Origin of the sequence: Flavobacterium sp. ACN2, from assembly GCF_002303885.1 — a bacterium.
In the GTDB taxonomy this organism is placed as follows: domain Bacteria; phylum Bacteroidota; class Bacteroidia; order Flavobacteriales; family Flavobacteriaceae; genus Flavobacterium.
The window spans coordinates 115343-202092 of the sequence record NZ_MRCM01000011.1 but is presented as its reverse complement, the minus strand read 5'-3'; the positions used below and the strand labels follow the sequence as shown (position 1 = coordinate 202092).

Below are 86750 nucleotides of genomic sequence, written 5' to 3'. Positions count from 1 at the left end.
ATACAATATTTTAACTATTTATTAATTCAATTTATTGTAATAAAAACAAATAAAATGACAAGAAAAACCAATATACTATGCATACATATAAATTTTAATCAAAAAACTGAAAATTTCATAAAAATACATATGTCTAAAAAAATTGACAATAAAAAAAAGCGAGACCTAAATCTCGCTTTTTTAACATATTAATACTTAATAGAATTTTTACTCTACTGTAACCGACTTCGCTAGGTTACGAGGCTGGTCAACATTACAACCTCTCATTACTGCAATGTAATAAGAAAGTAGTTGCAACGGAATTGTTGTAACCAATGGCGATAATGCATCTGAAGTTTCTGGAATTTCGATTACATAATCTGCCAATTCGCATACTTGAGTATCTCCTTTTGTAACTACAGCAATAATTTTACCACTTCTTGATTTAATTTCCTGAATATTACTTACAATTTTATCATAATGCCCTTGTTTTGGAGCAATTACAATAACCGGCATAAATTCATCAATTAAAGCAATAGGGCCGTGCTTCATCTCTGCAGCCGGATATCCTTCTGCGTGGATGTATGAAATCTCTTTTAATTTCAATGCACCTTCTAAAGCTACAGGGAAATTGTATCCTCTACCTAAATAAAGACAGTTTGGCGCATCTTTAAAAGCAGCAGCAATTTCTTTAGCTCTACCATCAGTTTCTAATGCCTCAGACACTTTCTCAGGAATAATTTCTAATTCTTGAAGATAAGTATGGAAATCTGTATTTGATAACGTTCCTTTTGCTTTTCCTAAACGTAAAGCAATCATCGTTAAAACTGTAATCTGAGTAGTAAATGCTTTTGTTGAAGCTACTCCAATCTCTGGACCTGCGTGCGTGTAAGCACCTGCATGGCTTTCTCTAGAAATAGAAGAACCCACTACGTTACAAACTCCAAAGACAAATGCTCCGTTTTCTTTAGCCAATTTAATAGCCGCCATAGTATCTGCAGTTTCACCAGATTGTGAGATTGCAATAACTACGTCATCTTTATTAATAATCGGATTTCTGTATCTAAACTCAGAAGCATATTCTACCTCTACAGGAATACGGGTAAATTCCTCAAAGATATATTCTGCTACTAAACCTGCGTGCCAAGAAGTTCCACAAGCAACAATCAGGATTCGTTTTGCATTTAAGAATTTCTCCAGATTATCCTCAACACCTGCCATCTGAACAATTCCTTCATTAGCATGAAGTCTTCCTCTATAAGTGTCTTTAATTACACTTGGTTGCTCATAGATTTCTTTAAGCATGAAATGATCATACCCTCCTTTTTCAATCTGCTCCAAATTCATTTGAAGTTCTTGAATATAAGGATCCACTAAAGAGTCATCTTGGATTTTTCTAATTTTAATTGGCTTATGCAATCTAATATTTGCCATTTCGCCATCTTCTAAATAAACTGCATTAGAAGTATATTCAATAAATGGTGAAGCATCAGAAGCAATAAAATATTCTCCTTCTCCAACACCAATTGCTAACGGACTTCCTAATCTAGCCGCAACAAGTTCATTCGGATTTTTTTTATCAAAAACAGCAATTGCATAGGCACCAACAACTTGGTTCAATGCAACTTGTACAGCTTTACCTAATTTAAGATTTTCTTTCTTTTGAACTTCTTCTATTAAATTAACTAAAACTTCAGTATCTGTATCCGACTTAAAATTATAACCTCTTTTGATAAGCTCCTCTTTTAAAGGCGCATAATTCTCGATAATTCCGTTATGAATAATTGCTAAATCTCCAGAATTAGAAAGATGAGGGTGCGAATTCACATCATTTGGAACCCCGTGAGTTGCCCAACGTGTGTGTCCAATTCCAATATTACCGTTTATTGAAAAACCTTCATCGGCTTTAGCTTCAAGATCTGAAACTTTACCTTTTGTTTTGCAAACTTTAATGCCCGACTCGTTGTCATACAACATAACGCCGGCACTATCATATCCTCTGTACTCCAGACGCTTTAATCCCTTTATTACAATAGGATAAGCATCTCGATGACCGATATATCCAACAATTCCACACATATATATTTATTAATTTGGTTTCGTATAGTACACCTCAAGTTTCAATCTTTTATCTTCTGGAGTAGAAGTAGAGACTTTTCCTCCATATATAATTGTCCCAAGCGGATTTAATAATGATGTTCTAGGCACTACTGGAGTAATAGCATTTTTATCCTTAAGCGCATTAAACGCAACTGTAGTTGGGCTTAGAGAAACAACCAAGCCTAAATCAACATTTTTAACTGTCGCATCTTTTACTAAATTACGAATATGGCTCGTGATTCTAATTTTATAACTTTTTCCTCTTTTATCAGAACCTCTACTAATTACTCCACCATAGGCAGATACAGCATCTGTAGAGTAATCTGCTAAAATGGCATTATCTGTTAAATTATACAAATACACTCTATTCGGTTCTTGTGTACCAGTCATTTTATCAGCATCGATATAGAAAACTAAATTAGCTTCGTTTACTTTCCAATTCTTAATAGCGACATTACTTCTAATTTCATCCAATTGGTCAGGAACTCCATTTGCTCCATTTACTACCGCACCATTAGAATCATAACTTAAAACATCTGTTGGATTAAAAAGTTTTATAACCGCCAAAGAGCCTACTCCACCTTTTAAATAAAGCCTTTCATCTCCATCTGTTTTATTTACGTTTGTTGTTATAGCACTTTCATAGTCTGCATTTCTAGTATCTTGTAGAAAATTAGCCGTAGTTGTAAAAGTACCTTTCAAGTTCAAAAGAATCTCCTTGTCTTCGGTAGCTTCTGGATCATCTGTAGTTGAACTAGTTTTTGCTTTGTATTTAATTGTAATAACCCCTTTAGAAAAATCCATCAGCGCCAAATTACTCGGATTAGATCCAGATTTCTCAACATTAAAATACAAACCTCTAAAATATTCTTGAAAAACATCTTCTGCAGCAAGCTTTGAAGCATCTGCATTTAATATCCTATCTTGAAAAAACTGCTTGTTAAGCTGCAGCGTCATTTGAGGCGCTTTTCGTGTAGTTGTTTCTACTTTAGTAGTAGGATCTGTTGTTTTTATTACAATTTCTTTTGCATCAAAAAAGAATTCATCATTTTGCAAAACATCTCCATCATTCAATCTTGAGCCCACTTTTTTACTGTCAAATTCACTGTTTTGATCTGTATAATAAAACTGCGGCAACTGGGTACCTCCACTTAAATAACTGCTTCTCATCTGGATTCCAGACTCATAAACACTTAATTTTATTTTTCCATTTTTGTCTCCATAAATAGAATCCAATACATAAGTGGTATTCCCTTCATTATCTGTAGTTGTTGCATGGTTGAAATATGGAATTTCAAGCACAACACTTTGAATTACTGGAGAATCCCCAACTTTTATAGGATAGCTAGAAAGTCCTACCTGAGTTACAAAATTTGCCGTAGTGCTTGCAAAAAGCGGATTGTCTAAAATACCAAGAGCATTTGGTGTCATGGTATTTGATTGAATAGGGGTAACTTCTTGATTAAATGCTACAACATCGTATTTTTCAGCTTCAAGTCCAAAATGATCATCTCCAATCAAACCATCACCAATCGCATTAAAATCTTTGTCACAAGAATATAGAAAAACAGCCATTACAGCCAAAAGAGCTTTCTTAATAAAAGAAGTTTTATACATGTCAAAAAATAAAATTAAAATTTAAAGTCCAAATGTTCTATAGAAATTTGTATAAGCGTCAGCAAATGCATCTTTCGTGGCGAAAGGTAAAAAAGGTTTTCCTGAAGATTCTATAAATTTTGTTAAACTTGGAGAAACATTCTCTGATGCAATTATCACACCATCAGAATGTAAAATACTAGCTTTTAAAACATTCTCATAATTTGGCACTTCCAAATCTGACACTGCTTCATGAGGAACACCGTCAAATTTAACTTTATTTATCATTTCTAAATCTAGGTTCTCATCAAATGACTGGCCATAAACAGAGGTAATAATTTTCGTTTCAGAAAATAGTGCTTCGTGTTTATAATAATGCTTCATATAAATGGGTAGCATTGCCGCAAGCCAACCGTGAACGTGTATAATATCTGGAACCCAGTTTAATTTTTTCACAGTCTCCACAACGCCTTTTGCAAAGAAAATTGCTCTTTCGTCATTATCTGGATATAAAGCGCCCTCTTCATCTGTAAAAGTGGCTTTACGTTTGAAATATTCATCGTTATCAATAAAATAAACCTGGATTCTTTCTTTCGGAATGGAAGCTACTTTAATAATCAACGGCATATCTAAGTCATTCACTACCAAATTCATCCCTGAAAGTCTAATCACTTCATGCAATTGGTGTCTTCTCTCATTGATATTTCCATATCTTGGCATGAAAATTCTTATCTGACCGCCTTGGTCATTAATCATTTTCGGAACGTCATAAGACATTAAAGAAACCTCATTTTCAGCCAAGTAAGGCACGACTTCAGATGATACATATAATATCCTCTTATCTTTCATAATAGTATTTTACTTAATTTTGGTAATAAAAACGTCGCAAAATTACAAAAATTTATGCAGTTTATAACTAATATATTATGTTTGCATAAATTTTAATAATACCTCAATGCATATTTTCTACAGTAAAGCAGCGTTGATAGCTTATCTTAAAACTATCAAAACCGCAAATTCTACTATCGGATTTGTACCCACAATGGGCGCTTTACACCAAGGACATTTGGCTTTAATGCAACGTTCGTTAAAAGAAAACAACGATACAGTAGTAAGTATTTTTGTCAACCCAACTCAATTTAACAACGCCGAAGATTTAGCAAAATATCCTAGGACACTAGAAGAAGATGTTAAGAAAATGCGTACATTAAGCGATAAAATTATTTTATACGCACCTTCAGTCGAAGATATTTATGAAGGAAATACCGTTTCGCAGACTTTTGATTTTGACGGATTGGAAAACCAAATGGAAGGAAAATTCAGACCTGGTCATTTTAATGGTGTTGGAACAATTGTAAAACGTCTTTTTGAAATCGTAACTCCAACAAATGCCTATTTTGGAGAAAAAGATTTTCAGCAGCTTCAAATTGTAAAAAAATTAGTTGAAAAAACTGATTTACCAGTAAACATTGTTGGTTGTCCTATTTTTAGAGAAGAAAATGAGCTTGCAATGAGTTCAAGAAACGAACGTCTAACTCCGCAAGAAAGAAAAGACGCTTCTATTATCTACAAAGTTTTGACCGAGGCAAAAGAGATTTTCCAAAATCACTCTCCGCAAGAAACAATCGAATTTGTAGAAAATTCCTTCAAAGACAACAAAGAGTTCGAACTGGAGTATTTTGTTATTGCTGACGAATCTACACTTTTGTCTATCGATAAGAAAGAGAATGATAAAAAATATCGCGCATTTATAGCGGTATTTGTTAATTCTATAAGACTGATTGACACCATTTCATTAAATTAATCTAACTTTGCAGCATGCAAATTCAAGTTATAAAATCAAAAATTCATCGAGTTAAAGTAACTGGAGCCGATTTAAATTACATTGGAAGTATTACTATTGATGAAACTCTACTAGAGGCTTCAAATATTATTGAAGGCGAAAAAGTATCTATTGTTAACATTAATAATGGCGAGCGTTTTGAGACTTACGCTATTAAAGGTGAAAAAAATTCAGGAGAAATTACTTTAAATGGTCCTGCAGCTAGAAAAGTGCAAAAAGATGATATCATCATTATCATTTCTTATGCTACTTTGGATTTTGAAGAAGCAAAAACCTTCAAACCATGGATTATTTTCCCGAATGAAAACGACAATTCTTTAACCTAAGATTTTCTTTTTCTTACCGAATTCCCCTACTTTGTCAAAAGTCAATTTTGCACAAAAAAACTTTCTTTTGTCTTAATCTAAAATGATTTTGACGCTAAAATACTGTGCTTCAAATTTTAACCTCTTTAACAAAGAAGCAAATAAAATAGTATATTGCTACACTATTTTCAATACTTTTTAATTTACTGAAATGCCACAAATCATGAAAAAAGTTTACCTACTGTTTTTATTAATTTCGTTTTCGTCGTTTGCCCAAAAAACGTTCGATAACATTAAATCGGAAAAACTCGGAGAAGAGCGTAGAATTACAATTGGACTTCCTGCTTCTTACGAAGCCAACAAAGACAAAAAATATCCTGTTCTTTATTTATTGGATGGCGATTATTTATTTGATCCTTTTTCTGGAGCTATAAGTTATGGAACTTATTGGGATGATATTCCAGAAATGATCATTATCGGAATTCATCAAAACAAAGATGAAGAACGTTATGACGACACAACAATTGATCAAAACGAAGGACTTCCTTTTGAAAAAGGAGCAAAATTTTTTGAATTTATTGGAGCAGAATTAATTCCTTATATCGAAAAAAAATATCGCACTTCGCCTTTCAGACTTATTGCAGGTCATGATGTAACAGCAAGTTTTGCCAATTTTTATTTGTACAAAGAAATCCCGCTTTTTAATGCCTACATCTGTTTAAGTCCAGAGCTTGCCCCAAAAATGGAAGTGCGCATTGCAGAGAAATTTGCTAAAATAAAAAGCCCTGTATTCTATTATCTTTCTGCAGGAGAAGGCGATATTAAAAAAATTAAAGAGCCGATAGAAAAATTAAACAGCAATATTAAAATCGCCAATAATCCGTTAGTGAATTATAAATATGATGTATTTAAAGGCGCAACACATTATACAGAAGTATTACATTCTATACCAAGTGCATTATATCAGATTTTTGAAGTATACCGTCCTATAAATTCTGCCGAATACAACGACAAAATTGCGGTTCTTCAAACAGGTTATGCAGAATATTTAGAAAAAAAATACGCTACAATGTCTGAAGTTTTAGGAGTTCAAATTCCAGTTCGAATGAGCGATTTTAAAGTAATGGAAAACCTTATTCTAAAAAGAAACGCCTATGATGAGTTAGGAAAAATGGCTGAAATTGGAAATGTAAATTATCCTAAAGCCATGTTGGGAGAATATGAATTAGGTTTGATGTACGAAAAAATGGGCGACCCTAAACATGCTTCGAAAAAATACCAAAACGCTTCACAAATGGAGCCAATTGGTGATTTGAACAAAGACTTGATGTATGAGAAAATTGACGAAATGAATACACTTGCTAAAAAAAGTAAATAATGTCAAAAGTTAAAACTTCCTTTTTCTGCCAAAACTGCGGAACCCAATATGCTAAATGGCAAGGGCAATGCAACGCGTGCAAAGAATGGAATACGATTGCCGAAGAAATCATTCAAAAACAAGATAAGGTCGCTTGGAAAAGCGAACCTACTCCGACAAGCAAAGCACCAAAACCTTTAAAAATTAACGAAATTGATTCTACACAGGAAGTCCGAATGGACACTACTGATAGCGAATTGAATCGTGTTTTAGGTGGTGGACTTGTCCCTGGATCTTTGACTCTTTTGGGCGGTGAGCCCGGCATCGGAAAAAGTACACTTTTACTTCAAGTATCATTAAAGTTACCTTATAAAACATTATATGTTTCTGGAGAAGAAAGTCAGAAACAAATTAAAATGCGCGCAGAAAGAATAACTCCAAACAGCGACAACTGTTATATTCTTACTGAAACCAAAACGCAGAATATATTTAAACAAATTGAAACCATTCAGCCTGAAGTGGTCATAATCGACTCGATTCAGACTTTACACACCGATTATATCGAATCGACTGCGGGAAGTATTTCTCAGATTCGTGAAACCACAGCAGAATTGATAAAATTTGCTAAAGAAAGTAATATCCCCGTAATCCTGATTGGGCACATTACAAAAGACGGAAATATCGCTGGACCAAAAATTCTAGAACATATGGTCGATACTGTGCTCCAATTTGAAGGCGACAGAAATCATATTTATCGAATTTTGCGTTCGCTTAAAAACCGTTTTGGATCTACATCAGAACTAGGAATTTATGAAATGTTGGGGAGCGGATTACGAGAAGTTAGCAATCCTTCTGAAATCCTGATTTCTCATAAAGACGAAGAATTATCGGGAACTGCAATTGCAACAACTTTAGAAGGTATGCGTCCGTTGATGATCGAAATACAATCTTTAGTGAGTACCGCTGTTTATGGAACACCGCAAAGAAGTACAACAGGTTACAACGCAAAAAGGCTAAACATGATTTTGGCTGTTTTAGAAAAAAGAGCTGGATTTCGCTTAGGCGCAAAAGACGTTTTCTTGAATGTAACTGGCGGAATTTCTGTCGATGATCCTGCAATTGATTTGGCTGTTGTGGCTGCAATTTTATCATCAAACGAAGATATTCCGGTTGGAAAAGGATTCTGTTTTGCTGGCGAGGTCGGACTTTCTGGCGAAATTCGTCCTGTAAACCGTGTAGATCAACGCATTCAGGAAGCTGAAAAACTAGGTTTCGATACTATTTTTGTTTCTAAATACAACAAAATTGCTTTAAAAAATACTGGAATTAAGATTGAGCTTGTAGCAAAAATTGAAGATGTTGCAAGCATACTTTTTGGCTGATTTCAAATACCACTCCTCCTATGAATTTTCCAAAACAAAAAATATACAAGGCACTAAAAATACTAGGAATAGTAATAGTAGTGCTTTGCATCGGACTTTACTATTTTCGTGATTCCCTTTTAAAACAAGCCATTGCAAAAGTTACCCATAAAATGGCCGTTCAATACCAAAGTAACTTTTCTGTACAATCGGCTTCATTTGATGGTTTATCGACTATAAAATTGACAGATGTAGTTTTAGCTCCAATAAATGCTGATACCCTTGTCAAAATAAAAAATGTCGAAACCAGCATCAGTTTAAGTAATTTATTAATTGGAGATGTTCAAGTTGGAACTTTAAAAGTAGACAATGGATATATTCAATTAGTAAAAAAAGGCAAAAAACGAAATTTTGATGCTTTTCTAAAAAGAGATCGAGAAGAAACCGATTCAAATGAAAAACGTAAATACGCTGCTTTTGCTTACAGAATCATTTCGAAAGTATTGAATTTGGTTCCGACCGATATGGATTTGAAAAACTTCAAATTCAAAATTGACGATAACGGAAAACAAACCAATATTGCTGTAGATAAACTCGTTTTAAGCAACAAACAGCTCGAAACCAATCTTCATGTTCAAGCAAAAGATTTTGATCAGCGCTGGAACATTAAAGGATTTGCTGATCCGAGAAATAAAAAGGCCGATATTCGTTTTTTCAATTTAGATACTGGTGCTATTCGCGTTCCGTATTTAGATCAGCGTTATAACTTAAAAGCAAGTTTTGATTCTATTCGCCTAAATGTTCAAAACATAGATAAAAGCGGCAGTGAACTCCATATAGACGGTTACACTTCTATCGCAAATCTTAAAATCAATCACCCAAAAATCGCGAGCAAAGATGTGGTGATAAAAAATGCCCGTTTTGATTACCGATTTTTATTGGGCGATAGCTTTATTTCTATTGACAGTACATCAACCATGCAGTTAAATAAAATCAAGGTTCGTCCTTACATTTCTTATGATACTGAAAAAGACACGATTTATACTTTGAAAATGGACATTCCAAAAATGAAAGCGCAAGATTTTATCGTTTCGCTTCCCGACGGTTTATTCACGCATTTTCAAGGAATGCAGGCAACTGGAAATTTCGATTACAAATTGGATTTCAAATTCAATAAAAACAAACCCAATACGCTTGTTTTTGACAGTAAGCTTAACAAAGAAGATTTACGAATCACTAAATATGGTGAAGCCGATTTAAATAAACTAAACGGCGAGTTTGTGTATCGTGCCATTATTCAGAATGTGTTGCAACGACCTGTTTTGGTCGGAAATGCAAATCCGAATTATACGCCTTTGGACCAAATTTCTCCTTATTTAAGAAAATGTGTTTTAACAACCGAAGATCCTTCTTTCTTCTCGCATCGCGGATTCATAAACGAAGCCTTCAAACAATCGATTCTTAAAAACATTCGAACTAAGAAATTCTCTCGCGGTGCCAGCACAATCAGCATGCAGTTAATTAAGAATGTCTTTTTAACTCGTGAAAAGACGCTTTCGCGAAAGCTTGAAGAAATTCTTCTGGTTTACATTTTAGAAAACAACCGAATTGTAAGTAAGGAAAGAATGCTGGAAGTGTATTTTAATATTATTGAATGGGGACCAAATGTATACGGAATTGGAGAAGCAAGTCATTTCTATTTTCAAAAAAGTCCTTCGGCTTTAAATGTTGACGAATGTTTGTATTTGGCAACTATTATTCCGAAACCAAGAAAATTCATGTATCAGTTTAACGATCAAGGTAACTTGAAAGATTACGCTATTAAAAACCAAAAATTCCTAAAGAATTTAATGTTTAGAAGAGGCCTTTTAGTTCCAGAAGACACAATCGGATTATTGCCTGTTTACATTTCAGGAAATGCGCGTTCTCTAATCAAAATTAAAGTTCCAGATTCTACAGCAATCAAAAAAGATTCTTTGGCTGTTGATGATGAATTTGATTTGTAATTAAGAGAAGTTTAACCGCAAGGTTCGCTAAGATTTACGCAAAGCACGCAAAGATTTTTTAACTTTTAAAAGGAAAATCTTTGCGTGCTTTTCTATTATTTTATTGATTAAAACATTGCGAACTTTGCGTAAATCTTTGCGCTCTTCGCGGTTAAATATACTTTAAGGCGCAGGATCTGGAATTATAGCCTGAACCGCATCAATTTCTGCTAAGATTTGTTTAGAAAGAACCACATCAATTGTGTCGATGTTTTCTTTTAATTGTTCCATAGTTGTCGCTCCGATAATAGAACTTGTTAAAAAAGGCTGTTGCAAAACAAATCCCATTGCCAATTGCGTTAACGTTAAACCATGTTTTTTAGCGATTTCCAGATACAATTTAGTCGCTTCAGTACATTGGTCACTATTGTAACGTTTGTACTGCGGAAAAAGATTAATTCTTGCTTTCGGGTGACTTTCTCCAGTTAAGAATTTTCCAGTCAAAACTCCGAAGGCTAAAGGCGAATATCCTAACAAACCAACATTTTCATATTTCGAAACTTCTGCAGAATTCACTTCAAATAAACGGTTCAATAAAGAATATGGATTTTGAACTGTTTTAATTCTTGGAAGATTGTTGTATTTGCTTTCTTCCAAAAGACGCATCATTCCCCAAGCATTTTCATTAGAAACTCCAATATGTTTGATTTTCCCTTCTTTGATTAATCCGTCAAAAGTTTCAAGAATTTCTCTAAAGTTATCCTCCCAAACATCATCATGTCCGTGAAAAGCGCGCTGTCCGAAATTATTCGTTTTTCTTTCTGGCCAGTGCATTTGGTACAAATCGATATAATCAGTCTGTAGTCTTTTCAAACTGTTTTCAACTGCATACTTAATACTTGCTGGAGAAAAATCTAATTTCTCACGCATGTATCCAAAATTCGGATTCGGACCCGCAATTTTAGATGCCAAAACCACTTTGTCTCTATATCCTGATTTTTTAAACCAAGTTCCAATAATTTTTTCTGTGCTTCCGTAAGTCGCTTCACTCGCAGGAACCGAGTACATTTCGGCAGTATCAAAGAAATTAACTCCTCTTTCAAGAGCATAATCCATTTGTTCGTGCCCTTCTGCTTCTGTATTCTGCTGCCCGAAAGTCATTGTTCCAAGGCATATTTTACTAACTTTTATATCGGTGTTGGGTAAAGTAGTGTATTTCATTTTTTTTAAAGATACTGAGTTGCTAAAATTCTAAGGTTCTAAGTTTTTTCCCTTTTTTAATAATAAGTCTTCAAAGATACGAACCGATTTTTCAAATCTAAAAATGAGAAAGGTTAAAAAAAGTACAAGATTTATTTTGAGAGGCTAATGTACTGAGGAGCTAAGGTTCTAAGTTTAAATTCCAATCAATAAAAAAGGTTCAAAGTAAAACTTTGAACCTTTTTAAAATCTTAAAAACTTAGTATCTCAGAACCTTAGCATCTTTAATTAATACTATTAAGCATCTCCGCAATCTCATCTAATCTTGGAGTTAAGATAATTTCGATTCTACGGTTTTTCGCTTTTCCTTCTGGAGTTGCGTTGCTTGCCAAAGGAGAAAACTCGCTTCTTCCTGCTGCTGTTAGTTTTTGTTTATTGATTTTTGGATTTTCGGTTAAAATCGCTACGATTGCTGTTGCTCTTTTAGTCGATAAATCCCAATTGTTTGCGATTGGCCCCGAACCAGCATACGGATCATCGTCTGTATGTCCTTCAATTAAAACAGAAAGATCTGGATTATCACCTAAAACTTTTCCAAGTTCGACAACCGCTTTTCTACCTTCTGTTCCAACAGCCCAACTTCCTGAGTTGAAAAGTAATTTGTTTTCCATAGAAACATAAACTTTTCCGTTTTTATGTTCTACTGTCAAACCTTTACCTTCAAAACCAGTTAATGCTTTAGATAAAGTTTCTTTAAGCTTACGCATTGCTTCTTCTTTTGCCGCAATCATATCTTCCAATTCTTTTAGACGATTTGCCGTTTTGTCCAAACGAGCTTGTTCCTCTGCAAGAGCTTTACCTTTTGCTTCCAATTGCGCTAACAATTCGCGGTTTTTAGCCATGTTTTTCTCTAGTGCATCATTGCTGTTTTTCTCCAATGCATTATACGAATCTTGCAAAACTTTATATTTATTTTGAGCCGCCGCTAAATCTGCTTTTTGTTTTGCCAAATCATCATTAGCAGTTGCTAAATCTTTAACCAGTTTATCACGATCGGTTTCCAATTGATTCTTTGCTTTCTTCAAATTTTCATTTTCATCAGCAATAGAACGATTTTCTTTTTTCAAATCTGAATATTTTGTTTCTAGATCATTGTAAATTTTCTTAGAAACACACGACGTTGTGGACAAAGCTAATGCTAGTAATCCGATGGAGGCTTTTTTAATCATCTTCTTTAATTCGTTTTTATTCTGGGGCGTTTAATAATTTTTTAATGTCAAAATTCAATGCCAATTGCAATCTGAATTTTAAGACCCAAATTCATTCAACAAGAACAATACCAAAAATTAGTCAATCTCGACTAAAATCGGACAATGGTCTGAATGCATAGCATCTGGTAGTATAACTGCTCTTTTTAATCTCTTTTCTAGCGCATTACTTACCAGATTATAATCGATACGCCAGCCTTTGTTATTTCCTCTCGCTCCTGCACGGTAACTCCACCAAGAATAATGATGTGGCTCTTTATTGAAATGACGGAAACTATCTATAAATCCAGATTTCATAAAGGCATCTAACCATGCGCGTTCTGCCGGAAGAAATCCAGAAACTGTTTTGTTACGAACCGGATCGTGAATATCAATTGCTTCGTGACAAATATTATAATCACCACAAATAATAAGGTTCGGAACCGTAAGTTTCAATTCGTTGACATAATTCTGAAAATCATCCATAAACATAAACTTATGATCCAGCCTTTCAATGTTTGTTCCAGATGGAAGATACAAGCTCATTACAGAAACATCATCAAAGTCTGCACGAAGATTTCTACCCTCAAAATCCATATGATGAATTCCCGTACCGTAAACAATATTGTTTGGTTTAGTTTTAGAAAGAATAGCTACTCCACTGTATCCTTTTTTGGTTGCAGGATAGTAGTATTGAAACGGATAACCCGCTGCTGTTATATCATCTACCGGAATTTGATCTTGCGTAGCTTTTATTTCCTGAAGGCATATTACATCAGGATTTGCTTGTTGCAGCCACTCGATAAACCCTTTGTTTATTGCCGCTCTAATTCCGTTTACATTATAAGAAATAATTTTCATCAGTGATTTTTTTAGGATTTCAAATGTAATAAAAAAGTGCAAAGTTTGTCTTGGAAACAACGAAAAGTAGACTTTTTTGTTATCTTTGTTCGCTGTTCTAATAAATTAAAAGTAGTACATGGGGTTAGTTACCGCGAAAGAAGTTGCAAAGGCAATAAATGTTGAAAAGTACGGAGTTTTCGGTACCTTTTCTGGCTGGATTCTTATGAAGGTTCTTAAGATCTCGACCCTTAATAAAATTTACGATCGTAATAAACATTTGGAAGACCTTGACTTTTTGAATGGAATTTTGGATGAAATGGAAATTAAGTTCGAAATCCCAGAAGAAGATTTAAAACGTCTACCAAAAGATGGTGCGTATATTACCATTTCAAATCATCCGCTTGGTGGAATTGACGGAATTTTGCTTTTGAAATTAATGCTTGAAAGAGAGCCAAATTTCAAAATCATTGCCAATTTCTTGTTACACAGAATTGTTCCGATGAAGAAATACATTATGCCGGTTAATCCTTTTGAAAACCATAAGGATGCAAAATCGAGCGTAATTGGCATTAAAGAAACGTTACGCCATTTAAGCGACGGAAAACCTTTGGGTATTTTTCCTGCTGGTGAAGTTTCTACTTATAAAGATGGCAAATTAGTAGTGGACAAACCTTGGGAAGAAGGCGCGCTGAAATTAATCAGAAAAGCAAAAGTTCCTGTAGTTCCAATTTACTTTCATGCCAAAAACAGTAAATTATTCTACTGGCTTTCTAAAATTGATGATACTTTGCGTACCGCTAAATTACCTTCTGAATTGCTTACGCAAAAAGATCGTGTAATTAAAGTTCGTATCGGAAAACCTATTTCTGTATCTGAACAAAACGAAATTGAATCTTTTGAAGAATATTCAGAATTCTTGAGAAAGAAAACCTATATGTTGGCCAATCCGTTTGAAAAAGACACCAAACTGATCGATACAGCAAGTCTTAAAATACCGAAAGCACCTAAAAAAATCGTAACAGCTGCAAGCGAATCAAAATTGATTGATGAAGTTCAGGCATTACGTGATAGTGACAGCAGGTTTTTACAAAGCAAAAACTACGAGGTTTTCTTTGCAAGCGCAAAAGAGATTCCGAACATTTTGCACGAAATCGGTCGTTTACGCGAAATCACTTTCCGTGAAGTTGGAGAAGGAACAAATGAATCTATCGATTTAGACGAATACGACCAATATTATCACCATATGTTTTTATGGGATGATGAAACCAAGAAAATCGCCGGAGCATATCGTATGGGATTAGGTTCTGAAATCTATCCAAAATACGGAATTGAAGGTTTCTACTTAACGGATCTTTTCAGATTTGAACCAGAACTTCATGATATGATGCACAAATCGATTGAAATGGGTCGTGCATTTATCGTAAAAGAGTATCAGCAAAAACCAATGCCTTTGTTCTTATTGTGGAAAGGTATTATTCATACCACTTTGCGCCATCCAGAACACAAATATTTAGTTGGAGGTGTAAGTATCAGTAATCAGTTTTCAGATTTCTCTAAATCATTGATGATTGAGTTCATGAAATCGAACTATTACGATCCGTATATCGCACAATACATTCACCCGAAAAAAGCGTACAAAGTAAAACTAAAAGACGCCGATAAAGATTTCATTTTCGACGAAGCAGAATCTGACTTGAATAAGTTTGATAAAATCATTGACGAATTAGAACCAGGAAACTTACGTTTGCCCGTTTTAATTAAGAAATACATCAAACAAAACGCAAGAGTAGTTGCTTTTAATGTTGACCCATTATTCAACAATGCAATCGACGGTTTAATGTATATTAGAATTGCAGATATTCCAGAAAGCACCATGAAACCTGTAATTGAAGAGTTTCAGATTGAATTAGAGAAGAAATTATCTGAGAAAGAAGATTAGTTTTTCTTTTGATATATAAAAATTAGAAAATCCCATTTGCTTAATAAGTAAATGGGATTTCCTATTTTGTTTCTTAATTGGAACGGGCAAGGATTGCAAATCCGCGTTATCGTGTATCGTTGTCAAAGCAAAACTTCAACCCCAAAGCTTCTCTACTTTTTCTTCATTAGTAAGTTCAAATATACTTTTATCTTTGTTTTTTTGTGTACAGAATATCTTTGAATAATTATAAGTCCTTTTGAAATTTAATTTCAAAAAATCATGGTAATAATTATCAAGATAAAGACTGAACTTTCCATTGAAATTATCATCATCAAAATCATCAGACCATTGAAGCCTATTACAAATAATTTCCGAAAGCTCTTCTTTTGTAATGTTTTCCACTTCTAAAGGATTCGGTAAAGCAATTCTGAACGCAAGAACTTCGACACCTTCTTCTTCCCACCATTCCCAAAGATTAAATTGAGTCATATCCTTTCTTGTTAGTATATGAAGTTTCTCTTCTAACTTTTGATACTCAACATTCTCTTCATCATCATTTTCATCACAAAACTCCGCATATTCGATAAGAGACTTTAATATTTTTGAATATAGTTTTTCGGCAACTTCTAATTGTGGCTCTATCTCTTTTCTTAGTTTCATATACTTAAAATAATTATTTTTTATCAACCTGGCTTGATAGCACGGATTTGCAATCCGTACCCCAAAAGAGTATGACAATAAATCTATACAACAAAATTCAATTCATTTTCTAAGACTAATCAGCTGTAATTGCTTTTAACTTTGTTGACATAAATATTCATTCCTATTGGAATGGGATTTTTATATTTCATCTATCACCACACCCAATCCTTGATCTTGCATAAAATTCTGAATTAGTAGTAGTAATTCATTTCTTTGAGTTGCATTAAGGTTTACACTGACAAAGAGCCCAATAGAAATCAAATTTATATCTACTAACTCCCAATTAGATGTCTTATCAGAAATAAACAAACCATTTTCTTTCACCTTAATATCTTCAAAACTTCGGTTTTTCTTTAGATAGTCGCACAATTTTTGCAAAAGAGCAAAATCAATTTTCTTATCCGTAACAACATTATATTCAAAACTCATAATCTAAATCTTTTACTTTACAACCTCTGCTGTCGTTGCTTTGTACTTTATTGATATTATAATTTTTTCTATTTGAAAAGGGCTCGGATTTCAAATCAGTGCTATCGAGTTTTCTTTTTTTCATACTAATCCTTAAACCACTTCATTTCGCTCTAAATTGAATATTTCCTCTCCTATACTGTCAAGTTTACTTAGTACAGCTTGTGAGCCAGATTCTTTCATTACCTCCAATTCTCTTTCCGAAACTGGCACAATCCATAAAAAAGATATATTTGATTTGGCATAACTAGTTAAGTTCATTTGAGGCAAAACTTTTAATTTATTAGTAAGTACCGCATACTTAAATTTTTCGCTAATACTTGTTTGAAATTCTACCGTATGTCCTTCTGCTAAAAATGTAATATAGTCCCATGGTATCATTGTAATTCCGCTTACCAAACCCGCAACGTCATTTATTTGCTCATTTGTCATTCCTGACTTTAAAATAACTCCAAGTTCAATCCTATTCACTTCATTAGGATTTTCACAATACATTTCTACTTTTGGCTGTGGACGTAATGATACTGCTACAGTTGCAAAAACAGTCTTTTCTTTTCCTTCAAACACATACAAACCTTTTGGAGGTCCTTCTGGTCCATCAATTGCAAAATATTTTTCACTTTTACCGAATATTTCATCGTAGTAATTTAAGATTTCAGGCTGTACCAATTGAAAAGGATTAGGTTCTTTATCCCATGCTTCCAAAAAATCAATGGCGCTTTCAATACGTTTGCGCATTTCATTGTCTGCTGAAAGTTCCCATGCAAAATCGCCAGCACCGTTGCAATCACGCGAATACCCATAAAATCCTCCATCACCTCCCCAACTAGGAATTACGCATAAAATCTCTCCATTTTCCAATAATGCTGCTCCATCTCCTTCTTCCAACCAAACAATTTCCAAATTATCAGAACTAAGTGCCTCTTGACCTTTTGGGAATTTGCAAAACTCTTTGGTTAACATAGGAGGAACACCTTTTTCCATCAATTTTGTTTCTATTTTTTCTGGTGCTTCAGTTAAATTTCGAATCCAGCAGCTTTTCATACCAAAATCTTCATTATCACCAAACAAATAAAAATAAGCTGTTCTATTGTCTTGCTCTACAACAGCTGTTATTGGACAACTTGGACTTCGAAGTTCAAGAAGAACTTCGGGCTTTTCAATCTTATTGTTTCTACTAAATAATCCCATATTTTACATCAAAATTTAATTACAATGAAGTAACGTTTTTTATTTAGTAAAATAAAATTTTTATTCTCGTGTCTTAAGTTAAAATCATTTCTTCGCGAGAAAATTCAAAAAAAAATCCCATTTTCATTTAATACATGAAATGGGATTTACTTCTAATTACATTTTTTAAAACCAGAAAAGTTATTCTTTCCCAATTTCATTGATTTCCTCTAACTGATTCTTAGGATCTGCACCATACTGATTTGACCCTTTTTCACCTTCTGTACAAGCTAAAATCAAATTATAAATTGGAATAAGTACATACCACCCACTTTTTGCGACATCATGCATTCTTCTAACCGCAACAGCCAATGATGGAATTAAAACCAATAAAGAATATATCAAACCTAATATACCCGTTTTTCCAGGTCCAAAAGTTAAACCAGTAGTAGCATCTATAACGTTCAACACTACAGATATGATGGTACTTACCAAGAAAAACATCCAATATTCTTTTCTTCTTGCTCTTCCATCAAAATTTGTATAGTTCTCAAGAACTACTTTTTTGTACATTTCTAACATAATAAAAATCTTTATAATTCCCTACTCTTTATGGATTTTCAGTTACTCCATTACTCTCTTCTATCAGAGTGCAAGATTACTCACTTTGAAAATCTTCTAGAGCCATTAAAAGTTTTTAAAATATCACGAAAAGACATTTTTAGACATAAAAAAATCCCATTCAGTTCTGAATGGGATTTCTATTATTATATGCGTTTTTCTCTTAAAACCAGCCTTTTTTACCAACTTGGTACGTTTGGTAAAAATCTTCATCTGATTTTGTCAAGTAGATGATTCCTTCAATGAATCCAATTATACTACCAACTCCGCAAGTTACGATTGTAATTACAATTTGGATGATTCCTTCTTGAGTGTATCCTAAGATAAATTTATGAATACCTAAGTATCCAAAAATAATTCCCATAATTCCTGCTAATACTTTTTTATTCTCTTGTCTAGGTTGAGATGGTGTATTCCAGCTTTCTGGTTTTGTAGTTTCCATTTTTATATTATTTAGTTAATTATTAATTCCGATTTCATCAATTTCTTCAATAGTACTTTTAGGATCTGGACCGTAATAGTTTTCTCCGTGTTCTCCTTCTGTTGCTAATAAAACAAGAAACCAGATAGGACCAACCAACGGAATAAAAGAAATTAAAACATTCCAACCGCTTTTACCCAAGTCGTGCATCCTTCTAACTGTTACAGCCAAAGATGGGATTAAAGCAATAAGAGAATACAAAGCAATTAATCCTATTGCAACTGGAAAACCTAAAAATCCTCCGCCAATTACTGATACTATTATAGCTAAAGCAATAAACACAAAAAAGATTACTGCTGTTGCCAGACGAAAATACCAATATTCACTTCTTCTAGCTCTTCCGCTAAAATTTGAATAGTTCTGGAACATGGCAATTTTATACCATTCAATCATACTTAGGATAATTTGTTTTTGGGCCTACTCTTGGGATTTTCGGTTTTCTCCGAACTTAAAAAAAAGAATCTATTTAGACTCATTCTTTTAAATTCGGAAACAATATTATTAAAAATTAACAAATAAAACTAATCTTGCCAAATAAAATTTACAAGAAAAAACTCGTTATTAAAACCTAAAGGCTGTAGACTATTTTTTACTATAAACCGCTTTAATTTTATCTACAATTACCTGAGCCAAACGTTCGTGACTTTCAAAAGTCCAACCGGCAATATGAGGCGTTAGCAATACATTTTTTGCCTCCATAAGATATTGAAGTGCTTCTGGTGTATTATTTTCTTGGAATAAAGTTTCAAACGAAAGCTTTTCATATTCCAGAACATCCAATCCAGCACCGAGAATTTTTTTAGACTTCAGGGCTTCAACCAAATCTGCTGTAACAATATTTTTACCACGTGAAGTATTAATGATCCAAAAAGGCTTTTTAAACGCATTTATAAAGTCGCTATTCACCATTTTATCTGTTTCTGGTGTCCAAGGAAGGTGAAGACTTAAAACGTCTGTTTTTTCGCGTAATTCTTCCAACGAAACTTGTTTGGCATTTTCATCGCCAACGTTGTCCAAAATATCATAACATAAAACTTCTGTATCAAAACCTCTCAGTTTTTTAGCAAAAGCTTTACCCATATTTCCGTAACCGATAATCCCGACTGTTTTTAAATCCAATTCATGGCCGCGATTGCTTTCGCGATTCCAATGTCCGGCTTTTACTTCTGCATCAGCTTGGTTTAAATTATTAAATAAAGATAAAATTACGCCAAGCGAATGTTCTGCAACAGCGTTGCGGTTTCCTTCGGGAGCAGCAATAAGATGAATTCCTTTCGCAGAAGCATACTCACAGTCAATACTTTCCAGACCTGCGCCAACTCTCGCAATAAATTGCAACTTTGTTGCAGCGTCTAAAAAAGTCTTATCAATCTTGAAACGGCTGCGAATTACGATTCCATTATAGTCTTGAATTTTCGCTTCAATTTCTTCTTTTGAAGATTTAAAATCGGCGTGATTTTCGAAACCCGCTTCTTCCAATTGATTCCATAAAATTGGATTATTGCTGTCGATATGAAGAATTTTTATACTCATTTTTTTCTAAATTTTATAAAAAACAAAAATACGGTTAATTTGATCTCGTGAAGTCACAAAGCCCCAAAGTTTTTCCTATTACAATAAACTTTGAACTTCTGAATCTTTGCGCCTTTGCTTCTAAACTTTTTATTGGTCAGATTTTTTTTTAACTTTGAAAGAATAAGGATTTTGCAATCCATCATATAAATCTTCAGAAAATCTTCCCAATGAAATTAACCAAGACTTTTAAAGCCTTTTTTGAAAACGAAAAATCGGGAGGAATTATCTTGCTCGTGGTCACGATTTTATCTCTTTTTCTCGCTAACTCTTCGATTCAAATTCCGTATGTTTCTTTTTGGGAAAAAGAATTTTCAGGACATTCTGTAACCGATTGGATTAATGATGGATTGATGACCATCTTCTTCCTTTTGATCGGTTTGGAACTGGAACGCGAGATTTATCATGGTGAATTATCCAATATTAAGAATGCTTCATTGCCTATAATGGCTGCTTTTGGCGGAATGCTGGTTCCTGCCGCAATCTTTTTGGTTTTAAATTACGGAACAACTACACAAAACGGAGCTGGAATTCCGATGGCGACCGATATTGCTTTTGCTATCGGAATTTTATCGCTTCTAGGAAACAAAGTTCCTGCTTCTTTAAAAGTATTTTTAACGGCTTTGGCCGTCATTGATGATTTGGGTGCCATTATCGTGATTGCGATTTTTTATACCACTTCGATTTCATTTTTAAACCTCGGAATTGCACTTGGAATTTGGTGTCTTCTTTTTGTTTTAAACCGAATGAAAATTCACAATCTCATTCCGTATCTCATTGGCGGAGTCATAATGTGGTATTTTATGCTTAATTCTGGAGTTCATGCCACAATAACGGGTGTAATTTTAGCATTTGTTATTCCGTTTGGAGATGGTGGCGAGAAAACATCTTCATACAGGTTACAGCATTTTTTGCACCAACCTGTCGCTTTTTTTATTTTGCCTTTGTTTGCCATTGCCAATACTGCTCTAACGATTACCGAAAACTGGCATGAAGGCTTAAATCATGCCAACACTTACGGAATCATTCTCGGACTAGTAGTCGGAAAACCACTTGGAATTTTACTTTTCTCTTCTGTTGGCGTAACTGCAGGTTTGTGCACTTTGCCGAAAAATTTAAAATGGGCGCATATTTTAGGTGCAGGAATGCTCGGCGGAATCGGTTTTACAATGTCGATTTTCATTACCGTTCTTGCTTTTAAAAATCCTGAAATTATTGTTTTTTCTAAAATAGCAATTCTAATTGCTTCTTTCTTAGCGGGACTTATGGGATTTGTTTATTTGAAATACACGCTAAATAGATTGAAATAAAATTTTAATTTCCAAATTCCAATTCTCAAATTCCAATCTAAACAATAACATTCTTCTATCCTGTTTGTCTTCCTGACCGAAGTCGAAGGACTTTACAGCCTATAAGGTCTTCGACTTCGCTCAGACTAACAATCGTTATCCATTAAAAAAAATTCCAAAACCAAAATTCCAAATTCCAATTTAAACAATAACAATCTTGCATCCTGTTTGTCTTCCTGAGCGAAGTCGAAGGACTTTGCAACATACATAAAAAAAATCCCAAACCCCAACAAAAATTGGAATTTGGAATTTAAAACTATTTGGAATTTCTTTAAAATCTATCCTTTGATTTGTTTCAAAGAAGTCTTGATTCCTTTAATTAATGATGAACTGAAACCATTATGCTCCATTTCATTTAAACCTACAATTGTACAACCTTGTGGGGTCGTTACACGGTCGATTAATTGTTCTGGGTGTACTCGTTCTTCTAAAAGCATTTTTGCTGCTCCTTTTACGGTTTGCGCCGCAATTGCTAAAGCGGTATTAGAATCAAAACCAATCTCGATTCCTGCCTGCATAGACGCGCGAATATAACGCAACGCATACGCAGTCCCACATGCTCCTAAAACGGTTGCCGCATCCATCAATTTTTCATCAATTACCGGAGCAGTTCCTAAATCTTGAAATAAATCAACAATTGGCGAAGCATTTGCTGCATATTTTTCTGGGAAAGAAATACAAGTTGCCGACTCTCCAAACTGTGCTGCAATATTTGGCATAATGCGAACAACTGGATATTCGTAGTTTGTTTTGGTTTGAAGCACATCCAAAGACAATCCGCTTACTGCTGAAGCAATTGTTTTGTTTTGAATAACGGGCAAAATTTCGGCCAAAACAGTATCTACCTGATACGGTTTTATAGTTAGAATTACAACATCGGCTTCTTGGATGTTGTGTTTATTATCGTTAGAAACAGCAATTCCATATTCAGATAAATATTGAATGCTTGCTATGTTCCTTCTTGTGACAGTAACTTGGTTGTTTTTCGAGAATTTAGCAATTCCCAAGGCAATAGAAACCCCAAGGTTTCCTCCTCCAATAATGTGTACTTTCATTCTGGTTGGCTTTAATTATTTGTAGCTGATAAACAGCGTTTTTTCCGCCTGTAAATTACGTAGATTTTAGAGATCTTAAATCACTGTAATCTACTAATTTGTGGCAAAAATCTAAAATCCAAGAATTAAGTTTGCTACTCCAAAGTAGAGCATAATTCCGAATACGTCGTTGGTCGTTGTGATAAACGGACCAGTCGCAATTGCGGGATCAATTTTATTTTTATTTAAGAAAAGAGGGACCAAAGTTCCTAAAGTCGCCGCAAACAAAATCACAACAATCATTGAAATTGAAATCGCAAATCCTACTAAATACTGCTGATACATGATAGAATGATAGCATAACAAAAGAAACGAAATGATACTTCCGGAAATCATTGAAACGGTAATTTCTTTAGTAAAATAAGCACGGCTGAAATCTTTAAGCGTTCCGTTTGCCAAACCTTGCACCACGATTGCCGAAGCCTGAACTCCGATATTTCCAGCAGTTGCCGAAAGCAAAGGAACAAAAATAATTAGTGTAGAATATTTCTGAAACGTTGCTTCATTGCCTTTTAAAACAAAAGACGCTACAATTTCGATCACCATCCCGATTAAAAGCCAAGGCAGACGCGCTTTGGTTAATTCGTAAACGCTGTCATTCGATTCAACGTCTTGCGTAATACCGGCAGCTAACTGGTAATCTTTATCGGCTTCTTCCTTGATTACGTCTACGATATCGTCAATAGTAATTCTTCCCACCAAACGACCTAATTCGTCAACAACCGGAATTGCCTCTAAGTCGTATTTCTGCATAATACGAGCGACCTCTACGTCTTCTGTATCAACATTTACAAAATTTAATTTTCGGATATAGACTTCGCCAATCTGAGTTTTGGTAGAAGAAGTCAGTAAATCTTTAAGAGATAATCTTCCTTTTAAACGGTTTTCATCATCCACTACGTAAATAGAATGTACTCGAGATACATTTTCAGCCTGAATTCTCATTTCTTTAACGCAGGTCAAAACGTTCCAATTTTCATTCACTTTTACAAGCTCTTTACCCATCAAACCACCTGCAGTATTTTCGTCGTAACGCAAAAGATCAACAATATCCTTGGCGTGTTCAACGTCTAATATTTCAGAAATTACTTCCGCTTTGATTTCCTGCGAAAGTTCTGCGATAATATCGGCAGCGTCGTTGGTTTCAAGCTCGTCAAGTTCTTCTGCGATTTCCTTTGGTGAAAGTCGGCTTAAGATATTTTCACGCAGATCCTCTTCCAATTCCAGAAGAATCTCGGCTGTTTTATCACTATCTAAAACCTTAAAGATATAAGTTGCCTCGTCGAAATCTAATTCGTCTAAAATTTCGGCAATATCAGCGTGGTGCAGATCATTAAGTAAAACTTCCAGTTCACTGTCGTTTTTCTTATTGATCAGCTCCTCAAGCTGGTGTATAAATTCTTTACTAACTTTGAACTCCATCGGTTTCTATTTTTAGAGTTAGTTCAATAAATTCATCGACGCTAAGCTGCTCCGGACGTTTATCAAAGATAGTGTCTTCTCGCAAATGGTCTGATAAATTTAATGTTTTCAAACTGTTACGTAATGTTTTTCGTCTCTGCTGAAAAGCGGTTTTTACAACTGTAAAAAATAACTTTTCGCTGCAAGGAAGACTGTAATCTTCCTTTCGGGTCATTCTCATCACACCCGATTTCACCTTGGGCGGAGGAATAAAAACGTTTTCATCAACCGTAAACAGATACTCTGTAGTATAGAAAGCCTGAGCTAAAACGGATAGTATTCCGTAGGTTTTCGAGCCTTTCTTTTCGCAGATGCGCTCGGCTACTTCTTTCTGGAACATTCCTGAAAATTCAGGAATCTGATGTTTAAGATCTAATGTCCTAAAAACAATCTGAGAAGAAATATTGTACGGAAAGTTTCCAATTATGGCAAACTGTTTGTCTTGGTAAACTTCATTTATATTATATTTCAGGAAATCCTGAGAAATAATCTTGTCTTTTAATTTTGGATAATGTGCATCCAAATATGCTACAGATTCGGTATCGATTTCTATAACATGTGTAGTAATTGGCTTTTCAAGCAAATACTTAGTAAGCACACCCATCCCTGGTCCTATTTCTAAAACCTCATCGTACCCTTTCAGACTTAAAGTGTCTGCAATAGCTTTTGCTACGCTTTCGTCTTTAAGAAAGTGCTGTCCTAAATGTTTTTTGGCTTTTACTTTTTCCATTTCATTTCTTGTTTGCCACGAGGCTGCAAAAGTATTCTTTTTTTGCCACAATCCCGATAGCTATCGGGACAAAGACACAAAGATTTAATTTCTTTTGACTGAAAACTAATTACTGAAAACTGAACATTAAATATTAATGCTCAGAAACAACCTCTAATTCTGTTCTAAAAGAAAGCATTTTATCTGCAAATAAACCTAATGCTTCTCTATGAAACTCAGGTTCGTCTTCGATATAGAACTTCTCTAAAGTTTCCTTGCTGTCTGTTATGTATTGCACAGAATACGTAATTCCGCCCATTTCTTCTTCAACCAAAACTTTTACAATTCGCGCCGAAGAGAATTTATTAGTAGCCAGAATTTCTGGTATGTGCTTTTCTTGCATCCATTTTAACCATTGGTCATGAACGCTTTCGTGTATGTTTGTGGTAACGTTGTAAATAATCATTTTTTCTAAGGTTCTGAGATGCTTAGATTCTAAGGTTCTGAGTTTTTCCTCTTGCCTCTTAAATCTTTTCAAATCATCATTTTACTAATTTTTATTCTTGGAATTTGGAATTTAAAATATTGAAAATTATAAATTCTTATCCCCTCTTAACTCGCGGTATTTTTTTCTAGCATCGACAAAGTAAATACTGTCTTGATGATTAAAAATTACCTTTTCATATAAAGGCTTTGCCTTTTCTGGATCTTTTAGTTCGTCGTTGTAAATTTCGGCTGAGAAAAATAGCGCTTCATCAACATAAATTCCGTCGCTGTGATTGTCTATAATCTGCTGGTATTGACTTAAAGCCGAAGCAAAATCTTTCTGGCTTTCGTAAACTTTTCCTAAACGCAATAATGTTACGGCTTCTATTTCCTGACCTTTATAGGTTTTTAAAATATTCTGAAACTGTGCAATCGCTTCTTGTTTTTTATTCTGATAAATTAAAAAATCTCCTTTTGCAAATTGTTTCAGCGCCACTTGAGTCGAATCTGCTGCGGTATTATCATTAATTAAAAGAAAATATTCTAAAGCATCGTTGGCGATTAACTGCGTATTGGCTGCTTTTAATTCTTTAAACTGTTTATTCGCCCATTCGAAATCGCCTTTATAATAACTGGTTTTAGCAGCTTTCAAACTCGCTTCGTGCGCCATTACATCATTCTTTAAATCCAATTGAATCTGCGAATAGTAAATAAGTGCCTGATTGTACTTTTCTTCTAAAAGCAGAATATCTGCCAGCTCCATTTTGGCATCGGCTTTTTGATATTCATTTAAATTTAATTCTAAAGCTTTTTTGACAACTGCCTTTCCTTCTTCTGTCTTTTTCAAATTAAAGGCCAGAAAATGGGCTTGAATGATTTGCAAAGATAAGGTAAAAGGACTGATTTCGTAAGTTGCCAATAATTGCTGCAATTCTTGATTGATGGCTGGATAATCTTTTTCCTGCGCTTTATCAATCTTGATTTGCATTAAATAGGCATTACACTGAATCAGTAAATCACGATCTTTTGTGTTTTGAAGAATAAAATTCAGAATTTCCTCAGCCGTATCGGTGTCTCCTTCATTCATTGCAAACTGACTCAAATTGACGATACTCATCAACGATTCTGGTTCGCGTTTGTAAATGGCTTTTTCCTGAATAAAGGCTTTTCCGAATTCTTTTTGCTGCACATAAAACCAGCTCAAATAATGATTCCAAAAAACGTCCTGATCTTTCTGGGTTTTCAAAATTAAGGCTTTTCGCATTGCATCTTTAAAAGCCGTATTATCAGTTTCGCCATTCATGAATCGCGACAGTTGCGTCTGAATCAAATTGGTATTCTGCGGATTTGTAAAAGATTCTGTCAATAACAAATCTATCATCAAATCGGTTTTACCTAACTGTCCGTACAACATTCCGATCTGAAAATTGAAATTGAAGTTTGGCTGAATCTGCATTGCAGTCTGATACGCTTTTAAAGCATATTCTAATAATACTTTTTTCTCAAACGAACTCGCAACTCCATACACATCGTTTGGATTTACCTTTATTTTTTCGATTGCCTGTTCGTAGTAATTTTTAGCTTTCGAATCGTTTTTCTGCAACTGAAAATTATATCCTAATTCAACCAAGAAAACACCTTGTTTGTAACGATTGTAACGCTCTTGAATAGCTTTTTCGGCATTGGCAAACTGCTGTAATTGCTGATAGCAATCTACAGTTCGTAAAAAATACTGCGTATTGGATGGCGCACTTCTTAAAAGCTCTTCATAACTGATCTTAGCTTTATCAAAATCACCTTTATCGTAATAATATTGCGCCAGCTGCTCGTTTTGACCAAACGCCAAACCAGAACATAATAAAACGATTCCAATCAATATGTTTTTCATACTGCCTTTTTTATTTAGTTTTCAGCCTTTTTTTAGTTTTCAGTCGCAGTTTTTAGTTGCAGTCGCAATCGCAGTTTTCGATCATACTTCAACAGCAAACTGAGACTTTTTTAGTTTTTAGTAACTGTAAACTGAGACTTTTCTAGTTACTGTAAACTGAGACTTTCTTAGTTTTCCAAAAAATCAATCCTAAACCAATTAAAATAAATGGGATACTTAGAATCTGTCCCATATTAATTAGCATATTGTTTTCAAAAGCTTCTTGATTTTCCTTGAAAAATTCAATTATAAAACGAGCTGTAAATAATAAAGTTAAGAAAGTTCCAAAGATTAATCCTTGTGCACTTCTGATTTTTTCTGATTTGTACATATAAAACAGAATTCCAAAAATCAACAAATAAGCAAAAGCTTCATATAATTGTGTTGGATGTCGAGGAATTAAATCGTCTTTTTGGAAAACAACTCCCCAATTTCCGTTGGTTGGTTTTCCATAGATTTCAGAATTCATAAAATTCCCCATTCTGATAAAAGTACCCGTTACAGGAACTGCAACTGCCATTTTATCTAAAAGTCCTAAAAACTGAACTTTATATTTTCGGCAGTACAAAATCATTGCCGTTATAACCCCAATTGATCCTCCGTGACTTGCCAAACCTTGGTAACCCACAAATTGATAAACTCCTTTTATTTTCTGAATTGGTAAAAGAATTTCTATCGGATGTTTCAAGAAATACTCCGGTTCGTAAAAGAAACAATGTCCAAGTCTAGCACCTAAAACGGTTCCGACAATTACATAAATCAATAAAGTATCAAGATTATCTAGCGAAAGATTTTCTTTCTTATAAATATTTCTAACAATGTAGAAACCTAAAAGAATTCCGCAGGCAAAAAGAGCTCCGTAATATTTTAAAGGAAAACTATCTGTAATCCAGAAAATAACAGGATCTACGTTCCAGTTTAAAATTCCATTCATCATGCTCCGTTTTTTAATTTCTATAAATTAAGAAAACCTAACAGGTTTTAAAACCTGTTAGGTTTGTATCTTAAAAACTATCTTTTTTTAGTTTATAATATCAAATCCGCAGTAAGGACGTAAAACTTCTGGTATTACAATTCCTTCTGGAGTTTGGTAATTTTCTATAATTCCAGCCAAAACTCTAGGAAGCGCTAATGAACTTCCGTTAAGTGTATGCGCCAATTGATTTTTTCCGTCTTTGTCTTTAAAACGTAATTTCAAACGATTTGCCTGGAAAGTTTCAAAGTTAGAAACAGAACTGATTTCTAACCAGCGGTCTTGTGCTGTAGAAAACACTTCAAAATCGTAAGTCAAAGCAGATGTGAATCCCATATCGCCACCGCAAAGACGTAAAACTCTGTAAGGCAATTTTAATTCTTTTAAAATGTCTTTTACATGTTCTACCATTCCGTCTAAAGCTGCGTAAGAATTATCAGGATGTTCAACGCGTACGATTTCAACTTTATCAAATTGGTGCAAACGGTTTAATCCACGAACATGTGCTCCGTAAGAACCCGCTTCACGACGGAAACATGGCGTATACGCTGTATGTAAAACTGGCAATTCGCTTTCGTTTAAAATAACATCGCGGAACAAATTCGTAACTGGTACTTCAGCAGTTGGAATCAAATATAAATCATCAATTGTAGAATGATACATTTGTCCTTCTTTGTCTGGTAATTGTCCAGTTCCAAAACCTGAAGCTTCGTTTACCAAATGCGGAACCTGAACTTCGTTATATCCTGCAGCAGTATTTTTGTCTAAGAAATAGTTAATCAAAGCACGTTGAAGCTTTGCTCCTTTCCCTTTATAAACAGGAAATCCTGCCCCAGTAATTTTTACACCCAATTCAAAATCGATGATATCGTATTTCTTTACCAATTCCCAGTGTGGCTGTGCGCCTTCATGCAAAGTCGGAATATCTCCTTCTTGGAAAACATTCAAATTATCATCTGGCGTTTTTCCTTCAGGAACAATATCTGCTGGAAGGTTTGGTAATGTGTATAATTTATTCGTCAACTCAACAGCCAAAGCTTCTGCTTTTTCGCTCAGTTCTTTGCTTTTTTCTTTTAGCGAAACTGTTTTTTCTTTTAAGATTGCGGCTTTCGCTTTCTCTCCAGCTTTCATCAATTCACCAATATCTTTGGACAATTTATTAGATTCTGATAAAGTATTGTCTAATTCCACCTGTGCAGCACGACGATTTTCGTCTAATTGAACCACCTCTTCAACAACGCTTTTAGCATCGATATTTCGTTTTGCTAAAGCTTTGATTACTTTCTCTTGATTTTCTCTAATAAATGCAATTTGTAACATAGCTTGATTTTTATAACTATTGTATTTTTTATAACGGAAGCAAATTTAAGGAAATGTTTGTTAACAATAGGTCAAAGTTTTGCAGTAAAACCGAAATCTCCTATAAACAGCAAAAGCACTATAAAAGTGCCCTTGATGTTATTTCGCTTTTTTTGAATTTTACTCCAGAAAACGATGCCTGTCGTCTCTATGAAAAGCGTATTCTCTGCCGTTATACTTAATCTTTTCTAATTCTTTTTTAATTTTCAGGTCACTTTTTTCTTCAATTCCGTTTTCAGCATCACTTTCGAACGCTTCTTCATAAGAAAAATTTTTGGTTATGATCAAATCAAAATAACCGTTTGTTTTATGATCTGAAAAGCTCATGCCGGTTTCTAAAGTTTCTACTTGAAAAGTTCCGCTTCCGTTAGAATCGCCATTCGTTAATCGAATTGGATATTCGTATAAGACCTTTTTAATTTCATTGTCAGCCAAAGTAATCAGTGTAAATTTCTTCTCCGAATACAAAACAATTCTACTGCTTGCGCTTGCTTCTGTATAAAAGGCAATTGCGGGAGTATTTTCGTTTAAAAAAAACAGATCTTTCAAAATATGCGATTTTGAAAACTGAATGGCTTCATTATCGTAATAACCTAGATTTTCATCAAATTCTTCGGCAATTATGCTTCCATCTTCCCGATTTACAAACAAGTATTTACGTTGGAAATAATTTCCCATTTCTTCGTCATCTCGAGATTTCAATACTTTTTTATCGTGCGCAACAGTTGTCAGAACAAAAAAAGTGGTTTGATTATCGTAATCGATGGAACTTGATTCGGCAATTTTAATATCTGAATATTTGATTTTTAAGTTTGACGCTACTATGGAAAGCAGCTGCAAATTCATTTCTTTAGAATCTTCGATCTCATCCAGATTTTTAAAAATGAGTTTTTTTATAGGTTTTTTATTAAGAGCAAGATGTGCTTGTGTTTCCGAAAGCAGTTCCTGATACTGAACTTCGGCATCGTTTGGAACCTTTTCATTTTTCCCGCAGGAAAACAAAAACATCAAAACGCTGCTTAAAAGAATCGTTTTTTTCATAGGTTTCGATTTGTTAGAAATTTTAGGGCATTCCAAATATATAATTTTCTTACAAACCACAGCAAAAAAAACAAAAACTTAATCTCTCTTAATTTCGTGTCCTATAAACTCTTCTAGTGTAGCAAACATTTCTTCTACCGAAAGCACTTCTGTATCGGGATGCGATTTTAAGAATGCAGCATTCAATTCGGCCAAATTTTCATCCAATTCAAAATAAGCATTGTTGTTTAGCAAATCTTTGAAAGCGTTTGGAGCATCGTATTTCTCTTTTAGAAATTTCCCTAATTTGATTGTACTCTGCAAACGCAGCTTGCGGCATTGCTCTTTAAACAATTCCAAATGCTTTTCTGCGCCAATTAAAGCTAAACCTTCTTCGATTAATTCGTTCAATTCTTTATTCCATCCAGAATCATACACGAACTTCGAGAAATTTCCTTCCGCATACTTTGAAGCGTAAAAATCTAAATAGTAACTCATTAAAGCATCTTCGTGAATCAAGTCGTCGTCTATCTTTTCTTCACGCATTAAATTGATTACTGAAATATTCGAATTGACAACGTCTTGCGGATTTTCACTATTCGCTGCAGTTTCTGAAATTATGATTTTACCGAATTCCATTTGAGTTTTTGTTTAAAAGATTGTGATGCAAAGTTGGGAGAAATAATAATATAAATTACATTTTTTTGCATGTTTCCTAGCTCATCGAGCTTTAATTTTGTCATCCCTAAATAGAAAAACTGTATTTTAGCATTATCTGAAACTCTTCTGCCAATTAAAAACTTCCAGATAAATACATCTCAAAAATGTATTGTTTAAGCTAGTATATAGATTTAAAATGAAAAAGAAAATGTCCTCTCTTATTAGTTCTTTTGGAAATGATGACCCTACTAATTTTGAAAAAACATTTACTTACTTGGAAGAAGTTGGAAAAATACTGCCTCACTCCAAAATTTGTTTCGATCTTTTAAAAAAGTTAAATTCTCAAACTACAGATTCAGAATCAGACTCTTTAATAACAGCATTACATAAAATACAATTTGCTTCTAACACCACTAATAATTTTTACTTCTATTTCCCTTTAGTCAGTCATATTTTGTATTACAAACCTATGTCCGAAAAAGAAGTTTTAAAATATTTAATAGGCCCAAACTTTGCAAACGGCACATCTGAAGTCGAAGAAATGATAGACATCATTAATGGCGCTATGAAGTACAAGCTCAACGAGAATCAAAACTACCTCAGCAAAGAAAGCCAAGATTGGATTACCAACGAATTACCAAAATTGAAAAATGAAGTACAACGCGAAATAGATATTTGCTGGAAAGAACTTGAAGACTAAAATTTATGGCGATAAACTTGGATCGGAATGATGGTAAAGTCGTTGAATTTTGGCATGAAAGCGGAGAACTTTATTACACAAATAAGTCGTTTCAAACTTATATAAGAGAACAAATGCTAATAGATGAGAACGGTATGAAGTAAAATAAAACCTTTTGCATCATATTTATTTGCTATTGAGCACAATCTTTCTTCAAAATTAGCGTTATCTTTATCTAATAAAAGATGCAGATAAAACTAAACACCTTTTACGCAACTATTTGAACATAAATGCATCTGTTTATATAGAGAAGGCTTTCTACAAAAAGTCTTTGCAACCAAAACCAAAACCATGAAAAGGATTATCCTAATATTTAGCATATTGCTAGCTTTAACGAGTTGCGAGAACGATGATTTGCCAAATTCTGATGTGCAATATTCGTTGATTGCTAAAGGAGATTCTTTTCCTAATGATGAAAGTCTTGCGCCAATACATTTGATTATTAAAGACCAAAAAGCTTGGGATAAATTAATTGCAGAAATGAATGTTTCTACCAATTTGTCTAAAGATTTTAAAGAAATTAATATTGATTTTAGCAAATATCAAGTTATTGCTGTTATAGATAAAACTCAAAACACAGAAGGACATTCGATCGATATTGTTGAAATTACCGAAAATCGAAATACGATAATTGTAAAAGTAGAAAGACTAAAAAGTGGCAATAGCACTTTAAAACTATCAAGACCGTACGACATTATCAAAACAGATAAGACAGACAAAAAGGTTATTTTTGAGCAATAATCTTTAATAAACTCCCTTATTCTCTACCAGCAAATCTTTCAATTCATTGGTTTTTAAATAAGCAGCAAAACGTCCAGATAGCAATAACATTTCTTTTTCTTCTGGAGTTGTTTTTAGTTTGGTTTCAACATGCGAAGCATATTCATAAAGCATTAAAAGTTTGCCTGCATCAAAATCTTTAAATTTTTCCTTATCCAAGCTAGAAAGAATAGGTTCGCCGTATTTATCTTTCTTAAAACTATCTAAACCAAATTTTGCAATCAATTCTGCTTTAAAACTATCATGAAGTTTCAGCCAATTTCCGGCGTCATCGTCGGTTTCTTTCAATTGTGCGACTAAATCTTCGTAAGCTTGATCTTTTTTTAAGGTTAGTAAATAATCACGCAAAGTCGTAAAACCAATAACTTGATAATTTGAAGTTGGAATTTTATATTTTTCCAGCACATTTTCGACATCTTTCTCAAAAGTCATGTATCTGGTTTGAACCGTATATAAGGAAGCGGTTTCCAACAAAGAAAGCAATCCGATTTTACCATCGTTTATAAAAGGCGCTTTCTTTCCTTGTCCTAAACAATCGATAAAAAGTGCTTTTTTGTTTTTGTCTTTTACTTTAGAATCATTGTGAAGCAGTTCTATCAAAGTTTCGTACCCCATATTATCCGAAGCGCCACCATCAATCACACATAAAATTTTATCTTGATTTTTGATTCCGAATTTCGTTTTAGGAAGAACTCCAGGAAAAGCCGAACTAGCCGTAATTGCATAAGTTAGTGGAAAATCGTACCCATTATTAATATAATTTTCGTCAAGCGAAAGTGAAGCTTTATTTGGAGCCAAAGACGAATTGATTTTTAAGGCACGAATAATATGCGGCATAAACGGAAAGCGTTCTCCATTGTTATAAGCCGTTCCGTTGGCCACCATAATAGGCAACTGCGGATTAAGTTTGCTGTCTTTCGGAATAAAGAAATCCGACAAAAGCATTTGAGTCTTAAACTTATTCTGATTTTCTGGATTGGCGCTATCGTATTGCAAAACTTCCAAATCGAGACGCTGCGCCATCGAGACTTTTTCTCCTTTTTCGTTTCTGCCATTATTTAAAAGAGAAAAAATAGTAGCCGATTTATTGACATCCGATTTAAAAGCATCGGCTTTTGAAAAATAAAATTCGTTGAAGGAACAATTATCATATTGCAATCTATTTTTCAGAATTGTCAAATAATATCCTGCTGAATAACATCCGCCAGAAACAGTCGAAAAATAATCGATTTCATTTAGAAAGTTACGACTCGAATTGTCTTCTTGAATTTCTTCCAATCCCAAAAGAATACCCATGCTAAAAAACTGCGCTCTAGATCCGCCGCCAGAAATAGCAACTCCCAAAGCAATATTAGGATTTTGGATTCGGTTGTCGCGATCTTGAACCGATTTGTATTCATTTAAATTGACTGCAGGAATAGAATTATAGTTAATCTCAGAAAAAAGATTAATCTTATTTTGAGCCATCCCATCATTTATTAGAAAAAGAAAAAAGAATCCTATCGAAAGCTTTTTAAACATCATAAAAACGACAACATTATTTTGAAGGTTTAAAATTAACTGAATTAATTCAAAATGAAATCCTTGCCTAGTATTTTTTTAACTTTTCTCCTTTTTTTTTTTGATCTCGAAAGCAAATTATTAATCAAAAAGTAATGCTAAAATAACCATGAAAAACGAAACGTGTCTATGAAATACAAGAATAAACCGTAATTTTATTCCATTAAGAATCGTTTTAGATTCAAAATAGGAAAATATGAGCGGAAGAAAAGCATTAGAATATTACGTTTTAGACGTATTCTCAAACGAAAGCTACAAAGGAAATCCACTTTCGGTTGTTTTTACAGATGGAAATTTAAAATTAGAAACTTATCAAGATATTTCTAGAGAATTTCGCTATTCTGAAACCTCATTTGTCTATTATTCTACAAGAGAAAAAGCACTTGTAGTTCGTTCATTTACGCCAACCGGAATTGAAATCGATGGCGCAGGGCACAATTTATTGGGCGCAGTCTGCGGAGCTCTTCTAAAAGGAATACCCATTTTTGAGGAGCAAAATGAAAGCGAACCGTTTGTAATTATGAACCATTCGGCAATTCCAGTATCAGTAAGTTTCGATTTGGATAATTATTCACCAGTTGTTCAAATGCATCAAAAATCGGCGGTTATAAAAAGCGAAATTCCAACTTATAGAATTGCGGTGGCACTGGGCTTAAAGATTGAAGATTTGGATGTAAATTCTTTTGTTCCAACAATAGTTAAAACAGAAGTTGCGCATACAATGGTTCCTATAAAAAACAGTCAGATATTGAACAGCTTTGTTCCAGACAACCAGCTTTTAATTCAGATCTCAAAAGAATATAATTTTGAAGGCTTTTATTGTTTCGCTCCAGCAGAAGAAGGTCAGGATCATATAGTCGAAACAAGATTTTTTAATCCGATAATCGGAATAAATGAAGACCCAGCAACAGGAACAGCCGCTGGCCCTTTAATTGGTTTTTTAACGCAAAAGAAATTTACTAAACCAGATAAAGAGTATAAAATTCTTCAAGGAGTTAAATTAAAGCAGCCCTCAATGATTGAAGTCATGAATCGTGACGAAGATATTCTGGTTGGCGGTTCTTCGATTATTACTATGAAAGGGGAACTTTATATATAAAATATCATCTATTTTTATGGATAAGAAGAATCGAAAAGAAATATTAGATCGGCTCAATAAAGAAAAATTAATCGAATTCAGACAAAACCTACCTATTGATGAAGTTTTATTTCCAAAATTATTTGATTTTTTAGATACTGAATTAGAAAAAAACGGATGTAACCATAGTCCATTTATAACGAAATCATTTTTACAAAAAAATAGCATTTCAAATATTATCGAAGTAACGGAATGGCTAGCCAAAAATGGAGGTTATTGTGATTGCGAAATTCTAGCGAATGTTGAAGATTTGTTTGAGTATCTTAATCCTCCTAAAATTAAAACTATTCCAGAACAAAATACTCATAAAAGAAAAATTAGTAGCTTAAAAACAGATTTTAATTTCTGTATTGAAAAAATTCCTTCACCATGGAATTTAATTGAAATAACATCAACCGACAACAAGGAGTATCTTTTTCAAATTGGAAAAAGTAATAATTGCACGGTTAACCTACAAAGTGATTTTTCTTCATTACAACATGATGATGCGATTTGGATAAAACTCTGGGTAAATGAAACCAAATTAAATTACAATCTTGCGAACTTATGTACAGAGCGCTTCGAAATAGGTAATTATTCCGCAATTATAGTAAAAACTAAAGACTGGGTTCCTGTTAAAATTTGGTGTACAAAAAAAGATGACCCACAATGGTTTCTAAAAATGAATACTGAATTAAATAGATATAAAGGTGACCTTAAGGAATTTGAAAAACTATTAAATAGTATTGTTTAAATAAAAAAGCTGCATTCAGAAAATGCAGCTTTTTTTTATATTCAAAACCAAATAAAGATTTAGTTCGTTTTCATTGGCGGTAAATCAAACGCAACAGAATCGTGTTCGAAATTGTTTCTGTGTCCTCCATCGCAGAATGGTTTGTTTGCAGATAATCCGCAACGACAAAGACCTAATGCAGATCTTCCTTGTAAACCGTAAAGTGCTCCTTCTGGATCCATAATTTCAAAATCACCTTCGATTTTGATTGATCCGTTTTTATTGATGATTAATTTAGTCTTGCTCATAAGTTTGTTTTTTTCGAGTACAAAGATTGCGAAATATATTCTCATTTATAAGCGGGAAACGTAGTTTAAACTGGTTCTATTTTATTTGGAATTCCGCAGAGAAACACGAAGATTTCACACAGAGATTCGCAAAGATTTTAACTTATTTTGAGGAACTAATCTCGCAAAGACGCAGAGTCACAAAAGTTTTTTATTCTTTTGTCAGACTGAACGAAGTCGAAGTCCCGCAAAGATGAGCTTAACTTACTCTAAAGTTTTATAAACAAAATTCTTAAATTTCACACTTCCCTTTCCAATAGAACAAAGACCGATTCTTAATCCCAAAAATCCGCTTAAGACATTATGATTGTATCCTGAAACTTCTACTGAATTTTCGATTTTCTTCCAGTCTTTTCCGTCTAAACTGTAAAACATATCTACTGTGTTTTTGATATTCTTTAAACGAAGAAAGACTTTTCTATTATGTGTATTTTTTTCTGTTGGAAACTGCCATCCTCTCAAGTTTGCCAAAATGTTGTTTTGATCGGCTAGTATTCCGGAGTAATATTTATTATCGTAAAAAAGCGTTAATCCGCCTGTTGCGTTGCCTTCAATTTCCATTTCAACTTCAGCTGTATACGAATGTCCGCCTGGAACAACTACTAGAGGCGAACTGTTTCCTACTCCGTCGCCTTTTCCTTCAATAGTCAACGTGTTATTGGCAACTTTAAATCTTGAAGCTTCTACTCCACTATAAAATTTCCATTGCGGTTTAAGAGCCGAGCCTCCAAAATTGTCACTCAGAGAAAATTCAGGAAGCGTTTTTCCTTCTGGTTTTGCAATTGGTTTATCGGTCTCGATATTATCTGGAATTTTATACCAGCCGTCTTTTGTCCATTCAACCGGCTGCAATAAAGTCTGACGCCCTAAATTGTAATAATCCTTTTCGTAACCATGAAAAATCATCCACCATTTTCCGTTTGCATCTTCAAAAACGGTGCTATGTCCTTTTGACCACCAAGTTTCAGAACTGCTATTGGTTCTCACAATCGGATTATGAGGCGAGTTTTCCCAGGGACCTAATGGCGATTTTGATCTTGCCGAAATGACCATATGACTTGTGGCGGGTCCAGCTGTTCCACCTTCGGCAACCGTTAAATAATAATATTCTCCACGCTTGAATAATTTTGGCCCTTCCATACAAAAACATTCAATACTCCATTCACGCGGAATTTTCCATCCGTCGTAAACATGTTTTAATTCGCTTGTTACCGAAAGGCCATCTTTGGATAAAGCCACATAACCTCCGTTACTAAAATATAAATATCTATTCCCTTTATCATCTGTTACGTGTCCAGGATCAATATTTCCGATTTTTAAATCGACAGGTTCACTCCAAGGTCCGTTAATAGAATCGGCTGAAACTACGAAGTTGGTATTATTCGCAGGAAAATAGATATAATATTTATTGTTGTACTTGATTAAATCGGGTGCCCAAACTGCGCCAACATATTTGTGAAGCGCATTGGTTACCGGTTCCCAATTCATTAAATCGGTAGAATGCCAGATTAGAAGTCCAGGATAATAGTCAAAACAAGAATGCACAACATAATAATCTTTCCCGTCGCGCAATAAACTCGGATCGGGATAATCACCCGCAAAAATCGGATTAGAATATTGGTTTTGTTTTAGACTTTTTTCTGGTTGTGATTGAGAATAACCGCAATACGAAAACAGCACTAAAAAGGTTAGATATATTTTATTCATGTTTTGATATTTTTTTCAAATATAGTCAAAAAGACTATAAGATGTAATTAGCCACAGATTTAGAGGATTAAAAAGATTTTCTCTCAGCATTTTGCCAGACTGAGCGAAGTCGAAGTCCTTGCAAAGTACTTTATTTATTGGAGTGAAATAATCTCGCAAAGTCGCAGAGGCGCAAAGTTTTTCATGGTTTTCTTGTCATTTCGACGTAAGGAGAAATCTTCGCAAGTAACTCCGTTCCTAAAAGCGTCAATTTTTGTCGAGCTACTCGCGAAGATTTCTCGTTCCTCGAAATGACAAACAATACTAACAATTTTGGCTTAAAAAAACTTTGCATCTCCGCGACTTTGCGAGAACTAAATTCAAAAAATCTCTGCGATTCTCTGCGCTTTTTCTTTGCGAATCTCTGTCTAATATTAAAATCTCAAATCTATTGCTTATTTTTGCACTCAATAAAATTGAATTATGATACAAGATCCAAAGAGATATACGATCACGGCGGCATTGCCTTACACCAACGGACCTATTCATATTGGTCACTTGGCGGGAGTTTATGTGCCTGCAGATATATATTCGAGATATTTAAGATTGCAAGGAAAAGATGTAGCATTTATTTGCGGAAGCGATGAACATGGAGTTGCAATCTCTATGAAAGCCAAAAAAGAAGGAATTACACCACAGCAAGTTATTGATAAATATGACGGGATTATCCGCAAATCGTTTGAAGATTTCGGGATTTCATTCAACAACTATTCAAGAACTTCGGCAAAAATTCATCATGATACGGCTTCGGAATTCTTTAGAACATTGTATGATAAAGGCGATTTTATTGAAGAAGTTACAGAACAATTATACGATGCAAAAGCAAATCAGTTTTTAGCAGATCGTTTTGTTGTGGGAACTTGTCCAAAATGTGGTAATGATGGAGCTTACGGAGATCAGTGTGAAAATTGCGGATCTACTTTAAATGCTACGGATTTAATTAATCCAAAATCGACTATTACTGGAGAAACTCCTATTCTTAAAGAAACTAAACACTGGTTTTTACCTTTAGACAGATATTCTGATTTTCTAACAGAATGGATTTTAGTTGGACATAAAAATGACTGGAAAACGAATGTTTACGGACAAGTAAAATCTTGGATCGATGCAGGATTAGAACCTCGCGCCGTAACACGTGATTTAGATTGGGGAATTGATGTTCCTGTTGAAGGTGCCGAAGGCAAAAAATTATATGTTTGGTTTGATGCGCCAATTGGATACATTTCTTCTACAAAAGAATGGGCGGCGCGCGAAGGAAAAGACTGGGAACCGTATTGGAAAGATGAAGAAACGAAATTGGTTCACTTTATCGGAAAAGACAATATTGTTTTCCATTGTATCATTTTCCCAGCGATGTTAAAAGCTGAAGGAAGTTATATTTTACCAGACAATGTTCCTGCAAATGAGTTCTTGAATTTGGAAGGAAACAAACTTTCGACTTCTAAAAACTGGGCCGTTTGGTTGCACGAATATTTAGAAGAGTTTCCAGACAAGCAAGATGTTTTGCGTTACGCTTTAACATCAAACGCTCCTGAAACAAAAGATAACGACTTTACTTGGAAAGATTTCCAAGCTAGAAATAACAATGAATTAGTTGCCGTTTTCGGAAACTTCGTGAATCGTGTTGTAGTTTTAACCAACAAATATTACGATGGTGTTATTCCAACTCCAAACGAATTCTCAGAAGTTGATGAACAAACTTTAAACGAATTAAAAGCGTATCCAGCTGTAATTGCAAGTTCGGTGGAACGTTACAGATTCCGTGAAGCTTTAGGCGAATTGATGAATGTGGCGCGTTTAGGAAATAAATATCTAGCAGACGAAGAGCCTTGGAAAGTAATGAAAGACAATCCAGAGCGTGTAAAAACTCAAATGTATGTAGCATTGCAAATTGCTGCAGCGTTGAGCGTCTTAGCTGAACCGTTTTTACCTTTTACTGCTGCGAAACTTTCTAAAATCTTGAATTTGGCTGACCTTAAAGAGCATTTTGCAGGTTTCAGTAAATTCTTGAAAGAGAAAAATCGTGATGCAAAAGATATATTTATTGAGAAAACTTTAGGTTGGAATGACATTTCTGAAAATTCAGATTTAATTCCAGCAGGACATAAAATTGGCGAGGCAGAATTGCTTTTTGCTAAAATTGAAGACGAAGAAATACAAAAACAAGTAGATAAATTGGAAGCGACAAAAACCGCAAATATTGCTGAAAACAAACAAGCAGAACCACAAAAAGATTTAATTCAGTTTGATGATTTTGCGAAAATGGATATTCGTATCGGAACTATTTTGGAGGCTGAAAAAATGCCAAAAGCAAACAAACTTCTGGTTCTTAAAGTGGATACCGGAATCGATATTCGTACGATTGTTTCAGGAATTGCGGAGAGTTTTTCGCCAGAAGAAATCATCGGAAAACGTGTTTCTGTATTAGCAAACTTAGCGCCAAGAGCTTTACGCGGAGTTGAAAGTCAAGGAATGATCTTGATGACAACAAATGCAGAAGGAAAACTGGTTTTTGTAAATCCAGATGCTGATGCGCCGAACGGAGCTACGGTAAACTAAAAAAGTTTATTTAAGATAATAAAAAGAAAGTTATCCGCCTAAAATATTTGGCAGGTAACTTTCTTTGTTTAGCGTACTTTCTTAAATAATCTATAATCAACTAATACAATCTGAGAATAAATCTTTAATTTTGAGATTATAAAGAGATATTATGGACTTGACGGCACAAATAAAAAAGAATTTAATCTCAAGAATCAAAGATTCTAAAGATTTGAATTTTCTAAATGCACTTCAAACTATTTTTGATTCATCTGAACAAGAACTTTATGAATTGTCAAATGATCAAAAAATGGCAATTGAAAAAAGTCGCATTGAAATTGAAAATGGTAATTTTCATAAAAATGAAGAAGTAATTTCAGAAATGAGAGAATGGCTAAAAAGGAAATAGTTTGGTCTTCTTTGGCTAAACTTCAACTTGAAAATGTTCTTGAATATTATTTCATTAGAAATGAAAGTCCAACTTACAGCTTAAAACTGCTAGATGAAGTTGAAGACTTACTAGAGACACTTTCAAATTCAGAATTGATTGGAAGGCTTACTTCCAATAAAATCACTCGTGTTATTTCTATGAAAGTTTATCTAGTATTCTACGAAATAAATGGAAATCAAATTGAAATAGTTTCATTTTGGGATAATCGTCAGGACATTGAAAACAGAAAAGTAAAATAAGTTCTTTCTGCAAAGAATCGAAACATAAAAACATAAGAAATTTCTCATGTTTTTTCTTTTATGCAAGTTTATTATTTGTAAGTTTGTGCCGACAAAAAACCTTACAAATAATATTGAAACTTTATTAAAAGTTAAAATAAGCGAACTCTCGCCATGATGACCCTATGGAAACTCGGGAAAATCTATCTGTAAGGATATTTTGTCACATCTAAAGCGAGAGTTTCGTGCGTTTAATATTTTCGTATATAACAAAAGAAAATCAAAAACCGACACATCAAGATGTAATGCCATCGATGGCAAAATTCCTTTCAGACTTATGGTTTGAAGGAGATTTTAGAGAACAGCCCAATTATCTGTCTGAAATTTTCAAGCGAATTCTTGAAACAGAATTGGGAGATGACAAAGAGCTAAGATCAAAAATGATGGAATGCATCAAAACCAGTGAAATGCTTGCCGAAACACTCGAACCATTTTCGGATAAACAAATTCAGAAAGCTTGCAGTAAATTTTTAGCTGCTTAAAACAACAAAAAAGCGTGAATCCATTACTAATTTTAATCGATTCGCGCTTTTTCCTTTCAAAATAGTCGCTTTCTAAGTTATCTTTGAAAAATAATACACGATTAAAATTCATTCAATGAAACTCACCAAACCAAGATTAGCCCTAATCTGCGGTATACTCTGCATATCTATTTTCCCGATATTGGTAAAATTACGTTTAACACCAGGATTAATTTCGGCTTTTTACCGAATGTTTTTTGCTGTGGTTCTGTTACTGCCTTATGTACTTTTTAGCGGAAACTTTAAACTTCCAAAACTAAAATTTGTACTTTTAGCAATACTTTGCGGTGTTTTATTTTCGTCTGATGTTGCCGTTTGGAATATCGCTATTCAGGAATCAAGCGCGACTCAGGCTTCACTTTTAACCAATTTATCTCCAGTTTGGGTTGGGGTTGGTTCTTTCTTTTTTCTGAAAGCAAAACCTGCAACAAATTTCTGGATCGGAACATTGGTCGCTTTATTCGGAATGGTCACTTTGGTCGGTTTTGAATTTTTTATCGATTTAAACTTCGATAAAGCATTTCTATTTGCCGTTTTATCTGGCATTCTATATTCCATTTACCTTTTGGTAAGCAAAAATGTCCTTTCAGAGGTCGATGTTCTTTCGTTTATGACGATTAGTTTAATGGCTTCAAGTATTTATTTGGGAATTTTATGTTATTCATTAAACGAACCTTTCACAGGATTCACAGATATGGGCTGGTTTGTTTTGGTTTTGCAAGCCGTAATTTGTCAATTGTGTGCTTGGCTTTCGATTAGTTATGCCACACAACACATGCGCGCGACAAGAGTTTCGTTAAGTTTATTGAGTCAAGCTGTAATTACCTCAATTTTAGCTTGGTTGTTTTTGGAAGAACAAATAACTTTACAGATGGTTTTGGGCGGAATCATTCTGCTTTTCGGAATCCGAATTACGTTTTACGATAAAACGATTTCTTTGAAAGGGCTTTTTTCTAAAAATTGATAGTATAGTTTCACGCAGATTTGGCAGATTGAGCAGATTTTAAAAATCATTTTAATCTCAATAATCTGTGGCGAAAAACCTGAAACCTGAAACAAACAGAACTTGAAACAAAAAACATTATGTTACATAAAACTAAAATACCAAACTTAAAAGTAATCGCTTTTGATGCCGATGATACTTTGTTTGTAAACGAACCTTATTTCGAGGAAACCGAACATAAATTTTGCGCTTTGATGGAAGATTACCTTTCACATCAAGGCATTTCGCAGGAATTATTCAAAATAGAAATTGCCAATCTGCCTTTGTATGGGTATGGAATCAAAGGATACATTCTTTCAATGATTGAAGCTGCGATGAATATTTCTAACAATACCATTCCGATTGAAGTCATTGAAAAAATCATTCAATATGGAAAAGAATTATTGGAAAAACCAATCGAATTGTTAGACGGAATTGAAGAAACTCTTGAAGCTTTAAAAGGAAAATACAAATTGGTCGTTGCTACAAAAGGCGATCTAAAAGATCAGCACAGCAAATTGCATCGTTCTGGTTTGGGGCATTATTTTCATCATATCGAAGTAATGTCAGACAAACAAGAAATCGATTATCAGAAACTTTTAGGCCGTTTAGATATTGAGCCACACGAATTTTTGATGATTGGAAATTCATTAAAATCAGATGTTCTTCCTGTTTTAGGAATTGGCGGTTATGCTGTTCATATTCCATTTCATACTACTTGGGAACACGAAAAAATTAATCATACTATAGAACACGAGCATTTTAGTTCATTTGAAACTATTGCAGAAGTGGTTCCGAATTTATTATAATGAAAACACTTTTAGACCTAGAAAATTGGAATAGAAAAGAGCATTTTGCCCATTTCAAACAAATGGAAGAACCCTTTTTTGGAGTCACCGTAGAAATTGACTGCACCAAAGCGTATCAAATAGCAAAAAGTATAAACGCTTCTTTTTTCATTTTCTATTTGCATAAAACTTTGGCTGCAGTAAACGCCATTGATAATTTTAAATATCGAATTTCAGAAGACAAAATATACATTAACAATCAAATTGATGCATCGGCAACAATTGGTCGTGAAGATGGCACGTTCGGATTTTCTTTAATTGAATATCATCCTGATTTTAAAACATTCGAACAAATTGCATTAACCGAAATCGAGCGAATTCAAAACACAAACGGACTTTTTACCAGATCTTTTGATGATGATAATCTGATTCATTTTTCGGCAATTCCGTGGTTGAATTTTAGTTCGATAACTCATGCACGCAGTTTTACGTATCCAGACAGCTGTCCAAAAATTTCGTTTGGTAAAATGATGGTTTCCGAAACTGGAAAAAGAACTATGTCGATGGCCGTTTATGTTCATCATGGTTTAATGGACGGAATGCACGTTGGTCAGTTTGTAGATCTTTTTCAAGAGCTTATGAATCAGTAAAATAATCGGAATGATTTTTGCGCCCAAAAACATATGAAACGAATTTTTCTTTTTTTGTTTTTTATCTCTAGTTCTGTTTCGTTAAGTCAAACAGTACTAACTTCTTATGCAATAGATTTAAAAAACCAAATTGGCCAATCTGAAATTATGATTGGTGAAAATACCATTACTCATGATGTTTTTCTTTTTGCTGCCAGTGCAGATAGCCTTTCGATATTAAAGTACAATAGTGCTTTATTTCTTAGAGATAAATTTGTTACAAATCGTCAGTATACTCAAAACAGATCTTTAATGGGTTACAGTTTTAGCGAAGATGGAAATCCTACTTTATATTGGTTTTCGAAAGAAGACAAATCAATTATTTTAATTAAATATTATCTGGAAAACAAAACCTCTAGAGCATTAAAATTTCAGATTCCGCTTGAAGAGAATTCGCTAATAACAAATTATCAGAGAGACAACAACTTCTATTTGTTGATGAAAGATCGAACAAAAGAGGCTTTGATTGCTTTTATTTTTAAAAACGGAATGGCCGAACAAAAGTTTTTAGATTTTAGCGCTTTCAAATTTATAGATCAGAAAAACCAGCCTAAAACATTTCATCAAATTTTGTTTGAAAATCCAATAGAACTGATGGGATCTGGCGAATACAATCCGTTGTATAAGGTTACTGCCAAAAGTAAAATTTATACCCTTCCTAATCGCTTGATTCTAACTTTAGATCAAAACTTTAGAAAAACGCAATTGTTTGATATTAATTTAGAAAACCTAGAAATAAAAGAAAAGACATTTTTAAAACCGGTTGGAGATAAAAACCCAAAAACGTCTAATTCTTATTATCACGAGAATAAATTATATCAAATTAATCTTAATGCCGATGAGCTTTTGCTTGACATCAAAGATTATGAATCTGGTGAATCGATAAAGTCTTTTGCGGTTTCAAAAAAAGACACCATTCGTTTTAGTAATTCCCCATTACTAATGCAAATTGAAGATCGTGAGCCCAGAAAGTTAAAGAATACAACGAAATTTTTAAAAGCTTTATCTTCCCTTGACGCCGGAGTTTCGGTTTATAAAAGCGAGAAAAATCTGTTTATCACACTAGGAGGAAGCGGAAGAGATTTCAATGCGGTATCTATTAATGGTTTTAATTTTAGCGATCCTTTTGGAGATTTTCCTTCAAACAATTATTACAATGTTGAGACCAATTATTCTGTTTTTTTTGAAAGTATATGGACCAAAAAACTAGAACCAACACAAGAAACACACGAGCCTTTTGCTACCGATAAAATCTTCTACTTTTTAGATTCTCATCGAGAAGCAGTTCTTCCTAATTCTGTTAAACTAAGTAATTACACCATTTTAACTTATTATGACATTGTTGCGAAACAGCTTGTTCTTCGCAAATTTACTGACGGATTTAATTAAACCAATTCGTTGATAAAACCTATTTGCTCTTATTTTCCTTATTTTTTATCGCTTGGATTTTTGCCAATTACCCTATTTTAATACTTTTTTGTCTTTAAGAGAAAGTTTTTACTTACAATTTATTGTTGTTTTGGACAATATTTAAAATTAAGAAACAATGAAAAAAATTGTAATGACTCTTGCATTTGCCCTGGCTTTAACAGGAGTACATGCGCAAACAGAAAACAATAGCGGCTATAATAAGTGGTCTGTAGAACTAGCTGGCGGACTAACTAAGCCTCAAAGATCATTTTCAGCAGGTTACTCAACAAGTACTCCAAGTCCTTGGGTTGGCGAAGTAGGGGTTCGTTATATGTTCAACAACAAATTTGGTTTAAAGGCCGATTTTGGATACAACAGTTTTACTTCAAAAAGCAACTCTATCGATTTTGATTCAAAAAACTACAGAGTAGATTTACAAGCTGTTGCTAACTTAGGCCGTATCATGAATTTTGAAACATGGACAAACACTGTCGGTTTATTAGGTCATGCTGGTTTTGGTTATGGTCAATTAAGAAGTGATAACTTTAAAGGAGCAGATGAAGTGGGTAACTTTATTGCCGGTGTAACTGGACAAATAAAATTATCAAACAGAGTTGCTTTAACTGGTGATTTCTCTACAATTTTGAATGCATCACAAGATCATACCTTTGACGGAGCTTATGTAGGTCAAAACAGAGGTTTCTCAGGTTTGATTTTTAACGGAACAGTTGGTTTAAATGTGTACTTAGGAAAAAATACAAAACATGCAGACTGGACTGTAACTTCAAGCGAAGGTAACAATGTGGATATTTCTGCATTGGAAAACAAAGTAGCAGATCTTGAAGCACAAATCAAAAAAATACCTGCACAAAAAGAAGTAGTTGTTGAAAAACAAATAAACACTCCTCAGGCAACTGATAACGAATTAATCAGAAGAATGATTAATGACAAATATTACAGTGTTTATTTTGATTTCAATAAAACAACTCCAATCGAGAACTCAACAGCTGCGATTGACGTTGTGTTAAATTACTTAAGAAAAAACCCTTCTGCATCTCTAGACCTTGTTGGTTATGCTGACCAAGTTGGAAAAGCTGAGTATAATGAAAAATTATCTTATACTAGAGCTACTAACGTAAAAACAATTTTCGAAAAAGCTGGAATTGCTTCTTCTCGTTTAAATGTTGTTGCAAATGGTGCAGATACATCAATTCAAAAAGATTCTGACGAAGCTAGAAGATTAGCTAGACGAGTTACTTTTATTGTAAAATAATTTCTTTTTAATACTTGATTCGAAAGTCCTTAAGATTTTTTCTTAGGGGCTTTTTTTATGCTACACAACTAAAGCCTAACTTCTTACTATTATTCTAGTGAAATTAATCCAAGAGTCTAATGTTTTCAAGCTTTAGAAAAATGAAATGAATAATTTTGCTTAATTTTACAAAAAAGACACTTATTATGTTAGCAAAAAATATTGAATCAGCTTTAAACAAGCAAATCCGCATAGAAGCAGAATCTTCGCAAACTTATCTTTCTATGGCTTGTTGGGCTGAAGTACAAGGATTAGAGGGAATCGCTCAATTTATGTACACACAGTCAGATGAAGAGCGCGCACATATGCTTAAACTAGTTAAGTATGTAAACGAACGCGGAGGACACGCTCAGGTAACAGATCTTAAAGCGCCAAAAACAACTTATACTACTTTCAAAGAGATGTTTGAGGAGCTTTACAATCACGAACTTTTTGTTTCGCAATCTATCAACGAATTAGTGCACATTACTTTTGAAGAAAGAGATTATGCTACGCACAATTTCTTGCAATGGTACGTTTCTGAACAAATTGAAGAGGAAGCTACAGCTAAATCGATCTTAGATAAAATCAACTTAATTGGTGATGATAAAGGTGGACTTTATTTGTTTGATCGTGATATTCAGCAATTAACAGTTACGAGTTCAATCGCTATCAATCCTAAATAAAAAAGTTAAAGTTTATTTAGAACATTTAAAAATAACTTTTTTGATTTATATTTGTCTCTGTTTTTAAAATTCAGAGGAAAAAGTGAGCAAGAAAGAAAAAGACAAGGACAAAAAAAAGGATAAAAAGAAAAAGAAAAACAAAGATATCCTTGATAAAATTAAGAAGATTGAAAACTGTAAATCTTCTTGTTGCGAGAAATATAAAAAGAGCGAAAAGAAACGCTGCTCACGCTGTCCTATGTTTGACTTATTCAAAAAAACTGCTTAATGCAATATAGAAAAACCCATCAGATTTCTCTGGTGGGTTTTTTAGTTTTAAATTGCAGTCACTTTCGATTTTTAAATTCAATTATGGAAAACACTGTTACAATTCCCAAATCTAGTCTTGACTTTTTAGTTGAACTGAAAAAGAACAACAATAAACCTTGGTTTGAAGAGCATAAACCACAATATTTAATAGAGCTCAATCATATTGAAAATTTTGCAGGCGCTTTACTGAAGGAACTTTCCAAAACTGATGTTTTAGAAAATGCTTCGGGCAAGAAAAGCGTTTACAGAATTTATCGAGACATTCGTTTTTCTAAAGATAAAACCCCTTTTAAGCATTATTGGGGAGGAAGTTACACAAGAGCAACTGCAGCAAGACGTGGCGGTTATTATTTTCATCTGGAAAAAGGAAACAGCTTTTTTGCTGGTGGTTTCTGGGGACCAAATGCCGCAGATTTAAAACGAATAAGAAACGAATTTGCTCAAGATCCAGAAACCTTTCAAGAAATATTGAATTCAGATTCTTTCAAAAGCAATTTTGGCACTTTGCAAGGAGAACAGCTCAAAACAAAGCCAAAAGGTTTTGATGTTGATCATCCTGCCATTGATTTGCTTCGTTTCAAACAATTTTTGGTCATTAAGCGTTTTACAGATGAAGAAGTCTTGAGTCCGCAGTTTTTAGAACTGGCATTGGATGCTTTCAAAAACATGAGACCTTTTTTTGATTATATGAGCGAAGTTCTTACAACTGATGCTAATGGCGTTTCGAACTTTAATTCATTTATAAAAACAACAAACCCGACAGGTTTTGGATCCTGTCGGGTTTAACTATCTCGAAAAAAAAACGCTATTTACTCAACAGTAAAATTTCATTTATTACAACCTCGGTTATATAACGTTTCTCTCCGTTTTTATCATCATAGCTTCTGTGTGTCAGTTTTCCTTCAACAGCGATTTCTTTACCTTTTACAACATACTTTTCTATAAGTTCTGCGGTTTTCCCCCAAGCAGTTATTCGATGCCACTCTGTTTGTTCTACTTTCTCGCCTTTATCATTTCTATAAATCTCATTTGTTGCGATCGTAAGGTGTGCTAGTTTTCTACCGCTTTCTAATGTTTTAATTTCTGGATCATTCCCTACATTCCCGATTAATTGTACTTTGTTTCTAATTGCACTCATGGCGTATACTATTTTAATGTTACTATTAAATTGAATCGTTTATCAAATTCAACATGGCAAAGATGCGAAAGCTCAGACGAGACAGTCGGTTATTAACTATTTACTATCGACTGTAACTATTTGTAAGCGTTTGTAAATGGAAATTGTTTTTTGTATATTTGAGATAAATCTTACGATATGCAGGCAAAAATTAAAAAAGTAGAGTTACGAAATCTTGAAATAGAAGACTATAAACAATTAAAGAAATCGATGATCGAATCGTATCCAGAAATGGCCGATTCTTATTGGAGATCTGAGGATATAGAAAGACTTCTTTCTATTTTTCCAGAAGGACAGCTGGTAATTTTGGTTGATGGAAAAGTTGTTGGCTCTGCCCTATCTCTTATTGTTGACGAAAAATTAGTAGAAAAAAGACATAATTATCAGCAGATTAGTGGCGATTATACCTTTTCGACCCACAATCCGAATGCTGAAATTTTATACGGAATAGATGTTTTTATTCATCCAAATTATAGAGGCTTGCGTTTAGGACGTCGTTTGTACGATGCAAGAAAAGAACTTTGCGAACAATTGAACCTTAAGGCGATTGTTTTTGCAGGAAGAATTCCGAACTATAGAGAACATGCCAAAAAGATGTCTCCAAAAGCTTATATCGAAAAGGTGCGTACCAAAGAATTGTACGATCCGGTTCTTTCTTTTCAGTTAAGTAACGATTTTCACGTTTTGAGAGTCATCAAAAATTATTTGGAAGGAGATGAAGAATCGAAAGAATTTGCGGTTCTATTGGAATGGAATAATATTTACTATGATGATAGTCCGAAGCTGATTAATTTGAAGAAAAATATTATTCGCTTAGGATTAATTCAGTGGCAGATGCGTCCACTTAATAATGTTGAAGCGCTTTTTGAACAAGCCGAATTTTTTATTGACGCCGTTTCGGGTTATGGTTCTGATTTTGCTTTATTCCCAGAGTTGTTTATTGCGCCTTTAATGGCCGATTACAATCATTTGTCTGAAGCAGAAGCCATTCGTGAACTGGCTCGTCACTCTGATCCTATTAGAAAAAAGTTTCAGGAATTTGCCATTTCATACAATATCAACATTATTACTGGAAGTATGCCTTATCTAGAAGGCGGAAATCTCTATAATGTTGGTTTCTTATGCAAAAGAGATGGGACATCAGAAATGTATACCAAAATTCATATCACGCCAAACGAAGTTATCCATTGGGGAATGAAAGGCGGATCTCAGTTTAAAACCTTTGATACTGATTGTGGTAAAATCGGAATTTTAATCTGTTATGATGTTGAGTTTCCCGAACTTTCTAGGCTTTTAGCCGATGAGGGAATGAATATTTTGTTTGTACCATTTTTAACAGATACTCAAAACGGGTACACTCGCGTAAAACATTGTTCGCAGGCACGCGCTATCGAGAATGAGTGTTATGTAGCCATAGCAGGTTGCGTTGGAAATCTTCCGAAAGTAAATAATATGGATATTCAATATGCGCAGTCTTCTGTATTTACGCCATCCGATTTTGCTTTTCCAAGTAACGGAATCAAAGCAGAAGCTACTCCAAACACAGAAATGACCCTAATTGTAGATGTTGACTTAAATTTACTGAAAGAACTTCATGAACATGGAAGTGTGAAAATATTAAAAGACAGAAGATCCGATCTCTATGAAATTAAAAAATTTAATTCATAAAGAACTTTTCAAATTAATAATCAATGAGTGTCATTCGAAAAAATCCGCTATTTGAGATTTATATTAAAAATGATCATCTAGTAATTAACAATACTGATTTCAGAAAGGATAATGTCATATTTGAAATTGACAGCATTGTAAGCTTAGAATTAATAAGACATTTATCTTTCATTAATAAAATCATTGAAATAACATTTGGACTAAATGTCCCTAAAAAATCTTGCGAACTTAGAATTAATTTGGAAAATGGTTTTAAGGATATTGTTCTAACCGACTGTGATATTAAAAAAGTGGAGCTTTTAATCTACGAAATTAATCAAGTTATTATTAAAAGAGAAAGTGAAAAACCTAGTTTATCAACAAAATAAAAATGTTAAATGAAAACATGCCTCGAATGTTCCATTAAAATTGTTGGCAGAGAAGACAAGAAATTCTGTTCTGATAGTTGTCGAAATGCCTACAATAACAAAATAAATAAAGATAGTACGAATTTCATGCGAAATATAAACAACAAGTTACGCAAAAATTACCGTATTTTGGCAGAGTTAAATGTAGACGGAAAATCGAAAGCTTCGAGAGATAAATTACTAACAAAAGGTTTTGATTTTGAGTTCTTTACAAACATTTTACAGACCAAGACAGGAAATACATATTATTTCTTGTACGATCAAGGCTATCGTTCCTTGGACAATGATTATTTTATGCTTGTTAAAAAAGAAATATAGTTAGTATTTATTACCATGAGAAAAAACCCCACCTCAATTCTAGCCATAGTCTGCGTTTTAGCCTTACTTGGCATTATATACGCCACGATGATGCCGCAAGGAATCTCTAAAGATGACGAAGCTCTTGCAGAATTTTCGACCGAAAGAGCCTTAAATCAGGTAGAGATTATTGCACAGAAACCGCACTATGTAGGGTCAACCAATCACGAACTTGTTGCCAACTATTTAAAGCTAGAATTAAACCGAATTGGTTTAGAAACGAGTGTCCAGGAAGGTTTTACTCTAAACGATAAAGGTCTTTTGGTAAAGTCAAAAAATATTTTGGCTCGAATTAAAGGAACTAACAATACAAAAGCACTTTTACTTCTTTCTCATTATGATAGTGCACCACACTCGTTTTCTAAAGGCGCAAGCGACGATGCTTCTGGAGTCGCTACCATTTTAGAAGGTGTTCGCGCCTTTTTGTACTCCAAACATCCTCAAAAAAACGATATTATCATATTATTCTCTGATGCAGAAGAATTGGGATTAAACGGCGCTGCTTTATTCGTAAATAAACATCCTTGGGCAAAAGACGTTGGTTTGGTTTTAAACTTTGAAGCAAGAGGAACTTCTGGACCAAGCTACATGCTGATGGAAACCAATAAAGGAAATCAAGCTCTGATTAAGGAATTTACCAAAGCAAAACCTTCACATCCCGTTTCAAATTCGTTGATGTATAGTATTTACAAAATGCTTCCTAACGATACCGATTTAACTGTTTTTAGAGAACAAGGAAATATTCAAGGTTTTAATTTTGCATTTATAGATGGGCATTTTAACTATCATACGCAACAGGATGATGTTCAGCATCTAAACAAAAATACATTGGCACATCAAGGCACTTACATTATGCCTTTGATAAAATACTTCTCTAATATTGATTTAAACCAAACCGAGTCTACAGAAGACGATGTTTATTTCAATGCTCCTTTTACTTTCATCAGTTATCCGTTTACTTGGGTAATGCCAATGACACTTATTGCTTTTGGCTTATTGGTTATTTTCATTTTCGTTGGAAAAGTAAAACGAATCATTACTTTCACAGAAATTTTTAAAGGTTTTGTTCCACTTCTTGGATCACTTATAATTGCAGGATTGGTAACGTTTTTAGGATGGAAACTTGTTCTTGAAATCTACCCGCAGTATTCTGATCTTCTAAACGGATTTACTTATAACGGTCATGCTTACATTGGTGCTTTTGTTACGTTAAGTATTGCAATCTGTTTTGCTTTTTACCATCATTTTTCTGAGGCAAAAACTACGATGAACCATTTTGTGGCGCCCTTACTAGTTTGGATCATCATCAATGCCTTTTTAGCAAATAGCTTAACAGGTGCAGGTTTCTTAATTATTCCGGTTTATTTCGGAATCTTATTATTCGGAATCTTTGTCTTTACACAACATTACAGTTTAGGAATGAATTTAATATTTTCTATTCCTGCCCTAGCAATTGTTGCACCTTTCATTGTAATGTTCCCTGTTGGTTTAGGTCTTAAAATATTGTATGGAAGTGCTGTTCTAACCGTTCTTTTGTTCGGATTATTACTTCCGATATTTGGTGCATTTGCAAAAAAAGGAGCTTGGATCGTTGTTTTCTTCCTGTCTTCTATTGCATTTTTCATTTACGCGGGATACAATTCTGGTTACGAATATGGTAAAGCAAAATCGAATAGTTTATTATATGTTTACAATGCAGACAACAATTCGGCTGTTTGGACAACATACGATACTAATTTGGACGAATGGACTAAATCTTATTTAGGCGAAAACAATCAAAAAGCAGTTGGATTAAATACGCTTCCACTGGCAAGCAAATACAATACGACGTTTACCTATAGCGCTATTGCTCCAGTTGTTGAAGTTCCGAAACCAACAATTCAGTTTTTAAGAGATAGTGTAATTGGAAATAATAGATATCTAAAAATCAAAATTACTCCAAACAGAAAAGTAAATCGTTACGATATTTATGCTAATCCGAAAATGACGTTCTTTAACTTTAAAGCAAACGGAGTGGCAACTTCTGGCGAAAAAGGAAATCGTCTGCAAAGAGAAGACAGCAAAATTTTATGTTATTATGTTGTAGGGAATGAACCTCTTGAAATGGAATTCTACATCAATAAATCGTCTATTTTTGATATGGATTTAATCGAAAGTTCATTCGATTTAATGAGCAATCCGCTATTGAATGTTAAACCAAGAAATGATTGGATGATGCCAACACCATTTGTTTTAAATGATGCCATTTTAATACAGCAGAAAATCAAAAGATATGTGCCGCCAGTAAAACCTATTGAGCCTGTTGTGCCAGTAGATAGTTTGGCGGTAAGTAAAGATACTTTGAAACCGGCAGTTGTTAAACCAGAATAAGAAAATCACTCTAACCTTAATCATTTAAAATGAAAAAAAACTTCTCGTTATTTTTAACTTTTAGCGGCTTTCTGGCACTGAATGCGCAAACCGTTGAAGAAAAAATCGCCACAAAAGCATGCGAGTGTTTAGAAAAAAGTTCAAAAGTTACTGAAGACGTTTATAGAGATTGTCTAACTAAACCAATGAGCGAAGTGATCTTGACAGATAAAGATCCTAAAGTTAGAGAATCAATAAACACAGTTGAAGGCATTCAGGGAATGATTCTGAAAGTTCAAGGTGTCATTTCAAAAAAATGTCCGAATCTGGTTCCTGAATTAATGGAAAACAAAGACGATGTTTTTTATAGCGAATCAAAGAACAAAAACGCGCAGAACTCTTATATAATTGCAAAAGATTTTATGCGCCAGAGCAACTATAAAATGGCTATCGAAAGTTTTCAGCTGGCTTTAAAAGAAGATCCAAATTTTGTTCTTGCTCTTGATGATATGGCTGTTTCTTACAGACAGTTAAACGATTATGATAATGCCATTAAATATTACAAAAAATCGCTCGAAATTTATCCCGAAGGAAATTTTGCCTTGATGAATATTGGTGTTGCCTATACTTTTAAATCTGATTATCAAACTGCGATAAGTTATTATGAAAAACTAATTCAATATCATCCAAACAATGCTGAAGGCTATTTTGGTGCTGGAAAAAACTATTTCATGCTGAAAGATGATGAAAAAGCGCTGGATAATCTTTTTTTGGCCCATATCATTTATACCAATGAAAATTCTGAATATGCAAAAGATTCTGAACAGCTTATTGGGGCTCTTTACCAGAAAATGAAATCGGAAAACAAAGAGGATGTATTCAAAAAAATTGCAGAGAAAAACAACATTAAAATTGAATAAAACTTAAATAAAAAGGCAGACTTATAATTCTAAAGTCTGCCTTTTTCAGTTTTAGCAAGCGCATTCTATTTTCAAACCTTTCTTTTCGCCTTTTGTACCTTCGGTTGCATATCCGTCGATTTTCCACCATTCTAGTCCGCCAATTAGTTCTTTTACTTTAAAACCTAATTTAGTCATATTCAAAGCTCCTTTTGTCGAAGCATTACAGCCAATTCCGGTGCAATATGTCACATATAGAATATCTTTATCTAAATGTCTTGTAGTTTCTAAATTCATTTCGCGGTGCGGAATATTAACGGCATTCGGAATATGTTCTTCATCGTATCCAAAAGCTCTTCTGGCATCGATTACAATTATTTTCTCGCCATTGTTTAAAGCTTCAAATAAATCAGACGGATCCATTTCAAAAGCTAGTTTGTTTTCATAATGTTTAATTTGTGCTTCCATGTTGTTTGCGTTTTGATGTTTTACTTTTCCAAAAGTAGCCCAACATCAAACATCATAAAAACGAAAAGAATTCATCAAAAGCATTACTTTTTTTCATGCAAAAGCCAGTCTAAAATTTTGTTACTTTGCGTATTAATTCTTCAAAAATGGAAATACGCCACTTAAAATTGATAAAAGCAATTGTCGAAGAAGGAAGCATCACAAAAGCGATCGACAAACTTCATTTGACACAATCGGCTTTGAGTCATCAGCTTAAAGAAGCCGAATATCAATTGGGAACAGCCATTTTTTTAAGAACAAATAAAAAACTAGTACTTACAAAAGCAGGCGAAAAAATCTACGAACTGGCCAATGAAATCCTGAACAAACTTGCCGAAGCCGAAACTCAAATCAAACAAATGGTCTTTGGCGAACATGGCGAAATCCGAATCAGTACTGAATGTTTCTCAAGTTACCATTGGCTTCCTTCCGTTTTAAAGCAATTTCATCTTTTATACCCAAATGTCGAATTGAAAATAGTAGCCGAAGCGACTCATATCCCATTGCAAAAACTTCTAGAAAACACAATTGACATTGCCATTGTAAGTGATCAGATAAAAGACAGCAATATAAAATATCAAGAGCTTTTTCAGGACGAGGTGGTAATGGTAGTTTCTGAAAATCATGCTTGGGCAGATAAAAAATATGTCGTTGCAGAAGATTTTATTAACGAGCATTTTATAATTCATTCGCTTCCGTTAGAAACCGTTACTATTCATCAGTTTCTTTTGGCTCCAGCCAAAGTAAGTCCGAAGAAAATAACTCCGATGCCATTAACCGAAGCTTCTCTAGAAATGGTAAAAGCCGATATGGGAGTCATGTCGATGGCAAAATGGGCATTTACGCCATATTTAAAAACCACTTCGCTAAAAGCAGTAAAAGTTGGAAAAAATGGTTTAAAAAGAAAGCACTTCATTGCAACACGCACCAATGAAAGTTATCCTGATTATTTCTATCATTTTATCAGCTTTTTACAAAACGAAATCAACTTGCAATGGAATATTCAATAAGAAACTGCGAAATCACAGACTTGCCTAAACTATTGGTTTTAATTCAGAAACATGCCGAATTTGAAAAAGCCGAATTTTCTCCTGAAGGAAAAGAAAAAGGTTTAAAAAATGCTTTATTTGGTCCAAACCCAAAACTATATTGTTTGGTTGTCGCTACAGAAGAAACCATTGTCGGTTATGCCTCTTACACTTTTGATTTTTCAACCTGGAATGCGCAAGACTTTCTTTACATGGATTGTTTGTTTTTGGAAGAAGAAACGAGAGGTTTTGGAATTGGCGAAATCTTAATCGAGAAATTAAAAGAAATCGGAAAACAAAACAATTGTGTCAACATACAATGGCAAACTCCAGAATTCAATACAAGAGCTATTAAATTTTACAACAGAATGGGCGCAAAAGGAAAAGACAAAGTCCGATTTACTTTAACTTTGTAACCAAAGAATCTCTCTGTGACTTTTAATCTTGCAAAGTCGCCAAGACGCTAAGTTTAATTTTCTTTGCAACTTTGCAACTTTGTAACTTTGTAACTTTGCAACTTAAAAAGAAAAAATGACAAAAATTAGTATACTTGGCTGTGGCTGGTTAGGGCTTCCTTTAGCAAAAGCATTAATTGCAAAAGGAAATTCGGTAAACGGATCTACAACTTCAGAAAATAAACTTTCCATTTTAGAAAATGCTGGAATAAATCCGTTTTTAGTAACGGTTGAAAGTGAAAGTGTTTCTGAAAACACCACTGATTTTTTAGCGGAAAGCGAAATCTTAATCATAGACATTCCGCCAAAATTAAGAGCCAATCAAAGTTTCTCAACTCCGCTCGAAATGACATTTGTAAACAAAATCAAGAATTTGATTCCGTTTATAGCAAAATCAACGGTTAAGAAAGTCCTTTTTGTAAGTTCAACATCGGTTTATGGAGATGAAAATGGTTTGGTAACAGAAGAAACTATTCCAAATCCAGATACTGAGAGTGGCAAACAGTTAGTTTTAGCAGAAAAGCTTCTTCAAGAAAATCAGAAATTTGAAACTACAATTCTGCGTTTCGGCGGATTAATTGGTGAAGATCGTCATCCTGTAAAGTTTTTAGCTGGAAAAGAAAACTTAGAAAATCCTGATGCTCCAATCAATTTAATTCATCAAAACGACTGTATTGGCATTATTGACGAAATCATAAATCAATCGAAATGGAATGAAGTTTTTAATGCAGTTGCACCTTTTCACCCAACAAGAGAGGAATACTATACTCAAAAAGCGATCGAAATGAATTTGCCAGAACCAAAATTCAATTCTGAAAAATCAAATATTAAAAAAGTGGTTTCTAGCGAAAAGATTGAAAACTATTTGAACTATAAATTCTGTTTAGATAATTATTAAACTCTAAGATATCCGGCTTGGTAAAGTTAAAATCCTTATTTAAACTTAAAGTGATACAAATACATCTTATTGAGGCTATTAAAAACACATCCATAAAACATTTTTGCAAAAAATTTATAACGCGAAAATCATGTCAATGGAACACAAATCATTTTTGTTTAATACGTCAGCATTCACAAAAGAATTATCAGAAATCATTCTTACTGCTGGAGAAACAGATAACGAAAAATTGTTAATTTCTTTTATAAACCAAAATTTAAACGATTTAAAGTCACCTTATTCAGGAGAAGAACTTACATCTGAATGGATAGAAGAGTTAGAAACCGAAGATATTCAAGAACTAGCAGATTTTGCAATGACAAAATATTATAATCCTGATGAAGAATTAGGGTTATCTTATAGCTGGGAATTATTATTAGAATCATTTGATGAATTAGACCTTAAGTTTAATAATGAATATTATATACTTGGCAAATCATTAGATTCTGAAAACTTTACTTTAGACCCAGGCAGAATGGGACTTGGTTTTATTGACTCTCAGCAAATTTCTAGCATTCATAAAGAACTAATAAGTTTAAAACAAAACTTCATAAATATCTTCGAGACTGAGAGCTTAGACAAAGAAGTTATCCAAGCTTATGAAGAATTAATTGAGATTTACGAAGAAGCCAAAGAATCAAACTGTGGACTATTAATGACTTTTTAATTGATTCTTTATGCTTCTAGACTTAACAAAGTCAGGGATATATTATTTTTCACAAGCCTTAGACTCGCTCAGGGTGACAATCGTTTAAAGCGTTATACAAAAACTTAAATTACTTACATGATTTAAAAAAACTTTGCGAACTTTGCGATTGACCTTTGCTTCTATACGGTTATAACTCAAAAATCATGGAAACAGTTTTCATCAATTCGCCTCTCGGAATCACCAAAATCATTGGAGATGAAAACGGTATTTCGGTAATTTCTGTTTCCGATGTTGGAACAAATGAAGTTTCTAAGGAAATTCCAGCCGTTTTACAAGAAGCCGTTTCACAATTGAATGAATATTTTGAAGGGAAAAGAACCGATTTTGATCTTAAACTAAATCCACAAGGAACCGAATTCCAGCAGAAAGTCTGGAAATCTCTTTTAGAAATTCCTTACGGAAAAACGGTTAGTTATATGGACCAGACCAAGAAATTGGGCGATGTAAAAGCAATTCGCGCTGTAGCATCAGCAAATGGCAAAAATCCGCTTTGGATTGTGGTTCCCTGTCACCGCGTTATTGGAACAAATGGGTCTTTAACTGGATATGCTGGCGGATTGTCACGCAAAAAATGGCTTTTGGAACACGAATGTCCGTCTGCACAACAAAGTTTATTCTAACGATTTTTAAATAGTAAGAATTTTACGCATATTTGTAAAACATAAAAATACAAGTCTAATTATCTAATATCTAAGAAGTCTTAAAAATGATTGAAAAAATAAACCTCAATAACATTTTATTTCTTGATATAGAAACCGTTCCCGAAGAAGAAAGCTTCAATTCGCTTGACGCGGAAATGCAATCGCTTTGGGATTTGAAAACACAATATCAGCGAAAAGATGAATTTTCTCCAGAAGAATTTTACGAACGTGCGGGAATTTGGGCCGAGTTCGGAAAGATAATCTGCATCTCTGTTGGCTTTTTTACCATCAAAGGAGATGTTCGTAATTTTAGGGTGACTTCGTTTTTTGGTGAAGAAAAGAAAATCTTAAAAGATTTTTCGAATCTGGTTAACAATCATTTTAATCAGCCTCAGCATTTGCTTTGCGGACATAATTCAAAAGAATTTGACATTCCGTTTATTGCCCGAAGAATGATCATCAACCAAATGCCCATTCCCGACAAATTGAATTTGTTCGGTAAAAAACCTTGGGAAATTCCGCATCTCGATACTCTCGAATTATGGAAATTTGGCGATTATAAGCATTTTACTTCGCTAAAATTGCTAACCAAGATTTTGGGAGTTCCTTCGCCAAAAGGCGATATTGACGGAAGCCAGGTTGCTCACGTCTATTATGTCGAAAAAGACATTGATCGAATTATTACGTATTGCGAAAAAGACACCATTGCTGTTGCGCAGGTTTTTCTTCGCTTGCGTCGAGAGGATTTGTTAATTGATGATGAGATTATTCATGTATAGCTTCTTTTTAGATGCTAAGGTTCTGAGTTGATAAGATACTAAGGTCATTTTTTATGTGAACTTGTATAACTTTTATGGTTTAAATTAATACTGAAAAATGATTCATTCCGAAATTTCACATTATCGTATGGCTTCTCAGAAGCTTTATCAGGAAAATCAATGTTCTCCACAAGAAATTGTAAAGCATTTTGGTGCTATGCAAGCTCAAGATTATGCAATGGCAAAATGGGCAATTGGTTCTCGTTGTAGTTCAAGCGAAAAAGAAATAGAAGAAGCCATAAATTCAGGTCAAATCATTCGAACTCATATTCTGCGTCCAACTTGGCATTTTGTTTCTCCTGATGATATTTATTGGATGCTGGAGCTTTCTTCGCCACAAGTAAAGCGCCTTTTTGCTACAATGGCCAAACAGCATGGTTTTGACGAAAAGAAATTCGATCAGGTCAATGCCGCCATAGAAAAACTTCTAGCAGGAAATAATCATTTAACACGAGAGGAAATCATGCAGGAACTTAACATTCAGAAAAAAGCTGGAGATTTATCCCCTGTTATTGTAATGATGAATGCCGAATTGGATGGTTTAGTTTGCAATGGTAAAATGAAAGGCAAACAAATTACTTATGCGCTGCTAGAAGAAAGAGTTTCTAAACCAAAAAACAAATTGTCAACAGAAGAAGCATTAGCCAAACTTGCCTTACGCTATTTTGAAAGTCATGGCCCAGCAACAATATATGATTTTTCATGGTGGTCAGGATTTCCTGCTACAATATGCAAGAAAATAATTAACGCAATAGAGTTGCAATTAGAAAATATTACTATTGATAATCAACAATATTGGTTCAAAAAAGGGCTAAGAGATGAGGGAAATTTTCGCGAAGGCGTACATTTTCTTCCTGCTTTTGATGAAATTTTAATTTCGTATAAAACACGCGAAGCTTCTTTTAACACCGAACATCAATCGAAAGTTTTTACCAATAATGGCATCTTTAAACCCATAATTTTAGAAAACGGAAAAGTAATCGGAATCTGGAAACGAACCATAAAAAAAGATTACGCCAAAATTGAAACGGAATTTTTTACTGAAACCGAAAGTTCGAAAAAAGAAATTTTGTTTGAAGGCATTAAAGCTTTTGAAACCTATTTGGAAACCAAAGTGGTGATTGTATAGTCCATTTTACAATAGATAAATTAGATTTTGCCCCGCTGGGCTTTTTAATTATTGTCTAATCGATTTCTATAAATATATCGCTCTTCCAGAGCTATTTACCTGACTAAAATTCAAAAAGAGCTTTGGAAGAGCGAAATATTTATAGCAAATGAAATTTCCCTATTTCAAAAAGCCCCCAACGAGGCGACATATAAACTCAAATTACCGTTTCATTATATAAAATCTTTATGCTTATTATTGCTAAATAATTACATTTACAAAAAATTACAATTATGGTATTAAGCAGATTTTGGTTAGCGATTTTTATTTCTTCGATTGTTTTTATTGTAGTCAGTTTGTTTACTGCCAACACGTATACCATTGATTCTATTTTGAATGGAAAGAAAGACGATCCAATTTTGGTTTCTGAAAAATACGTCGAAGAACTTCCTGCTTTCTTAAAAGACAGCATTAAAAAAGCGCCAGATCAGACCATGATTATCAATCGTGATACGCTTAATGCCGACACTACTTACGTTTACAAAAACAAAACCGTAAAAATTTACAGCGGACTTCAAAAATCTGATGGTTTATTGCCAACTTGTAAAAGCACTTTGGTTGATCTAATTTTGCCTCTTATTGCTTATTTAGCTTTTTTCTGTGGTTTGATGGAACTTTTAATCGTTTCTGGAGCTTCAGGAAAATTGGCCAAAGCTTTGAGTCCGGTTTTTGTGAAAGTTTTCCCGAGTATTCCTAAAAATCACCCTTCGATATCTTACATGACTTTGAATTTTGCTGCCAATTTCTTGGGATTAGATTCTGCTGCAACGCCATTCGGATTGAAAGCCATGGAAAGTTTACAAGAAATAAATCCCGAAAAAGACAAAGCGAGTGATGCGCAAATCATGTTTATGTGCCTTCATGCTTCTGGTTTGACTTTAATTGCAACTTCAATTATTGGTTACCGTGCTGCGGCAAACGCCAGTAATCCTGCCGATGTTATGCTGCCTTGTATTATAACATCTTTCATCGGAACCATTGCGGCTTTCCTGATTGTTGGAATCAAACAAAAAATCAATTTTAAAAGTGCTTCGCTTCTTATTGGTTTGATGGTTTTAATTGCTGCAATTGTAAGTTTGCTGATGTATGTGAATCATTTGGACTTAATCGGAAAAAACTATTTTACTTCTAACCTTTCTGGATTAATCTTAATTGCCATTATTGCATTTACTCTAATATTCTCATTCATACATGAAAAAAAATTCAAAGATGCAGAAACCACTGTTTTCGACACTTTTGTAGTTGGCGCCAATAACGGAGTTAAAACTGGAGTTACGATTTTTCCTTATGTTTTAGGAATGCTGGTTGCAATCTCACTATTCAGAAACAGCGGTTTATTCGAAATTATCAGCGATGCAATCGGATTTGTCTTTTCGAATTTAGGTGTAAGCAAAGAAATTACGAATGCATTGCCAGTTGCGATGCTTCGTCCATTTAGTTCTGCAGGTTCAAGAGGTTTTCTAATTGATTCGATGAATACCTTTGGAGCCGATTCTTTAACTGCAAGACTAAGCAGTATTTTCCAATGCAGCGCCGAGAGTACTTTCTACGTAATTGCGGTTTATTTTGGATCTGTAAACATCAAAAACACTCGTTACGCTTTGGGTACAATGCTTTTGGTAGATTTAATCTGTGTAATTACAGCCATTTTTGTAGCAACTTGGTTTTTTTAAAAAATTAAGAACATTTTTTTATCCTTAAAAAAAACACTCTAAATACCTTTATTACAAAGAATAAAGACTAATTAATTAAAGTTTTAAAAGAAGCCTTGAAAGTAATTAAACTTATTTTTCATGTGCTTCTTTTTCTTTTTTCTTCAAAAAAATCTCATAATTTTATACTTTAGAGGTTTCGCTAGAATTAAAAAAACAATTAAATATCTCCCCAAAGATGAAAATCCACACTCTATTTTTCTCCCTACTTATTTTTATCGGATGTCAAAAAACAAAACCTACAGATGCTGCGCCACCTATAGCAGAAATCATTGAACCGCAAGAGACATTAGAGGTTTCTGCTGATGAAAAGATTATTAAAACTGATACTGTAGCCATTTACACGGACGGAACAGAATCTTCTACAGATTTTATACTGGCGCATTTGGTAGATCAGCAAGCAGACAAGGACAGTATCGTTACGGTAAAATACCGATTAGACTTTTATCAGAATAAAACCAAAAGCGCCTCTTCTAAAGTTGCTATAAAAGGTTTTGAGAAAGATTCTGAGTGGACGGCTTCTTACGGATTAACATCTGAAACTTCTAAAAATTCGCCATTCATACAAATCACCGTTGGATTTCCTGCTTGTGGCTATGCGCATGACAACTACTTGTATTATCTAAAAAACAGCGGATTACAATTGGTACACCAATGGAGCTCTATGACCGACAGCGGCTGGGGAAGCTGGGTTGAAATTGTAAATACTTCTACTAAATCTGATCCAAAATCCTTTTATTGCAAAACTGTTGCGTTTATACCTGCGGACGAAGATGAAAACATGGACATGGGCATCCTTAAGCACTCAGACTCAATAGCTTTCGAATTAAAAGATAATAAATGGAAAAAAATGTTACTCTCTGCCAAAGACAAACCGTACTTTGAAAAAAAGATGACGTTTGATCAATTTAACGCTGCAGAGTAAAAAACATCTGCAGAAGAGTCCTAATTCAAATTCTTTCTTAGGTAAATAATTTCTAAATTTGTAAAAAAACAAAACAATGATCGATTTTATATACCAAGATCCTTATCCGATCTTAAAGGATGATACGCAGTATCGCAAAATCACTTCTGATTTTGTGAAAGTAGAACAATTTGGAGAACGTGAAGTTTTAACCGTTGATCCAAAAGGTTTAGAATTATTGGCTGAAGAAGCTTTGACAGATGTTTCGTTTATGCTACGAACAACGCATTTACAGAAACTAAGAAAAATTCTTGACGATCCAGAAGCAACAGACAATGATCGATTTGTAGCTTACAACTTGCTTCAAAATGCTTCTGTCGCTGCTGAAGGTCAGTTGCCAAGCTGTCAAGATACTGGAACTGCGATTGTAATGGCTAAAAAAGGCGAAAGCATTTTTACTGGTGTTGATGACGCAGAGTGGTTAAGCCGTGGTATTTTTAATACGTATCAAAAAAGAAATTTACGTTATTCTCAGATTGTTCCGATTTCGATGTTTGAAGAGAAAAATTCAGGATCAAATCTTCCGGCACAAATTGATATTTATGCTAAAAAAGGAACTTCTTACGACTTTTTGTTCATGGCAAAAGGTGGAGGATCTGCAAACAAAACATACTTATACCAACAAACAAAGTCTTTGTTGAATGAAAAATCATTAGATGAATTCATTCGCACAAAAATTAAAGATTTAGGAACTTCTGCTTGTCCTCCATACCATTTAGCTTTGGTAATTGGCGGAACTTCTGCTGAAGCAAACTTAAGCGCTGTTAAAAAAGCTTCTGCTGGATATTATGACCACCTTCCAACTTCTGGAAACATGGCGGGCCAAGCTTTCCGTGATTTTGAATGGGAAGAAAGAGTTCAGAAAATCTGCCAAGAAAGTGCTATTGGAGCGCAATTTGGAGGAAAATATTTCACGCACGATGTTCGTGTAATCCGTTTGCCTCGTCACGCAGCTTCTTGTCCGGTTGGATTGGGTGTTTCTTGCTCGGCAGATAGAAATATCAAAGGAAAAATCACTAAAGACGGAATCTTTGTTGAGCAGTTAGAAGTAAATCCAAAGCAATTTTTACCAGAAACAGCTCCGCATTTAGAAGCTCCTGTAGAAATTGATTTAGATCAACCTATGGCAGATATTTTGGCTAAATTATCTCAATATCCTGTTAAAACTCGTTTAAAACTAAACGGAACTGTAATTGTTGCCCGAGATATTGCTCACGCAAAAATTAAAGAATTGTTAGACGCTGGAAAACCAATGCCAGAGTATTTCAAAAATCACCCCGTGTATTACGCTGGTCCTGCAAAAACTCCAGACGGAATGGCTTCTGGAAGTTTCGGACCAACAACTGCGGGTCGTATGGATGTTTATGTGGATGAATTCCAGAAAAATGGCGGAAGTATGATTATGCTGGCAAAAGGAAACCGTACCAAACAAGTTACTGATGCCTGCAACAAATACGGCGGATTCTATTTGGGGTCTATCGGTGGGCCTGCTGCTATTTTGGCTCAAGATAATATCTTAAAAGTGGAAGTTGTTGATTTTGAAGAATTAGGAATGGAAGCTGTTCGTAAAATCACCGTCAAAGATTTCCCTGCGTTTATTATCACCGACGATAAAGGAAATGATTTCTTTGCTAATTTATAAAGATGTTTTGCCACAAAGGCACTAAGACGCAAAGTTTTTTATAAAAATAAAGCTATCCCTAACGGATAGCTTTATTTTTTTCTCTTTAAAAAACATCTTTGTGTCTTAGTGCCTTTGCGGCAAAATAACTAAGCGCTTATGTCTTGTTTTTCGAAGGCTATAAAATGAGATATCTCACCTTTCAGGTTATAAACTGGCGAGGCATCGATTTTACATTTATAGGTTTGACCGTTTTTTCTATAATTTTCGAGGGTTTTGGCAAAAGGAATCTTCTTTTTTACCGCATCTCTAATTTCCTTTAAATCTTTTTGTGAAGTTGCTGGGCCTTGAAACATCTTAGGGGTTTTTCCTAAGACTTCTTCTTCTTTGTAACCCGTCATTTTTTTTATTCCGCTTGACGCGAAAACTATTTTCAAATCTAAATCGGTTATTAAAACCACTTCATTTTTGATTCGTTCCTGAATATTGAGCGTTTTTTCATCCCAGATAAACTCATCTGAGATTTCGCTTACCCTTTTTAAATCAGTACTTAATGCTTTTAGCTCGTTTAGATATTCGTAATGAAAATCCCAAGAAAGAATTGGAACTGAATTTCGCTGTAACGGATCGTCGGAATTTCTATTTTTCATACAAAATCAATTCAGAAGACAGATATATCTTTTTACTCAAAGATAGCAGAAAAATCTTGTTATTCATAACCTAGCCTTATTTTAAACTTTTCAAAATTGTTATTAAAAAGTAAATTTAAGCTGTACTACCACCGCTTTTTTTACCTCGTTATTTAAATTGCTCAACGAAATTCCGAGCAATCGTACTGAATCTTTCATTTTTTCCTGGTACAATAATTCCTCAACGTTTTCCATAATCAGACTTTTATCAGAAATAAAATAGGGAAGCGTTTTACTCCTCGTCTGCTGCGAAAAATCGCTGTATTTGATTTTGAGCGTAATCGTTTTTCCAGAAATGTTATGCCTTTGAAGACGTTTCTCTAGCGAAGTTGCAATACGCTCCAACTGTTGCATCATAAAAATCTCCGAAGACAAATTCACATCAAAAGTATGTTCTGCAGCAACAGATTTGGTAATTCGTGAAGATTTTACTTCGCTATTATGAATGCCTCGAACCACATGGTAATAAAATGTTCCCGATTTTCCGAAGTGCTTTTCTAAAAACTCTAGAGATTTGCTTTTCAAATCGGTTCCTGTAAAAATTCCGAGCTGATACATTTTTTCTGTAGTTACTTTTCCAACTCCGTAAAATTTACGAATGGGAAGATCCTCCAGAAAAGCTTCTACCTCGTCGGGATTTACCGTTTTTTGTCCGTTTGGTTTGTTATAATCGCTGGCAATTTTAGCCACAAATTTATTGACCGAAATTCCCGCCGAAGCCGTCAACCCTACTTCATTAAAAATTCTTTGCCTAATTTCCTGTGCCAAAAGACTTGCGCTAGGATTTCCTTTTTTGTTTTTGGTAACGTCCAAGTAAGCTTCGTCAAGCGAAAGAGGCTCGACTAAATCAGTATAATCATGAAAGATTTTATGAATCTTGGATGAAATTTCCTTGTAACGATCAAATCTGGGTCTGACGAAGATAATGTCCGGGCAGTATTTTTTTGCTAAAACCCCGCTGATGGCACTACGAACGCCAAACTTTCTGGCTTCGTAACTTGCAGCCGAAACTACACCTCGATTTTCAGAACCTCCAACTGCTACCGGTTTGCCTCTTAATTCCGGATTGTCCATCTGTTCTACCGATGCGTAAAATGCATCCATATCAATATGGATAATTTTGCGATATGTTGGTGTTTCAGACATTTTGCAAATTTACTGAGGAAAAATAATAAAAAAGTATTGTAAGTAGTTATAAATCATATCAATTTTTAAAGAATCTGAATTCAATGAGTTCAAACCAATTATTCTTTCTATTTTTGTTCTTCTACTCGAAAAATTAAATAATGCGAACATTTGTTATAGGTGACATTCATGGCGGATTACTTGCACTTGAACAAGTACTAGAGAGAGCCAACGTTACCACAGAAGATACTCTAATTTTTTTGGGCGATTATGTTGACGGCTGGAGTCAGTCTGTTGAAGTAATCGACTATTTGATTGATTTAAAAAGCAAACAAAACTGCATCTGCATACGAGGAAATCATGATCAGCTGGCTTTGGACTGGCTCGAAAACAGACATGATGATTTTGATGAAGAAATGTGGTACAAACATGGCGGAAAAGCTACGGTTGAAGGTTATGCTAAAATTTCTGAAGAGAAAAAGAAAGCGCATATCGAATTTCTAGAAAATCTTCAGGATTTTTATCTTGACGATCACAATCGTTTGTTTGTTCATGCAGGCTTCACTAATTTGAATGGTGTAAAATGGGAATATTTTTCTAAACTATTTTACTGGGATAGAACCCTTTGGGAAACAGCACTTTCATTAGACCCAAAATTAAAAGAAGACGATTTACACTATCCGAAAAGATTTACCGTTTATAAGGAAGTTTATATTGGCCACACACCCGTTACCCGAATTGGAGAAACGGTTCCTGTAAACAGAGCTTGTGTCTGGAATGTAGATACAGGCGCAGCATTTAGAGGTCCGCTTACGATTTTAGATGTTGATACTAAGGAATACTGGCAAAGTGAACCACTGAACGAACTCTATTTTAACGAAAAAGGTAGGAATTAATTTATTTAAATTTTACATTTGCTACCCAAATAATTAATATTAAATTTTTATGAAAAAGGTTATTACACTTGTATTTTTAGTGACATTCGGATTTGTTAATGCTCAAGAAGCTTTTAAAGGAAAGGGAGATATTAAAGTAAACGTAGGAGCTAATTTGCAAGATGGTGGTTCTGGAATTCAAGGTTCTGTTGATTTTGGTTTAGGAGAAAATTTCTCTTTTGGTTTTGTCTCTAACTACTTATTAGGAGTAGACACTTATTATTACAGTTTTCCTAATGGAGCGTCTGGTACTGCTAAACCTGATTTTGGGGATCGTTTTGATGCAAAAGCAAGAATTAATGCTAACTTATCTAGTGTAATTGGAGTAAAAGAATTGGACGTATACCCTGGATTAAGCTTAGGTTTACGTAATTTCGGAGGTCATGTTGGAGGCCGTTATTTCTTCACAGAAGGATTTGGTGTTTTCACAGAAATCGGATTCCCAATTGCAAAATACAGTTCAAGCGATGATCGTTTTTATCATTTGAATAATCAAGCTACTTTTAGTTTAGGAGCTTCATTTAATTTATAGTTTTTAAAGTTTCTAAGATACTGAGATCCTAAGTTTCTAAGTTTCTAAGATTTTGAAAAAGAAAAACCGCCCAAGTAGGCGGTTTTTTACTTTTTATAGTATTATTATTTTATTTTTTAGCGAATTTCTTAACGATTCTTTTTGTGCCGTTGTTCAATTCTATAATGTAAATTCCCGTACTTAACAGGCTTACATCTATAGGGCTTTCAGAAAGTTCACCTTTACTAATTTGCTGACCTAAAACATTTGTAATTCTAAATGTATATCCTTTATTGTTTAAAAATGAAACATTTAGCTCATTTGTAACAGGATTTGGATATAATACAAATTCAGAATTTTCATTAGTCTCAATCAATCCCGCAACAAGTTCTTCATTCACAATTGGTCCTAAAGCTGTTATGTTTATCGAATAATCTTCGACCTGTCCATAAGAAAAACTTTCGCAAGATGTTGGAACTCCATTGTATTTCATAGAAACTCTAAGTCTTGTTGTCCCAAGAGTTGCTGTTGCCGGAATTGTAATAGTTCCAGATGCCGAAGTTGCTGTTGATGTCGCTTTTGTCCAAACCGTTTCACCAGAATCGGCAAAATCACCATCTTGATTGTAATCTATAAATACAGCATATCCTTCACTGTAAACTGTAGATGTCCAGCTCGGTGTGATCGTAATTGTATATGCAGTTCCTCTTGTTGCATTTGCCGAAATTGAGGTGTAATTTTCATAACCCGCTGTTCCTGTAGATGTATTGTTGATTGTTCCAAATACAACTTTACCAATTCTTTCGTCTGCCGTACTATTACCCTGAGATGTACAATATGTTAATCCCGCAGAAGTAGTTGTAACATTTACTGTATTACTCGCTGTCGAAACATTTCCTGCCGCATCTTTAGCTTTTACACTAAAACTATAAGCTGTTAATGCTGTTAAACCAGTTACGGTATAACTAGTTGTTGCAGACGAACCTTTTAATGTTGTTCCTTGGTAAATATCATACCCTGTAACAGCAACATTATCTGTTGAGGCTGTCCAGGATAAATTAGTCGTTGTTCCCGTAGTGCCCGAAGCTGCAAGACTTGTTGGAGCTGTAGGCGCAACAGTATCAGTAGATCCTACATAAGCTGCGCCAATACCTACTGCAAAAAAAGCATTGGTTGTTGCTATAACTTCAGCCGAACCTGCACCATACAAATCTATTGCAGATTGTATTCCTGATGTCCTTGCATTTGCATAAGTAGAATTTGCGGTTAAATACACACTTTCTAAACGATAGGCAATTTTTGCAGCTTTATCGATAGTTATACCAGTCACATTATAGGTGCTTCCAATATCATTTGTTCCTGATTTACCAACTGATAAAATATAAAACCAATGATTCAAAACTCCAGAATTGGTATGAACGCCGCAATAATCATTACTACTAGTGGGTGTACAGCTTTGGCTCACCCAATTAGTTCCTCCATAAGTATCTGGTTGCCCCTCAGATTTTGGATTACTCATAGAGCGCAAAGCAAGATGCCCTGATCTTCTTTCAATATCTTCTCCCACTAACCATGTCGATTTTGTTGGTGCAGCACGATATTCGATACAAGCTCCCCAAATATCAGAGAAACCCTCATTCATTGCTCCTGATTCTTTTTGATAAGCAAGATTTGCTGTATAAGTACAAACCGCATGTCCTATTTCATGTCCAGCAACATCTATTGACGTCAAGATATCAAATCCTCCAGTTCCTGTTCCGTCGCCATAAGTCATAACACTTCCGTTCCAGAATGCATTATTGTTATTTGGATATCCAGCAGCTACTAAATTGTAGTGAACATAACTTCTAATTTTTGCTCCAGCATTGTCATAACTGTTTCTTCCATGAACAGCAGACCAATAATCATATGTCATTTCAGCACCCCAATGTGCATCTAATGCTCCATTATCTTTATTTGTATTATTATACTCAGCAGCTGTCCAGTTATTGTCAGCATCGGTGAAATTGGTTGTTGGGTATGTCGCTGTTCTGGCAGAATTATAGGTTTGAATTCCATTTCCGCGAGTTCCATCAGATAAAATATAAGAAGATCCGCTTAGAGTAGTCTGAATGGTCTGAGTTCCGCTATAACGTGTCGCTGCATTTGCTGCAACAATTGCAACTTTTGCATTAGATGCTACCTCTTGCTTTGCTTTCGCAGACTCCAATTTTCCTCCGTGACTATATTCTCCAAGGTGTTTTATTGTAGCATTATAAAACAAAACATTTCCAGTTTCAGCATCGATATAGAGATCACCTCTGCTCAACGGATTCGTAGCATAGATATCAAACTTATAAGCCAATCGAACTTTGTCTGATTTTCTATCCTGTCCCTGTTCTTCCATATCTGGTAATAAAACCAATTCCCCTTTTGGTTTTTCATAATCCATTGCAGCGGCATCTTCGGGTTTTTCCCATAAGTATTCTTTTGCTCCCGTGTAAGCAATCGCTTTAGCAAATGCATCCTGACTTGATAATTTTGGAGTAGTTTTTACATTATTAAAAGCATAAAACTCACCATTCATAGAAACCAATTTGCCTTCTTTAGAATGTAATGTATAATTGGCAAATTCTACTTTAATTCCTTGTTCATACAACTGAAACTTTTCATGAGTAAACCCCTCTCTGTCTGATTCAGTTTTAACTTTCAAAAAAGATTGGTTATCCTTTAGTCCAAGTTGCTCTTTAAAAACAGTATTGTAATCTGTTCCCTTGTAGGTGGATTTATCACTAAAAGTGATTAGACTCGGTTGTCCATTTTCTGATAAATTTTTCTGACTTATCCGCTTGTCTGTATTCTGAGCAAATACAGGCGCTGAAAATGTAAGAATAATAACGGCTGACGCCATAATCTTGGGTAATTTTCTTTCCATAATAATGTGGTATTTAATTTTGGTTAAATGGATTACAAACAAAATATTTAATGTAGGTAAATACTTTATTTTTGTGTAAAAATATTTTATTTATGTTAGATAATCGATTAAATATGTCTTTAATCGATAAAAAGCAACATTTTTTACATTAATTCCATTTTTATTTAACAAACCATAATAATCTCGTAAGAAAATGCCTTAAAAAATAATTATTTCACTGATTAATAACTACTTATATTTGAAAATAAGTTTTGAATCTGATATAATTTATTAATATCAATAGCAATAAATCCTTTAATTAATTCCTACAAAAAAGGCCAGCTCTTTTAAAAGCTGGCCTTGATCGGTTTTTTTAGAAAAAAATATTTTTTTAGCTGATATCCATTTCAGGAATTTCTCCTTCAATAATCAAATCGGCTTCGGTTGAGGCGATGATGTGATCGACTGAGACACCTGGCGCTCGTTCTAAGAGCTTAAAACCTTTTTCGGTTACTTCTAGAACTGCAAGCTCTGTTACAACCTTTTTAACGCATCCTACTCCAGTCAATGGCAAAGTGCATCTTTTTAAGATTTTTGACTCACCTGCTTTGTTTACGTGCATCATGGCAACGATGATATTTTCGGCGGAAGCCACCAAATCCATTGCGCCCCCCATTCCTTTTACCATTTTACCTGGAATTTTCCAGTTTGCGATGTCTCCGTTTTCAGAAACTTCCATCGCTCCTAGAATTGTCAAATCTACTTTTTGGCTACGAATCATTCCAAAACTGAAAGCCGAATCAAAGAAACTTGCACCCGGAAGTGTTGTAATAGTTTGTTTTCCTGCATTGATCACATCTGCATCTTCTTCTCCTTCAAAAGGAAAAGGCCCCATTCCGAGAACTCCATTTTCACTTTGGAATTCAACCGCTATATCCTCTCGAACATAATTTGCGACCAAAGTCGGAATCCCAATTCCAAGATTTACAAAATAACGGTCTTTTACTTCTTTTGCAATTCGTTTTGCTATATCTTCTTTACTAAGTGCCATAGTTTTAATGTATCTTTTTAATGTGTCAATTAGTCAATTTGATAATAAGATAATTCTATACACAATCTAAATTAATTATCTAATTGACTCATTTTCTAATTATCTAATAAAATAATTCCAGACTGCTTTTGTGATATCTGCAACTATTTTTTCTGTGTCTTCTTTCTTTTCTGTAATATCTTTTAAATAAACAGAAACAATAAGATGTTTTCCATTTGGAAGTTTTACAATTCCAATGTCATTCATTGCTACTCTCAAATTAGCATCATTCGTTCCAGAGATTCCAGTTCGATGTGCCAATTCTGTTCCTTCAGGAAGTCCAGCTTTCATCCAAGTAAGACCTCTTGAAGTTTCTACCATTATCTGATATAGATACTTCGTGGTTTCTTCTTTTAGAACTTTACCTTTAAAAAACTTCTCCAGCAATTCTGTAGTTGCTAACGGAGTGGTGGTGTTGATATACAGATTTTTCCAAGTCTTCATTTGATCTTCGTTCACTTTAATAACGAAATCCTTGATTCCCTGTTCGTTTATAAACTTCTGAATGTATTTTGTGCCTCCAACTAATTTGATCAAAATGTCGCATCCGTTATTATCACTATGCGAAACCGTATATCGAAGTATTTTATCCAAAGTCAAGTTTACATTTCCTTCTGGATAATCTTCTTTCATCGGGCTCCACGTATCTTCCTTTAAGTCTTTCTTTTTTACGAAAATTTCCTGCGTAAGATTGAACTCGCCTTCATCAACTTTATGCAAAACTGCCAAAGCAATATGAAATTTAAACACGCTCATCATTGGCATTTTTAAATTTCCGTTAATACTCAAAGTGTCTTTGTCTTCAATGTTTTTTATTGAAACTCCGACCGTCGCATTTTTACTTGAAATGATTTGCTGCAATTGATTTCTAAGTTCATTGGTGCCTTGAGAAAAAACCTGAAACGATACGAACGAAAAAAGAGCTATACTAAATCTAGTCATATTTTTAATGTGTCAATTAGTCAATTTGATAATAAGATAATTCTATACACAATCTAAATTAATTATCTAATTACCTCATTTTCTAATTATCTAATTTCTAGCTCTTACTGTGCGTTGCTCAATTCTCTTTTCAAATTTTTCTCCTTGAAAGATACGCTGTACCATAATTCCAGGAATATGAATTTGATTGGGGTCTAATGTGCCAACAGGAACCAACTCTTCTACTTCTGCAATTGTGATCTTTCCTGCACCCGCCATACAAGCATTGAAGTTTCTGGCTGTTCCTTTGAAAATCAGATTTCCGGCTTCATCGCCTTTCCAAGCTTTTACAATAGAAAAATCGGCTTTGAAAGCTTCTTCCATAATATGCATTTTTCCATTAAACTCGCGTGCTTCTTTTCCTTCAGCAACTTCAGTTCCGTAACCTGCTGGTGTAAAGAAAGCAGGAATTCCAGCCTGAGCCGCACGACAGCGTTCTGCCAAAGTTCCTTGAGGCGTCAATTCAACTTCTAATTCTCCCGAAAGCATCTGACGTTCAAATTCGGCGTTTTCTCCCACATAAGAAGAAATCATTTTTTTGATCTGCTTTTTCTGCAACAACAATCCCAAACCAAAATCGTCTACACCAGCATTGTTGGAAATACAGGTTAAATCTGAAATGGATGTATTTACCAAAGCTGCGATTGTATTTTCAGGAATACCACATAAACCGAAACCACCAAACATAATGGTCATACCGCTATCGATTCCTTCAATAGCTTCATGAACGTTATTTACTTTTTTTGTTATCATAACAAACTATCTTTATTGCTGAATATTTTTGATAAAAATAAGATTTTTAGGTGAAATTATAACGATTTCGTAAAAATAAAACGAAAAGAAAAATCCCTTTACAAATCTTCTAGAAGACTGGTAAAGGGATTGATGTATAATCAGATAAGGGTTATTGCAACAATATTACAATTCAAATTCATCTGTATTTTGTTCGGTCTGTGTGGTATCTTTCACTATAACTGGTCTAGCATAGCAGTCTACTTTTATAGAAAGGTTTGCCGGACGTTCAAACTCGCCTTTAGAAACCTGAAGGGTTTTATCAGCATAACACTTTTTCATGTAATACCCCCAAACAGGCAAAGCTGCAGTTGCTCCTTGTCCGTAAGTCAAACTTTTGAAACGTGCTGAACGATCTTCACATCCAACCCAAACTCCAGTTACCAAGTTCGGAACCATTCCCATAAACCAACCATCAGACTGGTTTTGCGTTGTACCTGTTTTACCCGCAATTGGGTTTGTAAACATGTATGGATATCCTGTCCAACGGTTATCTCCACTTCCGCCGCCCTGAGTACGTAAACGCACACCAGAACCACTTTCTGTAACCCCTTGAAGCAATTTGATTACCGCAAAGGCAATATCTTTATTTAAAACGTCGTGAGACTCTGGAATTGGTTCGTAAATAACCTCTCCGCTTTTGTTTTCAATTCTGCTTAAAAACTGTGGTTTTACATAAACTCCTTGGTTCGCAAATGTACTATACGCCGCAACCATATCTTCAACTGTAATATCTACCGCACCTAGTGCAATTGAAGGCTGAACTGGAATTTCTGTTTTTACTCCTAATTTTTTAGTTAATTCTACAACTGCTTCTGGACTTGTTCTATCAATTAATTTAGCCGAAACTGTATTGATAGAAGCTGCCAAGGCTTGTTTTAAAGTTACCATTCCGCGGTATCTGTAATCTGAGTTTCTTGGTTCCCAGTCTTCTGTTACGTGGTGACGTCCTTTATGGATCATGAAAGGTCCATCAAGAATAGAATCACATGGCGACATATTTAATTCTTCGATTGCCGTTGCATAAACAAAAGGCTTGAAAGTAGAACCTACCTGTCTTGCTCCCTGCCCTACGTGATCGTATTGGAAATATTTGTAATTGATTCCTCCAACCCAAGCTTTAATTGCTCCTGTTTGAGGTTCCATAGACATTAAACCAGATTGCAAAAAGTGCTTGTAGTAACGAATAGAATCCAGTGGTGTCATAGTGGTATCTCTTTCACCTTTCCAAGTAAAGACACGCATTTTAGTTTTTACTTTGAATGATGCAATGATATCTTCCTCGCTTTTATCCATATCTTTCATCTGAGCCCAACGAACAGAATTTTTCATGGCTTGCATGATGATTCTATCTGTCTCAGCTTGTGTAATATTTACGAAAGGAGCATTTTTATTGTTTTTTTGATCAATAAAAAACTGCTGTTGAAGGTTTTGCATGTGCGCAGCAACCGCTTCTTCAGCGTAGGTTTGCATTCTAGAATCTATAGTAGTATAAATCTTAAGACCATCTTTGTAAATATCGTAATCAGATCCATCAGGCTTTTTGTTTTCAGCAACCCATTTTTTCATGTAATCGCGAAGATATTCTCTGAAATAAGTAGCGATACCTTCACGGTGGCTTTCCAATTTAAATTTCAGCGTAATTGGAAGCGCTTGAAGTCTTTCTTTTTCAGCTTCCGAAATCATTTTTGCTTTTGCCATTTGCGATAAAACCACATTACGACGGTTTTTTACGCCCTGCGGATTTCTTACCGGATTGTACAAACCTGAATTTTTGAACATTCCGACCAAAATAGCAGATTCGTCAATTGTCAAGTCTTTTGGCTCTTTTGAGAAATAAGTCTGAGCGGCAGAACTTACTCCAACAGAATAATTTCCGAAATCATAAACGTTGCAATACATCGCTAAGATTTCGTTCTTTGTATATTGTCTTTCCAGACGAATGGCAATAATCCATTCTTTTATTTTTTGTACAACTCTAAAAGGCAAAAATTTCGATCCTTCACCATGAAACAACTGTTTTGCAAGCTGTTGTGTCAATGTACTCGCACCCCCATTTGTTCCTAAACTAAAAACAGCTCTTAAAGTTCCACGCCCATCAATTCCTGAGTGGTCGTAAAAACGTGCATCTTCAGTTGCAACAAGTGCTTCAACTAAATTTTTAGGCAAATCAGAATATTTAAGTTGCGATCTATTGGTTTTGAAATATTTACCAATCACAACTCCATCAGAAGAGATAATTTCGGTAGCAAGGTTTGAATCTGGATTTTCTAAATCTTCAAATGAAGGCATAGAACCAAATAAACCCCAAGAAGCAAATAAGAAGAAGGCTAGAACTCCTAATAAAGAGTAGGCAAAAACCTGCCAAAATTTCTTTTTGTAATAATTAATATCCTTAACGCTTTTGGATTGATTGTTTTTTTTAGCAGCCATAACTATTTATCTAATCTTTTTGTTCTATTCTAAAACCAACGTCTGTAATTCCTTGCAAAGCTTCAACACCTGGTATTTTACCCGATTGTCTAACCGCTTGTTTGATGTGAACTTTGTATTTCCCTGTAAACTTCACATCTTCTTTGTAATAAAGCTTACTTTCTTTTATGTCAGAAAATCCATTTCCTAACAACGTTCCATCTGGCTCTGCCATTTGGTATTCTAATGTATCCACTTTTGTAAAACCGCTTGGTGTTTCAAGAGCAACAATTAAAAATAAATTATTAAAAGGATAATTATTATTGTCTCGTATGTTTACAAAGAGGTTGAACTTTTTTGTAGAATCTAAAACTGGCAGATCAAAGCTTACAATACTGTCTTTGTGCCAAGCACTTCCAACAGATTTATACTGATCAAATACTCTTTTTTTATCACAAGAAAAAAGAAGTATAGCTACCAAAAGAAGAATTCCGCTATTTTTTATTCTCATTTTTAGTATTCGTTATTGGTTTTCTAGGTTCAGCAGGTTTGTTTTCATTAGAATTTTGCTTATTCGGATTGTTCTTATTCGAATTATGCTTTTTCTTATGATTTTGCTTATTTGGATTGTTTTGATTGTTTGGTTTGTTTGCGTTGCCATTGTTTGCATTACCATTGTTCGGATTAGTATTTCCTGCTGGTTTAGCGTGATTTACATTTTTCTCCTGCTGTGGTTTTGCTGGAGTTGCAACGGTAGCCGCCTCTGCATTTTGCTTGCGCTTACGATTTGGTTTTTTCTTTCTTTTTGGTTGGTCAAAACGAGTTAAACTTTCTTGACCCATTGCATTATTGAAGTCTTTTTCTGGTTCTGCAACTACTTCAACAGCAAAATCTTCTAAAGAAGAAACTTTATTTTTCTGTTTATTTTCTGCAATGATCTCTTTTACCTGATCAATTTTTAAAACATGCCAGTTTGCGAAGTTGTTTGTATACGCAAACCACATTAATCCTTTAAAAATATCTTGTTTTTGGCAAACAGCATCTCCTTTTTCTGTGATTAGTTTGGTATCGTAATCCGGAAAATCTTTTAATGCATCCATGTAAGTGTCTAACTCATAGTTCAAACAGCATTTTAGTTTACCGCATTGCCCCGCTAATTTCTGCGGATTCAATGATAATTGCTGATAACGAGCTGCTGATGTATTTACACTTCTGAAATCGGTTAACCAAGTCGAACAGCAAAGTTCGCGTCCGCAAGATCCAACTCCTCCTAAACGAGCCGCTTCCTGACGGAAACCAACTTGTTTCATCTCCACTCTAGTGCTGAATTCTTTAGCAAAATCCTTAATCAGCATTCTAAAATCGACACGATCATTTGCCGTGTAGTAAAAAGTTGCTTTAGATCCGTCGCCTTGAAATTCGATATCCGAAATCTTCATTTCCAATTTATGCTGAATCGCCAATTCACGTGCACGAACCTTCATTGGTTCTTCGCGATCACGTGCTACAGACCAAATATCGATGTCTTTTTGAGATGCTTTTCTATAGATTTTCGGCACATCATTACTTTCAGGATTTGCACCTTTTTTCTTCATTTGAATTTTTACCAATTCGCCTGTAAGAGTAACAATACCAATATCATGACCTGGTGAAGCTACAGTTGCAACAATATCACCAATGCTTAAAGTTAATTTTTCTGAATTTCTAAAAAATTCCTTACGTCCGTTTTTAAAACGAACCTCAACACAATCAAAAATCGCCTCTCCATTGGACGGACTCATGTTCGAAAGCCAGTCAAAAACCGTCAATTTATTGCAGCTATCGGTGCCGCAAGTCCCATTATTTTTACAACCTTTTGGTGCGCCACCATCTGAGGTTGAACAACTTGTACATGCCATAATTATATATGTAGTGCTGCCAGAATGCAGCTTAAGTTCATAAACGTTTGATCGGTAAAGATAGTATTTTTTTTATTTGGCTATTTATAGATTAGTTCTAAAGGGTTGTTAAATAAAAATTGACCCTATCTTTTAAAATAATACTTTTAAAATTCTCTACTAAAAATATCTTATTCCCCTCTAAATAAAAATCTTATTCTGTTTGTTTTATGACTTACTGAGATTGTTTTCAGGTCTTTTAAAAATTAATTTTGTATTTCTCTTGAAGAGAAAAATTACAGTTTTATTAAAAAAATCATGAAATTAATTCTTGAAGAATCAGAACAAAAACTAACTACAAAAGAAATTAGTGAATTTGAAAAACTTTTTAATTGTTCATTACCTAATTCATTTAAAGAATTTTATCTTTCAAATAATGGAGGTTATTATCCCGAAGAAAATCAAAACCGTTTTATCTTAGGTGGATTTAATTCAATAAAATATGGAGATCTTCCTATTGAACAGCTCTATAAAGATTTAATTGAAGATTTCAATAAACTAAGTCAAATGATTCCATTTGCATATGATTATGGAGGGAATTGTTTTGTATTATCTTTAAAAAAAGAAGATTTTAATTCAATATTTCTTTGGTTAATGGATGAAAAAGAACTTCTATTTGTATCCCAATCTTTTGATTTATTTATTTCTAATTTGAAAAATGATAGTAAAGAATAATTCGATTTCTCTCCTTGCGCGAACAGAGAACACAAGTTTTATAAAATTGATTTATCATACATTCACAAGCAGAATGAACTTTTAACAAGGGAGAAGTTTAAAACCCGATAGCGCGGATTTTCAATCCGTGCCCGCAACAGTAAGACACAAAACAAATCATTAAAATAAAAGTTACAACAAATTAATGCCCTTTTTATATTTACAAAGAGAATAAACCAATCTTTGCGGGCACGGATTGCAAATCCGCGCTATCGTTACTGAGATAAATCTGCACGATCGAGTTGTGCGAAGAAACTATTACTAATGATCTTGATATTATTTTTCAATAATTGAAATGAAAATAAACCCTATTTTGCTTCAATTGCAAAATACGGTTTTCTTTTAAATATACTTTTTATCTATTTTTTCAAAAAATCAGACCAAAAAAAAGCCAAAAATCTCCATTCGGTCTATTTCTTAACATAAAAAGCCTTTTTTAATTTTTATCCTGAAATATATTTCTCATTTTTATGTTTTATCTTACAGCAATGTTTGTGAAGCCACTAATTACAAGCCAAAATTGTGAGTAAAACTTATAATCATTTTTAAATATATTACGAATGCAAACACAAAACCAGATTGAAAATTTCCTTTTTCAGGGAAAATTTGACGAGGCCAGAGAATGCCTAAATAACGGAGAAAACTTTAACGATCAGTATCTTAAAAACAATTTCTCTCAAATAGCTGCCAAAATTATCGAAGCCAAAGAAATTGATTTCATCGAACGGCTAATAAAAGCCAACTTTATTGAAACCGATATTTACGAATTGGACAGTTTTGACAAATCTATATTCAACCCACTTTCCCGAAATATAAAAAATGACGAAGAATCTCTTTCTATCTTCAAAGAGATAATGTCAAAAGTCGACAATTTTAATGACGAAATCAGCGATCAGACTTTATTGGGATATTTCATAGAAAAAGAAGCGGCTCCAGAAGTTATTAAAAGTTTAATAGAAGATTTTGGATGCAATGCACAATACCAAAACAACGCTCAGGAAAATCTAATTCATAAAATCGTAAACAATTATTCTTTAAATGCTGAAAAAGGCAAAGAATATATTACAATACTTCTTGAAAACGGAGTTGATATCAACGAGAAAAATGTAGTTGGAACTACTCCGTTGATGTATGCTGTAAAAAGAAACAAAAAAGAATACATTCCGACCTTATTAGAAAACGGAGCAGATCCTAACGAAAAAGACAATCAGGAAAACAGTTCTTTTTATTATGCTGTTGGTGAGCAGTTTTCTATTCCGATGTACGAACTTTTAGCCGAATCCTCTTCAGCAGATTTCAGCAGCATCAATAAAGACGGAAGAACTTTACTGACTGAGTTTATCCGAATGATGTCTGATTCGGAGAATGATCTCAATTCTTTCCAAAGGTTATTATCTGATGGTGCCGACTTAAATCACTGCGCTCAATATTATGGAAATCCGAAATCCGGCATCGATTATATAGCGGAGAAAAAATCGGGTATTTTAAAATCGGCATTAGACAGCGGGGCAATTGATGTTAACGAACAAGACAATCAAGGCAATACCATTTTGCACAAAGTCTGTGCCTACAATGTGAATTATGATGCTGAAGCGGCGAAAGAAATTTACAGGAAAGTAAAATTGCTTCTTGAAAATGGCGCAGATAAAGAAATTACAAACGATAAAGACGAAACTGCTCTTGCGCTTGCTTCTACAGACAATTTGAAAGTTAAAACTGTTGAGCTTTTAATGAAAGCCTAAATTTAAAATCACAATTCTATGTCAATGTCATTTATAATTGCCTGTGAAAACGGCAATCGAAAAATAGCTGAATTACTGCTTCAAAATAAAGAAGTAGAGGTAAAATATACCGACGAAAAAGGAAGAACAGCCTTGCATTATGCCGCGCACAGAGGATATCTGGATATTGTGAAACTATTAGTTGAAGATGGAGCCAATATCGATTATGAAGATCATGCAGGAGAAACGCCTTTATTCTTTGCTTGTCTGCAAAAGCAAAAACAGACCGCTTTGTTTTTGTTGGAGAATGGCGCCAAAATTGAAATCAACGATAAAAACGGTAACAGCTTGTTACACTTGACCGTACAAACTGCCCAGGTTGATATCGCAACAAAGTTGCTTGAAGCAGGAATTGATGTTAATTTATTGAATAACAATGGAGAAACTCCGCTATTATTGGCTTCTGCAAAACTAAACCGTGAGATTATCCAATTGCTTTTAGATAAAGGTGCCGACATTAATGTGACCGATAAACAAGGCAATACGCCATTACTTTACGCATGTTATACAAAGTCATTGCCAATAGTAACTTTACTCTTGGACAATGGCGCGGCTATCAATCATACGAATCATTCTGGGGAGAATGCGCTATTAATTGCATGCTACGAAACCAATAGAATGTTGGCTAAATTATTGATTGAAAGAGGATCAGATGTATTTACTTCAAGTAATAATGGACACTCTTCTATTTGGTACGCTTGCGCGAATAATCAAAAGGAGATTGTCGCATTGTTTTTAGAAAATGGCGTCGATGTGAATTACAGCAAACCAGTCACCAGTGATACTTCTTCAATGAATGATTATCTAGATTGGATTGTCAGTGCAACCAATATTTCTAACGAATCTAGTTTCACCTTAAATAACTCTTATACTTACGGAGGAGAAAGTCTTCTACATGCTGCAACCAAAAAAGGCAATCTGAGTATGGTAAAACTATTAATTGAAGCAGGGGCAAATATCAATATTCAAGACGAATCCGGAAATACGCCCCTTCACTACAGCGCTGCAAACGGAAAGAAAGATGTTGTAAAGTATCTATTGGACAACAAAGCCGATGCTTCCATCGTAAATGTAAAAGAGCAAAAAGCAATTGACTATTCGAATGTAAAAGGTTTCAATGAAATTACGGAGTTGATTTTGAAATATGCTCCTTCTGGAACTACTGTAAATCCAATAAACACTGCACCGCAGACCGAAGCTCCAAAAGCGGATACTTCAAATTCGATGGAAACAAAGAAAAAAGCATTATTAGACTTAAAAGAACTTTTAGATGCTGGAATTTTAACTTCGGAAGAATTTGATATTGAAAAAAGTAAAATTTTAAAAGGATAAATAATAAATAAACTCACAAATGAAAAAAATCTTAAATGCCACGACTCTATTTTTAGTATTAATTGCCTCGAGCATAGTTTCTACATCTTGCACCAACCTTTCGCCAGAAAAAACCTTTGAAATTGCTGCTTTAAATTCGAATTTATTGTCTCGTTTTGGAAGCAAAGAAATCAATGAAAAACTGCAATCGGAAGCACAAGTTTATGATGAGAGTCAAAAAAAGATGGTTCCTTCTTCTTACTACGATGCTTTTAAATATGATATTACCAATCTAGAAATACGTTTTCAAACTATTAAAGATATTGCTGAAGACGATGATAACAAAGAACTTCTTCAGGCTTCAAAAGATTTATTTTCTTATGCAATCGCCAAACAAAAAGAAGGTTATTTGCCGATTGCTAAACTAAAAGACGAAAAAGCTTCGCCAGAGCAAATACAAAAAGCAATCTCAGATTTTGACACCTCAACTCAAAGTGAAATTGATGCAAAATTTACAAAACTGATGAATGCAGCAAAAGCATATGTTGAAAAGCATAACATTAATGCTAAAATTGGGGTCTGAAATCAAATCTCTTGACAAATGATTTTAAAAAGGAACAAAAAGAATGGGAAAGAAAAAGAAAACGCTTCCGAAAAATTTTAATGAATTAATCGAGAAGAAAGACATTGAAGGTTTGAAAGCTGTATTTGACACCTGCGAATTGGACGCAAGAGGCGGTTACGGAAAAACAACCGCGTTAAGCTTTTGGGGTATTCCCGATGAGCTTATAGTCTGGCTAGTAGAAAATGGCGCAGATATAGAAGCGGTTGATACTTATAACCGTACTGCATTGCATCAAAACGCGATGATACGAACTGGTAAGGTTTCAACTTTATTAGCACTCGGTGCCAATATACATGCAAGAGATAATTATGGAGATACGCCTTTGCATTTTGCAAGTGGAAGTGGCTTTAATGTTGATGCTGTCCAAAAACTGATAGCATCTGGAGCAGATACCAATGCATTGAATACCTACAAACAAACTCCTTTGGAACGTGCTTTGGTTAGAGCAAATAACATCGACCTTAAAAACTTGGCCGAAATATCAAAAATACTTTTAAAATCTGATGTCGAAATAACTCAAACCATGAAAGATGCTGTTGTTCGAAGGGGAGAAGATTTTGAATTTCATAGGGAAAATTTCAACAAAGATTACTTGGAAGAGACAGACCATGCATTAAAGCAACTTTATGAAATGTTTCATGTTCCGCCTGTAAAAAGACGTATTCTACACGACGGCGTGTCTCCCATTTCTGTAAGTGGCACAACCTGGGAAAAACAATTCGAAGAACTATGGGAACTTTTAATACCGTCAAAGGGCAGTTCAAAAACCATACAAGGCGAAGTCGTGCGCATATCAGGAAAAGTGCGCGATGAAATATATAGAAATGGCGGCGGGAATTGGAATATTGATTTTAAAAAAATGTTAGATGCCTTTTTTATCCATTTGTCCTCAAATAATTCATTGTCTGATAACGAATTGGCAAAAGCAGCTTTAATTATAAAAGATGTTCGAAAAAATGGAGACGGGGAAATCGACGAACTTAATTTTTTATGCGAACTCGCAACTAAATGGGTTCTTGCCAATACGACACCGATTTTGCTAAGCGAACCAAATTACAAAAGATAAGATTACAAAACATTTTGAACGATACAAGAGTGTTTTTCTTATGAAATCTAAAAAACTATTATGATTAGAAATTTACTTATTACAGTCCTTATTTTACTATTTACTGGATTTTCAAGTTGCAACAAAACCAAAGAAAAAACAGCATCTTCTCAGGTTACAGAAATTCCAACTGTTCCAGAAGTTTTTGAAAAAGATACAGCTTCAATCGAAATAAAGAAAAAACCTGAAGATTTTATTCCGAAAGGATATGTTCCTTTTGATACTATTAAGGGAGATTTTAATAAAGACGGACTGGAAGATTATATTCTGATCATTAAAGGAACTGATAAAAGTAAAATCATTCAGCACGAATATCGTGGAGAACTAGACCGAAACCGCAGAGGAATTATTGCTCTATTAAACAAAAATAATGGCTACGTACTGGCTGCTAAAAACTATGACAGCTTTTCTTCTGAAAATGAAGAAGGAGGTGTTTATTATGCTCCCGAACTTGACTTTGAAATAAAAGACGGAAAATTATACATAAACTATGCTCATGGAAGATACGGTTATTGGCAGTATACTTTTAGATATCAAAATTCAGATTTTGAACTAATTGGTTATGATGCCAGCAGTAATCGAGGACCAATTGTTCTTACAGAAACCAGCATCAATTTTCTGACTCGAAAAAAGATTGTAAATCATAACATCAATGAAAACACCTATGATGATGATGAAATTTTTGAAAAAAGCGAAAGTAAAATTAAAAGAACAAAACTTCTTAAATTATCTGAAATTAAAGATTTTGATGAACTTCATCTTTTTGATGAATAATTTCACGAACCTTATTCTGAATACAATATGAAAATAAAGTTTTACTTCGTCTTTTTTCTACTTTCGCAAACCTATATTTTAAATGCTCAAAAAGCTTATGTCGTTAATGATTTCTTGAAAGGCCATACTTTGTATTTTGCCAAACAAACTAAGAATTCGAAAACAGAAGAATATTATAGGCTTACAGAGAATCAAACAAAGAAAACGGTACTCGAATATGGTTCTAAGCAACTTTCTAAATCGGAACTAAGCAAAACAGCCAAAATCACGACATTCAAAAGTATTCCTGAATCTAATATTCGCGTTTTAGGAGATGTCAACTTTGACGGACGTACCGACGTTATCCTTTTTAACAACGAGAAAAATGACGATGAAGGTTGTTATACACCACAAGCAACAGCGTATATATTTATTAATATGTCAAATTCTTTTGTGTTAAGCAATAGTATTAGCGACTTGTATTACAATTCCTTTTGTGTAAGAGGTGGAGGATTTGAAATTGATGCTAAAAACAAACGTCTTATAACCTCAAGCAGCGGCGGTGCAGCCCTTCATGTTTGTTCCTATTATAGCGTTTCTGGTTTGGAAGCTAAAGAAGAATGCACTTTTGAGGAAGATGGAAATTCTTTTCCGTTTCTAAAAATAACAGGCAAAAACGAAAAGGTAATGATTTCATACCTTTTTCGACTTTATCTGTTTACGAGCCAAACTTAGAAAAAGTAGTTTCTTTTGATACTAAAAATGGTAAGGGGCGCATAATTTTATTTAAACATAACGGTATTTTGTATTATGCATTTCGGCAAAACGATGAATATAAATTTGTTTCGTTTGCCCACCCATCAACTCCTGAAAAAGCAGACAAAGCAGGATTTAAATTTCGAAAACAAAATACAGTTTACGAATT

Annotated in this window: 84 protein-coding genes (1 of these 84 cut by a window edge); 48 read left to right on the top strand and 36 right to left on the bottom strand. The window is 34.2% G+C overall.

Features of this window, described 5'->3' with window-relative positions; genetic code table 11:
• Positions 1-207 precede the first annotated feature (207 nt).
• The 3 genes from glmS to BSF41_RS15020 are packed head-to-tail and all read right to left on the bottom strand — an operon-like array spanning position 208 to position 4524.
• On the bottom strand, positions 208-2058 hold the full coding sequence (gene glmS / locus BSF41_RS15030) for a glutamine--fructose-6-phosphate transaminase (isomerizing) (RefSeq protein WP_095930315.1): 1851 nt from the start codon (positions 2056-2058) through the stop codon (positions 208-210).
• Positions 2059-2067: 9 nt separating this feature from the next.
• The gene (locus BSF41_RS15025) at positions 2068-3696 is read right to left on the bottom strand and encodes a DUF4270 domain-containing protein (RefSeq protein WP_095930314.1); all 1629 of its coding nucleotides are present in this window, start codon (positions 3694-3696) and stop codon (positions 2068-2070) included.
• Between the two features lie 21 nt (positions 3697-3717).
• Positions 3718-4524 carry a glycogen/starch synthase gene (locus BSF41_RS15020; RefSeq protein WP_095930313.1) on the bottom strand — a complete coding sequence of 269 codons (807 nt, stop codon included), beginning with the start codon at positions 4522-4524 and terminating at the stop codon, positions 3718-3720.
• 106 nt (positions 4525-4630) lie between these two features.
• On the opposite strand from BSF41_RS15020, the gene panC reads away from it, so the two are divergent.
• The 5 genes from panC (at position 4631) to BSF41_RS14995 (ending at position 10547) form a co-directional block, all read left to right on the top strand.
• A complete protein-coding gene (gene panC / locus BSF41_RS15015; RefSeq protein ID WP_095930312.1) occupies positions 4631-5479 on the top strand; it encodes a pantoate--beta-alanine ligase in 849 nt (282 codons plus the stop codon).
• Positions 5480-5493: 14 nt separating this feature from the next.
• Positions 5494-5844, top strand: a complete 351-nt coding sequence (gene panD, locus BSF41_RS15010; protein ID WP_008465481.1) for an aspartate 1-decarboxylase — start codon at positions 5494-5496, stop codon at positions 5842-5844.
• A 202-nt stretch (positions 5845-6046) separates the two neighbouring features.
• The gene (locus BSF41_RS15005) at positions 6047-7201 is read left to right on the top strand and encodes an alpha/beta hydrolase (RefSeq protein WP_095930326.1); all 1155 of its coding nucleotides are present in this window, start codon (positions 6047-6049) and stop codon (positions 7199-7201) included.
• Complete coding sequence (radA, locus tag BSF41_RS15000) at positions 7201-8562, top strand: DNA repair protein RadA (protein WP_095930311.1); 1362 nt, start codon at positions 7201-7203, stop codon at positions 8560-8562. The genes BSF41_RS15005 and radA overlap by 1 nt, the downstream gene beginning before the upstream one ends.
• A gap of 20 nt (positions 8563-8582) precedes the next feature.
• Positions 8583-10547, top strand: coding sequence for a transglycosylase domain-containing protein (locus tag BSF41_RS14995; protein WP_095930310.1), 1965 nt, complete (start codon positions 8583-8585; stop codon positions 10545-10547).
• Between the two features lie 162 nt (positions 10548-10709).
• Here the strand turns inward: BSF41_RS14995 and BSF41_RS14990 are convergent, their stop codons facing one another.
• From BSF41_RS14990 to BSF41_RS14980, 3 genes are all read right to left on the bottom strand, one after another.
• Positions 10710-11747: an aldo/keto reductase gene (locus BSF41_RS14990; protein ID WP_095930309.1), complete on the bottom strand. Its 1038-nt coding sequence runs from the start codon at positions 11745-11747 to the stop codon at positions 10710-10712.
• A 263-nt stretch (positions 11748-12010) separates the two neighbouring features.
• A complete protein-coding gene (locus BSF41_RS14985; protein WP_095930308.1) occupies positions 12011-12955 on the bottom strand; it encodes a flagellar motor protein MotB in 945 nt (314 codons plus the stop codon).
• A 117-nt stretch (positions 12956-13072) separates the two neighbouring features.
• Positions 13073-13834: an exodeoxyribonuclease III gene (locus tag BSF41_RS14980; RefSeq protein ID WP_095930307.1), complete on the bottom strand. Its 762-nt coding sequence runs from the start codon at positions 13832-13834 to the stop codon at positions 13073-13075.
• A 118-nt stretch (positions 13835-13952) separates the two neighbouring features.
• On the opposite strand from BSF41_RS14980, the gene BSF41_RS14975 reads away from it, so the two are divergent.
• Positions 13953-15755: a lysophospholipid acyltransferase family protein gene (locus BSF41_RS14975; protein ID WP_095930306.1), complete on the top strand. Its 1803-nt coding sequence runs from the start codon at positions 13953-13955 to the stop codon at positions 15753-15755.
• A gap of 135 nt (positions 15756-15890) precedes the next feature.
• Here BSF41_RS14975 and BSF41_RS14970 read toward each other — a convergent pair whose 3' ends face one another.
• From BSF41_RS14970 to BSF41_RS14940, 7 genes are all read right to left on the bottom strand, one after another.
• On the bottom strand, positions 15891-16397 hold the full coding sequence (locus BSF41_RS14970) for a hypothetical protein (RefSeq protein ID WP_095930305.1): 507 nt from the start codon (positions 16395-16397) through the stop codon (positions 15891-15893).
• Between the two features lie 180 nt (positions 16398-16577).
• The gene (locus BSF41_RS14965; RefSeq protein ID WP_095930304.1) at positions 16578-16868 is read right to left on the bottom strand and encodes a hypothetical protein; all 291 of its coding nucleotides are present in this window, start codon (positions 16866-16868) and stop codon (positions 16578-16580) included.
• A gap of 132 nt (positions 16869-17000) precedes the next feature.
• Entirely contained in the window at positions 17001-18098 is a 1098-nt protein-coding gene (locus BSF41_RS14960) for a suppressor of fused domain protein (RefSeq protein WP_095930303.1), read from the bottom strand.
• Between the two features lie 180 nt (positions 18099-18278).
• Positions 18279-18659, bottom strand: coding sequence for a DUF805 domain-containing protein (locus BSF41_RS14955; RefSeq protein WP_095930302.1), 381 nt, complete (start codon positions 18657-18659; stop codon positions 18279-18281).
• Between the two features lie 202 nt (positions 18660-18861).
• Entirely contained in the window at positions 18862-19140 is a 279-nt protein-coding gene (locus BSF41_RS14950; RefSeq protein WP_095930301.1) for a TM2 domain-containing protein, read from the bottom strand.
• 15 nt (positions 19141-19155) lie between these two features.
• Positions 19156-19572 (bottom strand): DUF805 domain-containing protein, encoded by a 417-nt coding sequence (locus tag BSF41_RS14945; protein ID WP_095930300.1) that lies wholly within the window; start codon positions 19570-19572, stop codon positions 19156-19158.
• Between the two features lie 189 nt (positions 19573-19761).
• Entirely contained in the window at positions 19762-20712 is a 951-nt protein-coding gene (locus tag BSF41_RS14940; protein WP_095930299.1) for a 2-hydroxyacid dehydrogenase, read from the bottom strand.
• Positions 20713-20921: 209 nt separating this feature from the next.
• Here BSF41_RS14940 and nhaA point away from each other — a divergent pair, with 209 nt between their 5' ends.
• Positions 20922-22061 carry a Na+/H+ antiporter NhaA gene (gene nhaA / locus BSF41_RS14935; protein WP_095930298.1) on the top strand — a complete coding sequence of 380 codons (1140 nt, stop codon included), beginning with the start codon at positions 20922-20924 and terminating at the stop codon, positions 22059-22061.
• 317 nt (positions 22062-22378) lie between these two features.
• On the opposite strand, the gene proC is transcribed toward nhaA, so the two are convergent.
• From proC to BSF41_RS14890, 9 genes are all read right to left on the bottom strand, one after another.
• Positions 22379-23155, bottom strand: coding sequence for a pyrroline-5-carboxylate reductase (gene proC, locus BSF41_RS14930; RefSeq protein ID WP_095930297.1), 777 nt, complete (start codon positions 23153-23155; stop codon positions 22379-22381).
• A gap of 111 nt (positions 23156-23266) precedes the next feature.
• The gene (gene mgtE / locus BSF41_RS14925) at positions 23267-24616 is read right to left on the bottom strand and encodes a magnesium transporter (protein WP_095930296.1); all 1350 of its coding nucleotides are present in this window, start codon (positions 24614-24616) and stop codon (positions 23267-23269) included.
• Complete coding sequence (rsmA, locus tag BSF41_RS14920) at positions 24600-25385, bottom strand: 16S rRNA (adenine(1518)-N(6)/adenine(1519)-N(6))-dimethyltransferase RsmA (RefSeq protein WP_095930325.1); 786 nt, start codon at positions 25383-25385, stop codon at positions 24600-24602. Before rsmA ends, mgtE begins: the two co-directional genes overlap by 17 nt.
• A 133-nt stretch (positions 25386-25518) precedes the next feature.
• The gene (locus BSF41_RS14915; protein ID WP_095930295.1) at positions 25519-25830 is read right to left on the bottom strand and encodes a DUF4286 family protein; all 312 of its coding nucleotides are present in this window, start codon (positions 25828-25830) and stop codon (positions 25519-25521) included.
• A gap of 126 nt (positions 25831-25956) precedes the next feature.
• Positions 25957-27738 (bottom strand): tetratricopeptide repeat protein, encoded by a 1782-nt coding sequence (locus BSF41_RS14910; protein WP_095930294.1) that lies wholly within the window; start codon positions 27736-27738, stop codon positions 25957-25959.
• 142 nt (positions 27739-27880) lie between these two features.
• Positions 27881-28714, bottom strand: a complete 834-nt coding sequence (lgt, locus tag BSF41_RS14905) for a prolipoprotein diacylglyceryl transferase (protein WP_095930293.1) — start codon at positions 28712-28714, stop codon at positions 27881-27883.
• 84 nt (positions 28715-28798) lie between these two features.
• Positions 28799-30070 carry a serine--tRNA ligase gene (gene serS, locus BSF41_RS14900; protein WP_095930292.1) on the bottom strand — a complete coding sequence of 424 codons (1272 nt, stop codon included), beginning with the start codon at positions 30068-30070 and terminating at the stop codon, positions 28799-28801.
• A 159-nt stretch (positions 30071-30229) separates the two neighbouring features.
• Positions 30230-31150, bottom strand: coding sequence for a hypothetical protein (locus BSF41_RS14895; protein ID WP_095930291.1), 921 nt, complete (start codon positions 31148-31150; stop codon positions 30230-30232).
• Between the two features lie 78 nt (positions 31151-31228).
• On the bottom strand, positions 31229-31768 hold the full coding sequence (locus BSF41_RS14890; protein WP_095930290.1) for a hypothetical protein: 540 nt from the start codon (positions 31766-31768) through the stop codon (positions 31229-31231).
• Positions 31769-31985: 217 nt separating this feature from the next.
• Here BSF41_RS14890 and BSF41_RS14885 point away from each other — a divergent pair, with 217 nt between their 5' ends.
• Together BSF41_RS14885 and BSF41_RS14880 are read left to right on the top strand one after the other, a co-directional pair.
• On the top strand, positions 31986-32489 hold the full coding sequence (locus tag BSF41_RS14885) for a hypothetical protein (RefSeq protein ID WP_253251837.1): 504 nt from the start codon (positions 31986-31988) through the stop codon (positions 32487-32489).
• Positions 32490-32819: 330 nt separating this feature from the next.
• A complete protein-coding gene (locus tag BSF41_RS14880) occupies positions 32820-33269 on the top strand; it encodes a protease complex subunit PrcB family protein (protein ID WP_095930289.1) in 450 nt (149 codons plus the stop codon).
• A 3-nt stretch (positions 33270-33272) separates the two neighbouring features.
• On the opposite strand, the gene BSF41_RS14875 is transcribed toward BSF41_RS14880, so the two are convergent.
• Positions 33273-34775 carry a patatin-like phospholipase family protein gene (locus tag BSF41_RS14875; protein WP_172426915.1) on the bottom strand — a complete coding sequence of 501 codons (1503 nt, stop codon included), beginning with the start codon at positions 34773-34775 and terminating at the stop codon, positions 33273-33275.
• A 289-nt stretch (positions 34776-35064) separates the two neighbouring features.
• On the opposite strand from BSF41_RS14875, the gene BSF41_RS14870 reads away from it, so the two are divergent.
• Positions 35065-35967 carry a PhzF family phenazine biosynthesis protein gene (locus BSF41_RS14870; RefSeq protein ID WP_095930287.1) on the top strand — a complete coding sequence of 301 codons (903 nt, stop codon included), beginning with the start codon at positions 35065-35067 and terminating at the stop codon, positions 35965-35967.
• A gap of 16 nt (positions 35968-35983) precedes the next feature.
• On the top strand, positions 35984-36739 hold the full coding sequence (locus tag BSF41_RS14865; protein ID WP_095930286.1) for a DUF2695 domain-containing protein: 756 nt from the start codon (positions 35984-35986) through the stop codon (positions 36737-36739).
• Between the two features lie 59 nt (positions 36740-36798).
• Here BSF41_RS14865 and BSF41_RS14860 read toward each other — a convergent pair whose 3' ends face one another.
• Positions 36799-37026, bottom strand: a complete 228-nt coding sequence (locus tag BSF41_RS14860) for a CDGSH iron-sulfur domain-containing protein (RefSeq protein ID WP_012022943.1) — start codon at positions 37024-37026, stop codon at positions 36799-36801.
• A gap of 243 nt (positions 37027-37269) precedes the next feature.
• Entirely contained in the window at positions 37270-38772 is a 1503-nt protein-coding gene (locus BSF41_RS14855) for a family 43 glycosylhydrolase (protein WP_095930285.1), read from the bottom strand.
• Between the two features lie 462 nt (positions 38773-39234).
• On the opposite strand from BSF41_RS14855, the gene metG reads away from it, so the two are divergent.
• The 12 genes from metG (at position 39235) to BSF41_RS14795 (ending at position 49540) form a co-directional block, all read left to right on the top strand.
• Complete coding sequence (gene metG / locus BSF41_RS14850; RefSeq protein WP_095930284.1) at positions 39235-41370, top strand: methionine--tRNA ligase; 2136 nt, start codon at positions 39235-39237, stop codon at positions 41368-41370.
• A gap of 151 nt (positions 41371-41521) precedes the next feature.
• Complete coding sequence (locus tag BSF41_RS14845) at positions 41522-41758, top strand: hypothetical protein (protein ID WP_095930283.1); 237 nt, start codon at positions 41522-41524, stop codon at positions 41756-41758.
• The gene (locus tag BSF41_RS14840; protein WP_095930282.1) at positions 41740-42039 is read left to right on the top strand and encodes a type II toxin-antitoxin system RelE/ParE family toxin; all 300 of its coding nucleotides are present in this window, start codon (positions 41740-41742) and stop codon (positions 42037-42039) included. The genes BSF41_RS14845 and BSF41_RS14840 overlap by 19 nt, the downstream gene beginning before the upstream one ends.
• 224 nt (positions 42040-42263) lie before the next feature.
• Complete coding sequence (locus BSF41_RS14835) at positions 42264-42560, top strand: hypothetical protein (protein ID WP_371611375.1); 297 nt, start codon at positions 42264-42266, stop codon at positions 42558-42560.
• A gap of 115 nt (positions 42561-42675) precedes the next feature.
• Positions 42676-43563: a DMT family transporter gene (locus BSF41_RS14830; RefSeq protein ID WP_095930281.1), complete on the top strand. Its 888-nt coding sequence runs from the start codon at positions 42676-42678 to the stop codon at positions 43561-43563.
• Positions 43564-43682: 119 nt separating this feature from the next.
• Positions 43683-44390 carry an HAD family hydrolase gene (locus BSF41_RS14825; protein WP_095930280.1) on the top strand — a complete coding sequence of 236 codons (708 nt, stop codon included), beginning with the start codon at positions 43683-43685 and terminating at the stop codon, positions 44388-44390.
• The gene (locus tag BSF41_RS14820; RefSeq protein WP_095930279.1) at positions 44390-45019 is read left to right on the top strand and encodes a chloramphenicol acetyltransferase; all 630 of its coding nucleotides are present in this window, start codon (positions 44390-44392) and stop codon (positions 45017-45019) included. Before BSF41_RS14825 ends, BSF41_RS14820 begins: the two co-directional genes overlap by 1 nt.
• Before the next feature lie 33 nt (positions 45020-45052).
• Entirely contained in the window at positions 45053-46447 is a 1395-nt protein-coding gene (locus BSF41_RS14815) for a hypothetical protein (protein ID WP_095930278.1), read from the top strand.
• 157 nt (positions 46448-46604) lie between these two features.
• A complete protein-coding gene (locus BSF41_RS14810) occupies positions 46605-47741 on the top strand; it encodes an OmpA family protein (RefSeq protein WP_095930277.1) in 1137 nt (378 codons plus the stop codon).
• A 185-nt stretch (positions 47742-47926) separates the two neighbouring features.
• Positions 47927-48445 carry a ferritin gene (locus BSF41_RS14805; protein WP_095930276.1) on the top strand — a complete coding sequence of 173 codons (519 nt, stop codon included), beginning with the start codon at positions 47927-47929 and terminating at the stop codon, positions 48443-48445.
• A gap of 82 nt (positions 48446-48527) precedes the next feature.
• Entirely contained in the window at positions 48528-48713 is a 186-nt protein-coding gene (locus tag BSF41_RS14800; protein WP_029271150.1) for a hypothetical protein, read from the top strand.
• An 83-nt stretch (positions 48714-48796) separates the two neighbouring features.
• Entirely contained in the window at positions 48797-49540 is a 744-nt protein-coding gene (locus BSF41_RS14795; protein ID WP_095930322.1) for a DUF2461 domain-containing protein, read from the top strand.
• A 19-nt stretch (positions 49541-49559) separates the two neighbouring features.
• Here the strand turns inward: BSF41_RS14795 and BSF41_RS14790 are convergent, their stop codons facing one another.
• Positions 49560-49892: a single-stranded DNA-binding protein gene (locus tag BSF41_RS14790; RefSeq protein WP_095930275.1), complete on the bottom strand. Its 333-nt coding sequence runs from the start codon at positions 49890-49892 to the stop codon at positions 49560-49562.
• Positions 49893-50069: 177 nt separating this feature from the next.
• On the opposite strand from BSF41_RS14790, the gene BSF41_RS14785 reads away from it, so the two are divergent.
• The 5 genes from BSF41_RS14785 to BSF41_RS14765 are packed head-to-tail and all read left to right on the top strand — an operon-like array spanning position 50070 to position 55632.
• The gene (locus BSF41_RS14785; protein ID WP_095930274.1) at positions 50070-51599 is read left to right on the top strand and encodes a bifunctional GNAT family N-acetyltransferase/carbon-nitrogen hydrolase family protein; all 1530 of its coding nucleotides are present in this window, start codon (positions 50070-50072) and stop codon (positions 51597-51599) included.
• A gap of 23 nt (positions 51600-51622) precedes the next feature.
• On the top strand, positions 51623-51967 hold the full coding sequence (locus BSF41_RS14780) for a hypothetical protein (RefSeq protein WP_095930273.1): 345 nt from the start codon (positions 51623-51625) through the stop codon (positions 51965-51967).
• A 9-nt stretch (positions 51968-51976) separates the two neighbouring features.
• A complete protein-coding gene (locus BSF41_RS14775) occupies positions 51977-52324 on the top strand; it encodes a hypothetical protein (protein ID WP_095930272.1) in 348 nt (115 codons plus the stop codon).
• Positions 52325-52339: 15 nt separating this feature from the next.
• A complete protein-coding gene (locus BSF41_RS14770) occupies positions 52340-54733 on the top strand; it encodes a M28 family peptidase (RefSeq protein ID WP_172426914.1) in 2394 nt (797 codons plus the stop codon).
• 29 nt (positions 54734-54762) lie between these two features.
• Complete coding sequence (locus BSF41_RS14765) at positions 54763-55632, top strand: tetratricopeptide repeat protein (RefSeq protein ID WP_095930271.1); 870 nt, start codon at positions 54763-54765, stop codon at positions 55630-55632.
• Positions 55633-55683: 51 nt separating this feature from the next.
• Here BSF41_RS14765 and BSF41_RS14760 read toward each other — a convergent pair whose 3' ends face one another.
• Positions 55684-56079 (bottom strand): rhodanese-like domain-containing protein, encoded by a 396-nt coding sequence (locus BSF41_RS14760; protein ID WP_095930270.1) that lies wholly within the window; start codon positions 56077-56079, stop codon positions 55684-55686.
• Between the two features lie 146 nt (positions 56080-56225).
• Here BSF41_RS14760 and BSF41_RS14755 point away from each other — a divergent pair, with 146 nt between their 5' ends.
• The 10 genes from BSF41_RS14755 to BSF41_RS14710 all read left to right on the top strand — a co-directional run bounded on the left by BSF41_RS14755 (position 56226) and on the right by BSF41_RS14710 (position 66192).
• Positions 56226-57128 carry a LysR family transcriptional regulator gene (locus tag BSF41_RS14755; RefSeq protein WP_095930269.1) on the top strand — a complete coding sequence of 301 codons (903 nt, stop codon included), beginning with the start codon at positions 56226-56228 and terminating at the stop codon, positions 57126-57128.
• Entirely contained in the window at positions 57113-57562 is a 450-nt protein-coding gene (locus BSF41_RS14750) for a GNAT family N-acetyltransferase (RefSeq protein ID WP_095930268.1), read from the top strand. The genes BSF41_RS14755 and BSF41_RS14750 overlap by 16 nt, the downstream gene beginning before the upstream one ends.
• A 115-nt stretch (positions 57563-57677) precedes the next feature.
• Positions 57678-58499 (top strand): SDR family oxidoreductase, encoded by an 822-nt coding sequence (locus BSF41_RS14745; protein WP_095930267.1) that lies wholly within the window; start codon positions 57678-57680, stop codon positions 58497-58499.
• A 136-nt stretch (positions 58500-58635) separates the two neighbouring features.
• The gene (locus BSF41_RS14740) at positions 58636-59205 is read left to right on the top strand and encodes a hypothetical protein (protein ID WP_095930266.1); all 570 of its coding nucleotides are present in this window, start codon (positions 58636-58638) and stop codon (positions 59203-59205) included.
• Positions 59206-59390: 185 nt separating this feature from the next.
• The gene (locus BSF41_RS14735; protein WP_095930265.1) at positions 59391-59867 is read left to right on the top strand and encodes a methylated-DNA--[protein]-cysteine S-methyltransferase; all 477 of its coding nucleotides are present in this window, start codon (positions 59391-59393) and stop codon (positions 59865-59867) included.
• Positions 59868-59953: 86 nt separating this feature from the next.
• Positions 59954-60667, top strand: a complete 714-nt coding sequence (locus BSF41_RS14730) for a 3'-5' exonuclease (RefSeq protein WP_095930264.1) — start codon at positions 59954-59956, stop codon at positions 60665-60667.
• A 97-nt stretch (positions 60668-60764) separates the two neighbouring features.
• Positions 60765-61835, top strand: a complete 1071-nt coding sequence (locus tag BSF41_RS14725) for a winged helix DNA-binding domain-containing protein (protein WP_095930263.1) — start codon at positions 60765-60767, stop codon at positions 61833-61835.
• A 272-nt stretch (positions 61836-62107) separates the two neighbouring features.
• A complete protein-coding gene (locus tag BSF41_RS14720; protein WP_095930262.1) occupies positions 62108-63547 on the top strand; it encodes a nucleoside recognition domain-containing protein in 1440 nt (479 codons plus the stop codon).
• 217 nt (positions 63548-63764) lie between these two features.
• The gene (locus BSF41_RS14715) at positions 63765-64511 is read left to right on the top strand and encodes a hypothetical protein (RefSeq protein WP_095930261.1); all 747 of its coding nucleotides are present in this window, start codon (positions 63765-63767) and stop codon (positions 64509-64511) included.
• A gap of 76 nt (positions 64512-64587) precedes the next feature.
• Positions 64588-66192: a fumarate hydratase gene (locus BSF41_RS14710; protein WP_095930260.1), complete on the top strand. Its 1605-nt coding sequence runs from the start codon at positions 64588-64590 to the stop codon at positions 66190-66192.
• A gap of 128 nt (positions 66193-66320) precedes the next feature.
• Here the strand turns inward: BSF41_RS14710 and BSF41_RS14705 are convergent, their stop codons facing one another.
• The gene (locus BSF41_RS14705) at positions 66321-66821 is read right to left on the bottom strand and encodes a PAS domain-containing protein (protein ID WP_095930259.1); all 501 of its coding nucleotides are present in this window, start codon (positions 66819-66821) and stop codon (positions 66321-66323) included.
• A gap of 102 nt (positions 66822-66923) precedes the next feature.
• Entirely contained in the window at positions 66924-68006 is a 1083-nt protein-coding gene (gene dinB, locus BSF41_RS14700; protein ID WP_095930258.1) for a DNA polymerase IV, read from the bottom strand.
• A gap of 140 nt (positions 68007-68146) precedes the next feature.
• On the opposite strand from dinB, the gene BSF41_RS14695 reads away from it, so the two are divergent.
• Together BSF41_RS14695 and BSF41_RS14690 are read left to right on the top strand one after the other, a co-directional pair.
• A complete protein-coding gene (locus BSF41_RS14695) occupies positions 68147-68881 on the top strand; it encodes a metallophosphoesterase family protein (RefSeq protein WP_095930257.1) in 735 nt (244 codons plus the stop codon).
• Positions 68882-68930: 49 nt separating this feature from the next.
• Positions 68931-69452 carry a DUF6646 family protein gene (locus tag BSF41_RS14690; RefSeq protein WP_095930256.1) on the top strand — a complete coding sequence of 174 codons (522 nt, stop codon included), beginning with the start codon at positions 68931-68933 and terminating at the stop codon, positions 69450-69452.
• A gap of 109 nt (positions 69453-69561) precedes the next feature.
• Here the strand turns inward: BSF41_RS14690 and BSF41_RS14685 are convergent, their stop codons facing one another.
• The 7 genes from BSF41_RS14685 to BSF41_RS14655 form a co-directional block, all read right to left on the bottom strand.
• Entirely contained in the window at positions 69562-72345 is a 2784-nt protein-coding gene (locus tag BSF41_RS14685) for a M4 family metallopeptidase (protein WP_095930255.1), read from the bottom strand.
• Between the two features lie 370 nt (positions 72346-72715).
• Complete coding sequence (locus tag BSF41_RS14680; protein WP_095930254.1) at positions 72716-73375, bottom strand: 3-oxoacid CoA-transferase subunit B; 660 nt, start codon at positions 73373-73375, stop codon at positions 72716-72718.
• Between the two features lie 99 nt (positions 73376-73474).
• On the bottom strand, positions 73475-74356 hold the full coding sequence (gene bla, locus BSF41_RS14675) for a class A beta-lactamase, subclass A2 (protein WP_095930253.1): 882 nt from the start codon (positions 74354-74356) through the stop codon (positions 73475-73477).
• A 90-nt stretch (positions 74357-74446) separates the two neighbouring features.
• Positions 74447-75148 carry a CoA transferase subunit A gene (locus BSF41_RS14670; protein WP_095930252.1) on the bottom strand — a complete coding sequence of 234 codons (702 nt, stop codon included), beginning with the start codon at positions 75146-75148 and terminating at the stop codon, positions 74447-74449.
• A 165-nt stretch (positions 75149-75313) separates the two neighbouring features.
• Positions 75314-77620 carry a penicillin-binding protein 1A gene (locus BSF41_RS14665; protein ID WP_095930251.1) on the bottom strand — a complete coding sequence of 769 codons (2307 nt, stop codon included), beginning with the start codon at positions 77618-77620 and terminating at the stop codon, positions 75314-75316.
• Positions 77621-77630: 10 nt separating this feature from the next.
• On the bottom strand, positions 77631-78110 hold the full coding sequence (locus tag BSF41_RS14660) for a gliding motility lipoprotein GldH (RefSeq protein ID WP_095930250.1): 480 nt from the start codon (positions 78108-78110) through the stop codon (positions 77631-77633).
• Positions 78094-79497: a regulatory iron-sulfur-containing complex subunit RicT gene (locus tag BSF41_RS14655; protein WP_095930249.1), complete on the bottom strand. Its 1404-nt coding sequence runs from the start codon at positions 79495-79497 to the stop codon at positions 78094-78096. Before BSF41_RS14655 ends, BSF41_RS14660 begins: the two co-directional genes overlap by 17 nt.
• 297 nt (positions 79498-79794) lie before the next feature.
• On the opposite strand from BSF41_RS14655, the gene BSF41_RS14650 reads away from it, so the two are divergent.
• From BSF41_RS14650 to BSF41_RS23985, 8 genes are all read left to right on the top strand, one after another.
• Positions 79795-80211 carry an SMI1/KNR4 family protein gene (locus BSF41_RS14650; RefSeq protein WP_095930248.1) on the top strand — a complete coding sequence of 139 codons (417 nt, stop codon included), beginning with the start codon at positions 79795-79797 and terminating at the stop codon, positions 80209-80211.
• Positions 80212-80810: 599 nt separating this feature from the next.
• Complete coding sequence (locus BSF41_RS14645; RefSeq protein WP_095930247.1) at positions 80811-81992, top strand: ankyrin repeat domain-containing protein; 1182 nt, start codon at positions 80811-80813, stop codon at positions 81990-81992.
• 24 nt (positions 81993-82016) lie between these two features.
• Positions 82017-83363: an ankyrin repeat domain-containing protein gene (locus BSF41_RS14640; protein WP_253251836.1), complete on the top strand. Its 1347-nt coding sequence runs from the start codon at positions 82017-82019 to the stop codon at positions 83361-83363.
• 19 nt (positions 83364-83382) lie between these two features.
• Positions 83383-83925: a hypothetical protein gene (locus BSF41_RS14635; protein ID WP_095930245.1), complete on the top strand. Its 543-nt coding sequence runs from the start codon at positions 83383-83385 to the stop codon at positions 83923-83925.
• A gap of 43 nt (positions 83926-83968) precedes the next feature.
• On the top strand, positions 83969-85033 hold the full coding sequence (locus BSF41_RS14630) for an ankyrin repeat domain-containing protein (RefSeq protein ID WP_095930244.1): 1065 nt from the start codon (positions 83969-83971) through the stop codon (positions 85031-85033).
• Between the two features lie 60 nt (positions 85034-85093).
• Positions 85094-85846 carry a hypothetical protein gene (locus BSF41_RS14625; protein ID WP_095930243.1) on the top strand — a complete coding sequence of 251 codons (753 nt, stop codon included), beginning with the start codon at positions 85094-85096 and terminating at the stop codon, positions 85844-85846.
• A gap of 27 nt (positions 85847-85873) precedes the next feature.
• Positions 85874-86560 carry a hypothetical protein gene (locus tag BSF41_RS14620; RefSeq protein WP_253251835.1) on the top strand — a complete coding sequence of 229 codons (687 nt, stop codon included), beginning with the start codon at positions 85874-85876 and terminating at the stop codon, positions 86558-86560.
• A gap of 68 nt (positions 86561-86628) precedes the next feature.
• A protein-coding gene (locus BSF41_RS23985; protein ID WP_253251834.1) for a hypothetical protein crosses the window boundary here: on the top strand, positions 86629-86750 show its 5' portion. 166 nt of this gene lie beyond the right edge of the window; only the first 122 of its 288 coding nucleotides appear in the window; its start codon is at positions 86629-86631; its stop codon lies beyond the right edge, outside the window.

Excerpts from the sequence above, each read along its gene's own strand:
- glmS (WP_095930315.1), bottom strand. The coding sequence starts at position 2,058 with ATGTGTGGAATTGTTGGATATATCGGTCATCGAGATGCTTATCCTATT.
- BSF41_RS15025 (WP_095930314.1), bottom strand. The coding sequence starts at position 3,696 with ATGTATAAAACTTCTTTTATTAAGAAAGCTCTTTTGGCTGTAATGGCT.
- BSF41_RS15020 (WP_095930313.1), bottom strand. The coding sequence starts at position 4,524 with ATGAAAGATAAGAGGATATTATATGTATCATCTGAAGTCGTGCCTTAC.
- panC (WP_095930312.1), top strand. The coding sequence starts at position 4,631 with ATGCATATTTTCTACAGTAAAGCAGCGTTGATAGCTTATCTTAAAACT.
- panD (WP_008465481.1), top strand. The coding sequence starts at position 5,494 with ATGCAAATTCAAGTTATAAAATCAAAAATTCATCGAGTTAAAGTAACT.
- BSF41_RS15005 (WP_095930326.1), top strand. The coding sequence starts at position 6,047 with ATGAAAAAAGTTTACCTACTGTTTTTATTAATTTCGTTTTCGTCGTTT.
- radA (WP_095930311.1), top strand. The coding sequence starts at position 7,201 with ATGTCAAAAGTTAAAACTTCCTTTTTCTGCCAAAACTGCGGAACCCAA.
- BSF41_RS14995 (WP_095930310.1), top strand. The coding sequence starts at position 8,583 with ATGAATTTTCCAAAACAAAAAATATACAAGGCACTAAAAATACTAGGA.
- BSF41_RS14990 (WP_095930309.1), bottom strand. The coding sequence starts at position 11,747 with ATGAAATACACTACTTTACCCAACACCGATATAAAAGTTAGTAAAATA.
- BSF41_RS14985 (WP_095930308.1), bottom strand. The coding sequence starts at position 12,955 with ATGATTAAAAAAGCCTCCATCGGATTACTAGCATTAGCTTTGTCCACA.
- BSF41_RS14980 (WP_095930307.1), bottom strand. The coding sequence starts at position 13,834 with ATGAAAATTATTTCTTATAATGTAAACGGAATTAGAGCGGCAATAAAC.
- BSF41_RS14975 (WP_095930306.1), top strand. The coding sequence starts at position 13,953 with ATGGGGTTAGTTACCGCGAAAGAAGTTGCAAAGGCAATAAATGTTGAA.
- BSF41_RS14970 (WP_095930305.1), bottom strand. The coding sequence starts at position 16,397 with ATGAAACTAAGAAAAGAGATAGAGCCACAATTAGAAGTTGCCGAAAAA.
- BSF41_RS14965 (WP_095930304.1), bottom strand. The coding sequence starts at position 16,868 with ATGAGTTTTGAATATAATGTTGTTACGGATAAGAAAATTGATTTTGCT.
- BSF41_RS14960 (WP_095930303.1), bottom strand. The coding sequence starts at position 18,098 with ATGGGATTATTTAGTAGAAACAATAAGATTGAAAAGCCCGAAGTTCTT.
- BSF41_RS14955 (WP_095930302.1), bottom strand. The coding sequence starts at position 18,659 with ATGTTAGAAATGTACAAAAAAGTAGTTCTTGAGAACTATACAAATTTT.
- BSF41_RS14950 (WP_095930301.1), bottom strand. The coding sequence starts at position 19,140 with ATGGAAACTACAAAACCAGAAAGCTGGAATACACCATCTCAACCTAGA.
- BSF41_RS14945 (WP_095930300.1), bottom strand. The coding sequence starts at position 19,572 with ATGATTGAATGGTATAAAATTGCCATGTTCCAGAACTATTCAAATTTT.
- BSF41_RS14940 (WP_095930299.1), bottom strand. The coding sequence starts at position 20,712 with ATGAGTATAAAAATTCTTCATATCGACAGCAATAATCCAATTTTATGG.
- nhaA (WP_095930298.1), top strand. The coding sequence starts at position 20,922 with ATGAAATTAACCAAGACTTTTAAAGCCTTTTTTGAAAACGAAAAATCG.
- proC (WP_095930297.1), bottom strand. The coding sequence starts at position 23,155 with ATGAAAGTACACATTATTGGAGGAGGAAACCTTGGGGTTTCTATTGCC.
- mgtE (WP_095930296.1), bottom strand. The coding sequence starts at position 24,616 with ATGGAGTTCAAAGTTAGTAAAGAATTTATACACCAGCTTGAGGAGCTG.
- rsmA (WP_095930325.1), bottom strand. The coding sequence starts at position 25,385 with ATGGAAAAAGTAAAAGCCAAAAAACATTTAGGACAGCACTTTCTTAAA.
- BSF41_RS14915 (WP_095930295.1), bottom strand. The coding sequence starts at position 25,830 with ATGATTATTTACAACGTTACCACAAACATACACGAAAGCGTTCATGAC.
- BSF41_RS14910 (WP_095930294.1), bottom strand. The coding sequence starts at position 27,738 with ATGAAAAACATATTGATTGGAATCGTTTTATTATGTTCTGGTTTGGCG.
- lgt (WP_095930293.1), bottom strand. The coding sequence starts at position 28,714 with ATGATGAATGGAATTTTAAACTGGAACGTAGATCCTGTTATTTTCTGG.
- serS (WP_095930292.1), bottom strand. The coding sequence starts at position 30,070 with ATGTTACAAATTGCATTTATTAGAGAAAATCAAGAGAAAGTAATCAAA.
- BSF41_RS14895 (WP_095930291.1), bottom strand. The coding sequence starts at position 31,150 with ATGAAAAAAACGATTCTTTTAAGCAGCGTTTTGATGTTTTTGTTTTCC.
- BSF41_RS14890 (WP_095930290.1), bottom strand. The coding sequence starts at position 31,768 with ATGGAATTCGGTAAAATCATAATTTCAGAAACTGCAGCGAATAGTGAA.
- BSF41_RS14885 (WP_253251837.1), top strand. The coding sequence starts at position 31,986 with ATGAAAAAGAAAATGTCCTCTCTTATTAGTTCTTTTGGAAATGATGAC.
- BSF41_RS14880 (WP_095930289.1), top strand. The coding sequence starts at position 32,820 with ATGAAAAGGATTATCCTAATATTTAGCATATTGCTAGCTTTAACGAGT.
- BSF41_RS14875 (WP_172426915.1), bottom strand. The coding sequence starts at position 34,775 with ATGGCTCAAAATAAGATTAATCTTTTTTCTGAGATTAACTATAATTCT.
- BSF41_RS14870 (WP_095930287.1), top strand. The coding sequence starts at position 35,065 with ATGAGCGGAAGAAAAGCATTAGAATATTACGTTTTAGACGTATTCTCA.
- BSF41_RS14865 (WP_095930286.1), top strand. The coding sequence starts at position 35,984 with ATGGATAAGAAGAATCGAAAAGAAATATTAGATCGGCTCAATAAAGAA.
- BSF41_RS14860 (WP_012022943.1), bottom strand. The coding sequence starts at position 37,026 with ATGAGCAAGACTAAATTAATCATCAATAAAAACGGATCAATCAAAATC.
- BSF41_RS14855 (WP_095930285.1), bottom strand. The coding sequence starts at position 38,772 with ATGAATAAAATATATCTAACCTTTTTAGTGCTGTTTTCGTATTGCGGT.
- metG (WP_095930284.1), top strand. The coding sequence starts at position 39,235 with ATGATACAAGATCCAAAGAGATATACGATCACGGCGGCATTGCCTTAC.
- BSF41_RS14845 (WP_095930283.1), top strand. The coding sequence starts at position 41,522 with ATGGACTTGACGGCACAAATAAAAAAGAATTTAATCTCAAGAATCAAA.
- BSF41_RS14840 (WP_095930282.1), top strand. The coding sequence starts at position 41,740 with ATGGCTAAAAAGGAAATAGTTTGGTCTTCTTTGGCTAAACTTCAACTT.
- BSF41_RS14830 (WP_095930281.1), top strand. The coding sequence starts at position 42,676 with ATGAAACTCACCAAACCAAGATTAGCCCTAATCTGCGGTATACTCTGC.
- BSF41_RS14825 (WP_095930280.1), top strand. The coding sequence starts at position 43,683 with ATGTTACATAAAACTAAAATACCAAACTTAAAAGTAATCGCTTTTGAT.
- BSF41_RS14820 (WP_095930279.1), top strand. The coding sequence starts at position 44,390 with ATGAAAACACTTTTAGACCTAGAAAATTGGAATAGAAAAGAGCATTTT.
- BSF41_RS14815 (WP_095930278.1), top strand. The coding sequence starts at position 45,053 with ATGAAACGAATTTTTCTTTTTTTGTTTTTTATCTCTAGTTCTGTTTCG.
- BSF41_RS14810 (WP_095930277.1), top strand. The coding sequence starts at position 46,605 with ATGAAAAAAATTGTAATGACTCTTGCATTTGCCCTGGCTTTAACAGGA.
- BSF41_RS14805 (WP_095930276.1), top strand. The coding sequence starts at position 47,927 with ATGTTAGCAAAAAATATTGAATCAGCTTTAAACAAGCAAATCCGCATA.
- BSF41_RS14795 (WP_095930322.1), top strand. The coding sequence starts at position 48,797 with ATGGAAAACACTGTTACAATTCCCAAATCTAGTCTTGACTTTTTAGTT.
- BSF41_RS14790 (WP_095930275.1), bottom strand. The coding sequence starts at position 49,892 with ATGAGTGCAATTAGAAACAAAGTACAATTAATCGGGAATGTAGGGAAT.
- BSF41_RS14785 (WP_095930274.1), top strand. The coding sequence starts at position 50,070 with ATGCAGGCAAAAATTAAAAAAGTAGAGTTACGAAATCTTGAAATAGAA.
- BSF41_RS14780 (WP_095930273.1), top strand. The coding sequence starts at position 51,623 with ATGAGTGTCATTCGAAAAAATCCGCTATTTGAGATTTATATTAAAAAT.
- BSF41_RS14775 (WP_095930272.1), top strand. The coding sequence starts at position 51,977 with ATGAAAACATGCCTCGAATGTTCCATTAAAATTGTTGGCAGAGAAGAC.
- BSF41_RS14770 (WP_172426914.1), top strand. The coding sequence starts at position 52,340 with ATGAGAAAAAACCCCACCTCAATTCTAGCCATAGTCTGCGTTTTAGCC.
- BSF41_RS14765 (WP_095930271.1), top strand. The coding sequence starts at position 54,763 with ATGAAAAAAAACTTCTCGTTATTTTTAACTTTTAGCGGCTTTCTGGCA.
- BSF41_RS14760 (WP_095930270.1), bottom strand. The coding sequence starts at position 56,079 with ATGGAAGCACAAATTAAACATTATGAAAACAAACTAGCTTTTGAAATG.
- BSF41_RS14755 (WP_095930269.1), top strand. The coding sequence starts at position 56,226 with ATGGAAATACGCCACTTAAAATTGATAAAAGCAATTGTCGAAGAAGGA.
- BSF41_RS14750 (WP_095930268.1), top strand. The coding sequence starts at position 57,113 with ATGGAATATTCAATAAGAAACTGCGAAATCACAGACTTGCCTAAACTA.
- BSF41_RS14745 (WP_095930267.1), top strand. The coding sequence starts at position 57,678 with ATGACAAAAATTAGTATACTTGGCTGTGGCTGGTTAGGGCTTCCTTTA.
- BSF41_RS14740 (WP_095930266.1), top strand. The coding sequence starts at position 58,636 with ATGGAACACAAATCATTTTTGTTTAATACGTCAGCATTCACAAAAGAA.
- BSF41_RS14735 (WP_095930265.1), top strand. The coding sequence starts at position 59,391 with ATGGAAACAGTTTTCATCAATTCGCCTCTCGGAATCACCAAAATCATT.
- BSF41_RS14730 (WP_095930264.1), top strand. The coding sequence starts at position 59,954 with ATGATTGAAAAAATAAACCTCAATAACATTTTATTTCTTGATATAGAA.
- BSF41_RS14725 (WP_095930263.1), top strand. The coding sequence starts at position 60,765 with ATGATTCATTCCGAAATTTCACATTATCGTATGGCTTCTCAGAAGCTT.
- BSF41_RS14720 (WP_095930262.1), top strand. The coding sequence starts at position 62,108 with ATGGTATTAAGCAGATTTTGGTTAGCGATTTTTATTTCTTCGATTGTT.
- BSF41_RS14715 (WP_095930261.1), top strand. The coding sequence starts at position 63,765 with ATGAAAATCCACACTCTATTTTTCTCCCTACTTATTTTTATCGGATGT.
- BSF41_RS14710 (WP_095930260.1), top strand. The coding sequence starts at position 64,588 with ATGATCGATTTTATATACCAAGATCCTTATCCGATCTTAAAGGATGAT.
- BSF41_RS14705 (WP_095930259.1), bottom strand. The coding sequence starts at position 66,821 with ATGAAAAATAGAAATTCCGACGATCCGTTACAGCGAAATTCAGTTCCA.
- dinB (WP_095930258.1), bottom strand. The coding sequence starts at position 68,006 with ATGTCTGAAACACCAACATATCGCAAAATTATCCATATTGATATGGAT.
- BSF41_RS14695 (WP_095930257.1), top strand. The coding sequence starts at position 68,147 with ATGCGAACATTTGTTATAGGTGACATTCATGGCGGATTACTTGCACTT.
- BSF41_RS14690 (WP_095930256.1), top strand. The coding sequence starts at position 68,931 with ATGAAAAAGGTTATTACACTTGTATTTTTAGTGACATTCGGATTTGTT.
- BSF41_RS14685 (WP_095930255.1), bottom strand. The coding sequence starts at position 72,345 with ATGGAAAGAAAATTACCCAAGATTATGGCGTCAGCCGTTATTATTCTT.
- BSF41_RS14680 (WP_095930254.1), bottom strand. The coding sequence starts at position 73,375 with ATGGCACTTAGTAAAGAAGATATAGCAAAACGAATTGCAAAAGAAGTA.
- bla (WP_095930253.1), bottom strand. The coding sequence starts at position 74,356 with ATGACTAGATTTAGTATAGCTCTTTTTTCGTTCGTATCGTTTCAGGTT.
- BSF41_RS14670 (WP_095930252.1), bottom strand. The coding sequence starts at position 75,148 with ATGATAACAAAAAAAGTAAATAACGTTCATGAAGCTATTGAAGGAATC.
- BSF41_RS14665 (WP_095930251.1), bottom strand. The coding sequence starts at position 77,620 with ATGGCTGCTAAAAAAAACAATCAATCCAAAAGCGTTAAGGATATTAAT.
- BSF41_RS14660 (WP_095930250.1), bottom strand. The coding sequence starts at position 78,110 with ATGAGAATAAAAAATAGCGGAATTCTTCTTTTGGTAGCTATACTTCTT.
- BSF41_RS14655 (WP_095930249.1), bottom strand. The coding sequence starts at position 79,497 with ATGGCATGTACAAGTTGTTCAACCTCAGATGGTGGCGCACCAAAAGGT.
- BSF41_RS14650 (WP_095930248.1), top strand. The coding sequence starts at position 79,795 with ATGAAATTAATTCTTGAAGAATCAGAACAAAAACTAACTACAAAAGAA.
- BSF41_RS14645 (WP_095930247.1), top strand. The coding sequence starts at position 80,811 with ATGCAAACACAAAACCAGATTGAAAATTTCCTTTTTCAGGGAAAATTT.
- BSF41_RS14640 (WP_253251836.1), top strand. The coding sequence starts at position 82,017 with ATGTCATTTATAATTGCCTGTGAAAACGGCAATCGAAAAATAGCTGAA.
- BSF41_RS14635 (WP_095930245.1), top strand. The coding sequence starts at position 83,383 with ATGAAAAAAATCTTAAATGCCACGACTCTATTTTTAGTATTAATTGCC.
- BSF41_RS14630 (WP_095930244.1), top strand. The coding sequence starts at position 83,969 with ATGGGAAAGAAAAAGAAAACGCTTCCGAAAAATTTTAATGAATTAATC.
- BSF41_RS14625 (WP_095930243.1), top strand. The coding sequence starts at position 85,094 with ATGATTAGAAATTTACTTATTACAGTCCTTATTTTACTATTTACTGGA.
- BSF41_RS14620 (WP_253251835.1), top strand. The coding sequence starts at position 85,874 with ATGAAAATAAAGTTTTACTTCGTCTTTTTTCTACTTTCGCAAACCTAT.